61 protein-coding genes and 1 pseudogene (1 of these 62 running past the window's edge) are annotated in these 115,343 nt (G+C 65.7%); 31 read left to right on the top strand and 31 right to left on the bottom strand.

Features of this window, described 5'->3' with window-relative positions:
• From panB to ACYOEI_RS33015, 6 genes are all read left to right on the top strand, one after another.
• On the top strand, positions 1-258 hold the final stretch of the coding sequence (panB, locus tag ACYOEI_RS33040; protein ID WP_462854251.1) for a 3-methyl-2-oxobutanoate hydroxymethyltransferase. It extends 543 nt beyond the left edge of the window; only the last 258 of its 801 coding nucleotides appear in the window; its start codon lies off the left edge, out of view; the stop codon is at positions 256-258.
• A 137-nt stretch (positions 259-395) separates the two neighbouring features.
• On the top strand, positions 396-755 hold the full coding sequence (locus tag ACYOEI_RS33035; protein ID WP_462854249.1) for a 4a-hydroxytetrahydrobiopterin dehydratase: 360 nt from the start codon (positions 396-398) through the stop codon (positions 753-755).
• Positions 756-1,191: 436 nt separating this feature from the next.
• Positions 1,192-4,650 (top strand): carbohydrate-binding protein, encoded by a 3,459-nt coding sequence (locus ACYOEI_RS33030; protein WP_462854246.1) that lies wholly within the window; start codon positions 1,192-1,194, stop codon positions 4,648-4,650.
• A 40-nt stretch (positions 4,651-4,690) separates the two neighbouring features.
• Positions 4,691-11,755 (top strand): hypothetical protein, encoded by a 7,065-nt coding sequence (locus tag ACYOEI_RS33025; RefSeq protein ID WP_462854245.1) that lies wholly within the window; start codon positions 4,691-4,693, stop codon positions 11,753-11,755.
• Positions 11,756-12,048: 293 nt separating this feature from the next.
• Positions 12,049-12,321: a hypothetical protein gene (locus tag ACYOEI_RS33020; protein WP_462854243.1), complete on the top strand. Its 273-nt coding sequence runs from the start codon at positions 12,049-12,051 to the stop codon at positions 12,319-12,321.
• Between the two features lie 10 nt (positions 12,322-12,331).
• The gene (locus ACYOEI_RS33015; protein ID WP_462854241.1) at positions 12,332-13,597 is read left to right on the top strand and encodes a tetratricopeptide repeat protein; all 1,266 of its coding nucleotides are present in this window, start codon (positions 12,332-12,334) and stop codon (positions 13,595-13,597) included.
• A 288-nt stretch (positions 13,598-13,885) separates the two neighbouring features.
• On the opposite strand, the gene ACYOEI_RS33010 is transcribed toward ACYOEI_RS33015, so the two are convergent.
• The 4 genes from ACYOEI_RS33010 to ACYOEI_RS32995 all read right to left on the bottom strand — a co-directional run bounded on the left by ACYOEI_RS33010 (position 13,886) and on the right by ACYOEI_RS32995 (position 20,514).
• Entirely contained in the window at positions 13,886-14,404 is a 519-nt protein-coding gene (locus ACYOEI_RS33010) for a hypothetical protein (protein WP_462854240.1), read from the bottom strand.
• 237 nt (positions 14,405-14,641) lie between these two features.
• Positions 14,642-15,928 (bottom strand): DUF1501 domain-containing protein, encoded by a 1,287-nt coding sequence (locus ACYOEI_RS33005; RefSeq protein ID WP_462854238.1) that lies wholly within the window; start codon positions 15,926-15,928, stop codon positions 14,642-14,644.
• Between the two features lie 86 nt (positions 15,929-16,014).
• Entirely contained in the window at positions 16,015-17,688 is a 1,674-nt protein-coding gene (locus ACYOEI_RS33000) for a DUF1553 domain-containing protein (protein ID WP_462854237.1), read from the bottom strand.
• Between the two features lie 435 nt (positions 17,689-18,123).
• Complete coding sequence (locus ACYOEI_RS32995; protein ID WP_462854236.1) at positions 18,124-20,514, bottom strand: ABC transporter ATP-binding protein; 2,391 nt, start codon at positions 20,512-20,514, stop codon at positions 18,124-18,126.
• A gap of 365 nt (positions 20,515-20,879) precedes the next feature.
• Here ACYOEI_RS32995 and ACYOEI_RS32990 point away from each other — a divergent pair, with 365 nt between their 5' ends.
• Both ACYOEI_RS32990 and ACYOEI_RS32985 read left to right on the top strand, forming a co-directional pair.
• On the top strand, positions 20,880-23,837 hold the full coding sequence (locus ACYOEI_RS32990) for a lipopolysaccharide kinase InaA family protein (RefSeq protein ID WP_462854234.1): 2,958 nt from the start codon (positions 20,880-20,882) through the stop codon (positions 23,835-23,837).
• Positions 23,838-23,899: 62 nt separating this feature from the next.
• Entirely contained in the window at positions 23,900-24,853 is a 954-nt protein-coding gene (locus ACYOEI_RS32985) for a DUF1570 domain-containing protein (protein ID WP_462854232.1), read from the top strand.
• Positions 24,854-25,145: 292 nt separating this feature from the next.
• On the opposite strand, the gene ACYOEI_RS32980 is transcribed toward ACYOEI_RS32985, so the two are convergent.
• From ACYOEI_RS32980 to ACYOEI_RS32970, 3 genes are all read right to left on the bottom strand, one after another.
• Positions 25,146-28,382, bottom strand: a complete 3,237-nt coding sequence (locus tag ACYOEI_RS32980) for an efflux RND transporter permease subunit (protein ID WP_462854230.1) — start codon at positions 28,380-28,382, stop codon at positions 25,146-25,148.
• Between the two features lie 1,222 nt (positions 28,383-29,604).
• Positions 29,605-30,759, bottom strand: a complete 1,155-nt coding sequence (locus ACYOEI_RS32975; protein ID WP_462854229.1) for a phosphatidylinositol-specific phospholipase C1-like protein — start codon at positions 30,757-30,759, stop codon at positions 29,605-29,607.
• 210 nt (positions 30,760-30,969) lie between these two features.
• Positions 30,970-31,773, bottom strand: coding sequence for an inositol monophosphatase family protein (locus ACYOEI_RS32970; protein ID WP_462854228.1), 804 nt, complete (start codon positions 31,771-31,773; stop codon positions 30,970-30,972).
• Between the two features lie 108 nt (positions 31,774-31,881).
• Between ACYOEI_RS32970 and ACYOEI_RS32965 the strand changes: the two genes are divergently transcribed.
• Positions 31,882-32,184, top strand: a complete 303-nt coding sequence (locus ACYOEI_RS32965; protein ID WP_462854226.1) for a hypothetical protein — start codon at positions 31,882-31,884, stop codon at positions 32,182-32,184.
• Between the two features lie 205 nt (positions 32,185-32,389).
• Here ACYOEI_RS32965 and ACYOEI_RS32960 read toward each other — a convergent pair whose 3' ends face one another.
• The gene (locus ACYOEI_RS32960) at positions 32,390-34,342 is read right to left on the bottom strand and encodes a HEAT repeat domain-containing protein (protein WP_462854225.1); all 1,953 of its coding nucleotides are present in this window, start codon (positions 34,340-34,342) and stop codon (positions 32,390-32,392) included.
• A gap of 468 nt (positions 34,343-34,810) precedes the next feature.
• On the opposite strand from ACYOEI_RS32960, the gene ACYOEI_RS32955 reads away from it, so the two are divergent.
• Both ACYOEI_RS32955 and ACYOEI_RS32950 read left to right on the top strand, forming a co-directional pair.
• Positions 34,811-55,594 carry a hypothetical protein gene (locus ACYOEI_RS32955; protein ID WP_462854223.1) on the top strand — a complete coding sequence of 6,928 codons (20,784 nt, stop codon included), beginning with the start codon at positions 34,811-34,813 and terminating at the stop codon, positions 55,592-55,594.
• Positions 55,595-55,639: 45 nt separating this feature from the next.
• Positions 55,640-56,707, top strand: coding sequence for an alpha/beta hydrolase (locus ACYOEI_RS32950; protein ID WP_462854221.1), 1,068 nt, complete (start codon positions 55,640-55,642; stop codon positions 56,705-56,707).
• A gap of 36 nt (positions 56,708-56,743) precedes the next feature.
• Here the strand turns inward: ACYOEI_RS32950 and ACYOEI_RS32945 are convergent, their stop codons facing one another.
• The gene (locus ACYOEI_RS32945) at positions 56,744-58,990 is read right to left on the bottom strand and encodes a glycosyltransferase family 39 protein (RefSeq protein WP_462854219.1); all 2,247 of its coding nucleotides are present in this window, start codon (positions 58,988-58,990) and stop codon (positions 56,744-56,746) included.
• A gap of 350 nt (positions 58,991-59,340) precedes the next feature.
• On the opposite strand from ACYOEI_RS32945, the gene ACYOEI_RS32940 reads away from it, so the two are divergent.
• The gene (locus ACYOEI_RS32940) at positions 59,341-60,324 is read left to right on the top strand and encodes an ROK family protein (protein ID WP_462854216.1); all 984 of its coding nucleotides are present in this window, start codon (positions 59,341-59,343) and stop codon (positions 60,322-60,324) included.
• Between the two features lie 81 nt (positions 60,325-60,405).
• Here ACYOEI_RS32940 and ACYOEI_RS32935 read toward each other — a convergent pair whose 3' ends face one another.
• Entirely contained in the window at positions 60,406-61,041 is a 636-nt protein-coding gene (locus ACYOEI_RS32935) for a YdcF family protein (protein WP_462854215.1), read from the bottom strand.
• Positions 61,042-61,893: 852 nt separating this feature from the next.
• Between ACYOEI_RS32935 and ACYOEI_RS32930 the strand changes: the two genes are divergently transcribed.
• Positions 61,894-62,136: a hypothetical protein gene (locus ACYOEI_RS32930; RefSeq protein WP_462854214.1), complete on the top strand. Its 243-nt coding sequence runs from the start codon at positions 61,894-61,896 to the stop codon at positions 62,134-62,136.
• A gap of 98 nt (positions 62,137-62,234) precedes the next feature.
• On the opposite strand, the gene ACYOEI_RS32925 is transcribed toward ACYOEI_RS32930, so the two are convergent.
• Complete coding sequence (locus ACYOEI_RS32925; protein WP_462854213.1) at positions 62,235-63,302, bottom strand: hypothetical protein; 1,068 nt, start codon at positions 63,300-63,302, stop codon at positions 62,235-62,237.
• A 127-nt stretch (positions 63,303-63,429) separates the two neighbouring features.
• Between ACYOEI_RS32925 and ACYOEI_RS32920 the strand changes: the two genes are divergently transcribed.
• The 3 genes from ACYOEI_RS32920 (at position 63,430) to ACYOEI_RS32910 (ending at position 76,693) form a co-directional block, all read left to right on the top strand.
• Positions 63,430-64,866, top strand: a complete 1,437-nt coding sequence (locus tag ACYOEI_RS32920) for a DUF1501 domain-containing protein (RefSeq protein WP_462854211.1) — start codon at positions 63,430-63,432, stop codon at positions 64,864-64,866.
• 15 nt (positions 64,867-64,881) lie between these two features.
• The gene (locus tag ACYOEI_RS32915) at positions 64,882-67,101 is read left to right on the top strand and encodes a DUF1549 and DUF1553 domain-containing protein (protein ID WP_462854209.1); all 2,220 of its coding nucleotides are present in this window, start codon (positions 64,882-64,884) and stop codon (positions 67,099-67,101) included.
• 667 nt (positions 67,102-67,768) lie between these two features.
• Positions 67,769-76,693, top strand: coding sequence for a glycoside hydrolase family 94 protein (locus ACYOEI_RS32910; RefSeq protein WP_462854208.1), 8,925 nt, complete (start codon positions 67,769-67,771; stop codon positions 76,691-76,693).
• Between the two features lie 238 nt (positions 76,694-76,931).
• Here ACYOEI_RS32910 and ACYOEI_RS32905 read toward each other — a convergent pair whose 3' ends face one another.
• Positions 76,932-77,135: a hypothetical protein gene (locus ACYOEI_RS32905; RefSeq protein WP_462854206.1), complete on the bottom strand. Its 204-nt coding sequence runs from the start codon at positions 77,133-77,135 to the stop codon at positions 76,932-76,934.
• Between the two features lie 1,271 nt (positions 77,136-78,406).
• On the opposite strand from ACYOEI_RS32905, the gene ACYOEI_RS32900 reads away from it, so the two are divergent.
• Positions 78,407-80,299: an ABC transporter ATP-binding protein gene (locus tag ACYOEI_RS32900; RefSeq protein ID WP_462854204.1), complete on the top strand. Its 1,893-nt coding sequence runs from the start codon at positions 78,407-78,409 to the stop codon at positions 80,297-80,299.
• Positions 80,300-80,441: 142 nt separating this feature from the next.
• On the opposite strand, the gene glgX is transcribed toward ACYOEI_RS32900, so the two are convergent.
• Positions 80,442-82,613 (bottom strand): glycogen debranching protein GlgX, encoded by a 2,172-nt coding sequence (gene glgX, locus ACYOEI_RS32895; protein ID WP_462854203.1) that lies wholly within the window; start codon positions 82,611-82,613, stop codon positions 80,442-80,444.
• A gap of 342 nt (positions 82,614-82,955) precedes the next feature.
• Here glgX and ACYOEI_RS32890 point away from each other — a divergent pair, with 342 nt between their 5' ends.
• Positions 82,956-84,824 carry a purple acid phosphatase family protein gene (locus tag ACYOEI_RS32890; RefSeq protein ID WP_462854201.1) on the top strand — a complete coding sequence of 623 codons (1,869 nt, stop codon included), beginning with the start codon at positions 82,956-82,958 and terminating at the stop codon, positions 84,822-84,824.
• Between the two features lie 123 nt (positions 84,825-84,947).
• Here ACYOEI_RS32890 and ACYOEI_RS32885 read toward each other — a convergent pair whose 3' ends face one another.
• The 8 genes from ACYOEI_RS32885 to ACYOEI_RS32850 are packed head-to-tail and all read right to left on the bottom strand — an operon-like array spanning position 84,948 to position 92,542.
• Positions 84,948-85,127 carry a hypothetical protein gene (locus ACYOEI_RS32885; RefSeq protein WP_462854200.1) on the bottom strand — a complete coding sequence of 60 codons (180 nt, stop codon included), beginning with the start codon at positions 85,125-85,127 and terminating at the stop codon, positions 84,948-84,950.
• The gene (locus tag ACYOEI_RS32880; protein ID WP_462854199.1) at positions 85,114-86,466 is read right to left on the bottom strand and encodes a glycosyltransferase family 9 protein; all 1,353 of its coding nucleotides are present in this window, start codon (positions 86,464-86,466) and stop codon (positions 85,114-85,116) included. The genes ACYOEI_RS32885 and ACYOEI_RS32880 overlap by 14 nt, the downstream gene beginning before the upstream one ends.
• The gene (locus ACYOEI_RS32875; protein WP_462854198.1) at positions 86,447-87,544 is read right to left on the bottom strand and encodes a glycosyltransferase; all 1,098 of its coding nucleotides are present in this window, start codon (positions 87,542-87,544) and stop codon (positions 86,447-86,449) included. Before ACYOEI_RS32875 ends, ACYOEI_RS32880 begins: the two co-directional genes overlap by 20 nt.
• Positions 87,541-89,037: a hypothetical protein gene (locus ACYOEI_RS32870; protein ID WP_462854196.1), complete on the bottom strand. Its 1,497-nt coding sequence runs from the start codon at positions 89,035-89,037 to the stop codon at positions 87,541-87,543. The genes ACYOEI_RS32875 and ACYOEI_RS32870 overlap by 4 nt, the downstream gene beginning before the upstream one ends.
• On the bottom strand, positions 89,034-89,726 hold the full coding sequence (locus ACYOEI_RS32865; RefSeq protein WP_462854195.1) for a class I SAM-dependent methyltransferase: 693 nt from the start codon (positions 89,724-89,726) through the stop codon (positions 89,034-89,036). The genes ACYOEI_RS32870 and ACYOEI_RS32865 overlap by 4 nt, the downstream gene beginning before the upstream one ends.
• Positions 89,723-90,490, bottom strand: coding sequence for a glycosyltransferase family 2 protein (locus ACYOEI_RS32860; protein ID WP_462854194.1), 768 nt, complete (start codon positions 90,488-90,490; stop codon positions 89,723-89,725). Before ACYOEI_RS32860 ends, ACYOEI_RS32865 begins: the two co-directional genes overlap by 4 nt.
• Positions 90,483-91,550: a CDP-alcohol phosphatidyltransferase family protein gene (locus ACYOEI_RS32855; protein WP_462854193.1), complete on the bottom strand. Its 1,068-nt coding sequence runs from the start codon at positions 91,548-91,550 to the stop codon at positions 90,483-90,485. The genes ACYOEI_RS32860 and ACYOEI_RS32855 overlap by 8 nt, the downstream gene beginning before the upstream one ends.
• Before the next feature lie 44 nt (positions 91,551-91,594).
• Positions 91,595-92,542: a glycosyltransferase family 2 protein gene (locus ACYOEI_RS32850; protein WP_462854192.1), complete on the bottom strand. Its 948-nt coding sequence runs from the start codon at positions 92,540-92,542 to the stop codon at positions 91,595-91,597.
• 503 nt (positions 92,543-93,045) lie between these two features.
• Between ACYOEI_RS32850 and ACYOEI_RS32845 the strand changes: the two are divergent.
• The 3 genes and pseudogenes from ACYOEI_RS32845 to ACYOEI_RS32835 form a co-directional block, all read left to right on the top strand.
• A pseudogene (locus ACYOEI_RS32845) lies at positions 93,046-93,303 on the top strand (UPF0175 family protein); the annotation flags it as partial.
• Positions 93,300-93,563 (top strand): UPF0175 family protein, encoded by a 264-nt coding sequence (locus ACYOEI_RS32840; protein WP_462854190.1) that lies wholly within the window; start codon positions 93,300-93,302, stop codon positions 93,561-93,563. The pseudogene ACYOEI_RS32845 and the gene ACYOEI_RS32840, both read left to right, overlap by 4 nt.
• A gap of 106 nt (positions 93,564-93,669) precedes the next feature.
• Positions 93,670-94,101, top strand: a complete 432-nt coding sequence (locus ACYOEI_RS32835) for a PIN domain-containing protein (protein WP_462854189.1) — start codon at positions 93,670-93,672, stop codon at positions 94,099-94,101.
• 220 nt (positions 94,102-94,321) lie between these two features.
• On the opposite strand, the gene ACYOEI_RS32830 is transcribed toward ACYOEI_RS32835, so the two are convergent.
• Positions 94,322-95,593: a nucleotide disphospho-sugar-binding domain-containing protein gene (locus ACYOEI_RS32830; protein ID WP_462854187.1), complete on the bottom strand. Its 1,272-nt coding sequence runs from the start codon at positions 95,591-95,593 to the stop codon at positions 94,322-94,324.
• Between the two features lie 450 nt (positions 95,594-96,043).
• On the opposite strand from ACYOEI_RS32830, the gene ACYOEI_RS32825 reads away from it, so the two are divergent.
• Both ACYOEI_RS32825 and ACYOEI_RS32820 read left to right on the top strand, forming a co-directional pair.
• On the top strand, positions 96,044-97,744 hold the full coding sequence (locus ACYOEI_RS32825) for a PAS domain-containing sensor histidine kinase (RefSeq protein ID WP_462854186.1): 1,701 nt from the start codon (positions 96,044-96,046) through the stop codon (positions 97,742-97,744).
• Positions 97,745-97,856: 112 nt separating this feature from the next.
• Positions 97,857-98,681, top strand: coding sequence for a ThuA domain-containing protein (locus tag ACYOEI_RS32820; RefSeq protein ID WP_462854184.1), 825 nt, complete (start codon positions 97,857-97,859; stop codon positions 98,679-98,681).
• Between the two features lie 139 nt (positions 98,682-98,820).
• Here ACYOEI_RS32820 and ACYOEI_RS32815 read toward each other — a convergent pair whose 3' ends face one another.
• Entirely contained in the window at positions 98,821-99,324 is a 504-nt protein-coding gene (locus ACYOEI_RS32815; RefSeq protein ID WP_462854182.1) for a hypothetical protein, read from the bottom strand.
• A gap of 194 nt (positions 99,325-99,518) precedes the next feature.
• Here ACYOEI_RS32815 and ACYOEI_RS32810 point away from each other — a divergent pair, with 194 nt between their 5' ends.
• Positions 99,519-100,280 (top strand): MBL fold metallo-hydrolase, encoded by a 762-nt coding sequence (locus ACYOEI_RS32810; RefSeq protein ID WP_462854181.1) that lies wholly within the window; start codon positions 99,519-99,521, stop codon positions 100,278-100,280.
• Positions 100,281-100,304: 24 nt separating this feature from the next.
• Here ACYOEI_RS32810 and ACYOEI_RS32805 read toward each other — a convergent pair whose 3' ends face one another.
• Positions 100,305-100,670, bottom strand: a complete 366-nt coding sequence (locus tag ACYOEI_RS32805) for a VOC family protein (RefSeq protein WP_462854179.1) — start codon at positions 100,668-100,670, stop codon at positions 100,305-100,307.
• A gap of 123 nt (positions 100,671-100,793) precedes the next feature.
• Positions 100,794-101,270, bottom strand: coding sequence for a hypothetical protein (locus tag ACYOEI_RS32800; RefSeq protein ID WP_462854176.1), 477 nt, complete (start codon positions 101,268-101,270; stop codon positions 100,794-100,796).
• 211 nt (positions 101,271-101,481) lie between these two features.
• On the opposite strand from ACYOEI_RS32800, the gene ACYOEI_RS32795 reads away from it, so the two are divergent.
• The 5 genes from ACYOEI_RS32795 to ACYOEI_RS32775 all read left to right on the top strand — a co-directional run bounded on the left by ACYOEI_RS32795 (position 101,482) and on the right by ACYOEI_RS32775 (position 106,825).
• Positions 101,482-102,306: a sugar phosphate isomerase/epimerase family protein gene (locus tag ACYOEI_RS32795; RefSeq protein WP_462854174.1), complete on the top strand. Its 825-nt coding sequence runs from the start codon at positions 101,482-101,484 to the stop codon at positions 102,304-102,306.
• A gap of 152 nt (positions 102,307-102,458) precedes the next feature.
• Positions 102,459-103,412 (top strand): sugar phosphate isomerase/epimerase family protein, encoded by a 954-nt coding sequence (locus ACYOEI_RS32790; RefSeq protein ID WP_462854173.1) that lies wholly within the window; start codon positions 102,459-102,461, stop codon positions 103,410-103,412.
• Positions 103,413-103,803: 391 nt separating this feature from the next.
• A complete protein-coding gene (locus ACYOEI_RS32785; RefSeq protein ID WP_462854170.1) occupies positions 103,804-104,448 on the top strand; it encodes a vWA domain-containing protein in 645 nt (214 codons plus the stop codon).
• A gap of 735 nt (positions 104,449-105,183) precedes the next feature.
• Positions 105,184-106,194, top strand: coding sequence for a DUF1559 domain-containing protein (locus ACYOEI_RS32780; protein ID WP_462854168.1), 1,011 nt, complete (start codon positions 105,184-105,186; stop codon positions 106,192-106,194).
• 73 nt (positions 106,195-106,267) lie between these two features.
• Positions 106,268-106,825: a hypothetical protein gene (locus ACYOEI_RS32775; RefSeq protein WP_462854167.1), complete on the top strand. Its 558-nt coding sequence runs from the start codon at positions 106,268-106,270 to the stop codon at positions 106,823-106,825.
• Positions 106,826-106,854: 29 nt separating this feature from the next.
• On the opposite strand, the gene ACYOEI_RS32770 is transcribed toward ACYOEI_RS32775, so the two are convergent.
• From ACYOEI_RS32770 to ACYOEI_RS32745, 6 genes are all read right to left on the bottom strand, one after another.
• Positions 106,855-107,673 (bottom strand): hypothetical protein, encoded by an 819-nt coding sequence (locus ACYOEI_RS32770; protein WP_462854165.1) that lies wholly within the window; start codon positions 107,671-107,673, stop codon positions 106,855-106,857.
• Positions 107,674-107,686: 13 nt separating this feature from the next.
• Positions 107,687-108,826: a M20 family metallopeptidase gene (locus ACYOEI_RS32765; protein ID WP_462854164.1), complete on the bottom strand. Its 1,140-nt coding sequence runs from the start codon at positions 108,824-108,826 to the stop codon at positions 107,687-107,689.
• A 24-nt stretch (positions 108,827-108,850) separates the two neighbouring features.
• Positions 108,851-109,957, bottom strand: a complete 1,107-nt coding sequence (gene menC, locus ACYOEI_RS32760) for an o-succinylbenzoate synthase (protein WP_462854163.1) — start codon at positions 109,955-109,957, stop codon at positions 108,851-108,853.
• Positions 109,958-110,045: 88 nt separating this feature from the next.
• Entirely contained in the window at positions 110,046-110,969 is a 924-nt protein-coding gene (locus tag ACYOEI_RS32755; protein WP_462854161.1) for an alpha/beta hydrolase, read from the bottom strand.
• A 112-nt stretch (positions 110,970-111,081) separates the two neighbouring features.
• Positions 111,082-111,417: a hypothetical protein gene (locus tag ACYOEI_RS32750; RefSeq protein ID WP_462854159.1), complete on the bottom strand. Its 336-nt coding sequence runs from the start codon at positions 111,415-111,417 to the stop codon at positions 111,082-111,084.
• A gap of 149 nt (positions 111,418-111,566) precedes the next feature.
• On the bottom strand, positions 111,567-112,640 hold the full coding sequence (locus ACYOEI_RS32745) for a sulfate/molybdate ABC transporter ATP-binding protein (RefSeq protein WP_462854158.1): 1,074 nt from the start codon (positions 112,638-112,640) through the stop codon (positions 111,567-111,569).
• Between the two features lie 475 nt (positions 112,641-113,115).
• Between ACYOEI_RS32745 and ACYOEI_RS32740 the strand changes: the two genes are divergently transcribed.
• Both ACYOEI_RS32740 and ACYOEI_RS32735 read left to right on the top strand, forming a co-directional pair.
• Complete coding sequence (locus tag ACYOEI_RS32740; RefSeq protein ID WP_462854156.1) at positions 113,116-114,099, top strand: oxidoreductase; 984 nt, start codon at positions 113,116-113,118, stop codon at positions 114,097-114,099.
• Positions 114,096-115,091, top strand: a complete 996-nt coding sequence (locus tag ACYOEI_RS32735) for an aldo/keto reductase (protein WP_462854155.1) — start codon at positions 114,096-114,098, stop codon at positions 115,089-115,091. The genes ACYOEI_RS32740 and ACYOEI_RS32735 overlap by 4 nt, the downstream gene beginning before the upstream one ends.
• Positions 115,092-115,343: the final 252 nt, after the last annotated feature.

Genomic DNA, 115,343 nt, shown 5'->3' with positions numbered 1-115,343 from the left:
CTCGAGTGCGTGCCGAGTGATGTCGCCGCTCAAGTGACCGCCGAGATCCCAATCCCCACGATCGGCATCGGCGCAGGCCCCCAGTGCGACGGCCAGGTCCTCGTGACACCCGACCTCCTCGGCCTCTTCGAAGGTTTCCGACCCAAGTTCGTCCGCCGTTACGCCGCCCTCGGTGACGCCATCCGCTCCGCCGCCGCGCAGTACGTCGCCGACGTGGCCTCGGGCAGCTTCCCGAACGAACAGGAAAGCTTCCAGTAAGCGTTCTTTCCAGACTTCGACGTCGCAACTCCATCGCTCGTCGAACTCCGTCCGGCACGTGAGATGCGACGGGAGGGTCGAGGGCAGGATCCCACCTCCCCTGAAATCCCGTTGGCCGACGAGAGGAGCCCGAATCCATGAGCACCACCGCCGACGAGTTGGCGAGGAAGCAATGTCGCCCCTGCGAAGGCGGGGTCCCTCCGATTTCCCCCGAGGAGGCCAAGTCGTTGCTCGCTGGCCTCGAAGGTTGGGAACTGGTCAACGACGGTCAGCGCATCGAACGACGATGGACGGCCAAGAACTTCATGGCCGCCATCGAGTTCTTCGACCGACTCGCCGTCCTCGCGGAGCAGGAAGGCCATCACCCCGACCTCCACCTCGAAGGTTATCGCAACGTCGCCGTCGTCCTCTGGACCCACGCGATCGGCGGGCTTTCGGAGAACGACTTCATCCTCGCGGCCAAGATCAACCTCGTGCCGTTCGCCGTCAGATCTTGAAACCCTTCAAATCCGGCTCGAGCTCGGAGTGAGGGTCTGCGCCGAGCGGTTCTCCGTCCTGCGGGGCACGTATACACCCCGATCCTCAGCACATCCGGCATATCCCGTCGCGGTTCGCTCATCCGTTCAGAAAATCCCCCGATCCACGGAGGTACGATCCCTCGTATATCTCCTAGAAGGAGATGCCGGGGTGGTTCGGTCATCCGACTCGGCAAGACAACGGGCTGCCGGAGACTTTGTGGCCTGGGCAGGACGCGTCGTGGCAGGTGCCATTTCGGGGTGGTATAGTTATCCGGAAGGATCTTCGCCCACCAAAGGCGAACGAACCGATTCGGTCTCCGCTCGGGGTGGGCGTCGCGTGCGCCGGAGTTTCCCTCTCAAGCAGCACGTTGGTGGCCCCCTTTCCTCGCGAAGGTCCAGAGATTTGCAACGGCTCATGCGGCTGAAGATCTTTGGCACGCCCTCCCTCGCCCTCGCCCTCGCACTCGCCCTGGCCCTCCAGGCCGGGGGGAGCCGGGCCGAGGAACTACCGGCGAGCGACAAACCCGCGGATCCGCCGATCAACATCTACCTGAAGGGGCCCGCCGACCTCGGCGACTTCCTCAAGTCGATCGCCAAGCCCGAATTCATCCTGATGTCGGGCGAGGAGTGGAAGGCTCAGCTCGAGCAGGCCCGGCGAGGAAAGCCGACAGCCGATCCCTGGGCCGCGGTCCTGCGTTCGGTCGTCCTTCGGGGGAAGGTCGACGGCGACCTGGCAAAGCTGACCCTCGAAGCCAGGGTCCAGGCCTCGGGGCCGGGTCCGAACTGGGTATCCCTGCGGCTCGACGGCCAGACCGTCACCGGGGCTTTCGAGGGAGACCAGCCTCGGAGGCTACGGGACGACCCGAAGGGCGGGTGGCAGGTCGAAGTCCAGGGCGTCGGCGAGCACACGCTCCGTGTCGAGCTCAAAGTCCGCCTCGGCTCGACGACGGAAGGGCACCGCCTCCAGGTCGCGATCCCCGAGACGCCCGAGACGGAGATCCGACTGGACGTGGACCGGACGGTCTCCGAGGCCTGGACGGGTTCGACCGACGGGCCGACGGGAGGCGCCGAGCCGGTCGAATGCCAGCCGACCGAGGAAGGGCGTGCGACCCGGCTGATCGCCCATCTCTCTCCCAGATCTCGCCTCGACCTGACCTGGAAGATCGAGATCGACCCGGCCGCGCAACTCCCCCCGCTGCTGTCCATGCAAGGGGAGATCGCGATCGACGTCAACCCGGGCTCGCTCCGGACGCGTTCGTCATGGCTGGTGAAGTCGGTCCGAGGGGCCTCCCGCAACCTCAACCTGAGGCTCGCCCCGGAGGACGAGGTCCTCGAGCTCACGCTCGACGGCCAGCCGGTCCCGACCGCGCTCGAACCCGTCGATGGGGCCATCCGGCTGACGATCCAACTGACCGACCCGCTCCGCCCTGGCCCGACGAAGCGCCTCGTCATGTCGACACGGAGGATCTTGCCACCTCAAGGGCCGGCGAAATTGTCGTTCCGGGGGTTCGCCCTGGAGAACGCCAAGGAGCAGTCGGGGGCGGTCGGCATCGTCCAGCAAGGTGGGAACCTCTTCGTGAGCGGCCCGGCCGGCCGAGGCCTCCTCCAGATCGACCCTCGGACCGAGTTGCCTCCCGACCTGCGGGCTCGCCCCTCCACGGTGCTCGCCTATCGGTTCGACGACCAGCCGTTCGACCTCGACCTCCGGATCGACCCGTCTCCGCCTCTGGTCCGCACCGAGGCGAGCACCACCGTCCTCCTCGACGCTCGACAGGCACGCGTCGACACCTGGCTCCGGGCCGAGGCGGCTCACGGGAGGCTGTTCGACCTCCATATCGTCCTCCCGCCAGGCCTGGAACTCGAGTCGGTCGGCCCCAACGAGACCGTCGAATCGCAGCAGCTCTCCTCGGAAGCCGATGGCGCCCGGCTCTTGACCTTGCGCCTCGCGTCGAGGGCCCAGGAGGGGACGGCATTCCGGATCCATCTCACCGGCAGGCAGGCCATCGCCCCGGCGCAGCCCGTCGACCTCGCCCTGTTTCGACCCCGCGAATCGGCCTCGGGGGGAGGGCGGGTCGCAGTCGTGGTCGAACGCAACCTGACGGCCGACCTCGCCGAGCACGACGCCGGTTCGGACGTGCTCGCCACGTTCCGTCCCGCGCTCCAGGCCCCCCCCTCGGACTGGCCTTGGCCCCGAGAACGGCCCGACCCGGCGACGGGCCCCGCGCTCTGGCTCAGATACGACGGGAACCCCACGCGACTGCCCCTCCGCGTCGTCGCCCACCCGCGCTCGCTCTCGACCGAGACGGACCTCTCCGTGGAGGTCGGCCGGCTCGGGATCGAGACCCGACAGGAGACGACCTGCAACGTCCACTTCGGCGCCCTCGAGAACGTTGACATCGAGGTCCCCCGCATTCTCGCGCGTCGCTGGGAGCTCGAGGATGGCAACCTCGCGAGCCGCATCGACCTCGGCGAGACCACGACGGGAGGGCGCCTCGTTCGTCTCAAGTTCGCCCGTCCCGTCACGGGCAAACTCTCGATCGGATTCCGCATCCGACAGCCGCTCGCCGTCCCACTCCAGCCGGCCAAGGCGAGCGACCTCGAGGTCGACTGGATTCGCTTCCGTGACGGCCAATCCGAGCCTCCTCGGGCCCGGGTGAAGACGGATTTCGGAGTCAAGCTCGAGGTTCGGTCGTCGGAGTGGACGCGGGTCGAGGGGAATGAAGGCCCGTCGGCGTCGGAAGAGAGCGGGGAGCCGCTCCGGTTGTCGATGTCGGACCCGAGGGACGAGCCCCTCGACGCCCCGCTCCGCTTGACCGCGACCGCCCCGGCCATGTCCGCCTTGCCGCCGTTGGTTGCATCCCGCCTCTGGCTACGGACGCTCCAAGGCCCGGATAACGAGCTTCGGACGACGGCCGCCTATCGCCTCGAAACCCACCCCGGGGCGATTGTCCTGGCACTCCCCGTGGATGCAAAGTTGATTCGCGCCCGCATCAACGGCGAAACCATCGCGCAGGTCGAGCATTCGCCTCGCTCGGAACGTTACCGGTTCCGACTCCCCAGGCGCCTCGGCCTCGGGACGGCCTCGTTCGAGGTCGAATACACGACTCTCGGTCGGCCGAGGTCCGCCTGGGATCCCCCCCACCTGCTCGACGACGGGGTGGTCCAGCAGACACTCTGGGAGGTCCGCATCCCCTCGGGCCGGGCGCTCGTCGGCATCCCCCGCGGTTGGGCCGACGAGAATCAATGGTACTGGGATTATTACGTCTGGAAACGTCACCCATGGAAGTCGACGGCGGCCCTGGCGACATGGGCGGGCACGACGATCGGGAACCCCAAGGCGACCGAGGAGTGGGAGAATGACGGCCGAGACGGCTATCACAGCTATCTCTTCGGCCAGCCCGGATCCCCCCCGGCGCTCCGCCCGCTCATCGCGTCGAGGGCCGAGCTCGTGGCCCTCTGCTCGGGGACCGCGTTCGGCCTGGGTGTGCTGATCCTCTACCTCAGGCCGCCGTTCCGCCTCCTCGGGACGATCTCCGTGGCCCTCGCGTTGGCCTTGGGGATGGCCCTCGAACCGGTCGGGACGTTCCTGGCGATCCAGTCAGCGGGGGTGGGGGTGCTGTTCACGCTCGTGGCGATGGTCATGAAGCGCTTCGTCGAGCAACCACGCCGGTCGGTCGCCGCGGTCTTCGGCGAGCCGGCCACCTCGCCCGCGCCGTTGCTCCCCGGGTCGTCGGTCAGCCGGCCGTCTCCATCGGAGGTCGGGGCCGACGAGTCGACGGCGATCCGGGTTCGGGCGGCCTCGACGATCGATCATCTCCCCGTGGCCACGTCCCTGGGTCCCGAAAGCGCCACCGGCCGAACCCCGACTCGTTGACGAAGCCGGAGTTGTTCGCGCACTCGAGGAAGAGTGACCCGTGACCATCGTAACAGCTTCGAAACGGCTCGCGCTCCCGATCCTCCTCACCCTGCGGGCGGGCGGCCCCCTCGCGGCGTTTGTCGCGTTCCTGGCCCTCCAGCTCGGCGCGGGGTTCCCCGAAGTCGTCACGGTCCGCGTCCCCGCCGCGAAGGTCGATACATGGTTCCCGCCCGGGACCGAGCTCCGTGGCACCTCGGCCAAGGAGTTGAAGGCGTTGATCGAGGCCGCGAGGGCGGGCGAACGCGTGCGAACGTCGCAACACGCCCCTCGGATGTTGAGGGCAAGCCACTTCGCGCGTTGGGACGCGGACGTGCTTGTCGGCCGTTCGGAAATCGTCGTCGAACCGCCCGGGGCGAGCCCCGGACTGTTACGACTCTCTCCCTGGACCCCGGCGATCGACCCCGGCGAAGCGGCGTCGGGCCGGCTTCGTATGCTCGACGACGGCGGGACCGCCGTCTGGGTCGACGCTTCGACTTCGACGATCACCCTGACCTGGCAACTCGGCGCCCGACCCAACTCGTCGGGCCGCGGGTTCTCCCTCGGCCTGCCCGCGACCGAGGCGGCCAGCCTGGTCCTCGACCTCCCCGAAGGCTGGACGCCCGAAGGGCCCGGCGGGATCCGCCAAGGGCCCGAGCCCTCGGCGACGGAAGGGCGGACGCGTTGGCAATTCGACGGGAAGGGGGGGCTCGTCAACCTCCGACTCCGCGACCCCGCCAGCAGTCGAGACGCGAGTTCGGAGCCCCAACCCTGGGTCTCCGGGACGACCCGCATCGAGGTCCAGGGGGCGTCGGCCACCTGGTCGGCCTCGTGGACGGTGAACGTCGACCCCCAAGGCCCGCGTCGAATCCAGGTGGAGCTCGACCCTGGGCTCGAGCTCCTCGACGTCACCGGCCCCTCGGTCGCCGAGTCCCGGGCCGAAGTGGTCGGCGGTGCCACTCGGGTCTCGGTCCTGTTCGACGACCGAGTTTCGGGGCCGACCCCGCTCCGGTTTCGCGCCCTGGCACGAGTCCCCGGCGAGGGGGCATGGACGATCCCCTCGTTGAGGCCGAGGGATGCCGCCTGGACGGGCGGCCTGACCATCCTCAAGCTCGACCCGACGCGGGTGCTGTCGGATTGCCGCGAAGAGGCCGGGCATCGCATCGCCCCTCGACCCGGCGACAGTGCGGACGAGAACGCGATCGTTTTCGAAGCGACGTCCCCTCGTCCCGTCGCCACGCTCGTTTTCAGCAAGCCCAGGATTGGCGCGTCCGTCGACGTCCAGGGGCAGCTCTTCCTCGGAAACGCGGCGCCTCGGATCAAGTGCCGCCTCTCCTGGTCGGCGATTCGCGGCCATCTGCTCGCGCTCGATGTCGACTTGCCTCCGGCATGGGTCCCCGAGGGCGTGCAGATCGAGGGGATCGACGCCGCGCCGGCATGGCACCCGGAGACCTTGCCGGGGGGCGAGGTCCGTGTCCACGTCCAGCCACCTTCGGGGGACGTCGCGCGGGACCCGATCGTGCTCAACGTGGTCGCGACGGCTTCGATCGGCGGAGGCCGAGGGCCGCTCTCGCTCCCCCGCGTCCGGCCCGTCGGAGTCCCCGTGTCCGACGAGCGCTGGGTCGCCTGGACCGAGGCGGGGCTGACGCTCCAGCCGACCGCCGCACGAGGCCTCGCGTGGATCGACCCGGCCCTCGCGGCCGAGCGGCCCCAGGCCGAGGGTGGGATGCACGAGGCCCTCGCCTGGCGTTGGGTCGACGACCGCGCCGAGGCGAAGGTGGACCGCGAACGTGCCCGGACCGATCCCACCGGCTCCGTCCGGATGATCGGGACCGTCGACCGCGACCATCTCCGGCTCGACTGGCGGATCGCGGCCAATAACCCCGAGGAGTCCATCCGTTCGCTCGCGGTCGTCGTCTCCGAGCCGATCGGAGGCCTCCGGGACTGGCGATTCACGGACGAAGTGACAGGACTCGAGGTCACCCGAAGGCCCCTCGCCGCGGAGGCCCGCGCCGCGCTCGGGTTTCCCGAGACGGGCGACGCCTGGGAACTGATCCTGCCCCGCCCCGGCGCGGGGCCCGTCGCGATTCGATCGCGACTCACCGTCCCCCGGCACGACTTCGAGCGAATCCCCCTCCTGACGCTCCCGACGCGATTCCGAGGCCGGAACCTCGCGGTGATCGAGGTCGCTCGCGACGTCCTCTCCTCCGTCGAACCCGTAGGCCTGGACCGACTCGACCCGAGGATCTCGGCCGAGGACGTCGGGCCGGGCGGCGAACTCGGCGAAGGCGACCTGCCAGACCTCGGGCCGAGCCCCTATCGCCCCGCACACGCTTTCGGATACACGCGCCCGGGGGGGCGGCTGGCACTCCGCACCGAAGGGCTGGTGCCCGCTCGGAACGAGGGCGTGATCGACGAGGCGAATCTGACGACGTTCGTCGACCGAGTCGGGCCGCGCCGCCACCGCCTCACGCTCCGAGTCGCCGCCGAAGGGGCCAGGTCCATGGGCCTGACCATGCCGGATCGTGCGACCGTCCTTCGGGTCCGTCGCGACGGTCAGGACATCGCGCCGGTCCGCGACGGCTCCGAGATCTCGATCCCGCTCCCGGCCGCCACCCCGAAGCGCTCAAGCTGCACGATCACCCTCGAATACGTCACCCCGACGCGTGAATCGGGGCGTGAGCTCCTCCTCCGCCCCGAACGCCCGAAGTCCTCCCTCCCTTACCTCGACTTCTGCTGGAAGGTCGTCGCCCCCGAACCTTGGGAGTTGGCGGATTTCGGGCCGAGCCTCATCCCCACAGACCCTATCCCCTCGACCTCGTCGGCCCACCGATTCCTCAGCCGTTGGCGAAACCCTTGGGGCTTCGGACAAGACTCGTCGTCGAAGCGAGACGAGGCCATGCTCCGGGATCTCGACCGCCGGGTCGCCCGAACCCGCGTTGAGGAGATCGCGCTGGGGGAGTGGTTCACTCGCTGGGATGCCCTGCCTTGGCCCTTGCTCGTGGACAGCATGGCGCTGGAATCGGCGGGGATGGGGCCGCGAACCCGCGTCATCCCCCAGCACCCCGAGACGCCGAGCGTCGGGTTCGCGCGAGCCGTCCTCCAACCGCTCGGTCTAACCGTGGTGCCGATCGGCAACAGCCTCCTCATCACAACCGAGAGTGAGGCCGCGACCGCCCCAGGCCAGGCTCGACGGACGGACACGGCCGCAGGCGGGTCACTCTGGCCGGCCAGGCTCCGCGAAGCCGCAGCCTGGGGCTCCGACGTCTCCGGCCGTATCCAGTCGATCGGCCGATGGAGGGGCGAGGCCACTCCGAAACTCGCCCCCACCGGGGAATCGACCGACCTCGAACCGGTCGGCGAAGGGTGGAGAACCTGGAGGTTCGCCGCCTCCGGCTGGCCGGAGGAGGGGACCGAGGTCAGCCTTCGAGACGCTCGAGCGGGGACGGCCTGGGAGTGGGTGGCAACCCTCGCCGTCCTGGCGACGGGTGTGGCGGTTAGGGGCCTTTCGCCCCACCTCCGGGCGGCCGTCCTCTCGACCCTCCTGATCACCTCCGTATTGGGCGTGGTCCGCGACGTCCCCCTCGCCCCAGGTACCTGCATCGGCGGCCTCGCGGTGTTCTTCTACTGGGTCGGCCGTTCACTCCGGGGGACCGACCGATCGCATGCGTCCACATCCCACCTCTCGGGGAGGACCAGGGTCGCCGGCGCCGGGGTCGTCCCCCTGGCGATCGCGGGGATCGCATTGGCGGCACTGATGGCTCCCCCTCGAGCCGCGAGGGGTCAGGCCGGGGACGGGCAAGAGCCCATCATCGTCCTCCTTCCTTATGATGGGGCCCCCGACCCGAAGGCCGAGCCCGACCGCGCCATCCTCAAGCTCGCCGACTACCGACGGCTCGAAGCCCTGGCACAGAGCGGGCAGGGGGGAGCCCCCTCAAGCCTCGCGGCCCTGGATGCAACTTATCGGATCACGGGCGGCGAGGATCGGGACGTCATCGTCGACTCGCAATACGAGCTGATGGCGGTCGGCGACGGCCCCAAGAGCTGGGCGATCCCCGTGGGCCCGGCCCGCAATGTCATGGCCACGGTCGACGACGACTCGGTCCCGGTCCTGATCCGCCAAGGAAAGGCGGTCGTGTCGGTCCCGAAGCCCGGCCGACACAAGCTCACGATCCGGCGGACATTCGTCCCTCGTCGGAACGGCGACGTCTCGTCGCTGAGCCTGCCGATTTCGCCCATGGCCGCGGCACGAGTCGTCGTCGAGGAAATCCCTCTCGACCGCCGGGTCACCCTCCCGACCGCCCGAGGACGTGCTGCGGCGGAGGAGGGACACGTCTCGAGTACACTCGGGCCGACGGATCACCTCGAAGTCCACTGGCAACCGAAGCAGGGAGGAGAACGAGCGGCCCGAGCGGGGATCGTCGAAGGCCTGATCCTCTGGGATACCGAGCCATCCGGCGACCGCTTGCGGGCGCGACTGACCTACCGCAACCCGATGGGGACCTCGGTCATTCGCCTCCGCGTCGAGCCGGACTTGCTCATCCGGCCGGTCAACCTGCCTGGGCTGGTGGACGTCACTCGGCAGGGGACGGCCGAAGCGCCCGAGTGGGTGGCCAGCATCGAGCCCCCCTTGCCCGACGGGGCCACGGTCCAGCTCGTGGGCTGGCGGCCTTTGAAGTCGCCCAGGCTCGAACCGGGGCTTCACACCCGGATCGTCCCGAGGATCGAGCCGCTCGACGTCGAGTCCTACCTCGGCGCGTTCGGCTTCCGCAGACCGGCCGACTGGTCGGGACGGCTTGGCGCGAGTCTCGGGGGCGAACCCCTCACCGAGGAGGCCTTCGTCAGGGCCTGGGGCAACCTGCCTGAAGAGCCCTTGACCCTCTCCGGGGTCACCCGATTCCTCAGGGCCCCCGAGCCCAACTTCGGCCTGTTGACGGGCCCCCAGCCGGGCCGATTCCTCGTCCAGCCGAACGTCATGCTCGCGGTCGAGCCCGGACGGGTCGCGGTCGACCTCAAGGCCGACCTCGTCGAGACGAGCGGGAAGGTCAATCACCTTGCACTCGAAGTCCCCGAGGCCCTGCGGGTCGTCCGAATCGATGGCGGAGGGTTGACCGACTGGACTCGTGAGGCAGGTCGGATCCGGCTCCGTTTCGACGGGGCGTCGGCCCGGCAGCGATCTATCCGGATCCAAGGATGGCTGCCGGTCCTGTCCGACCCAATGTCGACCATCCCCGGACGCCTCGAGTCGTCGATCCCCTGGCCTCGCTGGATCGACGCCGAGACGGGCACGGGGACGCTCACACTCCAGGGGCCGACGCCGATCGAGCTCGAGTCCAGGACAGGAGTCAGCCCGATCCCCGTCGCAGCCTCCGTTTCTGCATCTTCGGGGACGACCAGCCCTTCGACGCGGAAATCCTACCGGGTCGACCTGCCCGCCGGCCCGGGGAAGATGCGTTGGGCGGTCGAGCCGCCTCGAGTCGCGGTCCAGGTCCGGAGCCACCTCACGCTCCACCCCGACTCCGCGGAGTGGGTCGCCGTCCTCAGCTATGATGTCTCGGGAGGCGCCTGGGACGCCTTTCACCTGAAGCTGCCGACCGAGTGGGCGTCCGTCGCCGAGGTCGAGGTCGCGGGGAATCCCCATCCTTCGCTCACCTCGGTGACCCGAGGCAAGGACACCTTCTGGACGATCCGCCCCGACCACCCGATCTGGGGCTCGCGTCGCCTGATCATCCGCTCGGTCAGGACGGTCTCGGAGGCCGAGACCGTCACCTTCCCCGACCTGAATCCCCTCGGCCGAGGCTCGGTCGACACGTACGTTGCGATCGCCAACGCCTCCGGTCGTGACCTGACGACCGAAGGATCGCCCGGCCTGCAACCGATCGACGACCAATCCCGATTCCTCGACGAAGCCTTCGCGGGCCAGCATGCCCCCGCGGACAGCGTCTTCCACGTTCGGGCGGGGACATGGTCACTGACCGTCGGCCCTCCCCGAGATGCGAAGACGATCGCCGCCGCCGAAGGCCAGTCGCGGGTGGCGCTGGCCGTCATCGATTGCGGCCTGCGCCCCGACGGCCTGGTTCTGGGCTCGGTCCGCTACGAGGTCGAGTCGCACCCCGGGCGGTTTTTGCCCGTCGTCCTCCCGGCCGGCTCCGAACCTCTCTGGGCGACGGTCAACCGCTTACCCTCGCGTCCGATGCTGGCCTCGTCCGGACGTTGGCTGATCCCGCTCGAGGAAGAGGTCGTGAACGAGGTGACCCTGGTCTGGCAATCCGTCCTTAAACGCGAGCCCCTCCAGCCCTGGCATGTTCCTCTTCCAGCCCTGGCCGAAGGACGGGTCCCGACCCTCGTGACAATCAATGCCCCCCCGTCGGGGACCGTCACGAGCCCGACGCGGGGCCTGGTTTCGATTCCCCTCGGCCTCATCGAGGCGGAGGAAGGGGATTGGTTGCGTCGTTCGACGGCCGAGACGCTCACCCGGATCGACCGAGGGTCGCTCCACGATCGCGCGGCCCTGGTCTCGGCACTCGTCCGGGTCGAGTTGATCCTGCGAGGATCCGAACGCGCCGCGGAGTGGGACCCGAGTCGCGGCGCGACGACCTCTCGGGATGAATGGACGCGGCGGCTCGCCGAACGGATCCAGTCCGTTCGATCCGGCCTCCAGGAATCCATCGAAATCGCCGGGCTCGACGAGTTCGCGCGGGAAGCCCGTGTCCATCTCGGCCAGGAAGCCGAAGTCTCCGGCACGCCCACCGTCGAAATCCCCGAGTCGGCGTCGATGGTCCGGATTCGCCGCCTCGGCAAGCCCTACCAGTTCCGCGAAGACACTTCCGACAACGGCCCGCGACCGTCCCTGCTGTGGTCCCCCAAGGCACCCGCCCAGACGACCGGGCCTTGGGAGAACTGGCAACTCCTCCCTACCCTCGCAATCATCCCTCTCCTCGTCTGGGGCCTCGTCGGTCGCCAGTCTCGGGGGGGGCGGCTCACGCTCGTCGCCTCGTCCGTCGTCATGATCGCCATCGGAGTCGTCGCCGGCCCCTTAGCCTTGGGCCTCGTCCTCGCCCTCACGGTCCTCGGACGGTTCAGTTAGCACGATGAGCATTACGGTTGCACGACGCCGGTACGGCGTCACCGATCGGCCTCGGTTGAGAGGTCGAATCGAGAGCGGGGTGGGGGCATCGTCTCGCTCGACCTCGCCTCATTCCACTACAATGCATCTGATGCGGGCCTCTCGAGGAATATCGTATGCCGTTGGTATATCGGGCAATGAGAGCCGACGGAGATGGGTTTCCCACAGTTGAGCCGACGGCGATCGGGCTTGGAGTACGGCCAGGGATCGATGTGGATGTTGTCGCGGGGGACATTCTGAAGAATGGCCTGGGGATGTCGGTGTCTCCCTCATGGCGAGTCATCTCGATCTTGAGGATCCCGAAGCGGCTTCGAGACAAAGTCCCCGGTGCTCGAGGGTCGAACGATACTTATTGTTTCAAATATGGTTCGGGCTCGTTCCAGCCTGGAAGCTTCGCCCCTGGCCTCGAGCTGGCCCCCGACTCTCCAACTCACGGGTGCGTCACCCCGGCCCAGCAGGCCCCTCTCTCGACCTACGAAAACGATCTCGCGTTCACCCGCGTCGACTGGCAAATCGACGAGAATTGATAAATCGATTATGGCACGCCACCCTCTAACCATGAGCCCGAACTATCTCGCGGTCCTGCGCGGCGTCCGCGATCTCCATCGACTGACCATCAACGGTCAGGAGGAATCTCCCGAGGCGGACACGATCCGCGATGCAACCGACGCCCCGTGGGAAGGGTTAACCGAGGCGGAACGAAAGCGATTGAGCGGCCTCTCGGAAGACCTGTATTCGGTCAGCGACCCGGCGGATGCAACGCCTCGGCCGCTGAATCCCCAGGCCCAGGCGAAGCTGACGGATGCGTTCATCGCTCGAGAGTCAGGCCAGTGGGACAGGGCCCTCGATCTGCTTCGACGATGGGGTAACTACATCCCCCCGGCGTTGTTGAGCTTCTTGAGAGGTTCGATCTGGCTCGAAGCGGGTGACCCTGCGACCGCAGCCTTGTTCTACGGCCATGCGGCTGACCTGGAGCCGGATAACGGAAACTACCTCGCCCTTGCCTTGCACACCATCGACCTGGCGGGCTCCGGGGAGGCCATCCCGCAAGCCGAGAGCGTCCTCGATCACGACGAGGCTTTCGCACCCGTCGCCGTGGTTCGCGCCTGCGAAATCACGATGAAGGCGACCCAATCCGCTCCTGAGGCGAAGGCATCGGCCGTGTTCCGGCGATTGATCCCCGTACTCGAGCGGGCCCTGACACGGATCGAAACAGACGCCGAGGATGGGATCGATGAGTCGGTTTACCTAATGGCGACCGGCCTGCTCGGCTTCTCACACGAGTTCTTGGGCGACAGTCAGACTGCCGTCCATTACTACTCACGTGCGCTGGGACTTGCCCCGAACAACGTCGCATTGCTCACCGCGAGGGGCATCCTGCTCTATGGCTCCGGCCCGCGAGCCATCGGCGATTTCGAAGTCGCCGCCAAACATGGCAGCCCGGTGGTATGGCCCTATTTTTACCTCGCCCACAATGACCTGGTCAGCGGCCGCTTCGATGAATGCCGCGCGATGAGCGAGCGGGCGGGCCAATTCCCGGCGCCCGACTCGGTCCGGAGCGAACTGGCCGAATGGAAAGCCATCTCGCAGGCAGAGGTCGGCTTTCCCATCGATATGGTGAGGGCCTCGTTCGAAGAAGCCCTCCGCCTCGATCCCTCAAACGATCGAGCGCGACGCAACCTCTTACTCCTCGAGGCAGCGGTCCACCCCAACCAGCCCAGGGCGTGGGAAACTCGCCGAGCAACAGCTGTGAGGACATCGGGGATCGCAGTCCGCAGGCTCGGGCGGCCGCTGGCCGCTTGAGCGGGCCTGGAGTATCACGAGCTTTCGACGCGAACTTCTTACCTCATATAATGCTCACAATCCTCTCATTCAAACTTTCCGGGCGACTGCTGGATAGTCGCGCATCCGGACCCCTCACAGGTCTGTGCTCGCGCAATTAAGGTGGAGATATCCTCGCGCTTATTCCCATACGGAACATCGTCGCGACGGCACCTCGGATCTTCGGCGTGAGTCGAGGGCGTGTAAAGAATCGACGAGGACCGTAGACCCCGCCCATCCGATCGCTACACTGCCGGAAACTCGTCGGCCTCAGTCCATCAACCAATTGAGCACACCTCCCGGGTCGGTCATCAGCCACACATAGACGAGCGGCCAGGAGAACATGGGTAGCGCCACTCGAGCTATCAAGCGCTCGCGGTTGTCATGGTCGCCATGGAAATTTCGTAAGAACTCGATGGCCGTGATCGCCGCAGTAACAACGAGAGCCGGGAGGAAGCCGACGAAGAGAAAACCGGTGATCATGTACGGTGTATCCACCAAAGTACCGATGGATTTTGGATCGTCGAGCGAAAACCGAGGTGGATGACCGAGCGCATACCAGGCGGCTCCCCAGGTCGTATAGATGGTGATGAGCAAGAGCAGCGGAAAGCAAGAGAAGACCCAGACGGCGATTCGGCTCCAGGGCGTGCGGGAGTAGACCGCAATGCCGACGGAGACAAGCAGGACCAGCGAAAAGGCGATCGCCAGCGACGCCGGAGCCGCCGCGAAGGCGAGGGCGACGACAGCAACAATCCACATGATTTGGGCGAGAGTTAAGCGGGAAATCATGGGAACGTTGCCTGCAAGGATTGAGGGGGCTCAATCATCATGCAACTAAGGTAAGCATCGGTCGTTCCCCCCTGCAAGAGACCGACTGGCCGGGGTTGCTTTGGCGAAGCTGTCCGGCACGATCCCTCCCCATTCGCTATCTCGGCCGCTTACGCCAAAACGATCGGGCCACGCGATGCTCGAGGGGTCGCGTGGCCCAGTGTGTCTACGACCGTCAATCTCAGGAGCTTGGGCCGATCAGATCAGTTCCTTGATCACCGTGCCGCCGTCGACAAGTTTGATGGGGCGACCGCGGGGCGTGGTCCACTGGGTGGCGAGGTCGAGGTCCATGGCCTTGGTCATGGTCGCGATGACGTCCATCGGGCCCACGGGACGGTCGACGATGTCGACGCCGTCCTTGTCGGTGTCGCCGACGGCCTGGCCCCCGCGGATACCGCCGCCGCCGAGGACGACCGACCAGCTCCGCGGCCAGTGGTCGCGGCCGGCGTCCTGGTTGATCCTCGGGGTCCGGCCGAAGTCGCCCATCCAGGCGACGACGGTGCTGTCGAGCAGGCCCCGCTGTTCGAGGTCGGCCACCAGGGCCGCCATCCCCTTGTCGAGCTCGGGCAAGAGTCGCTTGGAGAGCGTGTCGAACGCGTCGCGGTGCGTGTCCCAGCCGCCGAGACTGACCTCGACGAACGACACGCCCAGTTCGACGAGCTTCCTCGCCATCAGACAGCCCGAGCCGAACGAGCCGCGGCCGTAGGCGTCGCGGACCGCGGCCGACTCGCTGTCGAGGCTCAGCGAGGCCTTCGTCGCCGGCGACTTCATCATCCGCACCGTCTTGGAGTAGACGGCGTAATGGTCGGCCCCGGCCTGCCCGCGTCGCTGGGATTTGAAGTTCTGCTCGACCAGGGAAAGCATCTCGAGACGGCGATTCATCCGGTCATCGTCGATGCCCGCCGGAGGCGCGAGGTTGGCGATCTTGCCGTTCGGATTCGCCACGACGAAGGGCGAGTACGCCATCCCGAGGAAGCCCGCACCGACGCCGGGACCGTTGATCGAGATGCAATGCGGCAGGGCGAGCGACTCGTGCTTGGAGGCGAGCTCGTAGGCGAACGAAGACCCGAAGCTCGAATGCACCACGGTCGGGTTGGGGGCGTACCCCGTGTGCATCATGTACGTGCCGCGGTCGTGGTTCCCCTCTTTCGAGTTCAGCGACCGGACGACGCTCAGGTGCTTCATCTGCTTGGCGACGTTCGGCAAGTGCTCGCAGATCGAGACCCCGCTGGCGGAAGTCGAGATCGGCCGGAACGGCCCGCCGTTCTTCTCGCTGTCGGGCTTGAGGTTCCACGTGTCCATGTGGCTCGGCCCGCCGCCCATCCATAAAAGGATGCAGCTCTTGGTCTTCTTGGGGACCTGCTGGGCGTTGGCCTCGAGGGCGCCGAGGAAGTGCATCGCCGGGACCGCCATGGCGCTCGACGCCATGTGGCCGAGGAAGTGTCGACGGGACATCCCATTGGGGACGATCAGGCGGTCGGACATGGGCCAAAACCCCCTTCAGCCGGGCCTCGTGGCAAGGCATGGACCGGCGGACGCACCCTCGGGCGGCACTTCCGTCGGGACTCGATTCAGCGATTCAAGATAAATTCATTGGAGTTGAGCAACGCCCAGAAGATGTCCTCGAGGACGTAGATCGTATCCGGATTGTTGCTCAGGACGTGACTGGCCATGTTCATCTCGCCACGCGACGGCGACCGGCTCAAGGCGGCGAGGAACAGGTTATTCACCATGAAGATCTCGGGCGCCACCCTCCCCTGTCGCAGGGCGCGGACCTTCAGGTCGTCGAGGAAGCTACCGGCCTTCCCCCCCACGGCCTTCTCCATCAACTCGCCGTTCATCATCATCAGGGCCTGGGGGATCGTGCCGTTGAACGTCGTCCCTTCGCCTTCCTCGTCGTTGGCGAAGGCGAAGACGAACTGGTTCAACCAGGCGTCGCGCTGCTTGTCCATGTTCTTCGCGCCGCCGGCCTTGTGGGCGGCCGTGGCCGTCAGCAGCGAGTCGAAGAGCTGCTCGGGCGACATCGGCTTCAAGGCCATGTGGCTGAACAGCGACTCGTCCTTCTCGTTCCCCTTGGTCATGACGCTCGACAGGTTGTAGGCCCGGCTGCTCATGATCCAGCGGATCAGCGACTTGACGTTGAAGCCGCTCTCCTGGAATTCCTTCGCCAGGGCGTCGAGCAATTCGGGGTGGCTCGGGGGGTTGTGGGCCCCGAAGTCGTCGACGGGGGAGACGAAGCCTCGGCCCAGGAAGTGGCCCCACATCCGGTTCACGAAAGCCTTGGAGAAGTTTTCATTCTTCGGGTCGGCGATGAACTTGCCCAACTCGACCCGGCGGTCGACGTCCGCCCCTTGGCTGATCTTCCGGCCGTCGAGGAACCGAGGGAAGACGACCCCGACGAGGCCGTTGCGCTTGTCGTAGCTCGAGAACGCGTCCGTCGGCTCGTCGGTCAGGTCGGTGTGGTCATACACTTCGGCCCCCGTGGCGTCCTCCTTGCGGACCTCCTCGGCCTTGACCCCCTTGTAGAAAGCGTTGATCCCCCAGAAGTCGACCTGCTTCCAGTCGTTGGAAGGATGGTCGTGGCACTGAGTGCATTGGATCTGCTGGCCGAGGAAGACGCGAGTCGTCACCGAGGTCAGAGGGACCGCCCCCATCTCAAGGTGGGCGAGAGGGAAGTTGACGGCCCCGTTCTCCTTGTTCGACCCCTTCGCCGTGATCAGTTCATAGGCCATCTCGTTCCAGGGACGGTCGGCGTTGAACTGCTGGCGGAGCCACGAGGCGAGCGCCCCTCGGTCCAGCATCCGATCCCTCGCCTGTCGGCCGATCAGGGTGACCGTCCACTCGTTGGCGAAGTTCTTTGCGAAATCCTCGTGCTTGAGGAGATACTCGACGAGCTTCGCACGCTTTCCCTTCTCCTTCGAGTGGAGGAAGGCGCTCGCCTCGTCGATGTTCGGGATTCGCCCGAGCACGTCGAGATAGGCCCGTCGGAGGTATTCTTCGTCGGTGCAGTCCTTCGACGGCTTGATCCCGGCCGCGTCCCACGACTCCTGGATCATCCGGTCGAGGAATTCAGGCTTCAACGACGTGGTCGTCGAGTCCGCGACGTCCTTCGCCGCCCCTTTGACCGGAGCCGGGAGTTTCTCGGCCGCGAGGGACTCGCCTGCCCCTAGCCAGCACCCGACAGCCACGACACAAGGCACGACCAAGGCACGGGCGGGCGATCGCCTGAAAGGACCCGCGTTCATCGTCCCACTCCTGAGATGAGGCTGACGCCCGAGGGTCCGGACCCTCAAGGCTCGATCGCTCGAATCGCGGACAGGACCGACACCGACTGTTCTCTAAGTTACGTCGAGGACAACCCAAGCGTCAAAGGGTCGCCGACGGGAAGGGACATTGCATGCGTGACAACACCAACACGGCCACCCGTGGATGCAAAAATCCGTACGGAGTTCTCTACCCTTCGTGACGCTGCGTTTCGATTTTCTGAAAGAAACGTGGAACAGTCGGTTGCGTCGACGAGGTGCTCGCAAACCCGGTGGAAGCGCCACGCCTCGGTCGGCGCGTCGGGTAAGGACGAGTCGTGACGTGGTGAGGAAAGGAGGGTCGCTCGAGTTTCGAGACGTGTTCCGTCTCGGTCCAGCTCGCGAAGGAGCGGAGAGGCTCCTCCGCAGGCAAGAGGATCAGGCACTCTCGCGCTGGAAGTGGATCTCGTGCAGGCGTCGGTAGAGGGGAGAGGTCCTGCGAAGCTCGGTGTCAGTGCCCACGGCCTCGATCCGACCGCCGTTCATCAGGACGATCCGGTCGGCGAACTGGAGGGCGCCGAGGCTGTGGGTGATGACGAAGGTCGTCCGGTTCCGGGCGAATTCCTCGATGGCCTTGCGGATCAGGGCTTCGTCCTGGATGTCGACGGCGCTCGTGGCCTCGTCGAGGATGAGGATGGCGGGGTCGCGGAGCATCGCCCGGGCCAGGGCGATCCTCTGGCGCTGGCCTCCCGAGAGTCCCAGACCACGCTCGCCGATCACGGTGTCGTAACCCTCGGGCAAGGCCGAGATGAACTGGTGGGCATAAGATCGCTTGGCGGCCGCGATGATCATGTCGCGATTCGCGCCCCGGCGACCGTAGGCGATGTTGTTCGCGATCGAGTCCTCGAACAGGATCGTGTCCTGGATCACCATGCCGATCTGCCCGCGTAGGCTCCGCAAGCGGATGTCGCGGATGTCGTGCCCGTCGATCCGGATCGCCCCGGAGCGCACGTCCCAGAACCGAGGCAGGAGGTTCATCAGCGTGGACTTGCCGCAGCCGTTCGGGCCGACGACGGCGATCGTCTCGCCGTGGCGGACGGTCAGATTCAGGCCCCGGAGCACCGGCTCCCGGCCGTTGTAGCTGAACGTGACCTGGTCGAACTCCAGCGTGTGGTGGTGCCGAGAGAGGCGAGGGGCGCCCGGCTTGTCGGCCACATCGGGCTGGCGATCCATGAGCGCACAGATTCGGTCGGCCGCCGCGGCGGCGCGCTGGATCCTCGAGTGGACATTCGCCATCTTCCGGACCGGGTCGGCGATGCCGGCCAGCATCGCATACAGCGCCAGGAGGTCCTCGATCGCCATCCGCTGCGAGGCCAGTTGCAGCTTGAAGGAGCCGAAGACGAGGAAGATCGTGTCGTTCAACACGAGAAAGGAGCCGGCGAGGAGGGCGATGCAGACCGTCGAGAGGGCCAGGAGCTCGAGCACCGGGTCGGAGAGCGCGTCGATCGTCGCGACCTTGACGCTCTTCTTGTACAGGCTCTTCGTCTCGAGGAAGAACCGACGCCGCTCTCGGCGCTCCATCGTGAACGCCTTCACCACGACGATCCCCTGAAACGTCTCCTGGAGGATCTTGTAAATCGTTGACATACTTTCGAGCGAACGCCGGACGGCCCGTTTCATGATCTGCCCGGCGCGTTTCGCGGTCATGGCCGAGACCGGGATCAGGACCAGGGCCAGGCAGGTGAGCCGCCAGTTCAGGCAAAGCGCGATACTCAAACAGCTCACGACCCGCAACGGTTCGCGAATTACCTTGCTGAAGAGCGTGTTCAGGCCCTGGCTGACCGAATCCATGTCGTTCGTGAACCGAGAGATCAACTCGGCCGAGCCTTGATCGCCGAAGCTGGAGAGGTCGAGCGCTATGGTGCGCCGATAGAAGTGATTCCTGAGGTCGAAGAGCGTCAGTTGCATGACGTCGGCGACGAGGACTTCCTGCAGGAAGAGGAAGAATCCCTTGATGGCCACGCCGGTCATGACCAAGACCATCAGCAGGAGAAGCGTCTGGAATCCATTGTGGGGGAGATATCGATTGATCAGAGGCTGAAGCTGTTGATATCTCCAAAGCCAGAGATCGGCCTTGGCCCGCTCTCGTTCGAGCGAAGCCCTGCGACCGTCGAGCGGGGCAGGGTGGGGGTTGTGCTTGAGGTCGTCGGTGATGCGTTTCAGTTCATCGAGCCTGGCCTCGGCGATCTGAAGCTCCCGTTTGGCAGTCTTCAGCGCTATCTGGTCGCGCGTGGCCGCCTCATCCTCGAACGCGGGCAGCACCGGCTCTCCCGCTCGGGGGCGGGCCTCCGGCACCACGCCCGCCGCGGGTGCAGGTGCCGCGGCACCTTCACCTCGGGGAGCAGCCCCGCCCGGGTCGCCTTCCGCCCCACGTTCGCCGTCGGGGCCTTTGCCCTGCAACGGCGGGAGGTTGATCTGGTCAAGCCGAGCCTCGAGCCTCTGGGCTTCCGCCTGCTTCTCGTCGCGGGCCTTGTGGACCTCGCGGAAATGCATGACGAGCTTGAGGTCCCTGGGGTTGCGCACCTGCCGGACGACGTCCACCTCCTCGATTCGTGCTACCACCGCGTGGAGCACCGTCTGCTGCGAGACGATCTCCTCGGCGACCCACTTCTGACAATCCTTGTTGTAGAAGAGGATTTTCAGGAGGGGTAAGACCATCGCGATGTCGGTCGCGTAGAGCAGGGCTACCATCATCGCACAGCCCAGCGACAGCGCGAACCGGACCCGGTACGGCCAGGCGAATCCCACGAGGCGGGCGAAGTTCTTCATGGTTGGCAATCGCCAAAGACGGGGTTACCCAAAAGCATCCATGCCACCAAGGCGCACGTTTCCGACGCCTGAAGGTTAGGGCTTCGCGACCATGTACCACGACTCGCGAAAGTTGACAAGGCGACTTGAATCACCTTCACGAATGTAGATCGGTGGTGCCCGGCGAGAGTATCAAGCTGATTTAGGAGAGGAGGACTCAACCTGGAGGGTTGTACTCTCTGGATAAACCAGGGATGCTCCGCCAATCAGGAAGAACGGAAAACCCGCGACGATCCGTCTTGGCAATCTCGAAGGGGCGGGCTAGAATCCGGCACGCGGTCGGCTCGGATCTCCGGATCGGCCGCACTACCGTCAGGGAGGACGGGATGAAGGTACTGGCCCTGGTCGATGCCCCCGATCATGTCTGTTGCCGCTACCGGATCCGGGCGTTCGAACCGGCGTTGAACGACGCGGGGGCCACGCTCACATTGCGCGGCCTGGCTCGCGGGGCGATCGCCCGATGGTCGCAGTTCTCCGACGCGGCCCAGTTCGACGCGGTCATCCTCCAGCGCAAACTCCTGCCGGGCTGGCAGCTCAGGCAGCTCAGGCGACGCGCCCGGCGACTCGTCCTCGACTTCGACGACGCGGTCCTCTATCGCGACTCCTACGACGCGAGGGGGCCGTATTGCCCTCGAAGGGCCCGACGCTTTGCCCAGGTCGTCCGGCTCGCCGATGTCGTGATCGCCGGCAACCGGTTCCTGGCCGATTGCGCCCTGCGAGCGGGGGCTCCGGTCGAACGGATCCGCGTCATCCCGACGTGCGTCGACACCGACCGCAACCGCCCAAGGATCGAAACAGGCGACTCGGAGACGCCCCGAGGCCGAGGGCTGGACCTGGTCTGGATCGGGTCGTCGAGCACGTTGCAGGGCCTTGAGGCGAAGCGCCCACTCTGGGAGAGGATCGCCCGCGAGGTCCCCGGCGTCCGGCTCCGCGTGATCTGCGACCGGTTCCCGGATCTTGGTCCCATGCCGGTGGTCGAGATTCCCTGGGCCGAGGCCAGCGAGGCCCAGGCGCTCGCGGCCGGGGATGTCGGGATCAGTTGGATTCCCGACGACCTCTGGAGCCGAGGGAAGTGCGGGCTCAAGGTCCTCCAATATCAGGCGGCCGGCCTCCCCGTCCTCGCCAACCCGGTGGGGGTGCACCCCGAGATGGTCACTCCCGACGTCTCGGGGATCCTCGTCGACTCGGACGATGCGTGGGTCGAGGCCGTTCGCAAGCTGGCTGGCGATTTCAAGATGGTCCGGCAAATGGGGGAGAACGCCCGGCACAACATCGAGACTCGCTACTCGGTCGAGGCCTGGGGCGACACCTTCGCCTCCACCGTCCTAGGTTACCACCGCTCGATCACGCGTCGCCGACGAAGAGCTCGGGCCTCGGCAGTCTATGCGGGAAATGCGGCGGCGACGGCCGCCTCGACCGCGGCCCTCGGCCATCGGAGCGTCCCCGGGCCAGGGCCACTCGAAGGACGAACCGGACGAAGGATCGACCGGCCTGGTCGTGGCGAACGGATGAACTGGCTGTTCAAGAAGATCCCCCAACCCGAGGGTTCCGACCGCCTTTTCGAGCCTCCTCACTGGGACTGGGCCCAGGCGGGCGACGTGGGCTGGTGGGTGCGTGCCGACTGGCGCGAGGCCCTGCTCGGACCTCGGGGGCTTCGGCTCGACGAGTGGCAACGCAACGGTCGGTTGACCGTGGTCAAGACCGGGCCCCATCGGGTCGTCTACCGCGCCGAGCTCGATCAGGGGGCAGTGTACGTCAAGCATTTCCTGGTTCCCGACTTCCGGGCCAAGGCCCGCCAATGGTTCCGGCGAGGCAAAGGGCGGAATGAGGGTCGGCGTACCCGGTATCTCGCCGAGATCGGGGTCCCGACGATCACTCCGATCGCGCTGGGTGAGCAGCGCAAGCGGTTCTTCCTGCTCGAGAACTACCTCATCACGCACGCGATCCCCGAGGCCGTCCCGCTCGACGAATTCGTCGAGCGTGTGATCCCTCGATGGTCCCCTTCGCGACAGACCCGGATCCGCCAGGAGCTCGCCGACGCGCTCGGGATCATGACCGCCCGGCTCCACGACGCGGGGTTCGTCCACCAGGACTTTCACCCCGGCAACGTGCTGGTGCAAATGGACGCAACCGACCGCCCTCGGCTCGCCATGATCGACCTCGATGCGCTCCGGGTCTGCGACCCGCTCGGGTGGCCCGAGGCGAGGCTGAACCTCGCGCTCCTGAATCACTACTTCTGGCTCCGCTGCGGCCGATCGGATCGCTACCGGTTCCTGCGGACGTACTTGAGGTCGCGGAAGGGTCCTTGCCCCGACCCGGCCGCGTTCGCGAGGGGGATCGAAGGGGCCACGCGGACCTGGGCCGAGCGGCTCTGGCGCCGCTGGGGACGCCGATGCCGCGGCACCAATAAATACTTCAAGAAATACCGAGGTAGCGACTCCTGGTCGGTCGCCTCCCGAAACCTCGACCCGGACGTCGTCCGTACCTTGCTGGCCGACCCCGACGGTCCGTTCTCGAAAGCGGGGACCGTACTCCTGAAGGAGTCGAGGACCACGACCGTCGCGGAGACGACACTCAATGTGGACGGCAGGCCGACCCGCGTCATCTACAAGCGGTTCAACCGGCGGGCCTGGTTCGACCCGCTCCTGACCTGGTTCCGGCCGTCGCGGGCCTGGCAGTCGTGGCAAGCCGGTCAGCACCTGGCCAGCCGAGGGATCCCGACCCCGCAGAACCTGATGTTCCTGGCGCGACTGCGGACGTTCCGCCGCGATCCCCTGTTCTGGTATCTGCCCCACGAGACCTACCTGGTCACGATCAAGGAAGAACCGTCGATCACGCTGGGCGACTACGTGAACGAGGTCCTCCCGACCCTCGACGCCGAGACGCGACGAATTCAGATCCGGAGCCTGACGCTGGCGCTCGCCCGGTTGCTTCGCATGCTCCACGAGCGCTCGCTCTCCGACCGGGACCTGAAGGCGTCGAACCTCCTGATCCTGGGCGACCCCGCTTCGCCGGACGTCCGCCTGAGCGTGATCGACCTCGTGGGGGTCCGGTTGATCCACCCGCTGCCGGATCACCGGCGGATCCAGAACCTCGCTCGACTCCACCTGAGCCTGGCGGACGTCGTGGGTCGGACGCGGACCGATGCCCTGGTCTTCCTCCGCGCCTACCTGACGTGGGGGCTGTCTCCGCACAACGACTGGAAGAGGATCTGGCGGGCGATCGCGACGGCCAGCCAGGTGAAGCGGGAGCGAAACCGACGACGGGGGCGAGCCCTTTCGTAAGGACGGCCCCTCGCCAACGCACCACGGACGATCGACCCGACCTGAGCGACGAGGCCCCGACGATGCAGGAGAAACGACCGGCACGGCCCCGCCCGATCTTCTGGCTATTCGCCTCGCTCGGACTCGTCGGCTGCGCCTCGCTGGGAGAGAAGGGGCAGTCGCTGGTCCCCACCCGGCACGTGGTCAAGGCCGGCCCCTACGCCGTCTACTCGAACTTCCCGATCCCCGCCGACGCCCCGGCGATCCGCAGCCTAAAGTCGCTCGAGGCCGACCTCGGGTCACGGCTAGGGATCCGGGTGGACTCGGAGGAGCCCCCGGTCGAGGTCTACATCCTCAACGACCGCCCGAGCTTTGATCATTTCCTCAAATACTATTACCCCGAGCTCCCCTCCCGACGCGCCTTCTTCCTCGCGCAGGGGTCGCAACGCGTCGTCTTCACGTTCATGGGCAATCGCCTCGAGGAGGACCTTCGTCACGAGGCGACTCACGCCCTCCTGAACGTCGTCTACGGCGACATGCCGCTCTGGCTCGACGAGGGACTCGCGGAATACTTCGAAGTCCCGAACGGCCGGCAGGGGGTGAACTCCGAACACCTTACCCGGCTGCCCTCCGACCTCGCCTCGGGGTGGAAGCCCGACCTCCCCCACCTCGAGACCCTCCGGAGCGTCAGGGACATGAGCCCTCGCGACTACCGCGAGTCCTGGGCCTGGGTCCACTACCTCCTGAACGACTCAAAGCCGGGCAAGGCGACCCTCTTGAACTACATGGCCGATTACCACAAGGACCCGCGGACACTCGCCCTATCCGCCCGCCTGCGTAACCCGGACGGCAACGCCCCGCGCGAGATGGTCGCCCACCTCGACCACGTCAAAGTCCCTCCGCTCGTCGCGGCCAACTCCGCCCCGACCACGCCCGACGCCATGGTCCGACTCCAGGACAATTCCTCGGAGTCTTCGCGGCCAACGAACCAAAAGCGAAGCTTCTTCGGACGAATGCTCGAGAAGCTGGGACTCTGATCCCGCGTTGCCACGAATCCTCTCCGCCGGGAACACCAAGACGTTGAGGGCCCGCCTCGAAGGTGTCTTCGTGGCGGGCCCTCAACGCTTTCGATCGTCTCTCGCCCCCCCGGATGCATGAATCCGAACGGACTTCCCCGGTGTCCCGAGCCCACTCCGCACGAGCCTTCCCCCTGGTGGTCGGGGAACTCTTGCCCGCTCTTGCTGCGGTAGGCGAGGCGAAATACGCGGGGCAAGAGTGCCCCGCCTACCGAGGAGCATCAGCATACTCATAAACGATCAGTTCTTCGCTTCAATGCGTCGGATGCTTCGTCTTCGAGAGGGATCCGACAGGCACGTCATGCGAACTCACCGCGATGGCGCCGTGGTGGGAGCGATTGTTCTCGCTGAGGGGTTTATCCGACTGATCCCGGAGGAGGTGCCGCCCGTCGGAGATCTTGCCGAAGATGTAGTAGAGCCCGGGGATGACCAGCACGCCGATCAAGGTGCCGATGAGCATCCCGCCGACCGCGGCGGTGCCGATGGTGCGGTTGCCGATCGCGCCGGGGCCGGTGGCGACGACAAGGGGAAGGAGGCCGGCGATGAACGCGAAGGAGGTCATCAAGATCGGCCGGAACCGGAGCTTCCCTCCTTCGATGGCGGCTTCGACGAGGCTCAAACCCTCCCGGCGCCTCTGTACCGCGAACTCGACGATGAGGATCGCATTCTTGCCGAGCAGCCCGACCAGCATGACGAGACCGATCTGGGCGTAGACGTCATTGGACAACCCCATGACATCCAGGAACTGGAAGGAGCCGTAGATCCCGACCGGCAGCGACAGGATCACGGCCAGCGGGAGGATGAAGCTCTCGTACTGCCCGACGAGGACCAAGTAGACGAACGCGACGACGATCAAGAAGATGTAGACAGCCAGATTCCCCTTGCCAACCTCGTCATACGAAAGACCTTCCCAGCCGAGGCCGTAACCGTGGGGCAGGGTCTCGAGGGCGACCTCCTCGATGGCCTTGATCGCTTGACCGCTGCTGTAGCCGGCCGCCGGCGCACCTTGGATGGCGGCGGAGGGATACAGGTTATAGCGATTGATCTCGTTCATGCCTTGCTTCTTCTTGAGCTTCATGAACGAGGAATACGGGACCATCCCCCCTCGATCGTTCTTGACGAACATGTTCGAGAAATCGGAGGGGAACCGCCGGAACTCCGGCGACGCCTGGACGTAGACCTTGAAGAACTGGCCGAAGAGGATGAAGCCCTGTTCCCAGGTGCTGCCGATGACGATGGACAGGTTGTCCATCGCGGCCCCGATCGACACCCCCTTCTGCATCGCGATGTCGTTGTTGACGATCAGCTCATACTGCGGGTAGTTGCTGGCGAAGAAGGTGAACAGGCCCTTCACTTCCTTGCGTTTCTTCAAGGCGGCCATGAACTTCTCGGTCACCTCGCCGAGCCGCTGGTAGTCCATCGTGTTCGTCTTGTCGAGGACTCGAGTCGAGAACCCACCGGCCGCGCCGAAACCGGGGACGGCAGGAGGCTCGAAGAACTCGAGCTTGACGTTCGAGATCACTCGGCCTTCCCGTTCGAGTTCCTCGATAATCTGCTTCGAGGTCAACTTGCGTTCGTGCCAGGGCTTCAAGTTGATGAGACAGGTCCCCGCGTTCGAACCGCGGCCTTCGGTCAAGACCTCGTAACCGGCCAGGGAGGAAACCGACGTGACGCCATCGATCTTCTTGGCGATCGACTGCAACTCGTGGGACTTGGCGTTGGTGTACTCGAGCGTCGAACCCGGCGGCGTCTGGATGATCCCGTAGATCATCCCCTGGTCCTCCAACGGGATGAATCCCGACGGGAGGAACATGTTGACGAAGACAATTCCCACACCGAAGACCCCGACGACGGACGCCGTCAGGAGTTGGCGAGTGACGATCCGGCGCAAGATGCCCGCATACATCGCCGTGACCTTCTCGACGCCGCGGTCGAACACATAGAGCAACGCGGCGATCGGCCCGCGAATCTTCTTGTGGCCCGTGTGGGGCTTGAGGATCATCGCACAGATCACCGGGGTGAGCGTCAGGGCGACGACGCCGGAAAGGACGATCGAGGTGGCCATCGTGAGGCCGAACTGGCGGTAGAAGGTGCCGACCGGCCCGGTCATGAACGTCACCGGGACGAACACGGCCGTCATCACGAGTGTAATCGCGATGATCGCCCCGCTGATCTCCTGGATCACCTCTTTCGTCGCCCGATACGGCGAAAGGTGCGTCTCGTGCATCTTGGCGTGCACGGCCTCGACCACGACGATCGCGTCATCCACCACGACGCCGATCGCCAAGACCAGCGCGAAGAGCGTGATCAGGTTGATCGAGAGCCCGAGCAGCAGCATGAAAAAGAAAGTCCCGATCAATGAGACCGGGACCGCGAGGATCGGGATCAGGGTGGAACGCCAGTCGCCGAGGAAGAGGAACACGACCAGGGCCACCAGGATGAACGCCTCGAAGAGCGTGTGGAGGACCTTGTCGATCGAGGCCTCCAGGAACGCGGAAACGTCGTAGGAGACCGCAAAGTCCATCCCGGCGGGGAAGTTGTCCTCCTTGATATCCTCGAGCTTCTTCTTGACCTCCTCGATGACCGTCGTGGCGTTGGAGCCGGGGGTCTGCTTGAGGACGATGGCGGCCGACGGGAGGCCGTCGATGTCCGAGTAGAGGTCGTAGAACGAAGAGCCGAGCTCGACCTTCGCGACATCCTTCAGTTTTAAGATCTCACCATTCGGGTTCGCCTTCAAAATGATGTTTTCATACTGCTCGGCCTTACTATAGCGCCCCACCCACGTCAGGACGTACTCGATGGTCTGCGACGTCCGGCCCGTCGCCTGCCCGAGTCGCCCGGGCGAGCCGATGATACTTTGTTCCTTCAGCGCCCTCATCACGTCGTCGGACGCGATATTGTACGCACGCATCCGCTCGAGGTTCAGGAAGATCCGCATCGCATACGCGCGGTTGCCGAGGATCGTGGCCGTGCCGACACCCCGGACGCGCTTGATTTCGGGCAGGATGTTGACGGTGACGTAGTTGTACAGGAAGTTCTGGTTGACGCCCTCGGCCTTGCTGAAGACATTCACATACATCAGCATACTCGTCATGGCCTGCATGACGATGATGCCCTCGCGCTCCACGATCGGTGGGAGCCGGTTCTTCACCGTGGCGATCCGGTTGTTCACGTTCAAGACCGCCACGTTCGGGTCCGTGCCCGGCTCGAAGATGATCTGGATCGCCCCCTCGCCCGCGCTGGTGGCGGCCGAGGCCATGTAGCGCATGTCCTGGACGCCGTTGATCGACTGCTCCAGGATGATGAGGACCGAGTCGACCAGGACGTTGGCGCTGGCACCCGGATAGGAGACGGCGACGATCACGCTCGGAGGCGCGACGGAGGGGAACTGCGACATCGGCAGGGTTTTGATCGCCAACAACCCTAGAAACACAATGATGACCGAAATCACAATCGCAAGTGCCGGCCTATGGAGGATGTTGGTGAACATCGGGAGGCTCCATCCGGAGAGTGGGGACGTAGAGCGAACGAAGGCGACGAGCCCACGGGGGGATGAGCCTCGACCAACCCAAGCAGTCGATGATTCCGACTTCGCAACGAATCGACAAGAAAAACGACGAGCTTACGTTGAAGCACAACCCTCAACCGGCGCTAGCGCCGACGGGCTCGCCGCAATGGATGACTCTACAACGATTCCGGAAACCTGACCATCGATTTCTTCCAAAAACGCGTTGACCAAGAACCTTGAGCCGATTAAAGCTATGCAAAAGGATCGGCCAACCTGCATTGGCGGCTATATCGATCCCAAGCTTTTAAGAAGTTGACCGTTCTGGTTCGGCGTCAATTGTCATTCGATGAAGACGCTCGCTCGCCTTCACTCACCCCGTGAAGACCGTGGAAGTAGTGACCTAGCCTGGCTTTGCGATGATCTCTCACGCCCCGATCATTCCGTTTTCCTCGCCACCCGGGCGGCGGCCGACTGGACCAAAGCAGGTCTAGCGGGACAGGGGAGATCGGGCGGCACCGAAAGGAACGGGTACATCGCGGCTCGACGATACTCCCGATCCAGGGCCGCACTTCGATCGTGGACTTCGGCCAACTCCAGAAAGTGGGCTCGTCGAGCGCTGAGATTCTGGACCCCGAAAATCAACGCCGCGACCACCACCGTGGCCAACAATCGCCTCACGGTCGGCCGCGGGACTCGCATGGGAATACCTCGGCACGAGCAAAGATGAGGTACACAGCCTTTTTGGTGATGTCAACAAAACCATCGACCTGACACCCCGTCAAGCCTTGACTTGGGGTGCACCGTGACCGCTTTCACTTCGCCGCCTAAGGCAGGAATCTGAGCGGATCTCCCCGGCACTCGGCACGAGACATCCCCCGGATAGACGGGGCACACTTGCCCCGCTCTTCCTGCGGAAGACGAGACGAAAGCCGCGGGACAGGAGTGCCCCGCCTTCCGGGGTGATAATCCTTAGGCCCAGGCGAATACCGCAGGGCAAGTGGATGGTGATGTTGGGCGGAGCTTGTCCCGAGGATCCAAATTATTCCCGAACACCAATGGGGATGAAGGAACGACCGGGCTGTTTCCGGCACGGAAGCGAGGTCTCGCATTGGTGCCGACCGCCAGCCATTCTCTCCGTCCCCATCCGTGGGATGACCCGGCGAGGAGCTTGAGCGACCCCTGAGTCATGGGAACTGGGTCGGATTTATCGGCCTCGGGCCGGCGGGGACGTTGCCGGGCCGACGGAGCCTTCGAGGTCGGTCACCGAGGGGTTGGTCGGACCGCTGACGGGGTTGGGGCGGGCGGCAATGCCGTCGACGAAGCGGACCTGGTAGGGGGAGAACTCGAGGCGAGGCTCGGGGTAGTCGGTGCTCACGAACTGGGCGCCGCTCGCGAAGGCCTTGTCGCGACGGGTCGGGTCGTTCTTGCGGGCCTCGACGGTATCGATGTCGGCTCGGGTGCGGACGAGGAAGCCGTCGTGGACCAACGCCTGGATCTTGTCGAAGTCCTTGATGGAGTCGTTCATCTTCGTCCAGGCGGCCGCGGGATGGCTCGGCGCGACGCTGACGAAAAGTAAACGGCCCTGGAGTGCGGGGTGGCCTTCGAGGTAGTGATCCCTCGGAGCCCCTTCATTGTCGAGGGCGAACATCACCTTCCCCCGGACCGAGTCGAGCGTCGGCCAACCTCGGCCGCGGATCGCCTCGGGGAGCGTGGAGGCATTACCTCGAACGTCGTCGGGCGTGAGGATCTCCGAGCGTTCGAAAACCGAGAGGATCTCGGCGTCGACCGCCTCGACCTCGGCCTTGCCGATGGGCAAAGGTCGCGTCGGGAGGGCCGCGATCGCCTCGTCCTTCAGCTCGACCAGGATCATGATCGGGACGTGCCGAGGGTGGGCCCGCGACCAGGTCCGAACCTGGGTCAGGGCATCGACGAAGGTGGAGGCAGTCGTCCGGTAGTCGATGTCCTGGACGTGCATGACCTTCAGCCCTGGGCGGCGGAGAACGCCGTCCGCGTCGGGGTCGGGGCCGGGATCCTTGCCGAGCGTTTTGAGGATCTTGCGGGCGGCGGGTTCGGAGAGATGCCCCCCCTTGGGATCGGCGAAGACGTCGAGCTCGATCTGCCGAATCCCCAGGTCGGAGAATTGCTCGGCGAAGGGTCGGTGCGTGTAGTCGAGCCCCTCCGCGGTCGAGCGCTTCGGGGTGCCGATCAGGTTGAGCACGGTCGGGTGCGGGGCGATGTGGTACGAGTTGTGGCTCCCGATCACCTGGATCTGGTTGAGCCGAATCTCGTCGGATAAGGCCAAGCCAGCGATCTCGGTGGACGCGAGCAATGTGAAAATGAGCGGCAATCGCGCGGGCATGAGAGGCCTCGGAGAAGTCGAGTTCGGTCGTTGAAGGAAAGACGCCGACGGCGAGACGGCCCATCGGGGCAAGTCCCGCCGTCTCGCATGGTCCCGCGTTTGAATCAAGATCGATGGAAGGTTTCTTGTCGGATGCGTGAATCGGACCGCCGCGAAGCCTCCCGGCCGACCTCGTCCATCTCGGAACCTCGACCCGAACCCGACCGAGAGTCAGGCCTTGCAAGAGGCGCGGGCGTCGGCGAGGAACCGGATCGACTCGTCGTGGACGAGCCCGTTGGTGGCGAGGATCCCGAGTCCGTAGAGGTCGTAAGGCTCACCTTCCATGCCGGTGACGACGCCGCCGGCCTCGCGGACGAGGACGACCCCTGCGGCCGCGTCCCAGGGGTTCATGGAGCTCGCGTAGCAGACCTCGAATCCGCCCGCGGCGACGAGCGCGAGGTTGAGCGCCGAGGAGCCCGTGCGGCGGACGGAGTGGGTGCCGGTGGAGAACCGCCGCATGTAGGCCATCTGGAGGTCGGCGTCGGACGCGAAGTCGGTGGGGAGCGCCGTGCTGATGAGGCTGGCGCCGAGTCGATCCGCCCGGCTGACCCGGAGCGGCCGGCCGTTCTTCGTCGCCCCGGCCCCGAGCGAGGCGCTATAGGTCTCCTGGCTCAGGGGGTTGTGGACGATGCCGACGACGAGCTGCCCCTCATGCTCGAGCGCGATCGAGACGCACCAGAAGGGGAAGTTGTGGGCGAAGTTGATCGTGCCGTCCAGGGGGTCGACGATCCAGCGCCAGGGCTTGGACGGGTCAAGGACAGCCCCTTCTTCTTCGCCGAGCAGCGTGTGGTCGGGGAACTCGCGTGAGAACCGATCGGCGATCAAGGCCTGGCTGGCGAAGTCGGCGTCGGTGACGAGGTCACCCGGCTTCTTCTCGCGCGCGGCGACCCGACCGTAAGCGTCGGCGAGGAGCTGACCCGCCTCGACGGCGACGCGCTCGGCCACTCGTTGGCATTCTCGGTAATCTTGCTGCAACCGATAGCTCCTGACTCATAAAAGGATGAGGGACGCGCAAACCTTTTTGATCGCGCAAAGGTTGTCGGGCATAGTTCCCTGGGCGGCTCGAGCGACGATCCCCGCCTGGTGACGGGTCGGCGTCAGGTCTCTTGCCACCCCACTTCATCCGGAGCCTACACCATGTATGTCTGGGAGTTGATCTCCTTACGCCTCGGCCTCGCGGGCTGGGACGTCTGGCATTCGACGAGGAACGACGCCTACGGGCCGACGTACACCGTCCACCTGAGCCGCCCTGGGGGCTCGTACGACGTGTGCGGGCCGACCCTCACCGAGGCCTACAGCGCGGCCTCTCGACGCGTCCGCGAATCCGCCGAGTCCGCAGTCCCTGGTCCGCTCGCCGCTCGAGGCGTGCTGTCGGCCTGGGGATAAACCCAAAGCCGATTGGATCATCGTCAAAGAGCCTGACGCCTGGCCGGCTCGGTTGTCAACAGCTTCCGGGCCGAGCACGCTAGCCTCTTGAACGACGCTCGAGTCGAAGACACTCGACGTCCGCGATCCGTCAAAAGCAGGTCGGGCCCGCCGTCCCTCGCGGGACGGCGGGCCCGAAACGATGGTGTCGTCTCGACTCGGACGATCACTTCTCGTCTTTGGGGGTTTCCTCGAGGGCGTCGGCCTTCGGCGCCGACTTCGACTTCCCCGCGGGGCGAAGCTCGTGGTCGCGAAGCAAGTCTTTCCAGGCCCGGAGACCGGCCCCTTCGGGGTGTTCGGGGGAGTACTTCAGGTCGTCACGCCCGGTTAGCCCCTGGAGGTTGTCGAGGGCCAGCTCTCGGATGCCGACGTCCGGCGAGCTCAGGAGCTGGATGAGCTCGGAGAAGGTCCCCTCGTCGCCGGCCTCCTTGGCCGAGTACCCGACGATGAGCTTCTCGACGGTGGCCGCCTGGTCTTCGCCGAAGTAGTCGAGGATCTGGGCGTGGAGCGTGGCGGCGGAATCCGGCGCCTGTGCCAGGAAATCACGGAGGACCGCGATGGAGGCGCGTCGGGTGACCGGGTCTTCTTTGCGATTGAGGAGCGGGACGACATAGGAGATGTCGCCGACGGCCCTCAAGGCGAAGATCGCCAGGCGCCGGACGTCGTTCTGATCGACATCCATCGCCTCGACCAAGGTCGGGATGATCGGCCGGTCGCGGAAGAACTTCTGGAACTGCTCGCCGACCTGGAGGTCATAGGTGCTCGGCTTCGCGTCGACCACCCAGGTCGGGACGGGCTTGGAGTCGGCCTCGATCCAGGATCCTGGCGACTCGAACGTGATGGAGCCGGGGCCGACGACCGTTTCCTTGGCCTCGTCGACGGACACGGGGACACTCCCCTCGGACGCGGACACCTTCAGGACTGGGTTGGAGGCCGTCGGGGCGCCGGGCTCTCGGCGATTCAGCCGCTCGAGACCGACGTGGGAACCGCTGGGGGGGACGAGGTTGACGAACTTCTTGGCGAACTGGATCGAGAACGGTGAAGCGTTCGGAGTGCCGTGGAGGACGATGCGCCCTTGCGCCAGATGCAACCTGGCCGCCTGACCGGGCAGCGGAGGCAGGACCCAGACCTCGGTCTCGCCGACGAGGTCGACCTTGGCCTCGCCGAAGGAGAGCGTCGACCGGAACGGCTGGAGGTTCAGGATCCGATCCTGATCCTTCAAGGGGGTCTCGGCGTTCAATTGGACCCAGAGTCGCGAATCGCGGTCGAATCGAAGAAGGACTCCGCTCGGTTTTTCCGCCTTGCCGACGACCCCGGGCGGCAAGTCGGCCGGGGCGGCCGGCTCCTTTGGCGCGTCGGCCGCCTTGGCCGAGTCCGGTGAGTCGGCTTTCGCGAGTTCATCGCCCTTCTTCGCAGCCGCAGGGGCCTCGGGAGTGGCCGCCCCATCGACCGCTTTCGGCTCGACTTTCTCGGGTTCGGCCGGTCCGGCCCCTTCCTTGGGCTCAGTCTTCGCCACGGTCGTCGGAACGTTCTTCGGCGCGGAGGGGGGCAAGAGGCTCGACCAGGCGGAGGCGCAGAGCACTGCGATCAGCAAAAGGATGGCGACGGGCGGGCCGAACCGCTCGAACCAGGGACGTTGGGGAGGGATCGGGGTAACCCAGGGCTGGATCGGTTCGGAGACCGGCCCGGGTTCTTCGGCATGGGACGCCCGAGGCGCCTTGGACGCGACCGACTCTCGCCCCTTGACTAGATGATACATCCGATGCCTCGCCTCGGCGGGCACCTTGGCCTTCTGGCCGATCAGGCTGAGGATCTGATGCACGCTGGCAACTTCGGCGAGGTGGACGTCCGAGGTCAGGCAGCGCTTCTCGAACTCGGCGACTTCCTCGGCAGAGAGCTCATTGTCGAGGTAGCCCGAGACCAGGTTCGGGTCGGTCGCGTCGGGCCCCGACCGGCTCGGGACCGTCAAGCGGCGCTGGCGGGTCACGCGGTGCACGCGGTCCACCAGGTCCTTCGCGAACGGGCTCTCCGCCACCTGCTTACCGATCTCCCGGACTTCCGAGGGGGAGAGCGTGTCGTCGAGCCAGGCCAAGAGCGTCCTCAAAGTCAGTCGCATCATCCGGTCCCTTCGCCGAGTTCGGGGCAATCACGAGGCCATGACTCGAGCCCGAGTCGAAGACCTTCGACCTCGTCCCCTCACCCTTATTAGTGGAAGCCCGGCGCGGGATCCGTCGAAACTTGAGGATTTTTTTCCTGAAAACCGGCCGATCGTCCGCGAGCCGGGGCGTGGCGAGCCCGACGGCTCCCCCGAGCGACCACCGCGGAAGTTTGGCGGACCTTGCCTTACCACTGGATTCGCACCTCCGAGAGGGTCGAACTCGCGGACCGTGGCGCGACGCCCTCAACCGACACCCAATCATTTCAACAAGACTATTGCACAATAATTTTAATAAAACTCGAAGACGTCTTACGCCCATACCCGAAAAATACGCGACGATTTTTGACACTCGTCCAAACCCATCCTAGCGTTGCCCTTGGTGCAGAGCGACGAAGACGTTGCTACCCCCCAGTGACGCCGGAGTGACGCATGTTTTCCAGGAAGCGCGGTGGCGGCAGGGGCAAGGCGGACCAAGCACGGGCCGCGAGCCTTCGCGGCGAGGACCGACTTCGACGAAGTCGACTCCATCGTGCACGACTGCTCGACCTCGTTCTCGAAAACCTGGAAGAACGGCTGACGCCCAGCATCGGGTTTACGATCGGCGCGGCGAACGACTCGATCGTGTTCAACGGAAGCGAAGATCTCTACCTCGAAGCCTCGGCCGGAGTGCTTGCGTATCACGGCGTCGGGACCTCGGAATTCACGAGCACTGGATTCGCGCTGGACGGCGCATCCAAGGTCACCTATTCCGGAGGGAAGACATACCTCGCCGGCATGGACCGCGGAGGTGGCAACTTCCAGCTCCAGGATGCTGAGATCAGCGACGACCTCGCGACGCAGGGAAAAGACCTCTCGATCTCGGCCAGGACGATCGTGGTCGACGACGCCAAGCTCGTGACCGGCAGTTCGGGCACCTTGCAAGCGAGCGGAGGCTCGGCATACGCAATCACCGGCCAAGACGCCACGTCCAACACGGTGACGCTCGCCGCACAGGGCGGCTCATCCACTTTGTCCGACGGGGCGTTGTTGACCTACGCGGGGAGCTCCGCCGGCCTCGAGAACGGCAAGGTCTACACCATCCATGTGGTCGACCAGTCGAATGCCGGTCAGATCCAGGCACAACTCTACGACCCGGTCACGATTTCCACGTCGCCTGCGAGCACTGCGGCCGACGCCCCGGCGGGCGCGATCGCGTTCGAGTCGGCCCACGAGACGGGCGATTCGAGCATGGTCGACTTCGGGGCAACGACGCCGACGATCACCATCGGCGCGTACGATCGAATCGTGGCCAAGGGGACCGGCACCGGGGCCGACGGGGCCATCTCGGCCACGGCGAGTTATCTGTACGACTCGGGTTATTTCAGCAAGCTGAATCCGCTCGACTTCCTCAACTCCTACAACCAAAGCCCGAGCGTGACCGTCGGCACGGGGACACACGTCTCGGGAGGCGCGGTCTCGTTCAAGGCGACGGTCGGTGATCAGAACGTTTCGACATCCACAATTCCCTACGTAAGCGATTTCCTCGACCCGGCGATCCAGAAGTACCTGGGCGAGCCGCTATCGCTGCCCATCTCCGTGGTGGTGAAGCGAGCGGCGGCCAAGGTCGAGGTCAAGGATTCCGCCACGATCGAGAGCTCGGACCAGGTGACCCTCTCGAGCAAGGCGACCCCGAACGCATCGGGCGAAGCCATCTATTACTTCGGGGGGGCGGCGGGGGTTAGCTTCGTCGTCGTGTATGCCTCGTCGGACGCCGAGGCCCTCGTCGACTCGAAGGTTGTGATCAACGCGGCCAGGACCGTGACGGTCGAGGCCACGACCAAGACCACGGCCTCTGGCACCGCACGCGTGACCCAGAACACGGGGACGTTCCAGACCAACCCCAAGTATTTGCAAATCTCCGGGGCGGTCAACATCCTCAACTCGACGACGCACGCCATCGTCGCGGACGGGGCCACGATCACGTCGACCCATGGGAACGTCAACGTCTCGGCAATGGCCACCGACTCGACCAAAACGTCGATTCAAACCGCCTCGTATACCGACGGCTATGCCGGCTTGACAAGCTCGGTCACCGTGGTGGATGCGGATGTGAAGGCCTACGTCGGGGGCACCGTCACGGCCGGAGGACTGGCCACCGGCAGCACGGAGACCCTCAACCCGTTCCGCCAGGTCGACTTCGCCAACAGCCGGTTCTTCTTCAACACAGAACCGGGCTACGCCACCGGGGACCCGATCGTCTACAGCAGCGGCTTGGGAGGTGCCATCCCCGGGCTGACGACGGACACGGTGTATTACGCAGTCGTCTCCAACAACGGGACCGGGGCCGCGGCCTCCCAGTATTACGTCCGGCTCGCGGCAAGCCCCGAAGACGCCGCGGCCGGGCGATTCATCACGTTCGGCCAGCTCCCCACGCTCGGCGGAGTCCCGGTCACGAACGTCGACACCTCTTCCAATAGTGAAATCCTCTGGGATTTCGACCCCGGCTTCACGGAGGGGCAGTCGGTAGCCTTCACGCTGGCCGCCGGCGCCTTCCTCGGCTACGACGGCAGCGACGGAAAGCTCCAAGGCCGACTCGGGACCGACGCGCAAGGGAACCCGGTCACCTATAAGGTCCACATCGTCAGCAGCCAGGTCGACTCCACGCACCAGTACACGATCCAGTTGTTCCAGGACGGCAAGCTCGTCCAGCTCGACAACAGCCCCTACTTCACCACGGCGTCGGGGACCGTCGTCCGGATCGAAGCGTTCGACAGCACGTCGGACCAGATCCGATTGAACCCAACCGACCTGTCAGCCGGGTTCAAGATCAACAACGCCGACGCCCTGATCTATCACGCCGGCCTCTCGACCGTCGTCGACGGCCTGACCGAAGGCGCCACCTACTACGCGATCGTCGACCCTTCGGTGTTCAACTCGATCGACCCGGACGCGCCCCCGTCGTTGCTCCTGGCAGCGTCGAAGAACGACGCCGAGGCGGCCAACCCGGTCACGAAGGAACCGACGCTCACCTGGACCGACGGTAACGGCAAGACCCAGACCTCGACCATTCAGAACGTCAACACGCCGCAAGGAAGCCTCCTGGTTGGCGTCGGCCACTGGTTCCGAATCCTCTCCAGCGACTCGACGACAAGGGTCCTCACGATCGCACTCGAGTCGAACAGCACGGTCTCGACCCTGACCTCGGGCGAGTTGCTCACCTATCAAGGGGAGGACGGCGACTCCTCGACGCTCCAGGACGGCCGACAGTACCGCGTCGAGGTGGTCGACCAGTCCGACCCCGGCGCCATCCAGCTCCGGCTCCAGGACGTCGTCCGGCTCCCGACCCTGGGCACCCTATCCGGCACGAGCCAGAGCTTCACGATCCAGGACATCCCGACCGACGGCGACGTCGTCACCATGTCCCTGGATACCGATTCCACGGTGAGCCAGCTCACCGAAGGCCAGACGCTCGTCTATCACGGTGCGTCGGTGACCGGCTCGCTAGAGGACGGCAAGACCTACCTCGTCCACATGATCAACCAGGCCTCGACCGACGTCATCCAGGTTCAGTTGACCGAGAGCTACCCGGTCACGGCCTCGGGCACCTTGGAAGGGACAGGCCACTCGTTCTCGATCACCGCGAGCGACCCGACGACGGGGATCATCACCGTCGCCGAGCAGGCCGGCGCGACGGTGGTGAAGCTGTCGGAAGGGGAGACGCTCACCTATAACGGTCCCTCGATCGCGAGTACGGGCTACCTCCAGGACGGCCAACAGTACAAGGCCCACGTCGTCAACCAGACCAAGACATCGGCGATCCAGCTCGAGTTGATCTCGACGAGCGACGATGTGGTGGACTCGGGCTTCCTGGTCGGCACCGGCCATACCTTCACGATCGTCGGGAGCGACCACGCGACCGGCATCGTCACCATCGCCGAGCAGCAAGGGGGGACGGTCGCCTCGCTCACCGAAGGGGAGACGCTCACGTTCCAGGGGACCTCGGCGACGGCGTCCGGGACGCCCGAAGACGGCCAGACGTATCGCGTCCACGTCGTCGACCAATCCAACACGAGCCAGATCCGGGTTGAGCTCCGGGCCGGTGGGGTGGAGGTCGGTTATGGGACGCTGAGCCAGTCGAGCGGCTCCTATGTGATCCATGGCAGCGACCCGACGAGCGGCACCTTGATCCTCGCTCGAGTCGGCACGGCCCCCGCACTAACGGACGGCGACACCCTCACCTTTGCGGGTACCTCCGGCACCGGCGCCTCCTTCCTCCAGGACGGCCGGAGCTACTCGGTGTCGGTGGTCGTCTATCAGGACGACCCGGACAACATCCGGGTCAAGCTCGCCGACTACCTGAGCCCGGCCTACGGCAACCTTGCGACGGGCGACCAGGCGTCGTCCTACACGATCAAGGGCGTCGATTCGACGGCCCAGTCGTTGGTGGTCGTCCCGAGGGCCGGGTCGGGGGCGTTGACCGAGGGGCAGACGCTCGTCTTCTCCGGTGCATCCTTGCCGATTGCCGGGCTCGCGCTCGACGGCAGCTCTTACACGGTCCACATCGTCGACGCGAGCGACCCGCAGGCGGTGGAGATCCAGTTGCTCGACCCGACGGGTGTCGACGTGTCGACATCCTCGAGTGACGGCGTCGACCCGAGTAGCAACTCGATCCAGACCGACCCTTCCGCCACGGCCATCCCGAACGGGACGATCGTGACCTACCACAAGGGGGGGGCCAACACCGAGATCGGCGGGCTGGTCGACGGAGCTTCGTACCGCGCCGTGGTCGACTCGAGCTCGCCGACTGTGGTCCACTTCGTGTACGTCAGCGGGGCGGATGCGGGGCGCACGGTCGTCCTCTCCCTCGACGAGACGCTCCACGCCGACGGGCAGACCTACACGATCACGGCGGGCAGCGGGATCCTCCATACGCTGACGATCGCCGCGGCGGGGTCGTCGGGGACGATCTCGCTCAACGAAGGCGACGCCGTGACCTACTCCGGCGCCTTCGGCGACTCCACCGCCGGCCTAGTCGACGGCCGGACGTATTCCATCCACTTCCCGGACTCGACGGACAAGACCGTCATCCAGCTCAAGGACGAGTCGGGCGTCCTGCTGACCTACCAGGGTGCGGTGGACCTCGGCGACGTCGACGTCAGCGGTTACATGTCCGGCGCGTCGCATACCCTCTCGCCGCTCTACAAGGGCGGCATCAACGTCGTCGCCAAGCTCGACAGCAGCGACACGGGCAAGGCCAAGACTGGCATCGGCAGCGCCCCCAAGCTCAAGGACACGCTGACCAAGGGCGAGCTCGCGCCGCAGCTCACGAACGCCCTCAAGTTCATCTTCACCAAAACCCAGTACAACGGCGTTAAGCCGATAATCCCCGTCGAGAAGAAGATCAGCGACGCGGGCGGGGGGACCGCCAACTTCTCGATGTCGACCTCGTTCGTCGTCCTCGCGATCAACAACCAGTCGGTCGCCGAGGTCGGCCCGAACGCCGTCCTCCGGGCGACTGCTGGGGTCTCGGTCAAATCGACGTTGACCGAGAAAGTCCAGACGGCCGACGATGCTTCGGTCTCGAAACCGAGCGGCTTCAATCCGTCGAGTGCCGCCGGCTATACGCGGGCGAAGGACAACTCGTTCGCCGCCGCCGTCGCGATCGTGGCGAACGTCCAGAACAATACGTCGGTCGCGATTATCGACGGCGGGGCCAGGGTCGACGCCGGGGTGAGCCTCGACGTCAGCTCGGCGATTAGCTACCCATTCGCCGGGCCGTTCCTCAACCCGGGCGGCTTCAATGCCGCGGACTTCTTCGGCAAGAGTGGCTTCAACAACTTGCTCTTCCTGTTCGACAGCAAGCTCGGGTTGTCGGACTGGTTGGTGAGCAACTGGGCCAACGCCGGGGCCAAGTCGGCCAAGGCGAAGGCCGGCATCACGCTCTCGCTCGACGTCACCGACTACACGAACCACAGCGAGGCCCGGATCGACCCTGGTGCCCTGATCAACCAAGACGCGGCCTACCAAGGGGCTGGCCAATCGGTCTCGGTCACCGCCTCGACGACATTCAACGCGATCAATTACTCGGGCAATACCTATATCGATCTCTCGCTGGACAACATCCTCAAGGCGAAGCGAAGCGCCGGGTGGAACTCGATCCTGCCGTCGGTGCTCCCGCCGGCGCAAGCGTCGATCATCGCGGTGGGTGGCTCGACGAACTTCACGTTCCTGGACAACACGACCACCAGTTCGATCGGATCGGCCCACACGTTCGACCCCGCCCAGGCGCTCGGGAGCGACGGCAAGACTCTCGACCTGGGATACTACCTGGGCCTGGAGACCGGCGAGGCGGTTGTCTACTCGAGCAACGGCGGGACTCCCATCGAGGGGCTCGTGAGCGGCCGAGTTTACTACGCCGTCGTCGACTCGGCGCAACCCACGCAGATGAGGCTGGCCGCCACCCTCGCCGATGCCCTCGCGAACAAGCCCATCGCCCTTTCGGCGACCTCGGACACGGGAACGTCGCAGAGCCTCCAGGCCTTGAATGCCTCATCGGCGGCCAAGGCTTTCGACGGGAGCTCGGCCTCGGCCGTCACGGGGAACGCGATCGTTCTCGGCTCGTCGGCGAGCCTGCGGGACGGCGAGGCGGTCGTCTATAACAGCGGGGGCGGGACGAGCGTCGGCGGCCTGACCTCGGGGACCGTTTATTACGTCATCCTCGACCCGTCCAAGGCCGACCGCGTCCAACTCGCCGCCACCGCCGCGGATGCCCTCGCGGGCAAGGCGATCTCACTGACGGGGCCGGGGACCGGCACCACGCACAGCCTGACCGGGATGGACACGAGGGTGAATTTCGGCGACGGCGGGGTCAAGGTCGACGCCCAGCAGGACATCTTTAACCTCTCCATCGGCAGCTCGGCCGGGTTCGGGGGGAACGGCAGCGCGCTCGGATTCAACGGGGCTCTGTCGTTCGTCAGCCTGTCGAGCACGACGACGGCGAGCGTCGGCACCGGCGCCGTCCTCACCAGCAATGCATCGACCTCGGGCGGGGTCCGCGTGACGGCCGACGACGATTCGTCGTTCATCACCATCGCGGGGGCCGTCGCGGGGGGAAAGAACCTGGGCATTGGCGTCAGCGCGGCCGTGAACCTGATCGACCGGACGACCTCGGCCATCGTCGGGGCCGACATGGGGGGGCTCGGGAGCTCGCTCTGGAAGGTCGCGGGGGCGGTCGACGTCAATGCCATCGTCGGGGGATATATCGATTCGTTCGTGGTGACGGGCACCTCCGTCGCACCTCCGTCGAAGCTCCCCGTCCCTGCCAATCCGGCGTCGGCGACGAACTATGGCAGTTGGGGAGTCGGCGTCTCCGGCAGCGCGGCCTATACGAAGCTGACCGACGAGACGGAGGCCCTCCTGAGCGATCCGGGGTCGTTCAGCGCGGGGGCGGTCTCCGTTTCGGCCAAGGATTCCACGCTCGCGCTCAACCTGAGCGGCAGCGTCGCCTTGACCACCAATGGCGGGGCGGGGACCAGCGGGAACACGTTCGGATTCGCGGGAGCCTACAGCCAGATCGACTTCTCCGGCTCGACCACGGCGCGAGTGGAAGGGGCCACGCTCAACGTCTCCTCGCTCAAGATCGACGCCGATCGCGACGTCGACCTCGAGTCCTGGGCGGCGGGCACCTCGGTCGCGACGGTCAAAGGGAACTGGTCCGTCGTCGGTTCGGTGGCGGTCGTCACGATCGACGATGCCGACGTCGTGGCGGAATTGGTGCGGGCGACCGCGAACGTCGGCGGCAACGTCAATGTCTCGGCCGAGGATACGGCAACCGTCTGCGCCATCGCGGGGGCGTTGACCGTGACGGCCGGGCGCGGCATCGGCGCGGCGATCGCGCTCAACACGATCATGAGCAGCGTCCGGGCCTCGATTAGCGCGTCGACACTGAAAGCGGCCGGGAACGCGAAGGGGGCTGCCAGCACCAAACGAAAGGTGCTCGGTGTTGCGGCCGGGGTGTCGGCCTCGGGGACAACGTCGGGTGGAGTGGGCATGGCCGTCGTCGGCTCCGGCGTGGGCAACCGACTCGACGGGGACACCGAAGCCCTCATCGAGAGCGGAAGCCACGTCACCACAACAAGCGGCGGCTCTGTGACGCTTTCGGCGAGCGATACATCGACGGTACAAGCGGGAGCCGGCGTGCTCTCGATCGAGGCTTCTCTTGGTCAGGGCGGCACCTCCTTCGCATTCGGTGCCTCGGCGGCTACGAACTCGATCGGAAGCGATCACGCCATCAAGGTGACGGCCGCGGTGGACCAGTCCACGGTGACCTCGGCCGTGGGAGTCAGCCTGTCGGCGAACTTCAACCCGTCGATCCTCGCGGTGACGGCGGCCGGGGCCGGCAGCTACAGCAGCGGCGGGTCGTCGTTGGGGTTCACGGGCGCCGGGGCCGGATCGGGCAACACGATCGCGAGCGACGTCGAGGCCAGGGTGGAGGGGTCGGCGGTGTCGGCCGAGAGCGGCGGCCTGGCCCTCTCGAGCCAGGGCACCGCCACGATCGAGGCGATCGCCGGCGGAGCGGCCTTCGCCGGCGCGGTGAGCGGCGGGGACAAGTCCGACGTGGGAATCGCCGTCACCATCGGTGCGGCGATCGCGGTCAACGCGATCAACTCGAAGACGATCGCCTCGATCTCCGGCTCGACGGTGACCGCCAAGGGCAAGGTCAGCCTGAACGCCTCCTCGAAGAACACGATCGACGCTTACACCGTCGGCGTGTCCGGCTCCTTGAGCGGTGGCAAGGGGGGAGGCGCCGCCCTGAGCGGGGCCGGGTCGGGATCGGGTAATACCGTCGTCGGTGACACCGAGGCCCGGATTCAGGCCGCCACCGATTTCGCAGGGAAGTCGGTCCGCAGCCGGGTCGTCACTCAGGACGGTGGGGATGTCGTCCTCGACGCGACGGAGGCGTCCAGCATCCTCGCGGTGGCGGGGGTCGCGTCGTTCGCGATCGTCTTCCCCTCCGGCAACCAGGCCCAGTTCCCCGAGGCGGTGGGCGCCGCGGCGGCAGCGAACTCGGTCCGCGGGACCGTCCGGGCCAACATCGCCGGCTCGTCGATCCTTTCGGCGGGCAAGCTCAGCGTCGACGCGTCGACGGGGAGCGACTCGGGAGATCAGGAGAAGATCAAGGCCGTGACGGTCGCCGGGGGCGTGAGCGTCAGCAACAGCGGCCTGGTCGCGTTGAGCTTCGCGGGCGCCGGGGCCGGGTCGTCGAACTCGATCAGCCAAACGGTCACGGCCTCCATCACGAATAGCCAGGGGGCCGACGGTGCGGGCCAGTCGCTCGGCGTCGAGTCGGGGGGCGACGTGTCGCTCTCGGCGACCGATCGGGCGTCGATCATCGCCGACGCTGGTGGGGCCTCGATCTCCACCAAGTTCTTCGGGAAAACGCAGGGGCTCCTGTCCATCGCCGTCGGCGCGGGGTACGCCAAGAGCTCGATCTCCGACACCACCCGGGCCTACGTCGACGCGGCGCAAGTCAAGTCGGGTGGGGGACTGGCGATCGCCGCGGGCTCGACCGCGTCCATCGAGACCCTGGCCTTCGGCGTCGCGATCGCCGCCCAGTCGGGAAGTTATGCCCCGATGTCGTTCGCGGGCTCCGGGGCGGGTTCCTACAACCACATCACGAACACGACTTCGGCCGCGATCGGAGGGAAGAGCACGGTCTCGACGGGGTCGTCCGCGACCTCCGTCACCGCTTCGGACCGATCCGCCAGCGTCGCGAAGGGGGGATCGGGGACCCTCGGCGTCGCGACTGCGCCCGGGGTGAGCCTCACGGTGGGGGCGGTGATCGCCGACAATACGATCGCCAACACCGTTTCGGCGACCGTCGGCCGAACGACCGGCGATCTGGACGGCACGACGGTCACGTCGGCCGGTGGTGTGTCCGTCGAGGCCACGTCGCAGGCCAAGGCCCAGGCCCTCGGGGTCGCCGTGGCCGCCGCGGTGAGCGGCACGGAGGGAGGAGCCTTCTCGGGCTCGGGCGCCAACTCCGAGAATACGATCACGACCACGGTCACGGCCGCCATCCAGAACGGGGCGGCGGTCCATGCGAACGGGACGGGAGCGGGGGCCGCGGTCGTCGTCTCGGCGGAGAAGAGCGACACGATCGAGGCCACCGTCGGGACCGGAGCCCTCTCCATCGGCTATGTCGGCGCCTCGGTCGGGGTCTCGCTCACCACGAACCTCGTCGGTGGGAACGCCGATGCGTTCATCTCGAGAGCGACGGTGACGACCGCGGGCGGAAACGTCGACGTATCGGCGAGCTCGGCCGGCACGATCACCGGCCAGGCCGTGGCCACGGCCGCAAGCGTCTCGATCGGAGGCGCGGGGGCGGGAGGAAATTCCCGTTCGGAAGACGAGACCGTCACGAGTGCCTTCGTCGCCGGCGAGTCGACGATCGCGACACTCGGGACCAGGACCGCGGCCGACGGCACCACGAGCGACTCGTACGGCACGCTCACGATCGCGTCGAAGGCGAGCGGCGGGACGGTCGGCGCCGAGAGCGACGGCGGCGTCGGAGGGCTGGTCTCGATCGGCGCCTTCCTGGCGACAGCCAAGGTCGGGGGAAGCACGTCGGCGTATCTCGACACCGGGGTGACCCTCGACTGCGGCGACCTGTCGGTCACGGCCTCGGGCAATCGAGTGGCGACATCGAGAGCGATCGCCGTCGGCGTCGGGGCCGTCGGAGGAGAGGGGACCAACGCCTCGACGACGGTCGAGGACACCGTCAAGGCGTACCTCGGCACGCAGGCCGGTACGGCCCCCTCGACAACAATGACAACCTACAACCTACACGGGAGTCTCCAGGTCGTCGCGACCTCGACTGACAAGGGGACGTCGGAAGCCGACGCCGGTCTCGGCGGGGGGTTCGCTGTCAGCGGCAACACGGCCTCCTCCTACGTTGCGCCCACGGTCCGGGCCTACCTGGCCGACGACGTCGGCGTTTCGACGCCGGCCGGTAAGGACGTGACGATCTCGGCGAAGGCGAGCAACACGGCGGCGAGCGACGTCGTCGGCATTGTTGTCAGCGGGTTCGGCGTTGGGGTCTCGAAGTCGGAGGCGAACGACGCGGCGACCGTCCGCGCGTACGTCGGCAGCGCGAGGATCACGGCTGGGAGAAACCTGTCGATCGGGGCCTCGAGTACCGATACCGCGACGTCTAACGCCCACGCCTCGGGAGGGGCCCTCCTCGTCGGGGCGAGCGGGGCCGACGCCTCCGCGACGATCGGGACCACGGTCGACGCCCACGCCGGGGACGCCTCGGGCGGGGCCGCCATCAACGCGACGGGCTCTGTCACGATTACCGCCCAGGAGGCCCCCCACGCCTCCGCCATCGGCTTCGGCGTTACGGTCGGCGGCGGCCTGGCGGTCGGCGTTATCCTGAGCACCGCCAAGGTGACAAACAACGTCGGGGCCTACCTCGCCGACAACTCGAAAGTCTCGGCCGGCAGCCTCACGATCAACGCGACACAGAAGCTCCAATCCGGGCAATCGACGACGACCACCGCCGAAGTGAGAGGAGGGGCCGGAGGCCTCCTCCTCGGGGGAGCGGGAGGCACCGCGAACGCCTCGACCCAGAGCACCGTCAAGGCCTATACGGGCACGGCCGTGACCCTGCCCGATGGTGACGTCTCCGTTATCGCCAGCAACGGCAGCGAGCAGGACGCGTCAGCGACCGGGGGATCGGCGGGTTTGGGACTTTCAGTCGGCGTCTTCCAGACCATCGCCCACTCCGCCGGGACGACCTCTGCCATGCTCGGGGCCGGGACGACCTCGAGCGACTCCCGCGCCGGGTCGCTCACGGTCCAGGCCTTCGGGAACGACGAGAACACGGCCAATACGTCCGCCGGCAGCGGGGCCATCCTCGGCTCCGGCCAGGCCTCGCTCGCAAACACTTCGAACACGTCCACGGTCCTGACCACGCTGGACGGGAAGATCGCCGCGGGCACCGTCACGGTCACGGCCCAGAACACCAGCCGTTATGCCACGACCGCGAACTCGATCAACGCCGGTCTCGTCGGCGGCAGCGGGGCCGTGGCCGACAACAACGATTCTTCGAGCGTGAAGATTGACGTCGCCGCGGCGACCGAGATCCACGCCCGGGGCGTGGTCAGCTTCACGGCCCGGAATCAATTCCTCGAGGACGCGAGCGGAGACAACGCCGTCGGAGGCTCTGGCGGAGCCATCAACGGCTCCGCGGCGGTCAGCAGGTCCGCGGTCAACGGGACCAGTTCGATCGCCGTCGGCGATGGCGTCAAGATCCTCTCCGGCGTCGACCCGCTCTCCGCCCCCGGCGGGATCACCATGAGCGCCACGTCCAGGTTCGACTCGTCCGACAAGACGACCCTCTCCAGCGGTGGACTGCTCTATGCTGGGTCACGCGTAGAGTCGACCTTGAACGCGGCCTTCACCGATTCGGTGTCGATCGGGGCCAAGTCCACATTCCTCAGCGCGGGGAACATCGGCGTGGGGACCGCCACCCAGGCCATCGCGGACAATGAAGCCTACGGGAACACGTTCGGCGGGTTCGATTCCATTTGCGAAGCCTACGCCAACTCGAATCTCACCTCCAACCAGGATGTCTCGATCGGCAAGGATACGACGATCACAGCCGCGGGGAATGTCAACCTGACGGCAGGTAACGATCCCCAGGGCCTCGTGTCGACCGACGTCGAGGGCAATGCCAAGGCAGAGAGCTACGCCCAGGCCCTCGTCGGGGTCCCCAAGGCCGAGGCCAACTCCGCCGTTGCGAGCAATACCACCCTCACCATTGCGTCGGGCACCGCGGTCGGCAGTGGCCTGAACGTCGTGCTTGGCGCCTACAGTGGAACCGTTAAGGCAGCAACGTCGGGTATCGGCCACGCTTACGCTTTCTTCATCCCGATCACGGAAACAGGCACGAACAACCCATCCGAGTCGAGCACCGCGAAGGTCGTGCAGAACGGGACGATCACGAGCGGACTCTTCCACGAACTCGACATCACGATCCCCAAGGACTCGCCCTCGACCCCGCTGGTGAACGCCGACGCCTCGCCCTACTTTCCGCTTTCTTACGCGTATGACGAGGAATTCGACGCGGTCAAATTCATCAACGACAACTTCGGAGCTGACAGCCCCGAAGCCCAATCGCTGGATGCCGGGGTCTCGACGACTCCGGTGACCGCCCTGACCCTGGGAGGATTGTTCGCCTCGGGAGGTACGGTGACCGTCAACGCCGACGATCTCTCGGGGACCGGCCACATCACCGCCTACGGCGGGCCGAAGATCACGGTCACCAACGAGAGCGCAAGCTATCTGATCCTGGGAGGGATGAAGATCCCCAATATTCCGGGGGGGACCGTGAGCTTCACCGGGAAGGCGACCTCGGCGCCTTTCCCGACCGATCAGATCGCGGGAACATCGACTCCGACGATCACGATCAATCAAAACAATGAGGACCCGGTCGGGACATCCACGTACGGACCGGCGCTCTTCCTGACCGGTGACATCACCAACCTGGGTGGACTGGTCCAGATCGTGAATCTCGCCGGATCCTATGGGCAGACGGCCAGCATCTTCGGCCAGCGCGTGAGTATCTCGGTCCCGAACGGCTCCGCCGTGATCTCGAACCCGACCGGCACGTATTATGTCGGTTCCGATCCGTATGCGGAGTGGCAGTCCTTCATGATGTGGCCCGGCGGCAACCCGGCGAACGGGGCGCCCGATCCGGAGCAGGCGGGGGCTTACATCACCTCGCGCGACTACACATGGGGGCGAGCCTTCGAATTGGCGACTCGTTCACCGACCCTGAAGTCGACCGATTCCTTCGGCTCGGCCGACCTCACGGGCAGCCAGGATAGCGAGGCGGTGTTCGGCAACCAGATCACCATCAATGCGAAGACGGTCGATATCAACGCCCAACTCAAGGCGGGCAAGACCTCTCCCAACAGGTCGGTCGTCCTGAGCGCGGACCTCGGCGCAACCTTGACGGCCTACCGGCAGGCCTATGCAGGCCAATCGGAGGAGAACCCGATCTACGAGATCCCGCTCAATGACCTGTGGACCACGAACGGCGATGATGCCAAGATCGCGGCCTCTTACAACGCGGAGACGAATCAGATCACCGTCGACGATGTGGCCGCATCGTCGGGGGGTGGGGGATCGGTCACGATCCAAGGCGCGATCCTGAACACCAATACATTGGGCCAGATCCAGGTCATCGGTGGCATCGGCCAGGTGGACATCACCAACCTGACGGGCCTCCCCTTGGTGGTGAAGAACATCGACGCGGATAGCGGTTCTTCCACGGCCAGCGTAAGCCGGGTCCAGATTACCGACACGAATCAACCGACGGCGTCCCAGCAGGCCCTCTACGTCTACAACCCACGCACGGGGATCACGGTCTATCAAGGATCGGCCGGAGAAACCCTCGGCGCGGGGACCCCCACCTCAACGATCTCGGGAAACACGACACAATACACCCCCGAGGCCGGCCTTCGATGGCAATGGACCGAGCATGCGTTCCTGTCGAAGACGACGAACTTTTCGGGAAGTTTGCCGGCGAACACCGGGGAATTCCCGGAATTCCTGAACATCCTCGCGACGGATCCGAATCCCTGGTATTGGGACGTGGAGCCGAACGATCCCTGGAAATACGAGGATCCGACCACGGGCAAAGACGTCGCGGCCCCGGTGGGGGAGACGATCGTTCAACTCAGCAGCCTCGCCTTCGTAGAATCAATGATTTCTACGATCTACATGAGACGTCTGGACAGTGGCGTTGTCCATGTTCAGACAAACATGATCATGACCAATTCGGTAAGGGCTGACAATCCCATCGGGATCAGCTTCCTGGGCAACACGACCGGAAACGTCTCCATCTCGTCGAACGCCGATGTGATCTTGAGCGGGCTCATCGCCAACCCCACAGGCGGCACCGCGATCGCGTCCCAGCCGGGGAAACTCACGCAGAACGAGACCGCCTCGATCGTGACCAAGAATCTCACGTTGAACGCCACCGCGGGCATCGGGAGCACCTCGCAGCTCGTGAACGCGACTCTGACCGCAGGCGGAGCGGTCACCTCCGCATCGGGGAGCGGCGGCAACTACCTCAGGCTGAACTCCGGGGCGTACGGCTCCTCAGGTGCCGCGATCAATCAGGTCTCGTCGGGCACCCAGGTGCTCTGGAACAGCGCGACCGGTGGCTCGTTCACGGCCTCGAGCCAATCCGGAGCGGCCTCGGGACTGACCGCGCTCTGGAACCAGGCGGGCGACGGTTCTTTCACGATGTCCGGCACGGTGGCTGGCCGGACAACCGTCTGGAACCAGGCGGGGGGCGGGACCTTCACGATCTCCGTCAAGGTCGGCCAGCAGACCTTGACCACCGGGGCGATCGCGTTCAATGCCAGCGCCGACTCGGTCCAGGCCGCGCTGGCAGACGCCGGCGTGCAGGCGATCGTGGTCGGGTCCGGAACCCAGTCCGAGCCCTGGTACATCCGACTGAACAATGCGTCCGATCTCACCATCGACAACTCCCGGCTGACCGCCGCCAGCACGGTGCAGCCCTCCACCACGGACACCCGCGCGATTTGGAGTCTAGCCGACGGCGGGACCTTCCGCTTGACGGCGGATTTGGCCGGCTACACCGAATCCCTCGGCGACCCGGCCGTCCCGGGGACGTCGACCGACCAGGAGTCGGGACAGGTCTATATTAATAAACAACTGTTTTCAAATATGTCGCCCGCCTCGTTCACCTTCTATTCAAGGTCGCCCGGGCAATACCTGACGCCCATGCTCTTCTCCGTCGTCGGGGGACGATACACGCTGGCGGGGGTCTACCGATCGATCCTGGTCGAACAAGCCGGGACCGAGACCGCGGCACTCTCGCTCCTGCAAGGGACAATTGACCCCAATACCACCTACGTCTTCGGCTTCAGCGCCCGCCGGGTGAGCCTCGGGACAAACGGCCTTGAGACGGTGGGGGACCCGAGCCTGGGGGCCGTGACGTTCGACAATAGCCTCGTTGGCGACTGGTTGGACACATCGGCCTCGACGCTGGCGACGGACTATAACCCCGCCCTGGGCCAGGTCTTCGCGGTGAATGGCGCGACGGGGGACTATTCGATCTCGGGCGGACATGTCTACTCGGCGTCCATCACGCTCGTCACGTTGAGCAAGAGCGCAACGACGGGCGACATTTCCTACAAGGCCAGCGCGGCCGATGTCCGATCTGCACTCGAGAAGGTCGGCATCGACGCAACCGTCACAGGCTCGGGCCGACCAACCGACCCTTGGAAAATCAATGTTCCTCACCTCTCGGCGCTCACGTTCGACCAGGCGGCATTGACGGGATGGGCGAGAGAAGATTCCACCGAAATCGTTAACTATCGCTACAGCCTCAAGGTTTGGACTTATGCGTCGGGAGGAAGCTTCAGCCTGAGGATCAGCGGACGTGAAATCTCGTACTCGGGCGCCATCCCGTTCAACGCCACCGCGGCCGAGGTGCAGAAGATTCTGACAGATTCCGGCGTGCACACGACCGTCACCGGTTCCGGGACGGAGGCCGATCCTTGGGTCATGACCCAGGACCTTGCCGATACAGGCGGGCGCTATATCCTCGGAGTTCCCAAACACTTGACGCTCACGTTCGACCCAACGATGGTCGATGCGTCGGCCGAATCGGAGCGGGTTTGGAACAACGCGTATAGCGGTTGGTTTACGATCACCACGACCGTCGAAGGCAAGACCACCACGACGGCAAAGATCACCCACAACGCCGAGGCGGCCGAAGTGCAGGCCGCCCTCGAAGCCGTGGGCGTGAAGTCCACCGTGACCGGTTCGGGTACATCCTCCGATCCCTGGCTCATCCTCACCCCCGGCGCGACGACCTTCACCACCGATGATTCGCTCCTGACCTATCGGTCCACCTCGGTCAGTGCAGCCAGCACCTGGAGCACCGGGCCGATCGCCTACAACGCGACGGCCGCCGAGGTGGAGGCCGCCTTCCGCACGCTCGGCGTCGACGCGACCGTCACCGGCTCGGGCACCGCGGCCGACCCCTGGCTCCTCAGCGGGAACAACCTCGTTATCCTCAGGACGAATGCCGACCAGCTCCGAGGCGTCTCGACCGTCAAGGCCGCCTCTCCCGGCGTCCAGGAACTGTCCAACCAGGCGACCGGAGGCACCTTCTCGATCACGGCCAGCCTCTCCAGCCGGACGGAGACGCTGGGAGTCGTCGACCAATCCCGGTCGAACGTCGATCACGACCCGGGCCAGGTCTACATCAATTCGCAGACCTTCCACGGGCTGAGCCCCGTCTCCTTCACCTTCTTCGCGACGGGGCAAGGACAATACCTGACCCCGATGGTCTTCGAGGTCGTCGACGGGACGTATACCCTGGCGGCCGTCTACAGCTCGATCCAGGTCGCCCGGGCCGGTCTGAATACGGTCCCACTGACGCAGATCCAGGGGAGCCTCGACCCCAAGGGCACCTACGTCTTCGGCTTCAGTGAACGACAGGTAAGCCTGAATGGCACGACCTTGGGAAACGTTGAGCCGTCGTACGCGGGGACCGTCCCCTACGCGAGGAATACCTCCGACTCGTGGCTCTTCACCACCGGGCACAGCGTCACCGCCGACTACGTCCCTGCGTTGGGACAGACGTTTGCGACGAGCGGCGCGACCGGCACCTACAGGCTCGACGGGGGCCGGGGCTACTCCGCGTCCGTGACCCTTGCGGTCAACGCGTTGACGGCGACGACGTCATATCTCCCGTACAACGCCGACGCGTCCGAGGTCCGGGCCGCGTTGGACGCGGTCGGCATCGAGACGACCGTGACCGGATCGGGGACTACGGCCGACCCCTGGGTCATCAGCAACTCCCGGCTCTCGAGGCTCACGACCGACGACCTTCGCTTGCAGGGAGGGTCAATCTCTCGCGAGGAGAACCCGTCCTGGACGACCGCCTCGATCCCCAGGAACGCCAGCGCTGCGGATTTGCAGACGGCCTTGAACGCACTCCCCGGCGTGGACGTCTATGTGAGCGGGTCGGGGACCCAGGCCGACCCCTGGGTCATCAGCGGCATCGGCCTGGGGACGCTGACCATCAACGACGCGGGATTGATCGGCGGCACCAGCCATTTCACGGCCGGGACCACCGGAGACGTGAAGATCGTCGCTTCGGGCGACCTCTTCGGGAGCAATAGCCTACCGACCGGCGTGATCAACGTGCGCGGCAACTCCATCACGCTCACGAGCACCGGCGGTTCCGTGGGGGCCATCAACAACCCGTTGATGATCTCGGCGCAGGGGACCGCTCAAGCCAACGGGGGCACGCTCGGTGGGGTCGTCAACATTTCCGCCGCCAACAACATCCAGTTGATCCAGCAGGGCGGCGACCTCCGGGTCGGGCAAATCGCGTCGAGCGGGGGCGGACGCGTTTCGCTCTCGGTACCGTCGGGAGCGATCCGAGACGCCGCGGACCGGACCCCGTCCCAGACGCTGAGCGAGGCGGAAACCCAAGCGATCTGGCAAAGCCTGGGCTTGCTCGACGGGACGGCGGGCACCCAGGCGGTGGTCAACTTCCAGAATGAAGTGGATCGCTATTATGAGCAGTACTGGAACCTGCTCTCGAGCGGCCGCGCGTCGGCCGCAACAGCCCCGATCCTCGCGGGGAGCCGGACCCTCTGGAACTCGGCCAACGGGGGCATGTTCACGATCACCTCGACCGTGGGAGGGGAGTCGAAGACGAGCCCCGGGATCGCCTACAACGCCTCGGCCGAGCAGCTCGCGGAAGCCCTCCTGGGGATCGGTGTCTCCGCGCTGGTGACCGGATCGGGCACCCAGTCCGATCCCTGGGTGATCATCGGCGCGAGCCTGCCGACCCTCGCCATTGGCGACTCCAAGCTCAACGGCGGCAAGTCGACGCTCCAGGCCGCGCGTTCGGGCTCGCAGCGACTCTGGGTCCTCGCAACCGGGGGCACCTTCACGATCACCGCGAAGCTCTCGGGCAAGTCCCTCACGACGGCCCCGATCGCCTCAAGCGCCTCGGCCGCAGACGTGCAGGACGCCTTGAACCAACTGGGCCTGAACGTGGCGGTGACCGGAACGGGGACTCCCGAGAGCCCCTGGCTGATCCAAGGGTCCGGCCTGACCACGATGAGCGCCGACGGTTCGAAGCTCACGGACGGCCTCGTCGGTCAGAACTATCGCCTGAGAGAATCGGCCGTCTCCCTCTACAAGGATCAGGCGGCGGCAGCCCTCGGGATCGCCGACCCGTCCGCGGACCAGATCCAGGCCTACGCAGGCGACCTCTACCGAGAAACGGTGGCCTTCCTGGAGGCGAACGTCGCCGGTTGGCACGACCTGTCGGACTTCCAAATCTACAACCCCGACTTCGCGTACAACGCGACGACCGACCAGATCAACGCCCTGACGAAAAATGCGGTCCTGACGGAAGCCCAGTTGAGCTACTCCGTCAACACCGAGGGCGCGGAGCCGACGTCGGCCGAAGTCCCGGCCGGAGCCTCCGCGAGCAACATCACCGGCGGAGTCGTCTCGCTCTCTGCGTCCGGAGGGATCGGCCAGTTCGGCCAGACGAACGTCCTGACGCTCGCGCAACTGAAGTCGGGCGACATCACCTCCGACCAAGCGTCGGCCCTGGCCTCGGCGACCGCCCCCGGCGACTTGCAGCTCGTGGGGACCGATTCCCAAGGGAACGAGGTTACGTTCTCTTATGATTTCAAGAAAGGAATCATCCCGGTAGGCGTCACCGTGACCGGGGTCCGGGTGCGGGTCGATGCCCCCTTGCTCGTCTCCGCCGAGACGCTCAACGCCTCCTCGGGCGCCGATATCTTCGCGCGGAGCCAGGATGAGGACCTCCGCCTCGGCCAGGTCAGCGGGGGCAACATCCGCCTCGAGGCCGCCGGGAGCCTCGAGGGAGACGGGACGAAGGCAACCAACGTCACCGCGAGCGGAAACCTCACGCTGTCGGCCGGCACCGGCGACGTCGGGACGAGCACCCAATCGCCCCTAAGGGTCCAGATCGGCGGCGAGTTGAAGTCGTCCTCGGCCGGGGGCCATTTCGATCTCGCCCAGGTCCAGGGCGACCTCGTCGTCGACGGCCTCGTCGCGGGCGGAGACATCGCGCTCTCGGCACTGGCGGGCAAAATCTCGGCCCCCTCGACCGACGTGGTCGTCGAGGGCAAGTCGCTCGACCTCCGAGCAACCGGCGATGTCGGCAGCGAGCAAGTCCCGCTCGCAATCCTGCTCCACGGGGGCAAACTGACCGGGACGGTCGGCCACGACGTGTTCCTCATCAGCAACGACGCCAGCACGGCCCCGCTCAAGGTCGGCGAATTCCGGTCGGACGATGGCGACGTGACCTTGGTGGTCCCCGCGGGTGATATCGAGCTCGAGAGGATCAACGTCCCCTACGGCACGATCGACCTGACCGCGAACCTGGGGAGCATCGTCGGCGAGGCGGGCTTCTCGCAACCCAACCTCGCGGCGAAGCAAATCAACGTATCGGCGGTGTCGGGCTCGATCGGGTCGGAGTCGCAGAGCGTGATGATCCTGCTGACGACCAACAGCGGCGACGAGGCCGTCACGGCCGAGGCTCGCGACTCGGTCTGGCTGTCTGCGCGCGACATCATGCGGGTCCACCGGATCGTGAGTCGAACGGGGGACGTCAACCTCGAGGCGTCCCGCTCGATCACCGGATTGACGGTCTCGGGGGCCAATGTCTCGGGGGCCGACGTCTCGTTGACCTCGACCGGCGGGAGCATCGGGACCGAGTCCCAGGCCCTGACGGTCAAGGCCTCGGGCCTCCTGGAGACGTCCGCGTATCAAGGGGTCTTTGTGACCAGGGTCTCGGCCTCGTCGACGACCCTCCCACCCCCGACGAAACCTGCACAGCCTGCGGTCGTCGTGGCCTCGACGCCCCTCGCTGCCGCATTCTCCAACGGCATGTCGGCGAACTTCGAGGCTCGATTGGATCGGTTTTCGTTCCGGTTCGGCGTCCACCCCGTCTTCCGGCACCGCCACTTCCGGCACCGCCCGGTCAGGCCCCACCGCCCGTCCCACGCCCATCTCCCCTCGCGATTCCTGCCGCTCGTGCGCCAACCGTTCGTCGCCCGTCCGTTCCCAAGGTTCGCGCCGCACCCTGGGCATTTCCTGCACGCGGCCCAGGATCACCGAGTCTAAACCTCGGCCACACACCCGGATCATCGCCCCAAGACAGGAGTCCCCATGCCATCCCGTCCGAGTCGGCTTGCCGCAACGATCATCCTCGGCACCCTGTTGAGCAGCTTCGGAGTCCTATTCCAGGCCCCCGGCTCGGCACTCGGCGCTGAGGACCAGCCGTACGTCTCCATCCCGGACACCATCTCGGCGAAGGCGCAGGCGTACCTGCGCACCCTAACCGACCCGGCGCTCATCCCGCCCTGGCCCGAGCGAAACGACGCCGAGGGCTGGCGGAAGCTTGTCCGGACGTATGAAGACAAATGCGCCCCTCTCACCGAGGCGGCGATCAAGACCTTCCAGCCGACCCTGATCGAGAGGACGTTGGGAGGAGTCCCCGTCATCGAGATCCGGCCGAAGGGGTGGAAGGACGACGGGAAGGTCGTGGTCTACACCCACGGCGGCGGCTACGTCCTCTTCTCCGCCCGCTCGACCCTGGACAGCAGCGTCCGAGTCGCCGACATCCTGGGCCGACGCATCATCGCGATCGACTACACCCTCGCCCCCTCGGCGCGCTGGGACGCGATGACGGACCAGGTCGTCTCGGCCTTCCGAGCCCTCCTGAGCGAAGGGTTCACGATGAAGGACATCGCCCTGTACGGCGACTCGGCCGGCGGGGGACTCGCCGCCGGCTCGGTCTTGAAGATGCGGGACAAGGGGCTGGGGATGCCGGCCGTGCTCGTCCTCTGGTCCCCCTGGGCGGATATCACCAACAGCGGAGACACCGCCGAGACCCTCAAGCACGCCGAGCCTCGCTTCCTCTACAAGTCGCAACTCAGGAAAGCGGCCGAGGCCTACGCGGACGAGAACGCTTGGAAGACTCCCTACGTCTCCCCCGTCTACGGCGACTTCTCCAAGGGCTATCCGCCCACGCTGATCCAAGGGGGCACGAAGGAGCTCTTCGTCAGCCACTTCGTCCGCCTCTATCAGGCCATCGACACCGCAGGAGGGGTCGTCAAGCTCGACCTCTACGACGGCATGCCCCACGTCTTCCAGTGGTTCATCCCCGAGGCCCCCGAGGGGACGGCGGCCTTCGCCAAGATGAAAACTTTTATCGATCAGCATTTGAAACGATGACGGTTTGACCGACGATTCAGCCCAGGCGGCCGAGGCTCAACGGCCGCCGGTCCTGAGGCGATAGATCCGGAGGTTGGGGTCGTTCTCGGCGGCGCCGTAGAGGGGCTCGAAGGTCTCGGGGTGCCGCTCGGCCCATTGCCGCTCGATCGGGAAGCCCTGCGGGTCGGCGAGGTTATGCGGACCTTCCTCGGGATTGGCGCGGGCGACGACCAGGATCCGGATCCGCTCGGCCCGAAGGTTCTCGAGCCAGGCCCCGTAGTCGGGATGGATCCGATCCCAGCCTGGCCTCGGGTGCGGCCAGGTCGGCTCGCCTCGGGACCGGGCCTCGCGGTGGTAGTCGTGGAGCAACCAGTCGCGGTGGGCGTCGACGTTCACGTAACGGACCTCGTTCCTCAGCCCGACGCCAAGCAGGTAGTAAGGGATGTTGGTCCCGGCGTAGGCGATCCGAGCCCCCGAAGGCCCGTAGCGAAGCTCGAGGTCGAGCCAACCGGCGAGGTAATCTCCGAAGCCGGGATAGAACGCGCGGCGAGGATCGGTGCCCCTCGAGACGAGCAGCGCCCCCGCGAGCGTCAACAGGCCGACGCTCGCGCAGGATGCCAACACAAGACCTCGGCTCCCCGGACGGCTCCGGGCTCGGCTCCAGAGCCAGGCGACGGCGATCGAAGCGATGCCCACCGCCAGGGGCGGGACGCTGTACATCAAAAGCTCCGGGTGCTCCGCCATGATGCGGAACTGCTCCGGCGAGCGAGGCAGGGCGACCACCGGGTCGACCGCGTTGGGGATCAGCGGGCTCAAGTCCCAGGGGGGCTCGTTCTCGGGTCGCCAGGGCGGGGGGTGGTCGGCGAACGGCCAGGCTTGAGGCGTGAGCACATGGGCGGCGAGGAGCATGACCGCCACCACGGTCAACCGGGGCCGTCCCTCAAGGAACCGGGCGAGCGGGATGACCGCCAGGCCGAGGGCATGGAGCATGAAACGTTGCTGGGTTCGATAGGGGATCAGCCCCCAGTAGAGCGCGACATTCAGGATCGCGAGTGCCGAGGCACCCCAGACCCATCGTGCCTGCGTCCCTCGACCCCGGCCGAGGGCCCAGGCCCCGAGGAGGGCCGCCAGCCAGAGGGGGAACAGTCGCGGGTCGACCACGGCGAGCACGGTGTCGCCGAAGAGCCGCCAACTCGTGAACGGCATATAATACTTGCTCAGTCGCATGACCGACGAGTCGTACCAACCGGGAAGGATCACGCGACCTGCCAGGGTCAGGTGGAGGGGATAGAGGGGATTCCCCGTCAGCCAGGCATTCCGCGCGAACCAGAACCCCGCCATGACCAGCGGCCCGACGGCGAGCACGATCAGGTGCCGAGCCCGTTCGGGCCACGGGGCCGCTCGCTTCAGGACGGCGATCGCCGCAAGGCCAATCAATGCGGGGACGAAGACCACGCCGGTCGCTTTCGTCCCGAGCGCACCGCCGGCCGCCAGGGCTCCGAGGGCGAGCGTCTCCAGCCCTCCATCCCCGAGTGCGTATCGAAGGAAGAAGAACGCGGCCAAGACGTAACCGGCGATGAAGATCGTGTCGACGTTCGGCTCGAACGAGAAGAGGAGCAGCGGGGTCGACGTGACGAACCAGGCCGTGGCGACCACCGCCGCCGACGTTCCCGCACCCAGTCGGCGCGCCATCGCGAAGGCCGCCAGGCCGGCCAGGAGAAGGAAGGGGGCTTGCCCGACCTTCGCCAGGCGGTCGCCTCCCCAACTTGCCATCAACCAGGTGAACCAGAGGTCGCCGACCGCGGGAAAGTAGGTCGCGGCATTCTCGCCGAATGGCGTGGCGATGAGGGAGAGCCTCCCTTCCTTCCACCACCTCGCGGCGAAATAAAGGTGATAGATCGGACCGTCGCTGACGACCTTCACCGGGAGCAGCAGCGAGTTGATCCCGAGCGTGGTCGACGCCCAGATCACCAGACCAAGGGCGACCCGCGACGCCCGGTTCCACGTCGGGTCGCTCGGCATCGGTTCGCGCGCGGGTTCAACGGGCTCGGTGCGTCTCCGATCCGACCGGCGCAGGCCCGCCCCGATCGCAAGGCCGAGGATCGCCCAGAGCCCCAGGGGCTCCCGAGAGAGCAGGCCCAGGGGGCCGAGGACCTCCATCCCGACGGTCGCCCAGGCCCACGCCAGGGTCGCCGCCGCGAGCCCTCGCACCAGTCCCGGAGGCTGGCGAAATCCGTGCCGGGCCACCCAGTAACCGCCGAGGCCGAGCGTCCCGTTCACGACCAAGGTCCAGATCAGCCCCATGCACCAGCCTCCCGCCTCTCGATACCCCGCGAATGAAGGGTCCATTCTACAACAACCAGGTCGCCTGGGTTTGGGCCATCGGATTTTTAGCCACGGATTGAACACGGATGAAAAACGAATAATAATCAATTTTCAATTAAACAATCTATAATTTTTATTATTATTTGATTTTAAAATGATCCGTGTTTCATCCGTGTTCAATCCGTGGCTAAAAACCATCAAAAACAACCCTTCTCGCTGAGTTCCGGCCCTTGGTATCATCGCGGCCTCGCCCGCCCTGTAGGGGCGGACAACCGGCATTCGGGGCCGCCGAAAGGCCCGCTCTCCCAGGCCCGACCGCGACCACGACCATGTCCGCACCACTGCTCCTCGGGATCGAATTCGGCGGAACCAAGCTCCAGCTCGGGCTCGGCCGTGGGGATGGCCAAATCCTCTCGCTCGAGCGTAGGTTCATCGAGCCTGCCCGGGGGGCGGAGGGGATCCTGGCCCAGGTCAAGGAAGCCTTCGGGCCGCTCCTCTCCCGAATCGGGGCCGACGGCGAGGGCGTCGTCGCCGCGGGGATCGGCTTCGGGGGGCCGGTCGACACGGACCGAGGGAGCGTCATCAAGTCGCACCAGGTCGAGGGGTGGGACGGATTCCCGCTGGCCGACTGGGTACGCTGGGAGTTAAGGATCTCGCAAGTCTCCGTGCAGAACGACGCCGATACGGCCGGCCTCGGCGAGGCTCGCTTCGGCGCGGGCGTCGGGTTTTCGCCGGTCCTCTACGCGACGATCGGCAGCGGGATCGGGGGGGGGCTCATCATCGACGGGCGGATCTATCGAGGCGCCGGGGCCGGAGCGATGGAGATCGGCCATCTTCGGATCCTGGACCCCTCGAACGTCGAAACCGGCCCGCAGACCTTGGAATCGATCGCCTCCGGGTGGGGAATCGCGGCGGCCGCCAAGCGCGTGGCCGGCAGTCAGACCCCTAAACCTCCCGAAGGCTGGACCGTGCTGGCGAGCGCGGGGGGCGACCCGTCCCGGATCACCGGCGCGATGGTCGCGGAAGCCGCCCGTCGTGGCGATCCGGAGTCGCTCGCGATCCTGCGCCGGGCGACGTCCTCGATTGCCGTCGCCTTGAATCACGCCGTGACCCTGGTCGCTCCTCGCCGAATCATCCTCGGCGGCGGCGTCTCCCTGATCGGCGACGAGCTCTGGTTCGACCCGATCCGGACCCAACTCGACCGCGAGATCTTCGCCCCCTTCCGCGGCTCGTACGACATCGTCGCGGCCGCCCTCGGGGAAGAGGTCGTCATCCACGGGGCCCTGGCCCTCGCGGCCGACGCGGCGTCTTGAGCCGTGCGTCGCCCGCGAGGGCGATTCTTTCGACGAGAACGCGAGCAGCCGTGCTCCGGAGGAGGGTTCGGATTGAACCCATCAGTACGAAATCCAATAATATAACGTCTTCAAGGTCTCATTGAAATAAACCAAGAGACTTTCATCCATCGTGTACCAGTTCGACTCGTTGAAATCGGGGTGATCGGCCGCGGCGGTGTGGATTTCGACCCCGGTACCGGCGAGCGTCTTCCGGAAGACCCAACCCGAACGCGCGGTGTGAAACGCCGTGGTGACGACGAGGATCTTGTGGACCGACGGGTGGGCGCGAACGTATGCGAGGGTCGCCTCCGCCTCTTCCCGAGTGCTGGTCGCAACCTCGGGGAAGGCGTAGATCGCCTTTTCGGGGACGCCTGCGCCGATCAAGATTTTCCGGGTGATCGCATTCTCGTCGTATTCGACCTGGCCGTGGGTCTTCGCCGTGGCCATGCAGATGACGGGGGCTAGCCCGCGTTTGTAGAGCTCGGCGGCCTTGAGCGCCCGATGGTCGGTCCCGCCGAGCAGGAGCACGATCACGTCGGCCGGGACGGGATCATCGACCCGGAACCAGCGGGCGTAGCCGACCAGGAGCGGCTTGTACGCCAAAGTGAGTACGAGGGCCAGCATTCCCAGCAATCCGATTTGGATCGCCCGCCGCTTCAGGCGGGTGACCCGAGGATTCGGGACGTCCGGGAGCATCGGACCGTCTGTGAGGCGATAAGGTTCAGGCAAGGGATACTCGCGACTCAAGGCCATCGTCAAGGAACGAGGCAACTCCGCCTCAATTCCTAGCAAAACCCTTCATGTCTTCGATGTAAGTCTGCAAAGGATACCGAGCAATCTTTTTAAAGTCCGCGTACTTGGACTCCAACATCTCGGGATCCAGGCACCTTTGGATTGTGCCCCAGAGACTAATGCCCACAAAACTCACACAAATGCCCCAAACAAGGCAAGCCTTCTGCCTCAACTCGAGAATCGGGCGATCGGAATGAACCAAAACCTCAGCTCTTTCGTCTTGAGGGAATCCCAAGAGATTTCTCGATCGAGAGCTCAGGGGGGTCGTCCGTGGCGTACGCTCTCCCTAGAATTCCTCGACTTCGGGGCCAGGGTCACGAAGACTTACGGTCCGAGTAGGAACGCAGGATGATCGGACCGATTGAAAATCATGTGGACAGCACAAGCAATCGGCCCGGCAATTGCGATCCTACTCTCGACGTTATCTTCACTCCCATTTTTACCACCTTCGCGGTTCGAAGTCTCGCGGCTGGTCTTACGAGGTAATCCTTGGATCCAGAGGGCTTTCCGATTCTTTGAAACAACGCGAACCCGTCCGGTCTCCAGGTTCTCTATACGGTCGGGTCGAAATGAAGCATAATCAGTGCGGCTGGGAGATTGACCCTCCGGGGAGCTTGGACTTTTAAAAAGACGTCGAATTTTTCGAGGGATGAAACCAAACGGCAGATTTGAGCGTTTACACTAGAAGAGGAGTGGTCGGTTGGCCACACGATGGCCAGGGAATGGTCCTCCACACTCAAGCTCAAGGGGCTCGCCATGATGACGAAATTGGCCGATACCCAACTGTGGCAGCAGAACCTCGCTTCGCTGATCCGGTCGGGTTTGTTTTCGAGGGCCGAGACGGGCGAGTTGCACGGTCTTTATACAGTGGTCGGAATCTACGGCGACGAAACGAGTTCCGCTCCGCTCGCTAAGTACGGCGACGCACGACGTGCCTCTGACGCCGCGCACCTCGTCAATCAACTTGCGAAATCGACGCCTTCGGTTGAGTCCAACTGAGGGTAAGACCCCCGAGTTATCCATTCCAACCGACCCGGCCGCGATGAGCTATCAGGTTCACCGCGGCCGGGTCGTTTTTAGGTTTAAAGGACCGTTGTTCAGGTCGCGTGACGACGATTCGAGTGGATCCAGCCCACCTCCCAGGCCGTCCTCGGGTCGACCCGTAGCCTCGAGAGCGTCGATTCGCTGAGCCTCATGATGTCGCGTGAGCTGACGCTCTTGGCCGGGTATGACCCGAGGGGGACCCCGTACTTGTCGGATGCCCCGAACAGATGCATCAACTCGTGGACGATGGTCACCGGGTCGGTAAATGGGAACCCGACGAGCGGTTCCGGGAAGTTCGCCTCTCGGGCATAGCACACCGCCAGGCTCACCCCGCGAAGCTCGGTGCGGTCGAGGGGGATGGCCAGCGAGCGGCCTGCGCGTCGAGGGTGGAGCAGCCAGACGTGGACGTCGGCCTCGACCCTCGGGTTGATCCCCCCGAGCCATCGCACCGCGTCTCCAAAACCGAGCCGAGAGGCGGCTCGGCTCAGGTCGACCAGCGCCTTGGTCACGGCCCGGGCCTCCATCGGGGCGACACCGTCCCCCTCGGGGACGAACGTCATCTCGACGTCGTCGGACTCGTCCTCGTCGGTCTCGAAATAAGTCTCGGCCACGGCGATGTTGACGGGAGCCTCCCAACGGATGGCCTCCCGCTCGATCCAACGCCCCGCGCGAAGGGTTGCCGCCTGGGCTTCGGCGATCTCGACATCGGACCAGCGACAGCCGTCCCTGCCGAGAAAAACGGAGAGGATCGCGACCTTACCGAGGAGCGGGGGAGGGGCCACATCCCCGGTAGCCGGCATCCACTCGACTGTCTCCTCCCGCTCGATCGACCGGAATGAAGAGAACCGAGGATCCTGCTCATTCGGCTCCCCTCGAGTGCCCGAAATCGGGACCAGCTCGACCTCACCGTCGGCGGGCAGAGCCCCCGAAGGCATGATCGGCCCTGAGAAAGGTCGCAACGAGGAAAGGGCCAGGAACAGCTCGCCGGCGAAGCCGAATGCGACGAGGGCCGTCCAGAAGGCGATCGAGGGAACGCCGTCCTCCGCGATCGGCGTCAACGCTCCTTTCAAGAGCCCACCCACGACGACACCGCCAACCCAGGCACCGAGGCGAATGGACACGAGCCGCTTCTCCCGTGATTCCGAACGATTTCCGCGCGACGTTTCTCTCGAGGATATGGTAGCCTAACGGTCGACGGGCCCGGGACCCGAAGCGCCTTGTCTCCGAGGACGACGAGGGTGCAACGCGATGGCTGACCCTTCTCCCCACTTCCCCGTCGCCCGCTCGCGAAGGACCTTCCTCCGCGAGGCAGGAGGCGGTTTCGGCGCGTTGGCGTTCCACTGGCTCCAGGCCCAGGAGTCGCGGGCCCGGGCCGAGGCGGCCTCGGATAATCCGCATGCCCCTCGGCCTCCCCATTTCCCGCCCAAAGCCCAGCGTGTCATCTTCCTGTTCATGCACGGGGGCCCCAGCCACCTCGAGACCTTCGACCCCAAGCCGGATCTCCAGCGACTCGCCGGCCAGCCGCTCCCGCCGAGCTTCGGGATGGTCGCCACGAGGCGAAAGGTCGCCACCAACCCGCTCCTCGCCACCCGTCGGACTTTCGCGCGTTGCGGCGATTCCGGGATCGCGATCTCGGACTTCTTCCCCCACATCCGCCGTTGCGCCGACGACCTCGCGGTCGTTCGCTCGTGCTGGGCGGACAGCGTGAACCACCCGCAAGCGGTCTACCAGATCAACACCGGCTCGATCCTGATGGGCAAGCCGAGCCTGGGAAGTTGGACGAGCTACGGCCTGGGGACCGAGAACCAGGATCTGCCCGCATTCGTCGTCCTCCCCGACCCCGGCGGCGGGATCAAGGGCGGTCCTCCGGCCTACGGAGCGGGGTTCCTGCCCGCGAGCCACCAGGGGACCGTCGTGCGAGGGGGCGAGACCCCGATCCTCGACCTGCGGCCCCACGAGCGGACCACGGATCGCGAGCAACGCGACGTCCTCGACCTGGTCGGTCAGCTCAACGCCCATCACCTCGAGCGGGTCGGCGACGATCCCGAGCTCTCGGCGCGGATCCAGTCCTACGAGCTCGCCTACCGGATGCAGAGCGCCGCCCCCGACGCGGTCAACCTCTCCCAGGAGTCGGCGGAAACCAAGGCCCTTTACGGGTTCGACGACCGCCGCACGGCCGAATTCGGCACCCGCTGCCTCCTGGCTCGAAGACTCGTCGAGCGAGGAGTCCGGTTCGTCCAGCTCTATTCGGGCGACGTGGGCGGCTGGGACGCGCATGAGGACGTTGAGTCGAACCACGCCGCGATGTGCGCCCGGACCGACCGGCCGATCGCGGGACTCCTGACCGACCTCAAGCGTCGAGGGCTCTTCGACAGCACGCTCGTCGTCTGGGGGGGCGAGTTCGGCCGGATGCCGATGTCGGAGCAGGGGAAGGGACGCGACCACAACCCGCACGGCTTCTGCTACTGGTTCGCAGGCGCGGGGATCAAAGGCGGGACTGTCCACGGGGCCACCGACGCGGTCGGGCTCCGGGCGGAGGTCGACCGCGTCCACGTCCACGACCTGCACGCCACGATCCTCCACCTCCTCGGGCTGGACCACACCCGGCTCACCTTCCCGATCAACGGACGAGACGAACGCCTCACCGACACCGCGGGCAAGGTCGTCCGATCCATCCTGGCCTGACGGAGACGACCGGTCATGTCTCGTCGATTCCTCCGGACTTCCTCGACGATCGCCTTGACCCTCGTCCTCGTCGGAGGGTCCTTGCTCCCGTCGTCGAGAACCCGCGGCGAGGAGCCGGCCCGAGAGAAGGTAATCCGGCCCGAGGATCGGAATCACTGGGCCTTCCGGCCTCCCCGACGACCCGAGATCCCCGAAGTCCAGGATAAGGATTGGGTACGCAACCCGATCGACGCCTTCATCCTTGAGGCGTTCGAGGAGAACGGACTCCGACCCGCGAGTGAAGCAAGCCGAACGAGCCTTCTCCGTCGGCTCAGTTTCGACCTCACAGGTCTTCCCCCGTCCCCCGAGGAGGTCGCCTCGTTCCTTGCGGACGACGCCCCCGAGGATATTGCCTACGGCCGGCTCGTTGATCGCCTGCTCGCCAGCCCGAGGTACGGCGAGCGCTGGGCCCAGCACTGGCTCGACCTCGCGCGCTATGCGGACACCGACGGATTCGAGTTCGACCAGGTCCGCGAGAACGCCTGGCGTTATCGCGACTGGGTCGTCCAGGCCCTCAATCGCGACCTCCCGTACGACGTCTTCGTCCGCCAGCAACTCGCGGGCGACGAGACCGACCCCGACGACCCCTCCGCATTCATTGCGACCGGCTTCAATCGCTGCTATCCCGACATGGTCGACCTCAACGACCAGGCGTTGAGGCGGCAGAACGCCCTCAACGACATCACCGAGACGGCCTCATTGACCTTCCTCGGCCTCACGATGGGCTGCGCCCGTTGCCACGACCACAAGTTCGACCCGATCCGCCAGAGCGATTTCTACCGGCTCCAGGCCTTCTTCAGCCCTTCTCGGTTTCGCGACGACTACCCCGTTGTCGACTCCGAGGAACACGCCGAAGCCGAGCGGGTCTCGCAGGCCGGCGAACGTGACCGGCTCGCCGTCCAGCGGGCACTCATACGGATCGAGTCCTCCGTGCGGCGGATCCTCGCCCCCGGTACCCCTGCTGGGATCAGTGATGACGCGGCGTCGGCCTTCCAGAAGTCGGAAGGGGACAGGACTCCGACGGAGGTTCGACTGGTCTACGACGCACTCGCCGCAGATCGTCGGATCTCTTCAGCCACCTGGGAGGCGGTCCTCGACCCGACGACCGCCGCGATCCGGCGAGTCCTCCTGGCGAGGCAGTCCCGGCTGGTCCGCAAGGCTATTGTCCCACCGCCGACGGCCCGAGGGATTGACGAGACGACCGCCAATCCCCCGCCGACGTTCGTCCTGCGTCGAGGGGAGCTGACCTTGAAGGGCCCCGAGGCCCCCCCGGCCTTCCCGCTCGTCCTCAGCAGTTCGGAGCCCGAAGCCCTGACCCGCGTCTCGCCGTCGTCGCGGACGAGCGGCCGGCGGACGGCTCTGGCAGGTTGGCTGGTCCGGCCCGACCACCCTTTGACCGCCCGTGTCATCGTCAATCGGCTCTGGCAACACCACTTCGGCCGGGGGATCGTCGCCACCCCGAGCGACTTCGGCACGATGGGCGCCGAGCCGACCCACCCCGAGCTCCTCGACTGGCTGGCCCTGGAGCTGGCCGACCGCGGCTGGAGCTTGAAGACGCTCCACCGGCTGATGGTCACGAGCGCGACCTATCGCCAATCGTCGCGGACCAACTCGGGCTCGCGGGCTGCCGACCCGGAAAACTCTCTCCTCTGGCGGTTCGCCCCAAGGCGGCTCGACGGCGAGGCCATCCGTGACGCGTTGCTCGCCGCCTCGGGCCAACTCAACGGCACGATGGGTGGGCCCCCGGTCTTCCCCCAACTCCCGGCCGAGCTCACCAAGCTGAGTAGCAAGGGGGCGATCTGGCCGGTCTCGAGGAACGCCGCCGACCGCGATCGACGAAGCCTCTATGTCTTCGTGAGGCGGAACCTCCGCTTCCCGTTCTTCGAGGCCTTCGATCGCCCCGACACCAACGCAAGCTGCCCCCAGCGCCCGGTCACGACCATCGCCCCGCAGGCCCTCACGCTCCTCAACGGCGAGCTCGCCGCCCAGGCGGCCCATGCGCTCGCCCGCCGGGTCAACTCCGAAGCCGGCCCCGACGTCGACTCTCAGGTCCGGACCGCCTTCATCGTATCCCTGGGCCGACCGCCCGACGAAGCCGAACGGGCGCTCGCCCGCGAGTTCCTCGGGCACGATCACTCCACAGAGCATTTCCTCCTCGCGATTATCAACTCTAACGAGTTTATCTATATCGATTAAAATTCACACTTCGTCTCCCTGGAAATCGTGAGCGTATCTGTCCCGAATCCCGGGTTTTCTCACAACCGGGTTTCTGACGCCGTCAACGCCGACGATCTCGGGGATATCGTCGCCGACTCCCCGAGAATCCCGGTTGGCTCATGAGGCGAGATTGGTGCCGAAGTCATCCCGTAGGGTGGGCATCGCCCACCTGTCTTTCCCAGTGGCGATCGAGGGTAGGAAAGTCATCGACGCACCCCGCCCGCATTTCGATGGCTGGTGACGTCGACCGGGCCTGCCGGAATGCTGGTGGGCAATGCCCTCCCTACATGGAGCTCAGCACCGATCTCGCGACATGAGCGACCCGGTTCCCAAGAAAAAACCCGGTTTCGAGTTAGACGCCCAGGCACCGGAATTGCCGGCGAAGAGGCGAGCCCGGAACACGGACGGGGCCGACGAACGCACCCCGCCTTGGTCGAAGGAGATCCACCGGACTACCCACTCCGCGCCGACATCCCGGCTGACCGCGACGACCAACCCTGGGTTGGGCGATTGGATCGACACTACATTCGCAATTCTTTATCATTAGGATTCGGCCGCGGGCGGGGCACACACCCTCGTGGCGGCCGACACGCGCGAGCGGGGCGCATCGGCCCCTCGCGAGTTCCTCGGGGAGAATGAGAACGGGATGAGTGTTTCTTTCGTCGAGCAAGCCCCTCCCGGCCCTTCCGAATCAGGGACGTTGGCCGACCTCCTTGTCGATCCCCTGGGCAAGGCCCCGATCCGCGCGGAACTCTTCGGTCAAGAACGGCTCGACGCCCACGCGAGGCTGCTGGCGTTGGCCTGCGCGCTGGAGCCCCCTCGTAAGCAGAGCAGCCCGCTCCTTGAGCGTTTCGAGGAGAACGGCCGCTCGCTGGCAAAGGCCCTCGCGCGAATTGCCGCCGGGGCAGGGGGTCATGAGGGACGGAGCATCGACGCCGAGTGGCTCGCCGACAACTATCACATCGTGGAGGAGGTTCTCCGCGAAGTGCGCCAGGACTTCCCCCAGGGATATGACCGAGAGCTGCCCAAGCTTTCCGGAGACCCGGTCCGGGGCTATCCTCGCGTCCTGGCGCTTGCGTTGGCCCTCGTCGCGCACACCGACAGCGAGCTCGACGAGACCAGGATTACCCGCTACGTCGAAGTCTACCAAGGGGTCACGCCGCTGACGATCGGCGAGCTCTGGGCGCTGCCGACAATGCTCCGGCTCCTCCTCATCGAGAACCTCAGGCGGCTCTCCGACGAGATGATCTGGGGATGGGACGAGTGGGCCCGCGCCGAGGACGCCGCCCGAGAAATCCTCGGGGGCGGTACGAACCGTCTGGAGCCCGGCCGTTCCCTCGTCCCGACGCCCCCGAGCGCCCCCACCGCCCCCTTCGGCGTCCGCCTCGTTCAGCTCCTTCGCGATCGAGGCCCCGCGGCGGCCGCTGCTCTCGAGCGCCTGGAAGAGCGGTTCCACGAACAAGGGGCCGAGGTCGATGACATCGTCCGTCGCGAGCATCGCCGACAGGCCGCGAATCAGATCTCGATCGGCAACTGCGTCATCAGCCTGCGCCTGCTCTCGGCGATGGACTGGAACGCCGCATTCGAGCGCATCAACCTCGTCGAGGTCGTCCTCCGCGACGATCCCGCCGGGATTTATACCCTCCAGGACTTCGCGACCCGCGACCGATATCGCAGGGCCGTCGAGACCATCGCCCGAAGGGCCGGCGCCGACGAATCCGAGGTGGCGCTCCGAGCCGTCGAGCTGGCCCGGGCTAACCTCGACGAGGGTACAGCCCGAAGCCACGTCGGCTACTACCTCGTCGACCACGGCCTGACCGAGCTCAAGCAGTCGTTCCCCCCCGCCGGGATCCGGTTGAAGGAAGCCCTCTCGAGGTGGTCCCTCGGCCACCCCTGGGCGGTCTACTCCGGCTCCATCCTCCTCCTCTTCGCAACGATCGTGACCCTGCTGGCACTACCGACCGCGGTGGGTCCCTGGTCGCTCGCGCTCGTCGTCCTCGCGTTGCTCCTGCCCGCAAGCGAGTTGGCGGTCGGAATCGTCAACCACGTGCTGACCCTCGTGATGCCGGCGAGGGTATTGCCGAAGCTCGAGTTCAAGGAAGGGATCCCGGCCGACTGCCCCACGTTCGTCGTGATGCCGAGCATGCTGATCCGTCCGCAGAGCGCGGAGTCCTTGCTCGAACGCCTCGAGATCCACTACCTCGCGAACCCCGACCCCCGGCTCCGGTTCGCCCTCCTGACCGACTTCGCGGACGCGGACGAGGAGCACACCGACGCGGACGAGGGCTACATCCGCGATGCGCTCGCCCGGTTACGCGTGCTCAACCAGAAGTACGCCCCGACGGGCCCCGACCTCTTCTTCCTCTTCCACCGGCGACGGATCTGGAACCCGATTCAGGGGTGCTGGATGGGCTGGGAGCGGAAGCGAGGCAAGCTTTCCGAGTTCAACCGCCTGATTCGAGGGGACCGGGAGACGAGCTATCACGTCCTGAGCGTCGAAGACCCGGCGGATATTCCGAAGGTCCGGTTCGTGATCACGCTCGACTCCGACACCCAGATGCCGCGCGACAGCGCACGAAGGCTGGTGGGGACGCTCGCCCACCCGCTCAACCTCCCGCGATTCGACCCGGCCCTGGGACGCGTGGTCGAAGGGCACGGTGTCTTGCAGCCGAGGGTCAGCTTCCACCTGACGGCGGCCACGCACTCACGGTTCGCGGCGGTCCTCGCGGCCTCGGGCGGGATCGACCCGTACTCGTCGGCCTCGTCCGACACTTACATGGACCTCTTCGGCGTTGGGAGCTTCACCGGCAAGGGGATTTACGAGGTCGATGCGTTCGAGGCGGCCACCGGGCACACATTCCCGGAGAACCGCATCCTCAGCCACGACCTGATCGAAGGGAACTACGCGCGTTGCGGGCTCGTGACCGACACCGAGCTCTTCGACGACTTCCCGGCCCGATACCACGCCTACGCCCGTCGTGAACACCGCTGGGTCCGGGGCGACTGGCAACTCCTCCCCTGGCTCGGCCGCCGGGTCCCCGCCCCCGAAGGCTCGCGAGCCAACCCACTGCCGCCGCTCGAACGCTGGAAGCTCTTCGACAACCTCCGGCGGAGCCTCGTCTCCCCGTCCTTGGTGCTCATGCTGACCCTGGGTTGGGCAGTCCTACCCGGCTCTCCCTGGCTCTGGACGGCGATCGCCCTGGCGGTGCCGGCACAGCCGCTCCTCCAGACGATCGTGGCGACCCTGGTGGGGTGCCTGCGTCGCGGGTCGTTCGCAGGCTTGCTCTGCTGGCGCGACTCCATCCCCGCGACGGCCGCCCAGGTCCTCCTGTCGATCACCTTCCTCGCCGACCAGGCCAGGATCGCGCTCGATGCGACCTTCCGGACACTGACCCGGTTGTTCGTGACCAAACGCGGCTTCCTCGAGTGGGAGACGGCCGCGTCGACCGAGCGCCGGCTCGGGACGGGGATCGCGAGCTTCGTCCTCAGCATGTGGCAAGCCCCGACCTTGGCGGTCGCGATCGCGGCGCTGGTCGCGTTGGCACGCCCCTCGGCCCTCGTGGCGGCGGGCCCGGTGCTGGCCTCCTGGTTCCTCTCGCCATTGGTCGCCTACTGGGTGAGCCGGCCCAAGGCCGTGGCCGAGTCGCCGCTTTCGGACGTCGAGCGCAACGAGCTCCGGCGGATCGCGCGACGGACCTGGCACTTCTTCGAGACCTTCGTCGGCGACGAGGACTGTTGGCTCCCCCCCGACAACTTCCAGGAGATCCCCGAACCTCGCGTCGCGCACCGGACCTCCCCCACGAACCAGGGGCTGCTCCTCCTCTCGACGCTGACGGCCCACGACCTCGGCTACATCGGCCTGCGGACCCTCGCCGACCGGCTCGAGAAGACGTTCGACACGTTCGACCGGATGGAGAAACACTGGGGACATTTCTATAACTGGTACGACACAAGGACTCTCGAACCTCTCCATCCGAAGTATATTTCGACCGTCGACAGCGGCAACCTGCTCGGTTGCCTCGTGGCGCTTCGGCAAGGGCTCCGGGAGAAGGCCGACGGCCCCCTTGTCGGACCCGAGATCGCGGCGGGGCTGGCCGATACCCTCGGGCTCGCCCTCGCGACGCTCCAGGGGACGAAACCCCCGACCATCGCCCACGCGTCGTCCTCGCTCCGCCTCCTCGAGGAAGAATTCCGCCAGGTTGGTCGACGCCTCGAGACGACCCCGGACGACCTGCTCGGCTGGGAAGAATGGCTGAAGTCACTCGATTGGGCCGCGGCCGGCCTGATCGGCCGACTGCGATCCTTCGGCGCCGAGTTGGGCGTCCCCCTTGGGGCTTCGTCCGCCCCTGGCCCGAAGCGTCGCGGAGACGGCTCCTCGACAGTCGAGGCGTCCGAGTCCGTCCACGAGCATTTCGATCCGTTCGCAGTCGCGCTCGAACGGGTCGAACACTGGACGCGACGTTTCATGTCCCAGATTCAGGACCGTCGCGCCGAGCTCGAGGCCCTGGCCCCCTGGCTCGCGGCCCTTCGCGATTGGCGAGACGGCCTGACCGTCGGCACCCACCCGGTCGGCCTCGGCGCATCCCTCTTCAAGCGGCTCCTCGACACGGGCGGCTTCGCCAGGCAAGGGGACTCGACCGAGCTCGATGATTGGCCCTCCGACGATCCCTCCCGGTCGGCTGTGACGGGCCTCGTGGAGGGGGTCCGGGACTCGATCGAGACCTCCTTGCGTTCCCGACTGCTCATCCTCGCCGACCGCGCCGACGCCCTCGCGGCCGGGATGGAATTCCGCCCTTTGTACAAGCCAGATCGGCACCTGTACGCGATCGGCTGCAACCTCGTTCAAGGGAAGCTCGACGGGGCCTGCTACGACCTGATCGCCTCGGAGTCGTGCCTGACGAGCTTCCTGACGATCGCCCGAGGCGACGCCCCCAGGCGTCACTGGTTCCAACTCGGTCGCCCGTACATCCGCGCCGCGGGAGAAATCGGACTCGTCTCCTGGGGCGGGACGATGTTCGAGTATCTGATGCCTCGGCTCATGCTGAAGAGCCTCCCCGGCACCCTGGTCGACGACGCGTGCCGAACCGCGGTCGCGCGGCAGATCGAGTACGGCCGGGAACTCGGCACCCCCTGGGGGATCTCCGAGTCGTCTTACAACGCCAAGACCGGCGACGGCGACTACCACTACCAGTCGTTCGGCGTCCCTGGGCTGGGCCTGAAGCGTGAGCTCGACAAAGACGCGGTCATCGCCCCGTACGCGACCGCGCTCGCCGTGATGGTCGCCCCCCACGAGGCCCTCGAGAACTTCCGACGCCTCGCCTCCGAAGGGGCCGAGGGCCTCTATGGATACTATGAGGCCGTCGACTACACGGCGACGCGAGTGCCCAAGGGCAAGCGAGCGGGGATCGTCCGCTCGTACATGGCTCACCACCAGGGGATGAGCCTGGTGGCGCTGGCCAACGCAGTCCTCGACGAGCCGATGCCCCGTAGGTTCCACGCCGACCCGATGGTGCGGGCCGTCGAGCTGCTGCTCCAGGAACGGATCCCGCGCGACGCACCGATCATCGAGCCGTCAGAAGCCACGACCGCCGCCACCGGACCGACGGAAGCCCGAGAAGGGATACCGCTGCTCAGCCGGCGTCTGACCTCGCCGAACACGCCGACGCCTCGCGCCCACCTCCTGTCGAACGGCCAGTACCACGTGATGGTCACCAACTCCGGCGCGGGATCGAGCCGATGTCGGGAGATCGACGTCACCCGCTGGCGCGAGGACGTCACCCGCGACAACGCCGGCCAGTTCTGCTACCTCCGAGACGTCGCCGGAGGTCCGGCCTGGTCCGCCGCCTACCAGCCGATCGGGAGGGCGGCCGAAGAATACGAGGTCACCTACGCCGCCGACAAGGCCGCGTTCCGGAGGGTCGACGGGACCCTCGAATCTCTCCTTGAGATCACCGTCTCTCCCGAGCGGCTCGCGGAAGTCCGACGCGTCACGATGACCAACCTCGGCAACAAGGCCAGGGTGGTCGAGGTCACCAGCTACGCCGAGGTCGTGCTCGGGGCCCGCGAAGGGGACCGCGCGCACCCGGCGTTCGGCAAGCTGTTCCTCGAGACCGAATGGGTTCCCCGCTCAGAAGCCCTGATCTGCCGGCGCCGGCCTCGAGCGTCGGAGCAACGGCCGGTGTGGGCCGTCCACGTCCTGGCCGTCGACGGGCCGACCGAAGGGGAAGTGCAGTTCGAAACCGACCGCGCCCAGTTCCTCGGCCGAGGGCGAACGCCCGCCGACCCGGCCGCCCTCGACTCGGGAGCCCAACTCTCGGGGACGGTCGGGCCGGTCCTCGACCCGGTCTTCAGCCTCCGGCGTCGGATCCGACTCGAGCCCGGCGAGGCGGCGAGCGTCGCCTTCACCACGGCCGTCGTCGAGTCGCGCGAGGAGGCCCTCACACTCGCCGACCAGTATCACGACGCGAGCGCCGTCGCCCGCGCGTTCGAGCTGGCCTGGGCCCACAGCCAGGTCGAACACGTCCAACGACACTGTTCCCCTGAAGACGCCCAGCTTTTCCAGCGCCTCGCTTCGCACATCATCTTCAACGGCCAGGCCCTCCGGGCCGCCCCCGGCGTCCTCGAGGCGAACCGAAAAGGGACCCAGGACCTCTGGCGCCACGGGATTTCGGGGGACTACCCGATCCTCCTGGTTCGGTTCGGCGACGACTCCGAGTTCGGCCTCGCCCGAGAGCTCCTCGCCGCCCACGCGTTCCTGAGTTCCAAGGGGCTCGACTTCGACCTCATCTTCCTCGACGAACAGCCGGCGACCTATCTGGACGCGCTCTCGCGCAGGCTCCACGAGCTGGTCCGCTCGAGCGAGTCACGCGAGGATCTGGACAAGCCCAAAGGCGTCTTCATCCGCAAGTCGGCGCAGATCTCCGAGGCGGATGCGATCCTGTTCCAGACCGCCGCCCGGGTCGTCCTCGACGCCTCACGAGGCCCCCTCACCACGCAGCTCGAGCGCATCGAACGGGTTCCGGCCCTGCCCGAGCCGTTCATCCGCACCCGCGAGCCGGTCGCGTTCCCGGTCGATCCAATGGCGGTCCCCGAGCTCCTTTTCGCGAACGGATTCGGCGGGTTCTCGACCGACGGACGCGAATACCTGGTCAACGTCCAGTCCCCCCCGAAACCCGAGATCCGGCGCAACGGCAAGCCCTATGTCGAGCCGGTCCCGTACCCGACCTTGCCGCCGGCCCCCTGGATCAACGTCATCTCGAACCCCGGATTCGGTTTCCTGGCGTCCGAGTCGGGGCTGGGTTACACCTGGTCAGGTAACAGCCAGGCGAACCGGCTCACCCCCTGGAACAACGACCCCGTCACCGACCCGCCCGGCGAGGTCGTTTACCTCCGCGACGAAGAGACCGGCGAAGTCTGGAGCCCGGCGCCACTCCCCGTCCCGTCGCACTCGCCGACGCTCGTCCGCCACGGTCAGGGCTACACCACATTCCAGCGCCGAGGGTTCGGGCTCGAGCACGAGCTGACCGTATTCGTCTCCCCCGACGACCCGGTGAAGTACGTCCTCCTCAAGCTCCGAAACCTCGGCGACAGCTCCCGAAGCCTCTCCGCCACGTATTACCTCGAGTGGGTCCTGGGGACGACCCGAGACCGCGAATCCGCGCACGTCGTGACCGAGCTCGACCCGGAGACCGGCGCGATCCTCGCGAGGAATGCCTTCCGCACCGACTTCCCGGACCGGCTCTCGTTCGTCGACGTCGACCTCCGCCCCCGGTCGTTGACGTGCGATCGGGGCGAGTTCCTCGGGCGGAACGGCTCCGTCGCCGCCCCCGCCGCGCTCGGCCGATCCGAACTCTCGGGACGAGTCGGCGCCGGGATGGACCCGTGCGCGGCCGTCCAGGCCAAGTTCGAACTGGCCCCGGGCGCGGAATCCGAGGTCCTCTTCGTCCTCGGCGAGGCAGATGGGCTCGAACACGCCCGCGATCTCCTCCGGCGACACCGGGCCCCGGCCGTCGCACGCCAAGCGCTCGACGCAACCAAGACACATTGGGATTCGCTCCTGACCACCGTGCAAGTCCGCACGCCCGACCCCGCGACCGACCTCCTCCTGAATCGTTGGCTCCTCTACCAGGTCCTGACATGCCGAGTCTGGGGACGCTCGGCCTTCTATCAATCCGGCGGCGCCTTCGGGTTCCGCGACCAACTCCAGGACGTCATGGCCCTGGTCCTCGCCGATCCGGGCGAGACGAAGGCGCAGATCCTCCGTGCCTCGGCCCGCCAATTCATGGAAGGGGACGTCCAGCACTGGTGGCATCCCCCGACAGGCCGAGGGATCCGGACCAAGATCTCGGACGACTTCCTCTGGCTCCCGTACGTGGTCGCCCACTACGTCGAGGCGACCGGCGATGCGTCGATTCTTGACGAACGCATCCCATTCCTGAAGGGCCGGCCGATCCCCTCGGGTCAGGACGACGACTACGGCTTGCCCGACATCTCCGACCAGGACGGCACCCTCTACGACCACTGCGCCCGGGCCCTCGCCCGGGGTGAACACGACGGGTCGCACGGCCTTCCGCTGATGGGCACAGGAGACTGGAACGACGGGATGAACCGCGTCGGATCCGGCGGGAAGGGCGAGAGCGTCTGGGTCGCCTGGTTCCAGATCGCCACCCTGAACCGGTTCGCGAACCTGGCCGAGTCCAGGGGCGACTCCGAGCGGGCTAGCCATTATCGTCAGCGCGCCGAAAACCTCCGCCTCGCCGTCGAAACCAACGCATGGGATGGCGCATGGTATCGGCGAGCCTACTTTGATGACGGGACGCCGCTCGGGTCGGCCGGTAACGACGAATGCCGAGTCGACTCGATCGCCCAGACCTGGGCGGTGATCTCAGGTGCAGCGGAACCGGAGCGAGCGGGACGAGCGATGGACGCGGTCTTCGAGCAACTCGTCCGCGTCGAGGATGGAGTGATCCTCCTCCTGACTCCTCCTTTCGACTCGGGCCGGCTCCACCCCGGTTACATCAAGGGGTATGTCCCGGGGATCCGCGAGAACGGCGGCCAGTACACCCACGCCGCAACCTGGGTCGTCCTCGCCGCGACGCAACTCGGCCTCGGGACGCGTGCATTCGAGCTCTTCGGACTCCTCAACCCGATCGCGCACGGCGGCACCCCCGAGGCGATCGCCCGCTACAAGGTCGAGCCTTACGTCATCGCGGGCGACGTCTACGGCCGCCCTCCCCACACGGGGCGAGGCGGCTGGACGTGGTACACCGGCTCCGCGGCCTGGCTCTATCGAGTCGGCCTCGAGTCGATCCTCGGCGTCCGCAAGAGGGGCAACACCTTAGTGGTCGACCCGTGCATCCCCGCCGACTGGCCTCGGTTCGAGGTCACGTACCGACACGGCAGCTCGAGCTACCGCATCGTCGTCGAGAACCCCGAAGGCCTCGAGCGCGGCGTCGCCCTCGTCGAAGTCGACGGCCAGCCGTCGCTCGACAGCGGAATCCCGCTCAACGACGACGCGGCAAACCACGAAGTCCGCGTAGTCCTCGGGCGTCCGGACGCCGCGGCCGGTTAATCCGGTCCGTCGGCGTCCGATCCGAAGGCCATTTGGAACGACGATTTAATCGTTTTTGATATCTTATCCAACAAAACGAGCTTGTCGGCGGCCGAAGGGAGTCATGAAGTGAGGGGTCGGGCGATCTCGAGGTGTCCGTCCCCGCAGGGGAGAGGAGGGGTGCGGGGGATTGCTCGAGACCTGGAGCATGACGTGAGAGGGTCGAGACGTCGAGCTACCGCGAAAAGAAATGTGGACATCAACGCTTTCTCAGCAGGCCACGCATCTGGAGATGGCTGACCGGCAGCGTCGCTTCCTTGAGCCTTCGCGTTAGCTTGGTCTCGACCAAATGAGCAGGACTGAGACCCGACCGGTCGTCGACGACAAGCGTCTCATCCGCGGGGGCCGGGGTCGAGAGGCCGCCCAAGTCCAGGCGGCCCGCGACGCGGCTGCCATGATCCAAACCTGCCTTCGTGTCCGTCGACAAGAGTGTATGGGGCGAAGAATTCGTCACAAATTCGCTATTCATCATCGACCTTCCCTTTTTCCAGATAGGCGACTTGTATCCCACAAGCCGCCGAGGAATTGTGCAAACGTCGTGCCTTAATGCACGACCGACACGCACCGCCACAATTTTCCCAATTCTCATACAAAGTTTGTACAGCCCTCGCGATGGAGGGGCACACTCATTGGCTTGAGAAAGCCGCGAGTGACTTCGTAAATGAGCGGAGAATGGCGACTCCAAATCTGCGCGAAGGCGTCGAGGCTCGGGGACCGAGCTCTCGGGGAAATGCGTATGTCTAGTCACGTTACGCGATTCACGGCTCGGAACGCTAATGAATTTTCCATGAACAGGATCCCGTCGAGTTCGACCAAGAGCCCCGTTGTCCAGGTTCGGCCTTGTGCCACCTTGAGTTCTCGATCTCTAGAAAAGCCGGGAAAAATGGGAAGTTCTTGGCACCCACCGAGAAATGTCCTCGTTTGTACATTCGATACTTTTCTAGGCCGAGAACTGCAATCGAGAAGGAATCCCGAGCGAGAGAGTTCGCCTCGAGCGACTAGGTACGCTCGAGTAAGACCTCCTGGCAACTTACGTAAGGAGCACAGAAACGCCTTCGAGGTTCACCTCCGTGGGACTCGGTCCACATCGAAGCGTGAGGGTGATTAGAGCACCGAAAGCCATGAAAAAGTCGAGCGGACGAAATTGCTTCCCTCGTCTTCAGCCAATTCGTCGTACATAAAAAAGGATCCCCGACACCGACGCAACGGATCCTATCACGCACCGTTGGGGATTCCGGGATGGATTAATGAAAAACATATTTTTTACACCCCAAGAGAGAGGCGGCCGTTGCCTATAAAGCGGGCATCGCCGTCGAGGTGGTCTTGCCTAAAGCCGTGAGACCGCTACGATTCTCGCGACGCTCGCATCTCCCGGACCTCGATCGTTCGGCGAGATCTCCCCTTGGATCTAGGCGGTCCTCGTCTCGGACTGGCTGGAGCGACCGCGGCCTTGGGCCGCGATCAAATCGCCCGGCATCACCCTTGCAAATCCACGAGAAGACTTGAAGTCGGGGACGTTCCCGACCTTGCGGGCACCCGACGACGATGCCCCTCTCGTCCCTTCGACCCATTGCAATAGGCCGAGGAACTCCCCCATCTCGGCCACGAAGCCAAGTCCTTGATTTTTGGTTGCAGATATTCACCTCCGTTCACTCGACTCGACAAGGTGCCGAAATGGTCCAGCGACAGGACACGCCGCGGAACGGATTCTGGCGTGAATTCCGGAACATCGTGGAGCGCGGCCTGCAGGTCTGGAAACTGGTCCCTTGGCGGCAGAGGTTCGCGCTCGCGGGGGCGGTCGTGGTCATGAGCACCACGAGCGCCGCGTGGACGGCGATCCCGCTGTTGCTCGGTGCTCTCGTCAACGCGGTGAACGAGCAGTCGAAACAGGGACTGGGCGAAGCCGCCGTGATGAAGACGGCGGTCTTCTATCTCACTCTGATCGGCGTGGCCTACCTCGTCCGCGAAGGGATGAACGTCCTCAGGCGCTACCTGGTCGAGAGCACCTGCACGCGGATCGACCGTGACATGTGCGTCCGGCTCCTCTCTCACTTGATGACGGTCGACCTCGCGACCCTCTCGCGCGACCAGGTCGGGGCCCTCCAGGGGCGGATCACCCGGAGCGTCGAGGGATTCGTGCGATTCCTCCGGATCAGCTTCCTCGACTTCTTCCCCGCGATCCTCACGGGGACGTTCGCGCTCACGGCCGCGCTCTCGAAGCAGCCGAAGATCGCGCTCGCGATGGCCGGGGTGATCCCGATCTCCGTCGCGCTGACCATGTGGCAGCTCCTGACCCAGAAGGGGATCCGTCTCGGCTTGTTGCGGACCCGCGAAGAGATGGACGGCACGGTCGTCGAGCAATTGGGAGGAATCGACTACATCCGGGCCGCGAACACCCACCAGGCCGAGATCGCCCGCGTCGAGCGCACGGCGGAACGGAAACGATCGAAAGAGCTCCGCCACCACTTCGAGATGTCGCTCTTCGGATGCGGCAAGGCGCTCAACGAAGGGTTCTTCCACCTCCTCGTCATCGCCTTCGCCATCTCCCTGTTTATCCACGGGGGGATCCAGAACGGCGACATCCTGCTCTTCTCGGCCCTCTTCCTCAACGTCATGGCGCCCTTGAATGAGATCCACCGGTTCATCGACGAGGCGCACGAGAGCAGCCTGCGGGTCGGCGACCTTGTCGAGATCCTGTCGCAACCGTCGGATCGCTCCTTCCAGCCGACCAACCCCGGCGTCCCGACGCTCGGCCAGGACACGCCCCTCTTCGCGTGCGACGGGCTCCAGGTCGACTACCACACGGCCGACGGACGCCCGAGACGGGCCCTCAACGGGGTCTCCTTGTCGATCCGTCACGGCGAAACCATCGGGGTGGCGGGCCGGTCCGGCTGCGGCAAGTCGACCTGGCTTCGGGTCATGATGCGGCTGACCCACCCGAGCGCCGGGACGGCCTCGATCGGCGGCGTCCCGCTGGAGTCGGTCACGCGTGAATCTATCGGGACGTTGATCGGATACGTCGGCCAGAATCCGTTCGTCTTCTCGGGCAGCCTCACGGAGAACATCGCCTACGGGAATGAGGGGGCCACCCCGGAACAGATTCGGCAGGCCGCGAAGCGGGCCTGCTTGCACGACGAGATCATGGCCATGCCCGGCGGCTACGACGCCCGGATCTCGGAACGCGGGCAGAACCTGTCCGGCGGACAGCGACAGCGGCTCGCCCTGGCCCGGGTCTTCCTCAAGAACCCGCCGATCCTGATCCTCGACGAGGGGACTTCGGCCCTGGACAACATCAGCGAGCGCCGGGTCCAGCAGGCGATCAACGCCGCCCGCCAGGACCGCACGGTCATCCTCGTGGCGCACCGCCTCACGACCTTGCTCGACTCCGACCGGATCTTCGTCTTCGATGAGGGCCGCGTCGTGGAGACCGGGACGTACGGCGAGCTCGTCGACCGCCGCGGTGTCTTCACCGAGCTTGTTCGCTCGGCCACCGACGGCATCCTCGGCAGCGTCGGCGAAGACATCGCCGAAGAGATTGTGCAGGAGGAGTTGAAGATGACCGCCTGAGCGGGTACGCCCGGCGACGATTTTTAGGCCGAAAGGGCCCGCCACGACTCTTCGGATGGATTCCCTTCGCCTGGGGATCGCACCCGAAGGGTCGCGCGGGCCCTTGGCATTCTCCTGTCACACCCCCCCGAAGGCGCGGAGCTTACTTCGAGATCAGGACGATCGTCGACCGAGGTCGAATCAGATAGGTCGACTCGGGCAGGAAGAACGCTTCCTCCTCGGGAACAATGTCCTGCTCGATCGGCAACGATGTGTCGGCCACGCGATACCAGCGACGCCCTTCGACCTCGGGGAGTTGGACGGTCAGAGGCTCCCAGAATGCGTTCGAGGCCACGTAGATCGGCACGTCGGAGCGTTGATCGGTCTGGAACGCCTCAAGTTCCCACGCGAGGAATCGCGAGGACTCAGAAAAGTCGGCCTGCCTCGGTTCGACGCCGTGCCAGGTGATGTTTCGTAGCACCGGTGTCTCGGATTCGTCGGAGGTCAGGTACCGCCAGCGTCGGATAATCTGGTGCCGCTTGCGGAAGGCGATGATCAATTTGGTGAACCGCAGGATTTCGGCATGCTCCTTGGCGTATTCCCAGTTGATCCAGTTGAGCGAGTTGTCCTGGAAGACCGTGTTGTTATCGCCTTCCGCCGTCCGGCGCATCTCGTCGCCGTAGAGGAGCATCGGCGTCCCTTGGGAGAGGAACAGGATCGTCAGGAAGTTCTTGATCTGCTGCCGACGGAGCTGGTCGATCGCCTGGCGTTCTTCCTCGGGGAGGCTGGAGAACTCGAGCGCCCCCTCGTAACCGCAGTTCCAACTCTCGTTGTCGTTGGCGCCGTCGCGGTTCTGTTCGCCGTTGCGTTCGTTGTGTTTCTCGTTGTACGAGACGAGGTCGTTCAGGGTGAAGCCGTCATGACAGGTGACGAAGTTGATGCTGTGGAACGGTGACCGCTCCGAGTCGGGGTTCGGAGCAAATAGGTCGTAGGACCCGGCGACCCGGGTCGCCAGCTCGCCCGTGATGCCGGGATCTCCCTTCACGAACTTCCGGACCGAGTCGCGGAACCGTCCGTTCCACTCGGCCCAGCGCCGGTCGGAGAAGCTCCCGAGCATGTATTGGCGGATGCTCCAGGGCTCGGCGATCAGCTTGATCCGCGAGAGGACCGCGTCGGTCTCGATCTCGTGGATGATTGGCGTCTTTCCCTTCTCTTGCTGATCGACGTCCACGGCGAAAACCGCCGCGAGGTCGAACCGGAACCCGTCGACGTGCATCTCGGTCACCCAGTACCGCAAGCAGTCGAGGATGAATTTGCGCGTCACCGGATGGTTGCAGTTGAGCGTGTTGCCGCAGCCCGTGAAGTCGTTGTAGAACTCCGGGCTCGGGGTCAACATGTAATAGATCTGGTTGTCCAACCCCTTGAAGCTGACGGTCGGACCGAAGTGGTTCCCCTCGCGCGAGTGGTTGAACACGACATCGAGGATGACCTCGATGCCATTCTTGTGGAGCTCGCGCACGAGCATCTTGAATTCGTCGACCTGTTCGCCGAGCTTCCCGTAGTAGCTGTAGTGAGACTCGGGGGCGAAGAAGGCGACCGTGTTGTATCCCCAGGCGTTCGCCAGGCGTTCGCCGGTGAGCGGGTCGCGGAAGGGTCCGTCGAACTGGTCGAACTCCATGATGGGCAGGAGTTCGACGGCGGTGATCCCCAGGTCCTTGAGGTAGGGGATCTTCTCGATGAACCCGCGATAGGTCCCCGCCAGGTCGCTCTCGGACGAGTGGTGGCGGGTGAAGCCTCGGACGTTGACCTCGTAGATGATCGACTCTTCGATGGGGGTGTCGGGGTGCTTGTCCCCCTCCCAGTCGAAGTCGCTCCGATACGCGACGCATCGCGGGGCCCCGGCGACATTGTCGACGCGGCTGGGCCTCAGGTGGCGGTCGGCCTTCTCGGGCTCGGTGTTGTCGTAACCGAGCGCATCGCCCGACTGCCAGTAGAAGTCGCCGGTGACCGCCACGGCGTAGGGGTCGAGGAGCGTCTTGGCGATGTTGAACCGAGTGCCGTCGACGGCGGGGTTGTAGGGGCCGTCGGCCCGGTAATTGTAGAGCGCCTTGTTCGGGAGGCCTTCCACGAAGATGTGCCAGATGTCGCCCGTCCGGTTCGTCTCCGGCGAGAGCGGGATCACCTGGCTCGGGCGCTGATCCGCGATGTTATCGAAAAGGAGGAGCTCGACCCTCGTGGCGCCCGAGGAATGGACGGCGAAATTGATCCCCTCCGGGGTCACCTTCGGCCCGAGAGGCTCCGGCTCACCGGGGAGCAGGTTCGTGATCTTCGGCATGGGGCCTCACAACGGTGTAGACGAGGGCTTTATGGAAGCATGCGCAGATTTCGCAAATCGCGTGCCCAAGGAAAGGAGCCCTGCGGTTCGCCCTCCGGGCTTCCCGGCCCTCTCCCCCGGGTCGATCTGCCATCCGCTCATTCGAACACTTACCACATTTTTACAAGGTGGAGTGTGGGTAACCGAAGTCAAGCAAGGCGAACCGCCAAGGGGTGCGATTCCGGGCGCCGTGACGAGCGTCATCCCCCCTCGAATCGCTCTAGGAAAGGGGAGTCGGATGGGTTATGAACGCTCCAGAACATGGCGGCGCTCGCCCGGACGATTCTGAGGGAGGGTCAAGGAATGGACCGAAACCGACCGCGGCGACTCCTGGGCGTGCTCATCCCGATCGTCGGACTCGCCTCCGCGTGCGGCGGGCCCGTCCCCGTCTCCAAGCTCCCGACAACTCAAGCGACCCTGACATCCGCCGGGAAACGGCTCAGCGAAACGCGATCGGCCGCCGAGCTTTCCACCCTCACTCCCCGCGGCGAACTCGTCCTCGCCGCGCTCTCGCCCGAGGAGCGTGACGCGCTCGGCCGGGGTTATCTCCGTTTCCAGGTCGATCGACCGGTCATCGTCGAGGTCGCCGCGCCAGGCCACGCGATCCCGTTCTGGCTGGCCGACCAGGGGTTCGCCGCGACGGATCGCACGATCAACGTCCTCAGCGGGCGTTGGCCCCTCTATTCTAAGCGGTTCGCGTCGGGCACGGTCGGCCTGGGCGTTAATGGCCTCGACCGCTCGCCCCTCGCCCACTACGCGGCGTTCGTCCGCTCGAAGGACGGCAGGGCCCCGGCAATCAAAGGGATCGAGCCGAGTGACTGGAAGGTCGCCGTTGCGAATGTGGGCGTCAGCACCACCTTCGACGTCGAGTTGCCAATCCGGAGCCTGCCCGAAGACCTCCGAGGATCCTTGCTCCTCCAGCCGTCGCACGAGTGGAGGAATGAAACCACGCTTGCCCGCGCGGGACGGGCCTGGAAAACGCACGTCGTCTCGAAGACAGCCCCCGACCAGGTTGCGATCGCCTTCGGCGCCGACCCGGCACGGAGCCTCTCCTGGACTTGGCGGACGGCTCCCGAAGTCTCGACGTCCGCCTTGCGGATCGCCCCCGCGGCAAAGAACGGCTCAAACCCAGCCGATCCTGGCGCGATCCGGGTCGTCACGGGCGAGTCGGCCCGGGTCGAGTCGCCGGACTTGCTCAACGACCCGGTCGTCCTCCGCCATCGCGTCCGTGTCGACGACCTCGCGCCGGACACGACTTATGCGTACGCCCTGGGCGACGGCTCGCCGAACGGCTGGTCCCCCTGGCGGACGGTCCGGACGGGCCCGGCGACCCCGAGGAGCTTCCGATTCCTCTATCTCGGCGACGCCCAGTGCGGCCTCGAGGGCTGGGGCAAGCTCCTCCACGCCGCGCAACGCCTAAACCCTGATGCCTCATTCATGCTCCTCGCCGGCGACCTCGTCGACCGGGGCAACGAGCGGACGAACTGGGATCACTTCTTCCTCAGGGCCGAGGGTGTCTTCGACACCTTGCCTCTGATGCCTTGCGTCGGCAACCACGAATATCTCGACCGAGGCCCTTGGCTCTACTCAACCTTCTTCGACCTCCCTCGCAACGGCCCCGCGGGAATCGCCCCGCCGCTCGTCTATTCGTTCGAGTACGCCAACGCCTTCGTCGCGGTCCTCGACAGCACCCCCGCGACCGTCGACCGCGGCGTCGCCCGCCTCCAGGCCGAGTGGCTCGACGACGCCCTTGCGAAGTCCAAGGCCACCTGGAAATTCGTCATGTTCCACCACCCGATCTACGCGTCGCACCAGACCCGCGAGTACCCGACCCTCGGCGAGGACTGGGTCCCCGTCTTCGACAAGCACCACGTCGACATGGTCCTCCAGGGACACGACCACGCCTACCTGCGGACCGTCCCCCTGCGCTCGGGCTGCAAGGTCGACTCGAACGCCGAAGGGACCACGTACGTCGTCTCCGTCTCCGGCGAGAAATTCTGCGAGCAGGCCACCCGGGATTACACCACGGTCGGGTTCACGAATGTCTCGACCTATCAAACCATCGATATCGACGTGCCCGGTTCACGCCTGACGTATCGCGCCTGGGATATCGACGGGAACGAGCTCGACCGACTGGTGATCCAGAAGCCCACGACCCTCGTGCAGCACTGAGTCCTCAAGTCAACGGTCGCTCAGGGCCCACGACAGAGTGTGCCCCGGCGGGTTGGATCACTCTCAACGGGCTCTCCAACTCGTGATACCTCGGCCGCACTTTGATCGGCCAGAGCGTTGGGGTTACGACTTCGTAGTCACCACGTTTTGCAATCGTGACCCGCGCTCGGCGATCACCATCTTGCCATAAAGGAACGCAAACCAGACGACCCAGGCCAGGATGATCCACCCTCTCCAGTCGATCCGGCGCAAGGTGGAGTCCTGGGCTGATGGTTCTGCATGGGGCAGGTCAGAGGGGGGCATGCGGGGACTCCTCTCGGTGGAGGCGGGCCCACCAGCGACGAGCGGCGCGGTAGACGCGTTCGGGCCGGAGGCCGGCCATGCAGGGGTGATCGGCGAGTGGACAGACCTTCTGGTGGCAAGGGCGGCAGGAGACGGTCTGACGGAGGACGAGCGAACGTCGCGACCAGGGGCGCCACTGGGCCTGTCGGTTCGTGCCGCTGAAGAGGACGACGGAGGCGATCCCCGCGCTCGCGGCGAGGTGCGAGGGCCCGGAGTCGGACCCGATGAAGAGGTCGGCCCGCTCGAGGAAGGCGGCGGTCTGGGTCACGGTCAAACGCCCGGTCCAGTCGCGAAGCTCGGGGTGGGGCGTGAGGGATTCGGCCGTCTCGACGTCCTCCGGGCCCCCGACGACAACGACGCGCCAGCCATCGGCGAGGAACCGGGCCACGAGATTTCTCCAGTGAGCGATCGGCCAACGCTTTGCTGACGTCCCGGCGCCGAGGTGGATGGCGAGCATCGGGGCCTCGGCGCCGAAGCGGCCGGCGTGGAGCCAGTCGCCTTCCTCGCCGAGATCGGCCCGACCGGGACTTGCGGTCTTCGTCTTCAACTGGCCGGAGGCGTGGGAGCGCCTGGATCGGGAGGGCCCAACCAGGGCCCTGGCCTCGCGGTCGGACCAGGCCTCGCGTAGCCATTGCGCGACCTGGATTCGGTCGAGGTCGGTCGCGTGGACGACCACGCGCGCCGGGCCTTCGGCCGAGAGGCCGAGCCGCTCGAGAAGGGCGAGACGCGACGCCACCTCATGACGGCCCGGCACCCACTCCGCGACATCGGTGAGGAGGAACCCTCCGCCTCCCATCGCCCAGCCCGCACGCCTCGGGATCCCGGCCAAGGCCAGGACGAGGACGGTCAGGATGTCGCCGCGGACGTCGACGCCGAGGTCGTAGTGACCCCCTCGCAAGGCCCGACCCAGTTGCCAGACGGCGGTCCCCAGGGCCCAGTGGCCCCGCCGGCGTTCGAACCAGTTGCGGGCGGCGAGATGGACATGGTCGATGTTCGGGTCGGCCGCGAACACTTCGAAGTTGCTCGGCGAGGCGAGCACGTCGATCGTCGCGCCGGGGTAGGCCATCCGGAGCCTTGAGAGCATCGGGCTCGTCAGGACGGCGTCGCCGAGGTGATCGAGCTGGACGACGAGGATCCGCCCGGGCGACTCCACACGTCGAGCGGCCCGCAGGACGCGCCAAAGGCGCATCCCGACCGCCCCCACGGCGTCGAAGGTGCTGACGAGGATCCGCCATCGCAGCTTGCTATAGCGGTAGCGTCGGATCGGAACGGGCCTGGGCTCAGCCGGCAATTTGATCATAGACCTCCGCCGTGCGCTGGGCCACATCCGACCAGAGATAACGGGAGCCGACGTGCGAGGCGAGCCGAGGGTCCGCCCCCGACTTCCAAACCTTGAGGATCGCCCTGGCGATCTCCGAAGGACGGTCGGGCCGAGCGTATTCGACCCGGTCGCCGAAGTACTCGCGAGTACAGCCGAAGGGCGTGACGACGACCGCCGTCCCCGCCAGGGCCGCCTCGAGTGCCGCGAGGCCGGGGGTCTCGAACCAGCTCGGGAGCGCGAAGACTCGGGCCGCCGCGTAGGCCGAGGCGAGTCGAGGACTGTCGTGCTCGATCGACCCGAGCCAACGGGTCGTCCTGCCCCCGAGGCGTCGGCAAGCCCGGGCGTAGTCGTCATACCCCGGCGGCGGCGAGCCGATCACAACGAGCGGCAAGCCCGCGGCCTTCACCCCCCGGACCAGCCCCAGTACGTTCTTCCGGGGCTCGATCCTCCCCGCGTAGAGGACGAAGTCATCCGCACCTTGCTCGGTCCGGAACTGGACCTCCGACGCATAGGAGAACGACGCAGGGACCCCGTTCGGGACCACCCGAATTTTACCGTGGTCGATCCCGAAGAGTCTGACAAGCTGCCGACCCTCCGCCTCCGAGTTCGGCAAGATCACGTCCGCCAGGCCCAGGAGCGACCGACGCCAGCCGGGCATCTTCGGGATGAGCCGCTTGACTCCCCACTTCGCCAGATCCCATGACCTCCGGGCGGGCGAGTCGGCCAGGGCGGCGATCGCCCTCGGCTCGAACCAGCAGATCGGCGAAAGGACGACCCGAACACCGCGCGCCCGGGCAACCCGGGCGAGTTCGAGACCTTCGCGCGACATCCCGAACAGGTGGAGCAGCCGGGCGTCCTCGAGGCGATCGATCCATGGGGAGAAGAGGCGAATGTTGACGCCAAGGTCTTCGAGGTGCCGTCCGGTCTGGATGAGCTGGTTCTCGCCGCCGCCGGGCGCCTGGAACGCGAACGAGGGGGCGTGGAGCAGCACCGAGCCCGGGAGCATCGCCCCTTGCGTCCTGGCCGCGGCCCACGCGGAGATCTGGGTCGTCCTCATCCGGCGACTCCCGAAGGTTGCGGCTGCCGCCAACGCCGCAGCGTCTTCTTGACCCGGTCCGTGAGGCGGTCCTCGGGCAGGTCCTCGATCGGGGTGACCGTCTCCCAGTCGAGCGCCTTGCGGACGGCCGCCTTCAGGCTCGGCGACCGTCGGGCCGGGATCCCCGCGGGGAGCTCGGCCCGATCTTCCCGACGTTCGTAGGCGAGGTCTTCCAGCCGCAGGCCCATCCTTGGGCCGGTGATCGGCACCGTCGAGACATGCCGCCCACGCACGACCTCGAGGCCGAGCGGATATTTGTCGTTCCAGTCCTCGAACTGGAGCTCGTACTGCCCCTCGGGCTTGGGCACCAGCGACCATTGCCGCTCGCTTCGCCAGCGCCACCAGTCGGCGAATTCGGTCAGGGTAACCCGCCAGAGGAGCGGCTCGCGCGAGACAACCTGGGCGAGCGACTCGAGGACTTCAGGGAACCGGGCGAGGCGACGCTCCGGATGGCCGTAGACGAAGGCCGGCTCCCCCGAATCGAGCTTGGCCCGGACGACCTTGACGAAGTAGTCCGCCAGGGTCGGGCCGTCGAGCGGACCGGCCTCCATGAAGATCCCCTCGCAGATCGGGTGGATCGGGACCTGGAGGACTTTCGAGAATCGATCCCCCCGCCAGGGAAAGAACGGGACATCGTCGTAACCGACCTGAAAGTCGGACGAATACCGATATCCGAATTCCTCGAGCACCTCGTCGAGCCCGGCATTCCAGCGCCCGTGCGGCGCGGCGAACCCGCCTGGCACGAACCCCGAATCCTCGAGGATCCGATGGGCTCGCCGGAGGTTCCGACGGTTCGCGTCGGGGTCTCGGTAGATGACGTGATAGTGGCCGTGCGATTGCGTGTCGAATCGACGCAGGTCCTCGAGCACCTCGGGCTGGTCGCCATACGCGTGCGTGCTGACGAAGTGCGTACAGCAGTCGGCCAGGGGGCGTCGAGCGAGTGCGTAACGTTCGTAGTCCTCGACGACCGGTTCGTCCAGGTCGGCCCGGAAGTTGAACGCCGAGCGGAACGGGAAAGGAAATGGCGCGAGCCTGGCCCAGATCCCGCCGGCCTGCGTGACCGCGTCTCGGAGCTTCGGCAGCAGTCGACGCCGGATCGCCGCCTTGGGCACGAGGCCGACGCGTTCGGACACCATCCGATCGTCGATCCGCCAGGTGACCGTCGCAGGACTCGAGTCGACGAGGCGCCGGAATGGATCGGCCCCGTCCTCGCGGCGGAGGAGGTCGACGTCGATCGCGACGTGCTCGGCCGAGAGCGTCGCCTTGACGGTCGACGTCGCCACGCGTCGGCTGTCGTAGAGGACGAACCGCCCGCCTCGAAACGCCAGGGGATGAGGGTCAAGCACCCGGGCGCACGCGATCCCCTCCTGGGCCAGGATGAGGTCGAGCCCCGGCGGCGTCTCCCAGAGGAGGAGGGGCAGGGGGGGGAGCGTCGAGAGGAAGACGGGACTCACGCGGACCTCCCGGCGACCGTCGCCGTCCAGAGGGTCAAGAGCCGACAATAGGGGATCCGTCGGAAGAGCCAACGATCCGCTTCCGTCGATGAGAGCAAATGCGCGACGCGGACGTCGTCGAACCAGCGGCGAAGCCTGGTCCGGAAGGGCCCCGGCCAGAACCAGCGCTCGCGGACGGATCCCCCGGCGGGGTACATCCAAAGACCTCGACGCTCGTCGATCCATTTCACCGCCAGGCTCGGCAACCAAGGACGCTGCGCGTTCAGCGATGCGGCGTTCTTATCGACGATCGCCAGGATCCCCCCCGGCCGGAGCACCCGATGCGCCTCGCTCAACGCCTCGTCGATGCCATCGAGGTGCTCGAAGACCTCGACGGCGATCACGGCGTCGAACGAGCCGGAGGCGAACGGGAGGCGTCTGGCCGAGGCCCGAAGGCGAGGAAGGCCGACGGCCTCCGCGAGCATCCCGGCCGAGAGGTCGATGCCGATCACCTCGGCCCCCGCCTCGACCATCGGGTACGCGAACCGCCCCTTGCCACACCCGAGATCGAGGACCCGCCGACCGGACAAGGGCCCCAGCCGCTCGAGGATCGCTCGCAGTCGGGCGTCGTCCCGGGTCACCGTCCGCTTGAAGCGGGCGCGGTGCTCGTCGAATCGGGAGGCGACCTCGGCCTCGTGCGTCGTCGTCATGACGCCCCCCTCGCGCGGAGGCGTTCGCGGTACTTCCATTGCCGAACCGCTACCGAGAGACCCGACAGGGCACAGAAGACGAAGCCTTCGATCCCGTCGCGGAACCCTTGCTTGCCCAGGTAGAGCTTGGCGAAGGTCCAGACGGGGCGGAGCGTCAGGTCGATCCGGCGGTAACGCCGCCCTTCCTGCTCACACTTGATCGATTCAAGCGTCGTATATTGATTGATTTTTCCGAGGAACGTGGACATGTCGGGGATCGTCCGGTGCTGGAGTACCCCGCCGAGCTGGCCGATCGTCCCCTCGATCGCGACGGTCTCGTGGACGGCCCCGACCCAGCGTCCCTTGTCGCGCCGGAAGAGACGGAGGGGGAGGTCGTGCTGGGTCCCCGAGTAGGAGAACGACCGCCCGAGGATGACGCTCCGGATCGGGACGCGGAACCCGACGTAGGGGCTCGACGGGTCGGAGAGGAGGCGTCGGATCTCGTCGGCGAGCGCGGCCGAGGCTCGCTCGTCGGCGTCGATCGCGAAGACCCAGTCGCCCGAGGCCAGTTCAAGGGCGGCATTGCGCTGGCCGGCGAAATCGTCGAAGGTCCGAAGCTCCGAGCGGTCGGCCCCTTGCTGGGCGATCTCCAAGGTGGAGTCGCGGCTCGCGCGGTCGACGACCACAATCACCTCGTCGGCCCAGGCGACGCTCGCGAGGCAGCCGGGGAGGTTCTCGGCCTCGTCCTTGGCCAGGATCAGGACGGAGATCCGCGGGTCAGCCACGCTCGACCACCTTCCTCGCGGCCCCGGCCAGCGTCCTCGCCGGGAAATACGCGGCATAGGCGGCGAGGGCGACATCAAGCCGTCCCAGGGCCGCCAGGAGGATCCAGAGGTGCCAGCGCACGTCGGCATGGCCCACGAGCCGGATCATGCTCACCAGGGCCGAAGGGGGTCGGAGTGCCAAGGTCGGTGGGGATTTGCTCGAGGCGTGCGGCGAACCTGCTCCGCCGGTAGGCTTCGCCTGGGGCTCGATGGGGACCGCGGTCGTCACGAACAGGTACTTGCCCATCCCGTACGCCATGCCGAGCAGCAGCCAACCGGGGTGGCCGCTCCTGACGAACGCCGCCCAGGCGATCGCCGCGTGGAGCATCATGTCACCGAGCTCGTCGAGCGTCGCGTCCAGCCAACGACCGAAGTTGGAAGACGTCCCCTGGAGCCTCGCCAGGTGTCCGTCGGCCGTGTCGAGCACCAGCGCCACCGCGAGCGCGAGCGCGGTCGCCTGTTGGGCGACGATCCCGGAACCCGCAAAGGCCACGAGGGCCGACGCACCGAGGACCAAGGTCGCCGAGGCGATGGTTACCCCGTTGGGGCGGACCGAGGTCGGGCACAGAACCTTCGCCAACCGCTTCGCCGGGGCGAGTGCCCAGTACCTCCCGAGCGGTTGGTACGACTGGCGTCGGGTCAGCTCGTCCTCGGCACCGATCAGGCCGTGGGGCTGGTCGAGCCGCCACACGACCGCCGACTCGGGGTCTTTCCCGCGCCGAAGTGCCCGGCGAAGCCACTCCGGGTCGTAGAGCCGATCCGTTCGCAAGACCGATGCCCCTTCAGAAGGGGCTCCGGTCGCGAGCGTGTAGCGTGCCGAAGGCCGGTCGATAATCAACTCCTGGAGCCTTCGATGGTCCTCCAACCTGGCGTGGATCACGACCGGCGCGTCATCGATCGTTTGGGCGAGGTCCAGGAGGTGGCTGAGGACGCACCGTCCCTGGATCAACTCGCCCGCCAGCGGCCCTTTCGGGCCCCTCGGGCGGGCGTCGATCACCAGCGATGGATTGGGATTGCGCATCGGTCGCCTCCTTGCGACGGATTCCACCACGAGACCCGATTCCCTCACCAACGAAACTGGCGGAAGAACGCCTCCTGACGCGTCGACCACTCGCCCACACCGACGCCCAACTCCCGCCTCGACTTCCACACCTCGTCGACCCGCCCGAGGGCCTCAGCCAGGGCGACGGCGAACGTCGGTCGCCAGGTCCCGAGGGCATGGACGAGGCGGATCGGCAGCCAGGCCAGGTGCGAGGCGAGTCGGAGTCCGCTCAGGTTCTTCCAGGCAAACAGCAGACTGTTCCGCGCCGCGAGCCGGTCGCATCCCGACTTGCCAAACGCCGGGCCGAACGAGCCGAACCCGCGGTGATAGGCGAGCGACGCGGGGACATAGTACCCCTTCCAACCGGCCATCCAACCCCGGAAGCCCAGGTCGAGGTCCTCGATCCTGCCGGGGAAATAGAGCGGGTCATACCCCCCGATCGCCAGGAATCGCTCGCGGTCGACCGCCAGGATCGGACCCGCCGCCGCGGTGAGGTCCGGGACGTCGACGCTCGCTTCGTGCCCGGGGACCCGGCACATCCCCTGCACCAGGCCGAACCTGGTCCGCACCCGCGTCCGCATCCCCTCGTACTCGTCCCCCTCGAACGTCCAGCACTGCGGGGCCGAGAAGAGGGCGTCGTCGTGCTCATCGAACGCGGCCAACATCGGAGCCAATGCGTCGGGGTCGAGCTTGACATCATTGTTCAGCAAAAACACGACGGGCTCGTCGAGCCGGGCCAACACCCGATTAAACGAGGCAAGCCCATCGTTCGGCTCGCTGACCACCCCAACCCCCGGCCACGATCGTGCCAATTCTTCGAGCGAACCGTCCGTCGAGCCGTTGTCGACCACGGTCACGGGGCAAGGCACCGGCGCCCGCGCCGCGGCCTCGACGATCGACGGCAAGCATTCGCCCAGGAGCGCACGCCCGTCGTAGTTCAGTACCAGGATGTGCGTTCGATCGGCACCCACGGGGTCCTTCCCTCGTGCCTCCGGAATCGGCCCCGGCGCAAGCCGAGACCGGAGCGACGGGTACGATACGACGCGATCCGATTCGGGTCAAGGTGGGGTTCGTGGGGTCGATGGGCCACGGATTCGGGGAAACCTTAGCCACGGATTGAACACGGATGAAGCGAGGAGAAAAATCGATCCCCAGACGACACAGACGTATCAATAATTTATATACAAGCATTAACTATTACAATTTAATTAATTATCTAAAAATCTGCGTCCATTTGCGGATCGATCAGCTCTCCCCATCCGTGTTCAATCCGTGGCTAAATCCTCTCCCGATCCATACCCCATGGCGGAAGGGCCGTCCCAAGGCTGGATCCGACCCCGAAAATGTGCGACCATTTGTGAACATTTAGCATCTTTGAGAGCAGGCAACATGGCCGCGGACATCCAAATCACCCAGTGAGGCCGAGGCCGTCTCCGTTCGTTTCTCGCTCCCGAGGTGGGCCGTTGTTGAATCGAAGCTTGATGAGGCCACCATCGACCAGGCCGCTCGCGAGGCGTTGGCCATTGAGCTGTTCCGTCGTGGACGGCTGAGCCGGCTCTCACTCGGCCGAATGCACGGCCTTGAACGCTTTGAGACCGTGGCTTTCCTCAAGCGGCATCAGCTCTTCGACGACCCAAGCCATGAGGAGGTCGACACCGAGGTCGAGGCAACAAGAAAGCGGCTCGACGGACGCCGCAGCAGAATATTGAGTCAACAGGAGAGCAACCCATGAGCATTAGCTTCGAAATCACGCACGACCTCGGGCCGCAACTTCGAACAAACGGAGCGGACTTGAGCCGCGAGGCCCGCGAGGCGTTCCTCGTCGAGCTATACCGCCTGGACCGCATTACGCATGGACAACTCGCTCGGGCCCTTGGGCTCGACGCTTACGAGACCGACGGAGTGCTCAACAGTCATGGAGTCGGCCTCGAAATCACGGCCGATGAGTCGCGGGCCGAGGCCCTGTCACTTCGCGACGTGAGGCCGGAATGATCGTCGTCTCCGACGCGACGTCGCTTCGATATCTCGTGTTCCTCGGGGAGGATCGCCTGCTCCACGAAATCTTCGGGACGGTGTACGCCCCGCCCCTCCCGAGGTCGTGGCCGAGCTAGGCCGGTCGAAAAGTCCGGAGCTTGAGCCGGTACGTCGCCGGGCTGACTCACCACCCGAGTGGCTCTGCGTCAAAGGGCCGAAAGTTGTCGATGCACCCCTGATCCAGAAGCTCGACCGAGGCGAAGCGGAGGCCATCGCTCCGGCCCGGGAACTCAAGGCGGAGCGGCTCCTTCTTGACGAGAAACGGGCGCGGACCGTTGCGAATGAGATCGCGGAAGCCGACCGGAAAGCCGATCGACCAGCATGGCAAGTTGCCGGGACACTCGCCGTCCTCGAAGAAGCTGCAGTTCGAGGCCTGGTCGACATCGACGAAGTCATCGATCGACTTCGAAATACGAACGACCGGGCCAAAGAGCATCTCTATCAGAAGACCATCGAGAACGTACGAAGGAGAAAGCCCGGCCAGGAGCAGGAATAAATGGTCGATTCAGCCCAACGGCCGTTGACCCGAGCACCCAAGCCATGTCGGCCACGCATCCGGCGAAACTTCGACCATACTTAAGGCACAACCAAATCCAAACAAAAAATTAAAATTAAAATCATTAAAATGAATCACTTCATTATCGACATCAAAACCAATAGCAAATCAATTCGAGATTCCTCCCGTCCACGATCGACCCACCTTTTCCCATCCGTGTTCAATCCGTGGCCAAAGACGCCCTGAGCCCTGCCCCATCCTCGATGAACCGACATGAGTCTTCGAGGGGGTCGGCCGACTTCAAACGTTCGGCGATAGAGTGGGTTTGTGCGGCGACGTGAGACGAGCGGATCAGTTCGTCGAGGGCTTGAGCCACAGGGGCGGGGCGGAAGTGCTTGGGCGAGAGCCATCGGGCGACGTCCAGTCGCCTGAGGCGCTCGGCGTTGTCGTACTGGTCGTGGGCCATCGGCATGAGGAGTTGGGGGACGCCGGCGGCGAGCCCTTGGGCGGAGGTGCCGATGCCGCCATGGTGGACGACCGCAGCGACTCTGGGGAAGACTCGGCTGAACGGGATGAAGTCGAACGAACGGATCTCCGGCGGGAGCGAGCTTGGGAGTTGGTCGCGGTAGGGCGAGATCAGCGCGGCGCGTCGGCCGAGGCGGCGGACGGCCGCGACGGCGGCCTGGAAGAACTCACGGCCATGGCGCATGGCCGATCCGGGCGTGAAGGCAATCGGCGGCGGCCCGGCGTCGAGGAAAGTTTCGAGCTCCGGGTCGAGCGGGCGGCGATCTGCCTCGTCGTAGAGCGGGAACCCGGTCATGCGGAGTTGGGGCAGGCTGTCGACGAGTGTCGGCGCATACCAGTCGGGGAAGAGCCCGAGGACCCTGGTCGGTGAAAACCACCACTTCGCAAAGAGCCGACGCACCGGCGGGAGCCCGAACTCCGCCCGAAAGGCATTGGTCTCCGCGGCGACGACCCGGTCAATGACCGCAACATCCGCGAACCAATAGAGGAACCGATTCCACGCCGGTGGCATCGACGACGAGACGGGTAATTTCGGGATAAGGGGGGGCGTTCGGTCATTGCGAAGCATGGCCGGTTGGAGCAGGACCGTGACGAGCGGAACACCCAGCACCTCCTGAGCCACTCTCGCACCGAATGCCAGCAGAGGCCCGACGACGACGGTTTCGCCCGGTACGTTCCGCTCCCGGACGATCTCGAACGAACGCCTCATCGGCTTGAGCATGCCCCACTCGGCCACGAGGGGGAACGAGCGGGTCGGATGCCAGACCTCTGGGATCTCGAGGACCCGGCGGTAGTCCTCCTCCGTTCCAAGCTCGAGGTACTCGAGCCCGACCCGGCGGACGAGCGGCTCGAAATGTCCGTTCGTAATAAACGTGACGTCGTGGCCTCGGGCTTTCAAGGCGAGGGCCAGGGCCACGAACGGGTGGACGTCTCCGGCGCTCCCGATGCTGAAGACGAGGATGTTCACGCCCGATCTCCCCTCGAGAAGTGAGTTCCCGAGGCCAGGAACCTCACGAGATCCCGACATCGCCCCAAATCCCCCGACCGACCCAAGCCAATCATAAGGAGATGAGTGTGACGTGGACCTCGACGGAATGATGTGTGCCGGCTCGAAACGTGCATGATATCCCCAACGGACGAAACGGGTACGAAACCCCACGAATTGGGCCGGAAGACGGCTTCGAGTCTGGCGATCTGGGGATCGGCCATGACCGGACGACGTAACCGGAGGGTTGCACCGTGCGCCGGGAACGATTATACACGAAGGGGGATCCGTTCGCTCCTGCGCGACGCGTGGCGACATCATGGGCGGCCCCGGTGCCTTCCGTCATTTCCGTTTCGTAAGCCGATCTAGACAGACTTTGGGTAAAGGCGTCCGGCCCTCGAGGGCATCGGACCCACGGGAGAACTCCCCCCAATGGAGACCGACCACTCCGTCGAGATGCCGAGACGCGGGCCCGTTTGCTTGGAGTATCGGGCAGGGACCCTCGACGCAGTCCTGGCCTCGTCCTCCGACCTGGTCTACCTCTGCGACCGCAACGGGACCTTCCTGTACGCGAACCCCGACGGGGCTCGGCAATGGGGGAAGGACCGGGACGAGATCCTCGGCATGAACTGGCAGGAGCTCGGCCTCCCTTGCGGGATCGTCGCGGACCTGGCGGAACAACGGAACATCGTCTTCGAAAGCGGTCGGTCGTGCGTCGCCGAGGTGACCTTCCCCCCATCGATGGGTGAGCCGACGTGGGAGGTCCTCCTGACCCCGATCCAGGGGCCTACGGGGGCGGTCGAGGTCGTCGTCCTCGCGCTCCGAGACGTCACCAGTCGCAAGCGGAGAGAGCAGGCCCATCGGGATAGCGAGGAGAAGTATCGCCTGCTGGCCGAGAACTCGACCGACATGATCTCGCGCCACGACCCCGAGGGGCGATATCTTTATGCATCACCCGCATGCCGAGCCCTCACGGGATACGACCCTGAGGAGCTCGTCGGACGGTCGGCGTACGACTTCATCCACCCCGACGATCGTCTCGAGATCGGCGTCGCCCACGCGGATATACTCCGTTCGAACACGCCGTCCGTAGCCACCTACCGGATCGTCCGCAAGGACGGCCGGATCCTCTGGTTCGAAACGACGACCCGAACCCTCCTCGACCCCGTGGCCGACGAGGTCCTGGAGATCCAGTGCGCCTCGCGCGACGTCACGGCCAGGAAAGAGGCCGAGACCCGGCTCCAGGAGCAGAACTCGCTGCTCCACGAATCCGTCCGCTCGGAACGCCAGGCTCATGAGGCCCTCAAGCGGGCCGAGGCCCAGCTCGTCCAGGCCGAGAAACTCAGCGCCTTGGGGCAGATGGTCGCCGGGGTAGCCCATGAGATCAACAACCCCCTGGCATTCGTGACCAGCGACGTCACCGTCCTCCATCGCGAGGTCGGCTTTCTCCGCGACCTCCTCATCCTCTTCCGCGAGTCCGAGCCGACCCTGGCCGAATACCAGCCCGAGCTCCTCGCGAAGATTAATGCCCTCGAGGAACGGATCGACCTACCGTTCCTGCTCGAGAACCTCGACCGCCTGATGGATCGCGCGGGTGAAGGCCTCCGTCGCATCCGCCAGATCGTGAGAGATCTCCGCGACTTCGCCCGGCTCGACGAGGGGGACCTGAAAGAGATCGACCTCAATGACGGGATCCGGTCGACCGTGAACCTGATCCACGGCCGGGCCACGACGCTCGGCGTCACACTCGAGGCCGACCTGACACCGCTTCCCCTGCTGACCTGCTACGCAGGGAAGATCAACCAGGTGGTTCTGAACCTCATCAGCAACGCGATCGACGCGTGCGAGGCCGGTGGTAAAGTCACCGTTCGCACGCGGTCGTCGCAGGGCTTTGTGGAGATCGACGTCATCGACACGGGGCACGGTATCCCTGCCGAGATCCGCGACAAGATCTTCGACCCGTTCTTCACAACCAAGCCGATCGGCCAGGGGACCGGCCTGGGGCTCTCGATCAGCTACGGGATCGTGCAGACGCACGGCGGCACAATCTCGGTCGACTCCGAGCCCGGTCGCGGCACGCATTTCACCATCCGCCTCCCCCTGAAGATGCCCCCCAGCCCGCCGACAGCCTAGCCTCAGATCGCCCGACCGCCTACACCCCAAGCCTCCGGTCGATTAGCCTATCACTCAAGGCCTTTGCGCCCGAAATCCCACTCGTTTGTCCCGTGCCCTTGCCGAGGCGACCATGACGCAACCGTTGTCGAAGAGGTCGGCCCTGAAACTCGCCGTCGCCCTGGCGGCCACCCTGTTCATCACCCGCGACTCGAGGACGGACGAGGCGGTTCCCACCGCCAAACCGATCAACGCACTCCTGATCACGGGCGGGTGTTGCCACGACTACGAGGTTCAGAAAACCCTCATCCCCGAAGGGATCAGCGCCCGGGGCAATGTCCGCTGGACCGTCGTCCACGAGGGCACCACCCGCACGCACCGCGTGAGCCGCTTCGAGAAGGCCAACTGGGCCGACGGCTTCGATGTCGTCGTCCACAACGGCTGCTTCGGTTTCGTCGACGATCGCGAGTTCGTCGAGCGCGTCGCCTCGGTCCACCGCAAGGGGACGCCCGCCGTCGTGATTCACTGCGGCGTCCACACGTTCCGCGCCATGAAAACCGACGAGTGGCGCGAGTTCCTGGGAGTGACCTCTCGTCACCACGGTGCGCAGCGGCCACTCGAGGTCAAGCCTGTCGCCACCTCCCACCCGATCATGAAGAGCGTCCCCGCCGTCTGGAAGACGGTGCCGGAGGAGCTCTACGTCATCGAGAAGGTGTGGCCCGAGACGACCCCACTGGCCCAGGCCTACGACGCGGATCTCAACAAAGATCATCCCGTCGTCTGGACCCACCAGTTCGGCAGAGGTCGAGTCTTCGTCACGACGCTGGCCCACAACAACGTCACGATGAAAGACCCGGTCTATCTCGACATGGTGGCCCGGGGCCTGCTCTGGGCTTGCGACAAGCTCGACGACTCCGGAAACCCGAAGCCGGGATACGGCCCCGCACCCCGCAACTGACGCGCCTCCCGAAACCCGGTTCTTTCTTCAAAACCGGGTTTCTGTGCCAATAGGCGACGACATCCCCGGGAGGTGTAGACAACGTTGACAGCGTCAGAAACCCGGTTTTGAAGAAAAAACCGGGTTTCGGCACAGGCCCTCATCGAGGTTGGACGGGGATAGTCAAGGTTGACGGGCGATTGTTCTTCGTATTCGGCTTCGGGATCACACCGGAGCCTGGAAGCGTGATCGATGGCCGTCCCTGGAGAGAACCCTCAGCGAGGGCGCTCTGGACACCCAGGGGCGTGAGCCCCATCCCGAACATCGGGTTCAGGTAGCCGTAGGCCGGGACAACCGCCTGGGGGGCGGACGTCATCGGGATGCCGCCATATCCCAGACCGGGATTATTGTAGCCGAAGCCGTAGGCAGGATTGCCATAGCCATACCCGGGATAGCCGTAGCCATAGCCGAAGCTGTACCCCGGAGCCCCGAACCCGTTGTAGACCGGGGCGCCGGGGTAGGCATAGCCATAACCGTAGCCCGGGTATCCCATGGGCCCGCCGAACATCTGAGCCTCGGCCGAGGTGCCCGGTAGGGCGAGGAAGGCAAGGCCGAGGAATAGGCTGAAAACCAAGCTCGGCGCGGGGATGCGAGGCGGATTCATGGCGATGGACCTCCCGAGGAAGGAGCCTCGGGGCCGGCGATAGTGCCCCCCTGTCCCCTTCTTCCCTCACCCTATTATAGGGCATGCCCGTCCTGAGGCGATCGAGAAGCCCTTCAACGGAACGGCCACGACCTCCCCCGAATCCAGTTTCGGCAGGTCGATCGACGCGACGCCCCCGACCAGGTGAGGATCCGATGACGAACCTCCACCACATCAACGGCGGGACGCTCCAGGTCCCGCCGTACTCGACGGCCTACTGCCACTGCCTCGTCCTCGAGGACAAGAACGGCCTGGCCCTAGTCGACACCGGCATCGGACTCGAAGACGTCCGGCACCCAGCCGAACGACTCGGAAAGCCGCTCATCGACATGGCCGGATTCCGGTTCAACGAACCCGACACCGCGATCCGTCGACTCGAAGCCCTCGGCCTTCGGCCTGGCGACGTCTCGCACGTGGTGCTCACCCACGCCGACCCCGACCATACCGGTGGCCTTGCCGATTTCCCCCAGGCCCAGGTCCACATCTCCGAAGAGGAACTCGCGAGCGTCGCCCGAGACCACTTTCGCTATGTCCCGACCCACTTCGCCCACAAGCCGCATTGGACGACCCACGCGAAATCGAGCCGAGAGTGGTTCGGACTCGAGGCCAGGCCCGTGGAGCTCGGTTTCGAGGCTGAGGTCCTCCTGATCCCGCTCTTCGGTCACACCCTCGGGCATTGCGGCATCGCGATCCGCCAGGGAGACCGTTGGGTCCTCCACGCCGGGGACGCCTATTACCTGCGCGTCGAGCTCACGGCCGACGACCACCCGGTATCCCAACTAACCGCGATGCGGGCTGACGACAACGCCCGGCGACTCGGGAGCCTCGAACAGATCCGTCGACTGGTCCGAGACCATGGGGACACCATCGACGTCTTCGGCTACCACGATGGGAGCGAGTTCCCCGAGCGGCCGTGAAAGTCGCCTCGGGCGTCGGTCCGGCTATCGGACGTCGTCGATCGTGAAATGTGGGTTCTCGATGACCCCGAAGACGTTCCCGAACGGGTCCCGCACCAAGCCGACCTTGATCCCCTCGCCGACATCCTTGACCGGCTCGACGACCGAGGCCCCAAGCCCGAGGAGCCGGTCGAACTCCTCGACGGCGTTCGCCGTCCCCCAATACGCCTGCGCCCCCGACTCGCCGGGCGTGCCGTCGGGGATCAAGCCGAGCTCGAACCCGCCGACGGAGAAGCCGACGTAAAATGGCTGGTCGAAGTAAGGTTCATGGCCGACGACCTGGGAATACCACGCCTTCCCTCCGGCCAGATCGGTGACGGGATAGATGACGGTCCGCAATCCTTGAATCATGGGATCCCCACGCCCGACAACCCTAGGACGGGAACCGATACCATCAATAATGCCCACCGAAGGCATGTTGGTTCGATAACACGACCGGATCCACTCGCGACGATCGCGTGAAGGCGCAATCCATCATTTCGCCTTGGGCAGCCCTGGCTTCGGCCCCTCGGCCTTCGGCGGTGCACCGAACGAGCCCAACGGCTTGCGAATCGGCTTGGTCGGGGTCGTATAGCGAGTGGGTGTCGCGGCGCCTCGGGGCGTCATCAGGCTGTGGACCCCCATCGTCGCCAATCCTGGGATTAACAGCATCGCCACGACCCCGATCGCGAACGCGTGGGTCGGGTGGAACTGGAGGATCAGCGTGAAGACCCCGAACCAGACGATCGCCTGGAGCACAGTCCAGGGCAGATCAGAGGTGAACATCGTATCAAATGACGATCGAATCCAGGTCAGGACCGCCGCAAGGATCAAAGACCCGAGTCCGACCTTGAGGCCGGGGTGCGGGGTGACCTCGTCGTAGAGCTGGTCCTGGCCGAACTCGACGATGGAGAAGCAGGCGACGAAGAGGACCAGCCAGTAGATCAGGAACGGCCACACGATCGCGCCCATCAGAGGTCATCCACGAGGTTGAGCGGGGGGAAGATCGACCGCCATTCGTCCGTCGCGCCGATCGAGCGGGACAGCCCGCCGAGGGGACGCGATCCATCGTATCCGCGCCCTACCCCGCACGCCACACCGTACGCTGGCGGTTTCCGTCGCGGATGTTACATTGGGGCTCGCACCGAAAATGAACCAGCCCGAGGCCCGGGGACGCCGCAAGATGATTCGCATCAGTGCCTTCGCCGACGAGATCTCCAAGGATCCGGTCGAGCAGCTCGACGTCCTCGAACGGCACGGGATCCGCCACATCGAGTTCCGCTCGATCTACGGGACCAACGTCCTCGACCTCTCCGAGGCGCAGCACGAGGAGTTCCGCTCGCTCCTGCGATCGCGCGGGTTCGGTCTGAGCGCCATCGGCTCTCCCATCGGCAAGATCAAGATCACGGAACCCTTCGAGCCCCACCTGAAGCGGTTCCGCACGGCGATGGACCTGGCCGAGTTCTACGAGGCCCCCCGGATCCGGATCTTTAGCTTCTACATGCCCCCCGGCGAAGACCCCGAAAAATACCGCGACGAGACCGTGTGCCGGATGACCGAGTTGGCTACGCTCGCCGGCGAGCGGGGCATGACACTCTTCCTCGAGAATGAGAAGGGGATCTTCGGCGACACCGCCGCCCGCGTGCAGGACCTCCTCGTGACGGTCGGCTCGCCGAGCCTTTCCCACGCGTTCGACCCGGCCAACTACGTCGAGGTCGGCCAGCCGATCGACGAGGCCTGGCAGCTCCTCCGCCCCCGGGTGACGCACTTCCACGTCAAGGACTACGACGCCAAGCTCGAGCGGAACGTCCCCGCCGGGGCAGGGGGGGGCGAGATCCCTCGCCTGCTCGCCGACGCGGTCGCCCACGGGTATGACGGGTTCTGCGTCCTCGAGCCGCACCTCGTGATCGCCGAGCTCACGTACGGCTTCACGGGCCCCGAACGCTTCGGCGACGCGGCGAACGCCCTCAAGAGCATCTTCGTCGAGAACGGGACCGCGTTCGCTTGACCGGCCTCGATCTCTCGGCCTCCAGACGACGAACGCCTTGCGATCGGACGGGCTCGGGTGATTGACCCGTCTCCTCAAGGCCTTTAGACTGCGACACTTGCTCCTGGCCACCGGACGACCCATCAGCTCCCATTTCCCGGAGATCGCTCGCGATGAACGGTTCCGTATTGACCCGCCGGACCCTACTTCGAGGCGCCCTCGTCGGAGGCGCCTCGCTCGGCCTCGGGATCCGCCCGACCTGGGCCGCCCCCGTCTCCGGCCAGCCGGCCGCCGGCAAGATCGGCGACTTCAAGATCTCGCTCGCCGAGTGGTCGCTGCACAAGGCCCTCTTCAAGAGAGAGATCAGCAACCTCGACTTCCCCAAGATCGCCCGCGAAAAGTACGGGATCGAGGCCGTCGAGTTCGTCAACCAGTTCTTCAAGGACAAGGCCGGGGATTCGGCCTACCTGAAGGATCTCAAGACCCGCGCCGGCGACCAGGGAGTTACCTGCGTCCTGATTATGATCGACGGCGAGGGCGACCTTAGCGCCGAGAGCAAGGCCGAGCGCGATGAGGCGGTCGACAAGCACAAGAAATGGGTCGACGCCGCCGCGGCCCTCGGGTGCCACGCGATCCGCGTGAACACCGGCCATCACTACAGCCCCTCTAACGTCACCAACGCCGCCGAGGCCTGCTCGGCACTGACCGAATACGGCGAGAAGAACAAGATCTCGATCATCTGCGAGAACCACGGCGGCCCGTCCAGCAATCCCGACGCCCTGCTCGCGCTGATCCACGGGGTGAACAAGCCCGGGTTCGGCACGCTCCCCGACTTCGGCAACTTCCCGAAGGACCGTCACGGCAAGTTCATGCTCGACGTCTACGAGGCGATCGCGCGGATGATGCCGACCGCCAAGGGCGTCTCCGCCAAGAGCCACGACTTCCACAACGGCGAAGAGACCGAGCTCGACTACGGCCGGATCCTCAAGATCGTCACCGACCAGGGCTACAAGGGCTACGTCGGCATCGAATACGAGGGCAGCAAGCTCTCCGAGCACGAGGGCATCCTCGCCACCAAGGCGCTCCTCGAGAAGTATCGCGGTGCGATGTACACCCCCAAGGCTTGATCACCCGGCACACATTCGAGGCGCCGCCCCCGGCAAGGACGGCGGCGTCTCGCGGTCCCTTGCACCCAGCCCCATCGCCCTTCCCCCAGCTCACCCTCGCCCTCCTCAACGAGTCTTGGCGGCCCCCGCCGAGGCTTCGACATCCCGGTCGAACCGACGCAATCCTCCTCTCTGGCTGACGGTCTCTTGTCCTCGCGAATCGCGAGGAGGGAGCACTGAACCGTGGCGTGCCAATCCGCGTCTAAAGAATGATCGAGAGACACGTTCGCGCCATTCGGTCCAAAGTTCCGTCCTCTCTGACGCCCGAGTACGTAGGAGTAGTCAACTCCGTCCTTCGCCTCGTCGCCGACGGCCGAGGGAGCCGATTCCGTTTTCCACGAGGGAGGGTCCCATGAAGGCCAACGCCACCGACATCACGCTCGTCCTCGACCGATCCGGGTCGATGGATCCCATCGCCGACGACACGATCGGCGGCGTCAATGCCTTCGTCGCGGAGCAGAAGAAGCTCCCTGGCGAGGCGTCATACACCCTCGTCCAATTCGACCACGAGTACTTTCAAGTCTTCGGAGGGATCCCCCTCGGGGACGTCCCTCCCCTCACCCGAGAAACCTTCGTCCCCAGGGGGACCACCGCGCTCCTCGACGCCATCGGCCGGGCCATCGTCGAGACCGGCCTACGGCTCTCGGCGAAACCCGAGCCCGAACGTCCTTCGATCGTCATCTTCGTGATCATGACCGACGGCCAGGAAAACGCGAGCCAGGAGTACACCGCCGACCGGATCAACGGGATGATCACCCACCAACGCGAGGTCTACTCCTGGCAGTTCATCTTCCTCGGGGCCAATCAGGACGCTCTCAAAACCGGGGGAGCCCTCGGGGTCCACAACGGGACCGCGCTTTCCTGCGCGGCCAACGGAGCCGGCACCCGCGCGGCCTACGCGAGCGCCTCAAAACTCGTCGCACGCGCCAGAGTCGGCGGCTCCGCCGAGTTCACCGAGTTCGACCGAGCAGCCCAGAGAGATCAAGGCGCCGTCTGATCCCGATATTCCTCGCCGGTCACCGCCGAGCCCCCAGCCCGGGATGCCGTACACCACAAAGGTACCGATACATATAAAGATGAAATCCCGAGGAAACGAATCCCTTTCCGGTATTCTCTCGGGACCCTTCGTGTCTTGGTGCCTTTGCGGTGGGCCTGCTGCCGCGCCGATCGCAGGCAATTCGGCTGACTTCAGCGATGAGTCTACTGAGACCTCCTTCGACACCCGGCTTTTCTTCAATACCGAGGTCACGCCGCTCCCATCTCTCCGAAGCCTGGGATTCTGCCACGGTCAGCGCTGACACCATCGTGGAGGGCCGACCGCCCCCAACCCCGAAAGACTTCGATCCCCCGACCGCAACGATCCTATCAATCGTCTCCGAATTCATTCACGCCGAGAAACTCCACGTTGGGCCATCGGCCATCTCCGAATTAGTTCGTGAGAATACGAATCCCTTCGACATACACCCCGCCTGATGACTCCAGAGCCACCGAAAGCGAGTGCGAGAAGAGGAGTGGATGGCTCCGCAAGCAATCTTGACAAAAAAACCGATCGACATGATTGACGGACCACCGACCGTGTTGCTAAAGATGTCGTCTATCCGACTATCGGAATCTCCCTTCTGCCGGGTCGGAACTCCTCTCTCCGCCGCGACTCTCCCACGCGGCCCCGCGTCCTCGTCCGCTCCGCTCGATGCCGTGGTCCCATTCTCCAGCCCTGTCTGGGAGCCATCCGATGCGCCGTCGAGGTTTCACGCTGATTGAGCTTCTCGTGGTGATCGCGATCATCGCGGTGTTGATCGCCCTTCTCCTCCCCGCGGTCCAGGCGGCTCGCGAGGCCGCCCGACGCGCCCAATGCGTCAACAATCTCAAGCAAGTCCTCCTGGCCTGCCACAACTACCACGACCAGGTCGGGACCTTCCCGCCGGGGGGTATCAGTAAGGGGGGAGCAGATTCGAGCCAGTGGTGGTCGAACGGTTCCTGGTGGGGATGGATGGCCCTCATCCTTCCCCAAATGGAACAGACGCCACTGTACAACACGGCCAACTTCTCGGTTGCCAACATCTCGCTGGCCAACACGACCGCGTATCGCACTATCCTCAACGCCTACCTCTGCCCGAGCGACAGTTTCAACAAAATCGTCGACAACCTCCAGGGCGTCAACGTGCCGGATTTCAACGGCATGTATTCCGGTGCGGTTACCAACTACGTGGGCAACTGGGGAGATATGCGCACCGGGAACCCGACTTGGGACCAGTACGCCGGCGACCAGTACATCAATGGAGGAAACCTGAGCTGGGGCTGTAACTTCAACCTGCGCGGGATGTTCGTCGACTGCAGCGACGGGCGGGGGACGAGCATTGCTCAGACCACAGATGGGACGAGCAACACCATTTTCGTCGGCGAGAACTCTCCCGACTACAACGGGTCTCTCCTCTGGGCCAATGGCGACGGCACCTGGTCCTCGACCGTCATACCGATCAACTGGCGTTGCAACCTCAAAGACGGCCAGGTCGACTCCGACGGGGTGACCTGTGACATCAACGCATTGAATATCATCGGCGCACCGCACTGCTACCGCAACCAAACGTATAACTACGGATTCAAGAGCAAGCACCCCGGCGGCGTGAATATGGGGATGGTCGACGGGTCGGTCCGATTCATCAAGCAAACGGTCAATTTCCGCACCTTCAATGCCCTGGGCTCGCGAGCCGGCAGCGAGGTCGTCTCGGCCGACGCCTATTGACCATCACGGGAGCTCGCGCGGGAAGGAGCCCGCCGGGCTTCGACTCGGACATACAAACGGATGGGAACCCCACATGCGACTCGCATGGAGAACACCTCTTGCGTCGCCCCTCCTCGTCGGGCTGTTATTGCCCGGATGCCGCGACGACAACGGCCTGAATCTCGGCCGGGTCGGAGGCAAGGTCACTTTCCAGGGCCAGCCGGTCCGCTACGGGCAAGTCATGTTCGTGCCCGACGACTCCAAGGGGACCACCGGCCCGCCCGCCATGTCGATGATCCGCGACGACGGGACGTTCGTCATGACGAGCGAGTCGGATGGAGACGGGGTCGTCGTCGGCCAGCACAAGGTTGCGATCGTCGGGCTCGACCCCACCCCGGTTGCCGGCGCATCGGCCGCCGCAACCCCTTCTGGCGAGAGGAACGTCCTCAAGGCCAAGGCGAAGGCCGTCACGGCCAAGGTCGCCAAGGGCCTCGGCGAAACCTTCACCGACCGCGGCGGTCGGGTCTTCCGCTACGTCACGCCCAAGAAGCTGGGCATGGCCGAGTCCTCGGGAGTGACCGCCAAGATCGAGAGCGGTTCGAACACCTTCAACTTCGACGTGAAGGAGGACGGGACCGTCGAGGTCCATTGACACCGTCTCATGAGGATCACGCCAAAACATCACGGTATTTGCAAGACGTAGAATCTTCGTTGGCGACCCTCGGATTCGTCCCGAAGGAATCCAACGGCCCGATAACCCGAGGCGAACGCGGTGATGAACCCTTCGCGAACGGCCCGCCTCCATGTGTCGGCGAGTTGCGGGTCGAGCGACCGAAGGGCGGTGATATCCTCCGGAATCTCGAGGAGAGCCCGGGACCCCACGGCGCGACGCAGGCCGGTCGCCACTCGAACGCCGCCAGGTTGGTCGTCGGAGTTGATCAAGCGAGGGAGACTCAGGATCTCAGCCGACTCGAGCTCAAGCCTCGGGTGGGGCGAGGAGAGTTCCCACTCGGCGATGAGACGATCGGTGGGGACGCCCGTGTTCAGGGCGTCGGTGCGCGGGCCATACATGTCGTCGACATATCGGGCCGCGGTGGCGCCGAGCTTATCGAGGTTGAACCGAGCATTACCGGCCTGAAGCGGGTCGAACGCCCAGGCGATGAGGTCGACCCCCTCGTCGAGGGCGTACTCGCGCTGGGCCTGCTTCAATTGATATCCGAGCCCCCGCGACTGCTGGCCCGGGACGATGCCGGTGAGTTGCGAATAGAGGCAAATCCGGCCTTCGGCACGGCCAAGAAACGCGAACGAGAGCCCCACCGCCTCGCCGTTCGGGAGGAAGGCCCCGAGGACCAGGCCGCCGTGGAGTTGAGCCCCGACCATCGTGGCGATCGGTAGGAGATACCCCGTATCGGCGATCCCCCAGGCCCGGCGCTGGGCCTCCTGGCACGCCCGGTAATCGGCAGGGGTCTCGGCGCGTCGGATCGTGATCTCGTCGCCCATCGGCAAGGCGTCCTCAGAGGTCCAGGAGCAGGGCCGCCAGCAGCGCGGCCCGTTCGGGCAATGAATCGATGAGGATATGCTCATTTTCAGCGTGTGCCCCCGCCCCGAGGGCCCCGAGGCCGTCGAGCGTCGGGAGGCCGGCCGCTGCCGTGAAGTTGCCGTCGCTCCCGCCCCCGGTCGACCCTTCGGACAGTTCGAGGCCGAGGTTCCTGCCGATCAGCCTCGCCTTCTCGAAGAGGGCGGCGATGGCCTCCGTCCGCTCCATCGGCGGGCGGTTGATCCCGCCGCTGACTTTCAGGCTGATTCCGGGCGTAATCGGGGAGAGCGCCGCGAACTCGGACGCGATCCGCCGCGATTCCTCCGACGTCGTGACCCGCACGTCCACTCGAGCGACGGCCCGCGCAGGGACGACGTTGGGAGTCGTCCCACCTTCGATCAGGCCGACATTGATCGTCGTCCCCGCGGAAGGATCGGCGAATGCGTTGATTCGTAAGATCTGCTGGGCGAGCTCGGTGATCGCGCTGAGCCCCTTCTCGGGCTCGACCCCCGCATGGGCCGCGCGGCCTTCGACTTCAAGGGTGAAACCACCCACCCCCTTGCGTGCTGTCTTGAGGGTCCCGCCGGGCAAGGGCGACTCGAGCACGAGGGCATAAGCGCCCGAGTGGGCCATCGCTTCGATCGTCGACCGTGAGGTCGGGCTGCCGATCTCCTCGTCCGAGGTGAAGAGAACTTCGACACCCCGTCTTGGCTCGAGTCCAAGCGTCCGCAAAGCCGAGAGGGCCGACTCGACGAGGACGATGCTCGCCTTCATGTCGAAGGTGCCCGGGCCGTACGCACGCCCCTCTTCGATCCGGTAGGGCATCCGTGCCAACGTTCCAATCGGCCAGACCGTGTCGAAATGACCGACGATCAATGCATGGTCCCCACCTCCTTGAGGGCCGAAGCGGGCCGAAACGTGGTCACCGCCCGACGGGTTCGCGAGCAACGTCACCGCGCCACCGACCGCTTCGAACCGAGCTGCCACCACCCGGGCGAGCGAATCGAGTGCCGCCTTGTCGCGGCTCGGCGACTCGTGCTCGACCAGCTTCGCCAGGCTTGCCAGCATCGCGTCGCGCCGGGGTCGCAGGACGTCGAGAAGTTTCGATCCGTGCATTCGCGAGCCCCGTCGAGGATTCGTTCAAGCCGTGAGCGTCCACTCGCGGAAAACCCGGCCGGCGAGCCGACCTTCGTTAAGCGCATGCCCGAGGCCGACCGAGGTCGGAACGGTCACGGCGCCGTCGACCGCGAGGATGGGTGGGTCGACGATGTCGTCACGATAGTATTTGTCCGATCCGGAGACGTCCCCGGGCAATGTGAAGCCCGGCAGGCTCGCGATCGCCACGTTCGCCGCCCGGCCGACGCCGAACTCGTGCATCCCCCCGCACCAGACCGGCACGCCTCGCGCGAGGCAAAGGTCGTGGATCCGTCGGGCCTCCGACAGTCCGCCGACCCGGCTCACCTTGATATTGATGACCCGGCAGGCCCCGAGGTCGAGGGCCTTCCGCGCGTCCTCGGCCGAGTGGATGCTCTCGTCGAGGCAGACCGGCGTCTTCAACACCTCCTGGAGCCGGACGTGGTCGATGATGTCGTCGTGCGCCAGCGGCTGCTCGATGAGGAGGAGGCCGAAGTCGTCCAACTGCTTGAGTCGCTCGACATCCTCGAGCGAATAGGCCGAGTTCGCGTCGACCTGCAAGGGGACGTCGGGATAACGGTCGCGGACCGCCCTCACGACCTCGACGTCCCACCCCGGTGCGATCTTGAGCTTGATCCGACGATAGCCCTCGCCAAGATATTGCTCGATCAGTTCGAAGAGTGTCGCCAGGTCTCCTTCAATCCCGAGGCTCACGCCCGACGCGATCTCCGAACGCGTCCCGCCCAACAGCGCGGCGAGCGGCTTCCCCTGTCGGTGGGCGAGGGCATCCCAGCACGCCATCTCGAGCCCCGCCTTGGCGAAGTTGTTCCCCTTCACCCGGCGGTAGAGCCCCGTGAGGTCGTCGATCGTCTCCCACTCCCGGCCGATCACGGCGGGCGCGAGGAAATCCTTCAGGATGTGCCAGCACGTTTCCGTCGTCTCGGGGCAATAGTACGGGTCGGACGGGCTGGCGCATTCGCCCCAACCGACCTCGCCGTCGGCCTCGACGCGCACGAGGATGTGCGCGATTTCATTTTTGCTGCTGGAGCTGGTCCGGAAGGTCCGGACCAACGGGAGACGCACGAGCTTGAGATCGACCCGAGAGATTCGCATCACGTGGCACACCGACGCCGCAAGGAACGTAGGGTCGAACGACGGGGGAGTCTTCGAGGGAGGGGATCGACGACGCCCGTCCCATTGATCAAGGCTTCAAGAAGCCCTGACCCTTGAGCCATGTCGCGCACAGACCCGGCCAGGCCTGAAACGCGATGTCGGGCGGGACGTTGTGCCGCTTCGAGCCCGTCCCCAGGCCGAGCCCGTGCTGGCCCGTCTCGAACAGGTGCAGCTCGACAGGTACGCCGGCTTTCCGCAGGGCGAGTGCGAACAGGATGCTGTTCTCAGCAGGGACGCCCCCATCCGCGTTGGTGTGCGCGAGGAAGGTCGGCGGGGTCTCCTTGGTCACCTGGAGCTCGTTCGAGAGGTGCTCAACTTGTTCCTTCGATGGTTTCTCGCCGAGCAGGTTCCTGAGCGACCCCGCATGACCATAGGGAGTCGCGAGCGCGACGACCGGGTAGACGAGGATCGCCAGGTCGGGGCGGCAACTCTCGCGATCGATCGGGTTGGCGGCATCCGGCTTCCCGGCGTCGAAGTGTGTCGCGGCGGTCGAGGCGAGGTGTCCTCCGGCCGAGAAACCGATGATGCCGACCCGCTTCGGATCCAGCCCCCATGCCTTGGAGTTGGCGCGGACCGTCCGGATCGCCCTCTGCGCGTCGTGGATCATGGCCGGGTGGTGATACTTCGGCCCCAGCCGATACTTGAGCACGACCCCGGTGACGCCGAGCGTGTTCAGCCACTCGGCAACCTCTTTACCTTCGTGCTCCGTCGCGAGAAACCCATATCCGCCGCCGGGGCAGATGACAACCGAAGCGCCGTTGGCCTTGCTCGAGTCGGGCTTGTAGACGGTCAGCGTCGGTACGTCACCCGCATGGTTCTCGTCACCGGTCTCCTTGCCGAGCGCCCCCGGGGCCCCCTCGGGCCAGAGGGGATAGGTCTTCAACTCCTCACCCGCCGACGTCGACGAGACGAGCAGGAGGAGAGCGAGGAGCAGGCCCAAGGTGTTGCGCATGTCGGTACGCCTCGATCGAAGACTTGGGAAAGCCGAACGCGATCGGCCCAGTTTGGCGACCCGGAGCAACGCTGTCAAATCCCCGCCGCAGGCGGCTCAACCTCCTCCTCAGCTACGCTTCGGACTCGAGGAACGCCGCATAGATCTGGGCGACATCCGAGACGCTCATAAGGTCGCCGGTGTGCCAGGGGTCGCTGTCCTCGGATTCCCACTGCCAGAGCAGGGGCCCTTTGATCACGGTTCGTCCCTCATCTCGAGGGAGCCTTGAGAAATAGTCCGCGAATCCCGAGAGCAAGGGCGAGGCGAGCTCGGCCCAGGACTTCGGGTCCTTCCCCGCCGGTCGCCCCGCGGCTCGCCAGAGGCTGTCGAGGCTGATCCGGCCATTGTCGATGATCTCGACTTGCTGCCTCAGCACGGCCACGACATGGCCGCTGGACGCTTTCAACATCGCCAATCCTCCTCACACACGGGAATCAAGGGATCACCACCAAACCCGCATCGAGGCCCCTTGCCCTCGAGTCTCGTCCTGAACGAGTCGGGCGGATCCCCTGGCTCTTTCGGCGGGTTCACCGCTCGCCGAGACGTCAGGACCGTCGCCTACAAGACCCAACTCCCCACGGACATCCCCTCGGGCTCGTGGAAGACCTTCAGATCCCTCGGAGCGACGAAGACCGACTCTCCCCTCGCAAGAGAAAGCTCATGGGAACGGTCTCGTGTGAGGATGACCTCGAGGCCGGTCCCGTCGAACAGCCCGAGTTCCACCCGCACCGAGCCTCCGATGGGTAACAGGCGCCTCACCTCAGCCGGCCAGGACACGGAATCATCCCGGGAACGGCTAATTCCGAGGTCGTACGGCCGGACGTACACCGAGACGGAGCCGTCGGGCCCCGGCGATCCCGTCGGGACGACGAGCCCGTCCCCCAGCACCGCCACCCCGTCGACCGAGCGCCCTCGGAGGACGTTCACCTCGCCGAGGAACTCGGTGACGAACGGCGACGACGGGTTTTCGTAGAGGTCTTGAGGCCGTCCGGCCTGCTCGACTCGCCCCCCCTTCATGATCACCACCCGGTCGGCGACCTCGAAGGCATCGCCCTGGTCGTGGGTCACGAAAAGCGTCGTGACCGGCGATTGTTCATGCAGGCGACGGATCCAGGTGCGCAGCTCTTCGCGGACCTTGGCGTCGAGCGCCCCGAAAGGCTCATCCAGGAGCAAGATCCGAGGCCGAGGTGCCAACGCCCGGGCCAACGCCACGCGCTGGCACTGTCCCCCCGAGAGCTGCGAGGGATAGCGATCGGCCAACCCCTGCATCTGGATCAGTTCGAGCAGCTCGTCGACCCGTGCCCGAGCCTCCGCCTTGCGGATCTTCCGCACTTCCAGCCCGAACGCGATATTCTCCCGGACCGTCATCCGGCGAAACAACGCATAGTGCTGGAACACGAACCCGACGCCCCTCTCTCGCGTCGGCCGCCCGTCGACGATTTCGCCCCCCAAGTCGACAACGCCGTCGTCGGCTTCCTCCAACCCCGCGATGATCCGCAAAACCGTGCTCTTGCCCGACCCCGACGGGCCGAGCAACGCCACCAGTTGCCCGGCGGGGACCTCGAAGCTCACTCCATCGAGCGCATCAAAACGTCCGAACCGCTTTCGCAGACCTCGAATCGCTATGCTCATCGCATTGCCACATCCACGGGCACCGGCTTCCTTCCTCCTCGAGAAATGCCCAAAGGAGGCGCGAGCGACAATCTTCGCTTTCTCGACTCGTTTAGTCAAGTTGATTCTTTGCGAGACTCTTGACGACAACCCGGACCTACCGTAAACGCAATCGAAGCCTCCGACCTTGCAGAGTCCGAGACGCCAATAGTCGAAAATTTACCAAATATAATTATTTTTACTTTTTTATATTCATTTTTCGGATTCGCCCCCCAAGAGTTCAGGAGCAGCAATCTCGAATCGACCGATGCTGCCCCTCAACCTCGAACCCATGGAGAGCCTCCGCTCTCAAGTCCAACGACCCATTCCCCGTCGAGGCAACCTCGTCCAAAAGGTCCGGACGATCGAGCAAGATTCGCGGACTTTCGAGCATTCGTCCGCGAGACCCACGGCCCTACACTTGCTCAAACCAGAACACATCCCTGAGGACCGTGTGATGCCTACGCAGCAGAAGCCCCTCAATTCCGGCTTCGGTTTCGATTCGACGGCCGAACAGGTAATGGAGGGCATCGACCTCTCGAACAAGGTCGCGATCGTGACCGGTGGGTATTCCGGGATTGGGCTCGAGACGACCCGCGTCCTCAGCCAGGCGGGAGCCACGGTGGTGGTCCCGGCCCGTTCGACTGAGACGGCTCGGAAAGCGCTGGCGGATATCCCCCGAGTCGAGCTCGCCTCGATCGACCTCCTCGATCCGAACTCGATCGACGCCTTCGCCGCCCGCTTTATCGACGGCGGTCGACCGCTCCACTTGCTGATCAACAACGCGGGGATCATGGCATGCCCGCTGGCTCGCGACGGGCGTGGATATGAGAGCCAGTTTTCGGCCAACCACCTCGGCCACTTCCAGCTCACCTTGCGGCTCTGGCCCGCGCTCCTGCGTGCGGGCGGCTCGAGAGTCGTCGCGTTGACGTCGCGCGGGCATCGCTTCTCGCCCGTCGTCTTCGATGACCCGAACTTCGAGAGCAGGCCGTACGACAAGTGGAAATCCTACGGCCAGTCCAAATCAGCCAACGCCCTGTTTGCCCTCGCCCTCGACAGGCGCGGGGAGCCGAACGGGATCCGAGCGTTCTCCGTCCATCCCGGAGGAATCCCTACGCCGCTGACCCGGCACTTCACCGACGACGACCTCAAAGCCTTCGAGCTCTATCGAAAGGAGGACGGAACCGTCGCGCAGGCCCCGAACTCCGAACGGCGATACAAGACCGTCCCGCAAGGCGCGGCGACGACACTGTGGTGCGCGACCAGTCCCCGACTCGAGGGCCTCGGCGGTGTCTACTGCGAGGATTGCGATATCTCTGAGATCATCCCGGGAGAGGTCCTGCTGCCGAAAGGCGTCTCCCCTCACGCCTGCGACGCCAAGCAGGCGGAGGCCCTTTGGAGTATGAGCGAAACCCTTACGACGGTCGGGAGAATGTCATGATATTGACGCATCGCAAGTTGGGGAACCAGGGCCTCGAGGTCTCGGCGATCGGGCTGGGATGCATGGGCATGAGCCAGTCCTACGGCCCGGCCGATGAAACCGAGTCGCTCGCGACCCTCAGCCGAGCCATCGAGTTGGGCTGCACCTTCTGGGATACGGCCGAGGTCTATGGCCCCTTCAGGAATGAGGAACTCCTCGGGAAGTTCCTCAAGGGGAAGCGGGATCAGGTCGTGATCGCCACCAAGTTCGGCTTTCGTATCGAAGACGGGAAGCAACTCGGTGCGGAGCGGGACAGCCACCCGAGCCGCATCCGAACGGCCGTGGAAGGCTCGTTACGACGCCTCGACACCGACCGCATCGACCTGCTCTATCAGCATCGCGTCGACCCGAACGTCCCCATGGAAGACGTTGCCGGCACCGTCGGCGAGCTCGTCCGCGAAGGAAAAGTCCGGTTCTTCGGCCTCTCGGAAGCGGGGGTCGCCAACATCCGACGGGCCCACGCCGTCCATCCCGTCTCCGCTCTCCAGAGTGAATATTCGCTGTGGGAACGGAACCTCGAAGCGGAGATCATCCCGGCCCTCCGCGATTTGGGCATCGGTCTCGTGCCATTCTGCCCTCTCGGTCGCGGCTTCTTGACCGGGGCGGTCCGGCGCGCGGAAGAGTATCCCGAGGGCGACTATCGTCGGGGCGATCCCCGCTACCAGGGAGAAAACTACGACGCCAATCTCGAAGCGGCCCGAGCTGTCCGCGATCTGGCCTCCGCCAAGGGCGTGAAACCAGGCCAGGTCGCCCTCGCCTGGCTGCTCCAGAAAGGAGATGACATCGTCCCGATCCCCGGAACCAAGCGGCGAGCCTACCTGGAGGAGAATATTGCCGCCGCCTGGGTCCGACTCGATACCGTCGAGTTGGCGCGACTGGACGAAGCCCTGGCGCCCGATCGAGTCTCGGGCAAACGTTACCCCGAGTGGATCATGGCAACGGTCGACCGATGACTCTTCGGAAACGGTCGCGGGAATTACAGGGTGGCATCGCCCCTGTCCATGAAGAGGACCTTCCCGAAACGCACTCGATTTTCTTGGTAGGTCGTTGACTTCGTTCCATGATCCGGTACTATTACCCCTGTCGCCGCTGACAACGGTGGTGACGAGAAACGCGGCCGAGTGGTTCGGCAAGACAACTTGACCGAGCCCGATGGCCGCGATAATTCGTTCGCTGGACGATTCGGCCGGCGTGACATGCCCTCA

The sequence above is a fragment of the Singulisphaera rosea genome, assembly GCF_054877945.1.
The sequence above is the reverse complement of the archived record's forward strand: the minus strand, read 5'-3'. Positions and strand labels throughout refer to the sequence as shown.

What these genes read in the sequence shown, in the direction of transcription:
- ACYOEI_RS33035 (WP_462854249.1), top strand. Translation starts at nt 396, where the DNA reads ATGAGCACCACCGCCGACGAGTTGGCGAGGAAGCAATGTCGCCCCTGC.
- ACYOEI_RS33030 (WP_462854246.1), top strand. Translation starts at nt 1,192, where the DNA reads ATGCGGCTGAAGATCTTTGGCACGCCCTCCCTCGCCCTCGCCCTCGCA.
- ACYOEI_RS33020 (WP_462854243.1), top strand. Translation starts at nt 12,049, where the DNA reads ATGTCGGTGTCTCCCTCATGGCGAGTCATCTCGATCTTGAGGATCCCG.
- ACYOEI_RS33015 (WP_462854241.1), top strand. Translation starts at nt 12,332, where the DNA reads ATGGCACGCCACCCTCTAACCATGAGCCCGAACTATCTCGCGGTCCTG.
- ACYOEI_RS33010 (WP_462854240.1), bottom strand. Translation starts at nt 14,404, where the DNA reads ATGATTTCCCGCTTAACTCTCGCCCAAATCATGTGGATTGTTGCTGTC.
- ACYOEI_RS33005 (WP_462854238.1), bottom strand. Translation starts at nt 15,928, where the DNA reads ATGTCCGACCGCCTGATCGTCCCCAATGGGATGTCCCGTCGACACTTC.
- ACYOEI_RS33000 (WP_462854237.1), bottom strand. Translation starts at nt 17,688, where the DNA reads ATGAACGCGGGTCCTTTCAGGCGATCGCCCGCCCGTGCCTTGGTCGTG.
- ACYOEI_RS32995 (WP_462854236.1), bottom strand. Translation starts at nt 20,514, where the DNA reads ATGAAGAACTTCGCCCGCCTCGTGGGATTCGCCTGGCCGTACCGGGTC.
- ACYOEI_RS32990 (WP_462854234.1), top strand. Translation starts at nt 20,880, where the DNA reads ATGAAGGTACTGGCCCTGGTCGATGCCCCCGATCATGTCTGTTGCCGC.
- ACYOEI_RS32985 (WP_462854232.1), top strand. Translation starts at nt 23,900, where the DNA reads ATGCAGGAGAAACGACCGGCACGGCCCCGCCCGATCTTCTGGCTATTC.
- ACYOEI_RS32980 (WP_462854230.1), bottom strand. Translation starts at nt 28,382, where the DNA reads ATGTTCACCAACATCCTCCATAGGCCGGCACTTGCGATTGTGATTTCG.
- ACYOEI_RS32975 (WP_462854229.1), bottom strand. Translation starts at nt 30,759, where the DNA reads ATGCCCGCGCGATTGCCGCTCATTTTCACATTGCTCGCGTCCACCGAG.
- ACYOEI_RS32960 (WP_462854225.1), bottom strand. Translation starts at nt 34,342, where the DNA reads ATGATGCGACTGACTTTGAGGACGCTCTTGGCCTGGCTCGACGACACG.
- ACYOEI_RS32955 (WP_462854223.1), top strand. Translation starts at nt 34,811, where the DNA reads ATGTTTTCCAGGAAGCGCGGTGGCGGCAGGGGCAAGGCGGACCAAGCA.
- ACYOEI_RS32950 (WP_462854221.1), top strand. Translation starts at nt 55,640, where the DNA reads ATGCCATCCCGTCCGAGTCGGCTTGCCGCAACGATCATCCTCGGCACC.
- ACYOEI_RS32945 (WP_462854219.1), bottom strand. Translation starts at nt 58,990, where the DNA reads ATGGGGCTGATCTGGACCTTGGTCGTGAACGGGACGCTCGGCCTCGGC.
- ACYOEI_RS32940 (WP_462854216.1), top strand. Translation starts at nt 59,341, where the DNA reads ATGTCCGCACCACTGCTCCTCGGGATCGAATTCGGCGGAACCAAGCTC.
- ACYOEI_RS32935 (WP_462854215.1), bottom strand. Translation starts at nt 61,041, where the DNA reads ATGCTCCCGGACGTCCCGAATCCTCGGGTCACCCGCCTGAAGCGGCGG.
- ACYOEI_RS32930 (WP_462854214.1), top strand. Translation starts at nt 61,894, where the DNA reads ATGATGACGAAATTGGCCGATACCCAACTGTGGCAGCAGAACCTCGCT.
- ACYOEI_RS32920 (WP_462854211.1), top strand. Translation starts at nt 63,430, where the DNA reads ATGGCTGACCCTTCTCCCCACTTCCCCGTCGCCCGCTCGCGAAGGACC.
- ACYOEI_RS32915 (WP_462854209.1), top strand. Translation starts at nt 64,882, where the DNA reads ATGTCTCGTCGATTCCTCCGGACTTCCTCGACGATCGCCTTGACCCTC.
- ACYOEI_RS32910 (WP_462854208.1), top strand. Translation starts at nt 67,769, where the DNA reads ATGAGTGTTTCTTTCGTCGAGCAAGCCCCTCCCGGCCCTTCCGAATCA.
- ACYOEI_RS32900 (WP_462854204.1), top strand. Translation starts at nt 78,407, where the DNA reads ATGGTCCAGCGACAGGACACGCCGCGGAACGGATTCTGGCGTGAATTC.
- glgX (WP_462854203.1), bottom strand. Translation starts at nt 82,613, where the DNA reads ATGCCGAAGATCACGAACCTGCTCCCCGGTGAGCCGGAGCCTCTCGGG.
- ACYOEI_RS32890 (WP_462854201.1), top strand. Translation starts at nt 82,956, where the DNA reads ATGGACCGAAACCGACCGCGGCGACTCCTGGGCGTGCTCATCCCGATC.
- ACYOEI_RS32885 (WP_462854200.1), bottom strand. Translation starts at nt 85,127, where the DNA reads ATGCCCCCCTCTGACCTGCCCCATGCAGAACCATCAGCCCAGGACTCC.
- ACYOEI_RS32880 (WP_462854199.1), bottom strand. Translation starts at nt 86,466, where the DNA reads ATGATCAAATTGCCGGCTGAGCCCAGGCCCGTTCCGATCCGACGCTAC.
- ACYOEI_RS32875 (WP_462854198.1), bottom strand. Translation starts at nt 87,544, where the DNA reads ATGAGGACGACCCAGATCTCCGCGTGGGCCGCGGCCAGGACGCAAGGG.
- ACYOEI_RS32865 (WP_462854195.1), bottom strand. Translation starts at nt 89,726, where the DNA reads ATGACGACGACGCACGAGGCCGAGGTCGCCTCCCGATTCGACGAGCAC.
- ACYOEI_RS32855 (WP_462854193.1), bottom strand. Translation starts at nt 91,550, where the DNA reads ATGCGCAATCCCAATCCATCGCTGGTGATCGACGCCCGCCCGAGGGGC.
- ACYOEI_RS32840 (WP_462854190.1), top strand. Translation starts at nt 93,300, where the DNA reads ATGAGCATTAGCTTCGAAATCACGCACGACCTCGGGCCGCAACTTCGA.
- ACYOEI_RS32825 (WP_462854186.1), top strand. Translation starts at nt 96,044, where the DNA reads ATGGAGACCGACCACTCCGTCGAGATGCCGAGACGCGGGCCCGTTTGC.
- ACYOEI_RS32820 (WP_462854184.1), top strand. Translation starts at nt 97,857, where the DNA reads ATGACGCAACCGTTGTCGAAGAGGTCGGCCCTGAAACTCGCCGTCGCC.
- ACYOEI_RS32815 (WP_462854182.1), bottom strand. Translation starts at nt 99,324, where the DNA reads ATGAATCCGCCTCGCATCCCCGCGCCGAGCTTGGTTTTCAGCCTATTC.
- ACYOEI_RS32810 (WP_462854181.1), top strand. Translation starts at nt 99,519, where the DNA reads ATGACGAACCTCCACCACATCAACGGCGGGACGCTCCAGGTCCCGCCG.
- ACYOEI_RS32805 (WP_462854179.1), bottom strand. Translation starts at nt 100,670, where the DNA reads ATGATTCAAGGATTGCGGACCGTCATCTATCCCGTCACCGATCTGGCC.
- ACYOEI_RS32800 (WP_462854176.1), bottom strand. Translation starts at nt 101,270, where the DNA reads ATGGGCGCGATCGTGTGGCCGTTCCTGATCTACTGGCTGGTCCTCTTC.
- ACYOEI_RS32795 (WP_462854174.1), top strand. Translation starts at nt 101,482, where the DNA reads ATGATTCGCATCAGTGCCTTCGCCGACGAGATCTCCAAGGATCCGGTC.
- ACYOEI_RS32790 (WP_462854173.1), top strand. Translation starts at nt 102,459, where the DNA reads ATGAACGGTTCCGTATTGACCCGCCGGACCCTACTTCGAGGCGCCCTC.
- ACYOEI_RS32785 (WP_462854170.1), top strand. Translation starts at nt 103,804, where the DNA reads ATGAAGGCCAACGCCACCGACATCACGCTCGTCCTCGACCGATCCGGG.
- ACYOEI_RS32780 (WP_462854168.1), top strand. Translation starts at nt 105,184, where the DNA reads ATGCGCCGTCGAGGTTTCACGCTGATTGAGCTTCTCGTGGTGATCGCG.
- ACYOEI_RS32775 (WP_462854167.1), top strand. Translation starts at nt 106,268, where the DNA reads ATGCGACTCGCATGGAGAACACCTCTTGCGTCGCCCCTCCTCGTCGGG.
- ACYOEI_RS32770 (WP_462854165.1), bottom strand. Translation starts at nt 107,673, where the DNA reads ATGGGCGACGAGATCACGATCCGACGCGCCGAGACCCCTGCCGATTAC.
- ACYOEI_RS32765 (WP_462854164.1), bottom strand. Translation starts at nt 108,826, where the DNA reads ATGCACGGATCGAAACTTCTCGACGTCCTGCGACCCCGGCGCGACGCG.
- menC (WP_462854163.1), bottom strand. Translation starts at nt 109,957, where the DNA reads ATGCGAATCTCTCGGGTCGATCTCAAGCTCGTGCGTCTCCCGTTGGTC.
- ACYOEI_RS32755 (WP_462854161.1), bottom strand. Translation starts at nt 110,969, where the DNA reads ATGCGCAACACCTTGGGCCTGCTCCTCGCTCTCCTCCTGCTCGTCTCG.
- ACYOEI_RS32750 (WP_462854159.1), bottom strand. Translation starts at nt 111,417, where the DNA reads ATGTTGAAAGCGTCCAGCGGCCATGTCGTGGCCGTGCTGAGGCAGCAA.
- ACYOEI_RS32745 (WP_462854158.1), bottom strand. Translation starts at nt 112,640, where the DNA reads ATGAGCATAGCGATTCGAGGTCTGCGAAAGCGGTTCGGACGTTTTGAT.
- ACYOEI_RS32740 (WP_462854156.1), top strand. Translation starts at nt 113,116, where the DNA reads ATGCCTACGCAGCAGAAGCCCCTCAATTCCGGCTTCGGTTTCGATTCG.
- ACYOEI_RS32735 (WP_462854155.1), top strand. Translation starts at nt 114,096, where the DNA reads ATGATATTGACGCATCGCAAGTTGGGGAACCAGGGCCTCGAGGTCTCG.